The 106,173-nt window shown below is 72.0% G+C and carries 122 protein-coding genes and 2 tRNA genes (1 of these 124 only partly in view); 56 read left to right on the top strand and 68 right to left on the bottom strand.

The genetic code is table 11. The features are described from left to right. The first annotated feature begins 156 nt into the window (after positions 1-156). A tRNA-Cys gene (locus tag ACQUQ1_RS05675) sits at positions 157-232 on the top strand. 81 nt (positions 233-313) lie between these two features. After that, on the top strand, positions 314-1,189 hold the full coding sequence (locus ACQUQ1_RS05680) for a hypothetical protein (protein ID WP_435063304.1): 876 nt from the start codon (positions 314-316) through the stop codon (positions 1,187-1,189). A 67-nt stretch (positions 1,190-1,256) separates the two neighbouring features. Here the strand turns inward: ACQUQ1_RS05680 and ACQUQ1_RS05685 are convergent, their stop codons facing one another. From ACQUQ1_RS05685 to ACQUQ1_RS05695, 3 genes are all read right to left on the bottom strand, one after another. Beyond that, a complete protein-coding gene (locus ACQUQ1_RS05685; RefSeq protein ID WP_435063305.1) occupies positions 1,257-1,634 on the bottom strand; it encodes a YccF domain-containing protein in 378 nt (125 codons plus the stop codon). 132 nt (positions 1,635-1,766) lie between these two features. Beyond that, positions 1,767-2,321, bottom strand: a complete 555-nt coding sequence (locus tag ACQUQ1_RS05690; RefSeq protein WP_435063306.1) for a hypothetical protein — start codon at positions 2,319-2,321, stop codon at positions 1,767-1,769. A 118-nt stretch (positions 2,322-2,439) separates the two neighbouring features. Then, positions 2,440-2,550 (bottom strand) — tRNA-Arg (locus ACQUQ1_RS05695). 142 nt (positions 2,551-2,692) lie between these two features. Here ACQUQ1_RS05695 and ACQUQ1_RS05700 point away from each other — a divergent pair. Together ACQUQ1_RS05700 and ACQUQ1_RS05705 are read left to right on the top strand one after the other, a co-directional pair. Then, complete coding sequence (locus ACQUQ1_RS05700) at positions 2,693-3,256, top strand: AAA family ATPase (protein WP_435063307.1); 564 nt, start codon at positions 2,693-2,695, stop codon at positions 3,254-3,256. Further along, complete coding sequence (locus ACQUQ1_RS05705) at positions 3,253-3,675, top strand: RNA-binding domain-containing protein (protein WP_435063308.1); 423 nt, start codon at positions 3,253-3,255, stop codon at positions 3,673-3,675. Before ACQUQ1_RS05700 ends, ACQUQ1_RS05705 begins: the two co-directional genes overlap by 4 nt. A gap of 87 nt (positions 3,676-3,762) precedes the next feature. Here ACQUQ1_RS05705 and ACQUQ1_RS05710 read toward each other — a convergent pair whose 3' ends face one another. The 4 genes from ACQUQ1_RS05710 to ACQUQ1_RS05725 form a co-directional block, all read right to left on the bottom strand. Further along, positions 3,763-4,224, bottom strand: coding sequence for an SRPBCC family protein (locus ACQUQ1_RS05710; protein ID WP_435063309.1), 462 nt, complete (start codon positions 4,222-4,224; stop codon positions 3,763-3,765). A 168-nt stretch (positions 4,225-4,392) separates the two neighbouring features. Then, positions 4,393-4,857, bottom strand: a complete 465-nt coding sequence (locus tag ACQUQ1_RS05715; RefSeq protein WP_435063310.1) for a DUF7347 domain-containing protein — start codon at positions 4,855-4,857, stop codon at positions 4,393-4,395. Positions 4,858-4,976: 119 nt separating this feature from the next. After that, on the bottom strand, positions 4,977-5,534 hold the full coding sequence (locus ACQUQ1_RS05720) for a magnesium transporter (protein WP_435063311.1): 558 nt from the start codon (positions 5,532-5,534) through the stop codon (positions 4,977-4,979). Next, positions 5,535-6,128, bottom strand: coding sequence for a magnesium transporter (locus ACQUQ1_RS05725; protein WP_435063312.1), 594 nt, complete (start codon positions 6,126-6,128; stop codon positions 5,535-5,537). Positions 6,129-6,293: 165 nt separating this feature from the next. Here ACQUQ1_RS05725 and surE point away from each other — a divergent pair, with 165 nt between their 5' ends. After that, the gene (gene surE / locus ACQUQ1_RS05730) at positions 6,294-7,196 is read left to right on the top strand and encodes a 5'/3'-nucleotidase SurE (RefSeq protein WP_435063313.1); all 903 of its coding nucleotides are present in this window, start codon (positions 6,294-6,296) and stop codon (positions 7,194-7,196) included. A 27-nt stretch (positions 7,197-7,223) separates the two neighbouring features. Here surE and ACQUQ1_RS05735 read toward each other — a convergent pair whose 3' ends face one another. From ACQUQ1_RS05735 to ACQUQ1_RS05750, 4 genes are all read right to left on the bottom strand, one after another. Further along, positions 7,224-8,057 (bottom strand): MBL fold metallo-hydrolase, encoded by an 834-nt coding sequence (locus ACQUQ1_RS05735; RefSeq protein WP_435063314.1) that lies wholly within the window; start codon positions 8,055-8,057, stop codon positions 7,224-7,226. A 96-nt stretch (positions 8,058-8,153) separates the two neighbouring features. Continuing rightward, on the bottom strand, positions 8,154-9,470 hold the full coding sequence (locus tag ACQUQ1_RS05740) for an MFS transporter (protein ID WP_435063315.1): 1,317 nt from the start codon (positions 9,468-9,470) through the stop codon (positions 8,154-8,156). 80 nt (positions 9,471-9,550) lie between these two features. Beyond that, complete coding sequence (locus ACQUQ1_RS05745) at positions 9,551-9,871, bottom strand: cupin domain-containing protein (RefSeq protein WP_435063316.1); 321 nt, start codon at positions 9,869-9,871, stop codon at positions 9,551-9,553. Positions 9,872-9,983: 112 nt separating this feature from the next. Continuing rightward, complete coding sequence (locus tag ACQUQ1_RS05750) at positions 9,984-11,372, bottom strand: signal recognition particle protein Srp54 (RefSeq protein ID WP_435063317.1); 1,389 nt, start codon at positions 11,370-11,372, stop codon at positions 9,984-9,986. 527 nt (positions 11,373-11,899) lie between these two features. Here ACQUQ1_RS05750 and ACQUQ1_RS05755 point away from each other — a divergent pair. Next, a complete protein-coding gene (locus tag ACQUQ1_RS05755; RefSeq protein ID WP_435063318.1) occupies positions 11,900-12,547 on the top strand; it encodes a LysE family translocator in 648 nt (215 codons plus the stop codon). A gap of 53 nt (positions 12,548-12,600) precedes the next feature. Here ACQUQ1_RS05755 and ACQUQ1_RS05760 read toward each other — a convergent pair whose 3' ends face one another. Further along, positions 12,601-13,809 (bottom strand): M48 family metalloprotease, encoded by a 1,209-nt coding sequence (locus ACQUQ1_RS05760; protein WP_435063319.1) that lies wholly within the window; start codon positions 13,807-13,809, stop codon positions 12,601-12,603. A gap of 169 nt (positions 13,810-13,978) precedes the next feature. On the opposite strand from ACQUQ1_RS05760, the gene hisG reads away from it, so the two are divergent. After that, complete coding sequence (gene hisG / locus ACQUQ1_RS05765; protein ID WP_435063320.1) at positions 13,979-14,830, top strand: ATP phosphoribosyltransferase; 852 nt, start codon at positions 13,979-13,981, stop codon at positions 14,828-14,830. Between the two features lie 57 nt (positions 14,831-14,887). Here hisG and ACQUQ1_RS05770 read toward each other — a convergent pair whose 3' ends face one another. The 4 genes from ACQUQ1_RS05770 to ACQUQ1_RS05785 form a co-directional block, all read right to left on the bottom strand. Further along, positions 14,888-15,142 carry a HalOD1 output domain-containing protein gene (locus tag ACQUQ1_RS05770; protein ID WP_435063321.1) on the bottom strand — a complete coding sequence of 85 codons (255 nt, stop codon included), beginning with the start codon at positions 15,140-15,142 and terminating at the stop codon, positions 14,888-14,890. Positions 15,143-15,229: 87 nt separating this feature from the next. After that, positions 15,230-16,162 carry a CPBP family intramembrane glutamic endopeptidase gene (locus ACQUQ1_RS05775; RefSeq protein WP_435063322.1) on the bottom strand — a complete coding sequence of 311 codons (933 nt, stop codon included), beginning with the start codon at positions 16,160-16,162 and terminating at the stop codon, positions 15,230-15,232. Then, positions 16,159-16,512, bottom strand: a complete 354-nt coding sequence (locus ACQUQ1_RS05780; RefSeq protein WP_435063323.1) for a DUF7473 family protein — start codon at positions 16,510-16,512, stop codon at positions 16,159-16,161. The genes ACQUQ1_RS05775 and ACQUQ1_RS05780 overlap by 4 nt, the downstream gene beginning before the upstream one ends. A gap of 1 nt (position 16,513) precedes the next feature. After that, positions 16,514-17,074, bottom strand: a complete 561-nt coding sequence (locus ACQUQ1_RS05785; RefSeq protein WP_435063324.1) for a TATA-box-binding protein — start codon at positions 17,072-17,074, stop codon at positions 16,514-16,516. Between the two features lie 348 nt (positions 17,075-17,422). On the opposite strand from ACQUQ1_RS05785, the gene ACQUQ1_RS05790 reads away from it, so the two are divergent. After that, positions 17,423-18,415: a THUMP domain-containing protein gene (locus ACQUQ1_RS05790; RefSeq protein ID WP_435063712.1), complete on the top strand. Its 993-nt coding sequence runs from the start codon at positions 17,423-17,425 to the stop codon at positions 18,413-18,415. 43 nt (positions 18,416-18,458) lie between these two features. Here ACQUQ1_RS05790 and ACQUQ1_RS05795 read toward each other — a convergent pair whose 3' ends face one another. From ACQUQ1_RS05795 to ACQUQ1_RS05825, 7 genes are all read right to left on the bottom strand, one after another. Beyond that, complete coding sequence (locus tag ACQUQ1_RS05795; RefSeq protein WP_435063325.1) at positions 18,459-18,686, bottom strand: hypothetical protein; 228 nt, start codon at positions 18,684-18,686, stop codon at positions 18,459-18,461. A 98-nt stretch (positions 18,687-18,784) separates the two neighbouring features. Further along, the gene (ftsY, locus tag ACQUQ1_RS05800; protein ID WP_435063326.1) at positions 18,785-19,882 is read right to left on the bottom strand and encodes a signal recognition particle-docking protein FtsY; all 1,098 of its coding nucleotides are present in this window, start codon (positions 19,880-19,882) and stop codon (positions 18,785-18,787) included. A gap of 3 nt (positions 19,883-19,885) precedes the next feature. Next, positions 19,886-20,377, bottom strand: coding sequence for a prefoldin subunit alpha (gene pfdA, locus ACQUQ1_RS05805; RefSeq protein ID WP_435063327.1), 492 nt, complete (start codon positions 20,375-20,377; stop codon positions 19,886-19,888). Beyond that, positions 20,374-20,550: a 50S ribosomal protein L18Ae gene (rpl18a, locus tag ACQUQ1_RS05810; RefSeq protein ID WP_435063328.1), complete on the bottom strand. Its 177-nt coding sequence runs from the start codon at positions 20,548-20,550 to the stop codon at positions 20,374-20,376. Before rpl18a ends, pfdA begins: the two co-directional genes overlap by 4 nt. Before the next feature lie 531 nt (positions 20,551-21,081). Further along, entirely contained in the window at positions 21,082-21,747 is a 666-nt protein-coding gene (locus tag ACQUQ1_RS05815) for a translation initiation factor IF-6 (protein ID WP_435063329.1), read from the bottom strand. Positions 21,748-21,754: 7 nt separating this feature from the next. Further along, positions 21,755-22,030 (bottom strand): 50S ribosomal protein L31e, encoded by a 276-nt coding sequence (locus ACQUQ1_RS05820; protein ID WP_435063330.1) that lies wholly within the window; start codon positions 22,028-22,030, stop codon positions 21,755-21,757. Further along, positions 22,031-22,183, bottom strand: coding sequence for a 50S ribosomal protein L39e (locus ACQUQ1_RS05825; RefSeq protein ID WP_073308560.1), 153 nt, complete (start codon positions 22,181-22,183; stop codon positions 22,031-22,033). 104 nt (positions 22,184-22,287) lie between these two features. On the opposite strand from ACQUQ1_RS05825, the gene ACQUQ1_RS05830 reads away from it, so the two are divergent. After that, the gene (locus ACQUQ1_RS05830; protein ID WP_435063331.1) at positions 22,288-22,926 is read left to right on the top strand and encodes a hypothetical protein; all 639 of its coding nucleotides are present in this window, start codon (positions 22,288-22,290) and stop codon (positions 22,924-22,926) included. A gap of 12 nt (positions 22,927-22,938) precedes the next feature. Here ACQUQ1_RS05830 and ACQUQ1_RS05835 read toward each other — a convergent pair whose 3' ends face one another. Next, entirely contained in the window at positions 22,939-23,427 is a 489-nt protein-coding gene (locus ACQUQ1_RS05835; protein WP_435063332.1) for a hypothetical protein, read from the bottom strand. A 164-nt stretch (positions 23,428-23,591) separates the two neighbouring features. Here ACQUQ1_RS05835 and ACQUQ1_RS05840 point away from each other — a divergent pair, with 164 nt between their 5' ends. From ACQUQ1_RS05840 to ACQUQ1_RS05850, 3 genes are all read left to right on the top strand, one after another. Further along, positions 23,592-24,689 carry a nucleoside recognition protein gene (locus tag ACQUQ1_RS05840; RefSeq protein WP_435063333.1) on the top strand — a complete coding sequence of 366 codons (1,098 nt, stop codon included), beginning with the start codon at positions 23,592-23,594 and terminating at the stop codon, positions 24,687-24,689. 88 nt (positions 24,690-24,777) lie between these two features. Then, positions 24,778-26,079 carry an amidohydrolase gene (locus tag ACQUQ1_RS05845; RefSeq protein WP_435063334.1) on the top strand — a complete coding sequence of 434 codons (1,302 nt, stop codon included), beginning with the start codon at positions 24,778-24,780 and terminating at the stop codon, positions 26,077-26,079. 93 nt (positions 26,080-26,172) lie between these two features. Then, entirely contained in the window at positions 26,173-27,462 is a 1,290-nt protein-coding gene (locus tag ACQUQ1_RS05850; protein WP_435063335.1) for an adenosylhomocysteinase, read from the top strand. A 57-nt stretch (positions 27,463-27,519) separates the two neighbouring features. On the opposite strand, the gene ACQUQ1_RS05855 is transcribed toward ACQUQ1_RS05850, so the two are convergent. Then, positions 27,520-28,074 (bottom strand): NUDIX domain-containing protein, encoded by a 555-nt coding sequence (locus ACQUQ1_RS05855; protein WP_435063336.1) that lies wholly within the window; start codon positions 28,072-28,074, stop codon positions 27,520-27,522. A 101-nt stretch (positions 28,075-28,175) separates the two neighbouring features. Further along, positions 28,176-28,736 (bottom strand): RNA 2',3'-cyclic phosphodiesterase, encoded by a 561-nt coding sequence (thpR, locus tag ACQUQ1_RS05860; RefSeq protein WP_435063337.1) that lies wholly within the window; start codon positions 28,734-28,736, stop codon positions 28,176-28,178. 96 nt (positions 28,737-28,832) lie between these two features. On the opposite strand from thpR, the gene ACQUQ1_RS05865 reads away from it, so the two are divergent. The 4 genes from ACQUQ1_RS05865 (at position 28,833) to sufU (ending at position 32,067) form a co-directional block, all read left to right on the top strand. Next, positions 28,833-29,699, top strand: a complete 867-nt coding sequence (locus tag ACQUQ1_RS05865; RefSeq protein ID WP_435063338.1) for a tetratricopeptide repeat protein — start codon at positions 28,833-28,835, stop codon at positions 29,697-29,699. Beyond that, on the top strand, positions 29,700-30,059 hold the full coding sequence (locus ACQUQ1_RS05870; RefSeq protein WP_435063339.1) for a DUF424 domain-containing protein: 360 nt from the start codon (positions 29,700-29,702) through the stop codon (positions 30,057-30,059). 169 nt (positions 30,060-30,228) lie between these two features. After that, positions 30,229-31,512: an aminotransferase class V-fold PLP-dependent enzyme gene (locus tag ACQUQ1_RS05875; protein ID WP_435063340.1), complete on the top strand. Its 1,284-nt coding sequence runs from the start codon at positions 30,229-30,231 to the stop codon at positions 31,510-31,512. A 132-nt stretch (positions 31,513-31,644) separates the two neighbouring features. After that, positions 31,645-32,067 carry a Fe-S cluster assembly sulfur transfer protein SufU gene (gene sufU / locus ACQUQ1_RS05880; protein WP_435063713.1) on the top strand — a complete coding sequence of 141 codons (423 nt, stop codon included), beginning with the start codon at positions 31,645-31,647 and terminating at the stop codon, positions 32,065-32,067. Between the two features lie 67 nt (positions 32,068-32,134). Here the strand turns inward: sufU and ACQUQ1_RS05885 are convergent, their stop codons facing one another. The 6 genes from ACQUQ1_RS05885 to radA form a co-directional block, all read right to left on the bottom strand. Next, the gene (locus tag ACQUQ1_RS05885; RefSeq protein WP_435063341.1) at positions 32,135-33,070 is read right to left on the bottom strand and encodes a class I SAM-dependent methyltransferase; all 936 of its coding nucleotides are present in this window, start codon (positions 33,068-33,070) and stop codon (positions 32,135-32,137) included. After that, positions 33,060-34,283 (bottom strand): glycosyltransferase family 4 protein, encoded by a 1,224-nt coding sequence (locus ACQUQ1_RS05890; protein ID WP_435063342.1) that lies wholly within the window; start codon positions 34,281-34,283, stop codon positions 33,060-33,062. The genes ACQUQ1_RS05885 and ACQUQ1_RS05890 overlap by 11 nt, the downstream gene beginning before the upstream one ends. Beyond that, on the bottom strand, positions 34,276-34,692 hold the full coding sequence (locus ACQUQ1_RS05895) for a 6-pyruvoyl trahydropterin synthase family protein (RefSeq protein WP_435063343.1): 417 nt from the start codon (positions 34,690-34,692) through the stop codon (positions 34,276-34,278). Before ACQUQ1_RS05895 ends, ACQUQ1_RS05890 begins: the two co-directional genes overlap by 8 nt. A gap of 148 nt (positions 34,693-34,840) precedes the next feature. Beyond that, positions 34,841-35,395, bottom strand: coding sequence for a metal-dependent hydrolase (locus tag ACQUQ1_RS05900; protein ID WP_435063344.1), 555 nt, complete (start codon positions 35,393-35,395; stop codon positions 34,841-34,843). A 6-nt stretch (positions 35,396-35,401) separates the two neighbouring features. Further along, positions 35,402-35,779, bottom strand: coding sequence for a DUF7475 family protein (locus tag ACQUQ1_RS05905; RefSeq protein ID WP_435063345.1), 378 nt, complete (start codon positions 35,777-35,779; stop codon positions 35,402-35,404). Positions 35,780-35,880: 101 nt separating this feature from the next. After that, positions 35,881-36,912, bottom strand: coding sequence for a DNA repair and recombination protein RadA (radA, locus tag ACQUQ1_RS05910; protein ID WP_435063346.1), 1,032 nt, complete (start codon positions 36,910-36,912; stop codon positions 35,881-35,883). A gap of 174 nt (positions 36,913-37,086) precedes the next feature. Here radA and ACQUQ1_RS05915 point away from each other — a divergent pair, with 174 nt between their 5' ends. After that, the gene (locus ACQUQ1_RS05915) at positions 37,087-37,482 is read left to right on the top strand and encodes a hypothetical protein (RefSeq protein ID WP_435063347.1); all 396 of its coding nucleotides are present in this window, start codon (positions 37,087-37,089) and stop codon (positions 37,480-37,482) included. Here the strand turns inward: ACQUQ1_RS05915 and pspAB are convergent, their stop codons facing one another. The 3 genes from pspAB to htpX all read right to left on the bottom strand — a co-directional run bounded on the left by pspAB (position 37,483) and on the right by htpX (position 39,771). Continuing rightward, positions 37,483-38,097 (bottom strand): PspA-associated protein PspAB, encoded by a 615-nt coding sequence (gene pspAB / locus ACQUQ1_RS05920; RefSeq protein ID WP_435063348.1) that lies wholly within the window; start codon positions 38,095-38,097, stop codon positions 37,483-37,485. It lies immediately after the preceding gene. A 100-nt stretch (positions 38,098-38,197) separates the two neighbouring features. Then, the gene (locus ACQUQ1_RS05925) at positions 38,198-38,776 is read right to left on the bottom strand and encodes an LURP-one-related/scramblase family protein (protein ID WP_435063349.1); all 579 of its coding nucleotides are present in this window, start codon (positions 38,774-38,776) and stop codon (positions 38,198-38,200) included. Between the two features lie 116 nt (positions 38,777-38,892). Beyond that, positions 38,893-39,771 (bottom strand): zinc metalloprotease HtpX, encoded by an 879-nt coding sequence (gene htpX, locus ACQUQ1_RS05930; RefSeq protein WP_435063350.1) that lies wholly within the window; start codon positions 39,769-39,771, stop codon positions 38,893-38,895. A 120-nt stretch (positions 39,772-39,891) separates the two neighbouring features. Between htpX and ACQUQ1_RS05935 the strand changes: the two genes are divergently transcribed. From ACQUQ1_RS05935 to ACQUQ1_RS05965, 7 genes are all read left to right on the top strand, one after another. Then, on the top strand, positions 39,892-40,515 hold the full coding sequence (locus ACQUQ1_RS05935; RefSeq protein ID WP_435063351.1) for a type IV pilin: 624 nt from the start codon (positions 39,892-39,894) through the stop codon (positions 40,513-40,515). 108 nt (positions 40,516-40,623) lie between these two features. After that, positions 40,624-41,802, top strand: a complete 1,179-nt coding sequence (locus tag ACQUQ1_RS05940) for an anion permease (RefSeq protein WP_435063352.1) — start codon at positions 40,624-40,626, stop codon at positions 41,800-41,802. Between the two features lie 153 nt (positions 41,803-41,955). After that, positions 41,956-42,345: a ferredoxin Fer gene (gene fer / locus ACQUQ1_RS05945; protein ID WP_435063353.1), complete on the top strand. Its 390-nt coding sequence runs from the start codon at positions 41,956-41,958 to the stop codon at positions 42,343-42,345. Between the two features lie 283 nt (positions 42,346-42,628). Beyond that, on the top strand, positions 42,629-42,934 hold the full coding sequence (locus ACQUQ1_RS05950) for a hypothetical protein (protein WP_435063354.1): 306 nt from the start codon (positions 42,629-42,631) through the stop codon (positions 42,932-42,934). 135 nt (positions 42,935-43,069) lie between these two features. Continuing rightward, complete coding sequence (locus ACQUQ1_RS05955; RefSeq protein ID WP_435063714.1) at positions 43,070-44,158, top strand: prepilin peptidase; 1,089 nt, start codon at positions 43,070-43,072, stop codon at positions 44,156-44,158. Positions 44,159-44,255: 97 nt separating this feature from the next. Further along, a complete protein-coding gene (hisI, locus tag ACQUQ1_RS05960) occupies positions 44,256-44,651 on the top strand; it encodes a phosphoribosyl-AMP cyclohydrolase (RefSeq protein WP_435063355.1) in 396 nt (131 codons plus the stop codon). A 2-nt stretch (positions 44,652-44,653) separates the two neighbouring features. Beyond that, positions 44,654-45,913, top strand: a complete 1,260-nt coding sequence (locus ACQUQ1_RS05965; RefSeq protein WP_435063356.1) for a DUF7118 family protein — start codon at positions 44,654-44,656, stop codon at positions 45,911-45,913. A gap of 68 nt (positions 45,914-45,981) precedes the next feature. On the opposite strand, the gene ACQUQ1_RS05970 is transcribed toward ACQUQ1_RS05965, so the two are convergent. Beyond that, positions 45,982-46,506 (bottom strand): GNAT family N-acetyltransferase, encoded by a 525-nt coding sequence (locus ACQUQ1_RS05970; RefSeq protein WP_435063357.1) that lies wholly within the window; start codon positions 46,504-46,506, stop codon positions 45,982-45,984. 109 nt (positions 46,507-46,615) lie between these two features. Next, complete coding sequence (gene glmM / locus ACQUQ1_RS05975; RefSeq protein WP_435063358.1) at positions 46,616-47,992, bottom strand: phosphoglucosamine mutase; 1,377 nt, start codon at positions 47,990-47,992, stop codon at positions 46,616-46,618. Positions 47,993-48,138: 146 nt separating this feature from the next. Here glmM and ACQUQ1_RS05980 point away from each other — a divergent pair, with 146 nt between their 5' ends. The 4 genes from ACQUQ1_RS05980 (at position 48,139) to ACQUQ1_RS05995 (ending at position 53,147) form a co-directional block, all read left to right on the top strand. After that, complete coding sequence (locus tag ACQUQ1_RS05980; RefSeq protein WP_435063359.1) at positions 48,139-49,833, top strand: aldehyde ferredoxin oxidoreductase family protein; 1,695 nt, start codon at positions 48,139-48,141, stop codon at positions 49,831-49,833. 6 nt (positions 49,834-49,839) lie between these two features. Next, positions 49,840-51,171: an FAD-dependent monooxygenase gene (locus ACQUQ1_RS05985; protein WP_435063360.1), complete on the top strand. Its 1,332-nt coding sequence runs from the start codon at positions 49,840-49,842 to the stop codon at positions 51,169-51,171. Positions 51,172-51,443: 272 nt separating this feature from the next. Further along, the gene (locus ACQUQ1_RS05990) at positions 51,444-52,682 is read left to right on the top strand and encodes an MBL fold metallo-hydrolase (RefSeq protein ID WP_435063361.1); all 1,239 of its coding nucleotides are present in this window, start codon (positions 51,444-51,446) and stop codon (positions 52,680-52,682) included. A gap of 42 nt (positions 52,683-52,724) precedes the next feature. Further along, the gene (locus tag ACQUQ1_RS05995) at positions 52,725-53,147 is read left to right on the top strand and encodes a hypothetical protein (RefSeq protein ID WP_435063362.1); all 423 of its coding nucleotides are present in this window, start codon (positions 52,725-52,727) and stop codon (positions 53,145-53,147) included. A 45-nt stretch (positions 53,148-53,192) separates the two neighbouring features. On the opposite strand, the gene corA is transcribed toward ACQUQ1_RS05995, so the two are convergent. Together corA and ACQUQ1_RS06005 are read right to left on the bottom strand one after the other, a co-directional pair. Continuing rightward, a complete protein-coding gene (gene corA, locus ACQUQ1_RS06000; protein WP_435063363.1) occupies positions 53,193-54,275 on the bottom strand; it encodes a magnesium/cobalt transporter CorA in 1,083 nt (360 codons plus the stop codon). 8 nt (positions 54,276-54,283) lie between these two features. Beyond that, positions 54,284-54,598 (bottom strand): hypothetical protein, encoded by a 315-nt coding sequence (locus ACQUQ1_RS06005; RefSeq protein WP_435063364.1) that lies wholly within the window; start codon positions 54,596-54,598, stop codon positions 54,284-54,286. 79 nt (positions 54,599-54,677) lie between these two features. Between ACQUQ1_RS06005 and ACQUQ1_RS06010 the strand changes: the two genes are divergently transcribed. Next, the gene (locus ACQUQ1_RS06010; RefSeq protein WP_435063365.1) at positions 54,678-55,097 is read left to right on the top strand and encodes a hypothetical protein; all 420 of its coding nucleotides are present in this window, start codon (positions 54,678-54,680) and stop codon (positions 55,095-55,097) included. A gap of 359 nt (positions 55,098-55,456) precedes the next feature. Here ACQUQ1_RS06010 and ACQUQ1_RS06015 read toward each other — a convergent pair whose 3' ends face one another. From ACQUQ1_RS06015 to ACQUQ1_RS06050, 8 genes are all read right to left on the bottom strand, one after another. Further along, positions 55,457-55,732: a DUF5808 domain-containing protein gene (locus ACQUQ1_RS06015; protein WP_435063366.1), complete on the bottom strand. Its 276-nt coding sequence runs from the start codon at positions 55,730-55,732 to the stop codon at positions 55,457-55,459. A gap of 212 nt (positions 55,733-55,944) precedes the next feature. Next, positions 55,945-57,618, bottom strand: a complete 1,674-nt coding sequence (locus ACQUQ1_RS06020) for a bifunctional N(6)-L-threonylcarbamoyladenine synthase/serine/threonine protein kinase (RefSeq protein WP_435063367.1) — start codon at positions 57,616-57,618, stop codon at positions 55,945-55,947. A 6-nt stretch (positions 57,619-57,624) separates the two neighbouring features. Then, a complete protein-coding gene (locus ACQUQ1_RS06025) occupies positions 57,625-57,933 on the bottom strand; it encodes a 30S ribosomal protein S24e (RefSeq protein WP_435063368.1) in 309 nt (102 codons plus the stop codon). A gap of 104 nt (positions 57,934-58,037) precedes the next feature. Continuing rightward, positions 58,038-58,571 (bottom strand): GTP-dependent dephospho-CoA kinase family protein, encoded by a 534-nt coding sequence (locus tag ACQUQ1_RS06030; protein WP_435063369.1) that lies wholly within the window; start codon positions 58,569-58,571, stop codon positions 58,038-58,040. 8 nt (positions 58,572-58,579) lie between these two features. Next, on the bottom strand, positions 58,580-58,777 hold the full coding sequence (spt4, locus tag ACQUQ1_RS06035; RefSeq protein WP_435063370.1) for a transcription elongation factor subunit Spt4: 198 nt from the start codon (positions 58,775-58,777) through the stop codon (positions 58,580-58,582). After that, positions 58,777-59,355, bottom strand: coding sequence for a DNA-directed RNA polymerase (locus tag ACQUQ1_RS06040; protein ID WP_435063371.1), 579 nt, complete (start codon positions 59,353-59,355; stop codon positions 58,777-58,779). The genes spt4 and ACQUQ1_RS06040 overlap by 1 nt, the downstream gene beginning before the upstream one ends. Before the next feature lies 1 nt (position 59,356). Next, entirely contained in the window at positions 59,357-59,740 is a 384-nt protein-coding gene (locus ACQUQ1_RS06045) for a PIN domain-containing protein (RefSeq protein ID WP_435063372.1), read from the bottom strand. Positions 59,741-59,746: 6 nt separating this feature from the next. Beyond that, entirely contained in the window at positions 59,747-60,976 is a 1,230-nt protein-coding gene (locus tag ACQUQ1_RS06050; RefSeq protein WP_435063373.1) for a translation initiation factor IF-2 subunit gamma, read from the bottom strand. Positions 60,977-61,272: 296 nt separating this feature from the next. On the opposite strand from ACQUQ1_RS06050, the gene ACQUQ1_RS06055 reads away from it, so the two are divergent. The 3 genes from ACQUQ1_RS06055 to ACQUQ1_RS06065 all read left to right on the top strand — a co-directional run bounded on the left by ACQUQ1_RS06055 (position 61,273) and on the right by ACQUQ1_RS06065 (position 63,548). After that, positions 61,273-62,136: a DUF7344 domain-containing protein gene (locus ACQUQ1_RS06055; RefSeq protein WP_435063374.1), complete on the top strand. Its 864-nt coding sequence runs from the start codon at positions 61,273-61,275 to the stop codon at positions 62,134-62,136. Further along, complete coding sequence (locus tag ACQUQ1_RS06060) at positions 62,136-62,438, top strand: HalOD1 output domain-containing protein (protein ID WP_435063375.1); 303 nt, start codon at positions 62,136-62,138, stop codon at positions 62,436-62,438. The genes ACQUQ1_RS06055 and ACQUQ1_RS06060 overlap by 1 nt, the downstream gene beginning before the upstream one ends. 141 nt (positions 62,439-62,579) lie before the next feature. After that, complete coding sequence (locus tag ACQUQ1_RS06065) at positions 62,580-63,548, top strand: NOG1 family protein (protein WP_435063376.1); 969 nt, start codon at positions 62,580-62,582, stop codon at positions 63,546-63,548. A gap of 9 nt (positions 63,549-63,557) precedes the next feature. Here the strand turns inward: ACQUQ1_RS06065 and ACQUQ1_RS06070 are convergent, their stop codons facing one another. From ACQUQ1_RS06070 to ACQUQ1_RS06085, 4 genes are all read right to left on the bottom strand, one after another. Next, on the bottom strand, positions 63,558-64,001 hold the full coding sequence (locus tag ACQUQ1_RS06070) for an SHOCT domain-containing protein (protein WP_435063377.1): 444 nt from the start codon (positions 63,999-64,001) through the stop codon (positions 63,558-63,560). 77 nt (positions 64,002-64,078) lie between these two features. Next, complete coding sequence (locus ACQUQ1_RS06075) at positions 64,079-64,810, bottom strand: SIMPL domain-containing protein (protein ID WP_435063378.1); 732 nt, start codon at positions 64,808-64,810, stop codon at positions 64,079-64,081. Between the two features lie 59 nt (positions 64,811-64,869). Continuing rightward, the gene (locus ACQUQ1_RS06080; protein ID WP_435063379.1) at positions 64,870-66,270 is read right to left on the bottom strand and encodes a TIGR00341 family protein; all 1,401 of its coding nucleotides are present in this window, start codon (positions 66,268-66,270) and stop codon (positions 64,870-64,872) included. Positions 66,271-66,341: 71 nt separating this feature from the next. Continuing rightward, a complete protein-coding gene (locus ACQUQ1_RS06085; protein ID WP_435063380.1) occupies positions 66,342-67,103 on the bottom strand; it encodes a 5-formyltetrahydrofolate cyclo-ligase in 762 nt (253 codons plus the stop codon). Between the two features lie 159 nt (positions 67,104-67,262). Here ACQUQ1_RS06085 and ACQUQ1_RS06090 point away from each other — a divergent pair, with 159 nt between their 5' ends. The 3 genes from ACQUQ1_RS06090 to ACQUQ1_RS06100 all read left to right on the top strand — a co-directional run bounded on the left by ACQUQ1_RS06090 (position 67,263) and on the right by ACQUQ1_RS06100 (position 70,764). After that, entirely contained in the window at positions 67,263-68,024 is a 762-nt protein-coding gene (locus ACQUQ1_RS06090; RefSeq protein ID WP_435063381.1) for a YIP1 family protein, read from the top strand. Positions 68,025-68,097: 73 nt separating this feature from the next. Next, positions 68,098-68,730 (top strand): GTP-binding protein EngB, encoded by a 633-nt coding sequence (gene engB, locus ACQUQ1_RS06095; protein ID WP_435063382.1) that lies wholly within the window; start codon positions 68,098-68,100, stop codon positions 68,728-68,730. A 567-nt stretch (positions 68,731-69,297) separates the two neighbouring features. After that, on the top strand, positions 69,298-70,764 hold the full coding sequence (locus tag ACQUQ1_RS06100; RefSeq protein ID WP_435063383.1) for a DHHA1 domain-containing protein: 1,467 nt from the start codon (positions 69,298-69,300) through the stop codon (positions 70,762-70,764). Between the two features lie 57 nt (positions 70,765-70,821). Here ACQUQ1_RS06100 and ACQUQ1_RS06105 read toward each other — a convergent pair whose 3' ends face one another. Beyond that, positions 70,822-71,406: a response regulator transcription factor gene (locus ACQUQ1_RS06105; protein WP_435063384.1), complete on the bottom strand. Its 585-nt coding sequence runs from the start codon at positions 71,404-71,406 to the stop codon at positions 70,822-70,824. 190 nt (positions 71,407-71,596) lie between these two features. Here ACQUQ1_RS06105 and ACQUQ1_RS06110 point away from each other — a divergent pair, with 190 nt between their 5' ends. After that, positions 71,597-72,328, top strand: coding sequence for an RAD55 family ATPase (locus ACQUQ1_RS06110; protein WP_435063385.1), 732 nt, complete (start codon positions 71,597-71,599; stop codon positions 72,326-72,328). Between the two features lie 63 nt (positions 72,329-72,391). Here ACQUQ1_RS06110 and ACQUQ1_RS06115 read toward each other — a convergent pair whose 3' ends face one another. Continuing rightward, entirely contained in the window at positions 72,392-72,733 is a 342-nt protein-coding gene (locus tag ACQUQ1_RS06115; RefSeq protein ID WP_435063386.1) for a helix-turn-helix domain-containing protein, read from the bottom strand. Between the two features lie 212 nt (positions 72,734-72,945). Here ACQUQ1_RS06115 and ACQUQ1_RS06120 point away from each other — a divergent pair, with 212 nt between their 5' ends. The 13 genes from ACQUQ1_RS06120 to ACQUQ1_RS06180 all read left to right on the top strand — a co-directional run bounded on the left by ACQUQ1_RS06120 (position 72,946) and on the right by ACQUQ1_RS06180 (position 85,200). Then, positions 72,946-73,539, top strand: coding sequence for an archaellin/type IV pilin N-terminal domain-containing protein (locus ACQUQ1_RS06120; protein ID WP_435063387.1), 594 nt, complete (start codon positions 72,946-72,948; stop codon positions 73,537-73,539). A gap of 6 nt (positions 73,540-73,545) precedes the next feature. Then, complete coding sequence (locus ACQUQ1_RS06125) at positions 73,546-74,145, top strand: archaellin/type IV pilin N-terminal domain-containing protein (protein ID WP_435063388.1); 600 nt, start codon at positions 73,546-73,548, stop codon at positions 74,143-74,145. A 56-nt stretch (positions 74,146-74,201) separates the two neighbouring features. Beyond that, the gene (locus ACQUQ1_RS06130; RefSeq protein WP_435063389.1) at positions 74,202-75,149 is read left to right on the top strand and encodes a DUF7500 family protein; all 948 of its coding nucleotides are present in this window, start codon (positions 74,202-74,204) and stop codon (positions 75,147-75,149) included. A gap of 151 nt (positions 75,150-75,300) precedes the next feature. Then, positions 75,301-75,663, top strand: coding sequence for a chemotaxis protein CheY (gene cheY / locus ACQUQ1_RS06135; protein ID WP_435063390.1), 363 nt, complete (start codon positions 75,301-75,303; stop codon positions 75,661-75,663). A 2-nt stretch (positions 75,664-75,665) separates the two neighbouring features. Then, entirely contained in the window at positions 75,666-76,865 is a 1,200-nt protein-coding gene (locus ACQUQ1_RS06140) for a chemotaxis protein CheC (protein ID WP_435063391.1), read from the top strand. 7 nt (positions 76,866-76,872) lie between these two features. Then, positions 76,873-77,412: a chemotaxis protein CheD gene (locus tag ACQUQ1_RS06145; protein ID WP_435063392.1), complete on the top strand. Its 540-nt coding sequence runs from the start codon at positions 76,873-76,875 to the stop codon at positions 77,410-77,412. A 206-nt stretch (positions 77,413-77,618) separates the two neighbouring features. Beyond that, a complete protein-coding gene (locus ACQUQ1_RS06150; RefSeq protein ID WP_435063393.1) occupies positions 77,619-79,070 on the top strand; it encodes a FlaD/FlaE family flagellar protein in 1,452 nt (483 codons plus the stop codon). Then, positions 79,054-79,488 carry a hypothetical protein gene (locus ACQUQ1_RS06155; protein WP_435063394.1) on the top strand — a complete coding sequence of 145 codons (435 nt, stop codon included), beginning with the start codon at positions 79,054-79,056 and terminating at the stop codon, positions 79,486-79,488. The genes ACQUQ1_RS06150 and ACQUQ1_RS06155 overlap by 17 nt, the downstream gene beginning before the upstream one ends. Next, positions 79,489-79,941, top strand: a complete 453-nt coding sequence (locus ACQUQ1_RS06160; RefSeq protein WP_435063395.1) for a flagellar protein G — start codon at positions 79,489-79,491, stop codon at positions 79,939-79,941. A gap of 4 nt (positions 79,942-79,945) precedes the next feature. After that, on the top strand, positions 79,946-80,704 hold the full coding sequence (locus tag ACQUQ1_RS06165; protein WP_435063396.1) for an ATPase domain-containing protein: 759 nt from the start codon (positions 79,946-79,948) through the stop codon (positions 80,702-80,704). 280 nt (positions 80,705-80,984) lie between these two features. Next, positions 80,985-82,652: a type II/IV secretion system ATPase subunit gene (locus ACQUQ1_RS06170; RefSeq protein WP_435063397.1), complete on the top strand. Its 1,668-nt coding sequence runs from the start codon at positions 80,985-80,987 to the stop codon at positions 82,650-82,652. Positions 82,653-82,661: 9 nt separating this feature from the next. Further along, positions 82,662-84,410, top strand: coding sequence for an archaellar assembly protein FlaJ (flaJ, locus tag ACQUQ1_RS06175; protein ID WP_435063398.1), 1,749 nt, complete (start codon positions 82,662-82,664; stop codon positions 84,408-84,410). A gap of 154 nt (positions 84,411-84,564) precedes the next feature. After that, the gene (locus tag ACQUQ1_RS06180) at positions 84,565-85,200 is read left to right on the top strand and encodes a DUF6517 family protein (protein ID WP_435063399.1); all 636 of its coding nucleotides are present in this window, start codon (positions 84,565-84,567) and stop codon (positions 85,198-85,200) included. A 102-nt stretch (positions 85,201-85,302) separates the two neighbouring features. Here the strand turns inward: ACQUQ1_RS06180 and ACQUQ1_RS06185 are convergent, their stop codons facing one another. From ACQUQ1_RS06185 to ACQUQ1_RS06195, 3 genes are all read right to left on the bottom strand, one after another. Further along, positions 85,303-87,174, bottom strand: coding sequence for a carbon starvation CstA family protein (locus ACQUQ1_RS06185; RefSeq protein WP_435063400.1), 1,872 nt, complete (start codon positions 87,172-87,174; stop codon positions 85,303-85,305). 206 nt (positions 87,175-87,380) lie between these two features. Continuing rightward, positions 87,381-88,364, bottom strand: a complete 984-nt coding sequence (locus tag ACQUQ1_RS06190; RefSeq protein WP_435063715.1) for an ArsA family ATPase — start codon at positions 88,362-88,364, stop codon at positions 87,381-87,383. Positions 88,365-88,384: 20 nt separating this feature from the next. Further along, positions 88,385-88,720 carry a hypothetical protein gene (locus tag ACQUQ1_RS06195; protein WP_435063401.1) on the bottom strand — a complete coding sequence of 112 codons (336 nt, stop codon included), beginning with the start codon at positions 88,718-88,720 and terminating at the stop codon, positions 88,385-88,387. Positions 88,721-88,876: 156 nt separating this feature from the next. Here ACQUQ1_RS06195 and ACQUQ1_RS06200 point away from each other — a divergent pair, with 156 nt between their 5' ends. After that, on the top strand, positions 88,877-90,211 hold the full coding sequence (locus tag ACQUQ1_RS06200; RefSeq protein WP_435063402.1) for a CobW family GTP-binding protein: 1,335 nt from the start codon (positions 88,877-88,879) through the stop codon (positions 90,209-90,211). On the opposite strand, the gene ACQUQ1_RS06205 is transcribed toward ACQUQ1_RS06200, so the two are convergent. The 3 genes from ACQUQ1_RS06205 to ACQUQ1_RS06215 all read right to left on the bottom strand — a co-directional run bounded on the left by ACQUQ1_RS06205 (position 90,212) and on the right by ACQUQ1_RS06215 (position 91,364). After that, the gene (locus tag ACQUQ1_RS06205) at positions 90,212-90,436 is read right to left on the bottom strand and encodes a hypothetical protein (RefSeq protein ID WP_435063403.1); all 225 of its coding nucleotides are present in this window, start codon (positions 90,434-90,436) and stop codon (positions 90,212-90,214) included. It lies immediately after the preceding gene. Positions 90,437-90,551: 115 nt separating this feature from the next. Further along, positions 90,552-90,956: an SRPBCC family protein gene (locus ACQUQ1_RS06210; protein ID WP_435063404.1), complete on the bottom strand. Its 405-nt coding sequence runs from the start codon at positions 90,954-90,956 to the stop codon at positions 90,552-90,554. 84 nt (positions 90,957-91,040) lie between these two features. Next, complete coding sequence (locus tag ACQUQ1_RS06215) at positions 91,041-91,364, bottom strand: hypothetical protein (RefSeq protein WP_435063405.1); 324 nt, start codon at positions 91,362-91,364, stop codon at positions 91,041-91,043. A gap of 52 nt (positions 91,365-91,416) precedes the next feature. Between ACQUQ1_RS06215 and ACQUQ1_RS06220 the strand changes: the two genes are divergently transcribed. Then, positions 91,417-91,596 (top strand): hypothetical protein, encoded by a 180-nt coding sequence (locus tag ACQUQ1_RS06220; protein WP_435063406.1) that lies wholly within the window; start codon positions 91,417-91,419, stop codon positions 91,594-91,596. Positions 91,597-91,688: 92 nt separating this feature from the next. Here ACQUQ1_RS06220 and ACQUQ1_RS06225 read toward each other — a convergent pair whose 3' ends face one another. From ACQUQ1_RS06225 to ACQUQ1_RS06235, 3 genes are read right to left on the bottom strand one after another with little or no spacing between them, the layout of a single operon-like run. Continuing rightward, positions 91,689-92,321: a dolichol kinase gene (locus tag ACQUQ1_RS06225; protein WP_435063407.1), complete on the bottom strand. Its 633-nt coding sequence runs from the start codon at positions 92,319-92,321 to the stop codon at positions 91,689-91,691. A gap of 7 nt (positions 92,322-92,328) precedes the next feature. Beyond that, entirely contained in the window at positions 92,329-94,131 is a 1,803-nt protein-coding gene (glyS, locus tag ACQUQ1_RS06230; protein ID WP_435063408.1) for a glycine--tRNA ligase, read from the bottom strand. 1 nt (position 94,132) lies between these two features. Next, positions 94,133-94,987 carry a CBS domain-containing protein gene (locus ACQUQ1_RS06235; RefSeq protein WP_435063409.1) on the bottom strand — a complete coding sequence of 285 codons (855 nt, stop codon included), beginning with the start codon at positions 94,985-94,987 and terminating at the stop codon, positions 94,133-94,135. Positions 94,988-95,353: 366 nt separating this feature from the next. Between ACQUQ1_RS06235 and ACQUQ1_RS06240 the strand changes: the two genes are divergently transcribed. Beyond that, a complete protein-coding gene (locus tag ACQUQ1_RS06240; RefSeq protein ID WP_435063410.1) occupies positions 95,354-95,506 on the top strand; it encodes a DUF7556 family protein in 153 nt (50 codons plus the stop codon). An 82-nt stretch (positions 95,507-95,588) separates the two neighbouring features. Here the strand turns inward: ACQUQ1_RS06240 and ACQUQ1_RS06245 are convergent, their stop codons facing one another. Next, on the bottom strand, positions 95,589-95,840 hold the full coding sequence (locus tag ACQUQ1_RS06245) for a hypothetical protein (RefSeq protein WP_435063411.1): 252 nt from the start codon (positions 95,838-95,840) through the stop codon (positions 95,589-95,591). A 129-nt stretch (positions 95,841-95,969) separates the two neighbouring features. Beyond that, positions 95,970-97,790, bottom strand: coding sequence for a methyl-accepting chemotaxis protein (locus ACQUQ1_RS06250; RefSeq protein ID WP_435063412.1), 1,821 nt, complete (start codon positions 97,788-97,790; stop codon positions 95,970-95,972). A gap of 175 nt (positions 97,791-97,965) precedes the next feature. Here ACQUQ1_RS06250 and ACQUQ1_RS06255 point away from each other — a divergent pair, with 175 nt between their 5' ends. Beyond that, positions 97,966-99,699, top strand: a complete 1,734-nt coding sequence (locus ACQUQ1_RS06255; protein WP_435063413.1) for an excinuclease ABC subunit C — start codon at positions 97,966-97,968, stop codon at positions 99,697-99,699. A 181-nt stretch (positions 99,700-99,880) separates the two neighbouring features. On the opposite strand, the gene upp is transcribed toward ACQUQ1_RS06255, so the two are convergent. Next, on the bottom strand, positions 99,881-100,558 hold the full coding sequence (gene upp / locus ACQUQ1_RS06260; protein WP_435063415.1) for a uracil phosphoribosyltransferase: 678 nt from the start codon (positions 100,556-100,558) through the stop codon (positions 99,881-99,883). Between the two features lie 227 nt (positions 100,559-100,785). Here upp and mdh point away from each other — a divergent pair, with 227 nt between their 5' ends. Together mdh and ACQUQ1_RS06270 are read left to right on the top strand one after the other, a co-directional pair. Continuing rightward, positions 100,786-101,700, top strand: a complete 915-nt coding sequence (gene mdh, locus ACQUQ1_RS06265; RefSeq protein ID WP_435063416.1) for a malate dehydrogenase — start codon at positions 100,786-100,788, stop codon at positions 101,698-101,700. Positions 101,701-101,745: 45 nt separating this feature from the next. Continuing rightward, entirely contained in the window at positions 101,746-102,345 is a 600-nt protein-coding gene (locus tag ACQUQ1_RS06270; RefSeq protein ID WP_435063417.1) for a hypothetical protein, read from the top strand. A 48-nt stretch (positions 102,346-102,393) separates the two neighbouring features. Here ACQUQ1_RS06270 and fdhF read toward each other — a convergent pair whose 3' ends face one another. After that, positions 102,394-104,529: a formate dehydrogenase subunit alpha gene (gene fdhF / locus ACQUQ1_RS06275; RefSeq protein ID WP_435063418.1), complete on the bottom strand. Its 2,136-nt coding sequence runs from the start codon at positions 104,527-104,529 to the stop codon at positions 102,394-102,396. A 168-nt stretch (positions 104,530-104,697) separates the two neighbouring features. Here fdhF and ACQUQ1_RS06280 point away from each other — a divergent pair, with 168 nt between their 5' ends. Next, on the top strand, positions 104,698-104,901 hold the full coding sequence (locus ACQUQ1_RS06280; RefSeq protein WP_435063419.1) for a DUF7569 family protein: 204 nt from the start codon (positions 104,698-104,700) through the stop codon (positions 104,899-104,901). A gap of 12 nt (positions 104,902-104,913) precedes the next feature. Here ACQUQ1_RS06280 and ACQUQ1_RS06285 read toward each other — a convergent pair whose 3' ends face one another. Both ACQUQ1_RS06285 and ACQUQ1_RS06290 read right to left on the bottom strand, forming a co-directional pair. Then, positions 104,914-105,093: a hypothetical protein gene (locus ACQUQ1_RS06285; RefSeq protein ID WP_435063420.1), complete on the bottom strand. Its 180-nt coding sequence runs from the start codon at positions 105,091-105,093 to the stop codon at positions 104,914-104,916. 66 nt (positions 105,094-105,159) lie between these two features. Then, a protein-coding gene (locus ACQUQ1_RS06290) for a S9 family peptidase (protein ID WP_435063421.1) crosses the window boundary here: on the bottom strand, positions 105,160-106,173 show its end. Its footprint extends 1,137 nt past the window's final position; 1,014 of the gene's 2,151 nt are visible here — the last part of the coding sequence; its start codon lies beyond the right edge, outside the window — the gene reads right to left on this strand; its stop codon occupies positions 105,160-105,162.

Raw genomic sequence — 106,173 nt, forward strand, 5'->3', positions numbered from 1 at the left:
CACGCCGGTGGGCTGTTTTCATATACACAGGGCGACGCAGTCGCGCGTCGCCCACGAACACCGCCCGACAGCGGCGGTGCTGCCCCGACGATCACGGATACACGAAACGCACGGATCCGCTAGGCTTAAGCGCGTCACACGATTCCCTCCGAACGCGCCAAGGTGGCAGAGTCTGGCCATACGCATCTCCCTGCAGAGGAGAACCACGCCGGTTCAAATCCGGCCCTTGGCTTCCTTCACCGACAGACCGTAGCCGCGCGTCCGGGTTCCCCGAAAGAAAACGGTTAAACTCCGGGCGGCCCGTCCCCCACGTATGCAACGACGCGCCGCGGCCATCTACGTCGCGTTCTTCATCGTCGTGGGGGCGGCCTCGTTCTCGCTCATCGCGACAGCGAGCGCGCCGCACCTCTCCTTCGAGAACCCCGATCACCGGCTAAGCCAGAACGACACGTTCACCGTCGGGGACCAGGAGTACACCGTCTCGGGCATCACCGCCGAGATGGAGGGCGGCGGCGGGGGCGGCCACGGCGGGGGCGGCCAGGCCCACCTCGTCCGCTCGGGGACGATCGAGTACACCAACGAGTCCGCGCGGTACACCGTCGAGTGGGCGAACGGCTCCACCGTCACCTACGACGGGCAGGACTGGACCGTCCTGACCGACAACGAGTCCGACACGTTCACGCTCCGCGAGAACCTCGACCGGGAGGCGATCCTGCGCAACGACTCCGACGTCGAGAACGAGACCACGACCGTCGACGGGCAGGTGTACGTCGTCGAGCGGGCGGGCGACAACGAGAGCCGCGAGCTGATCCCCGCGGACGAGTACTTCCCCGAGCCCGAGACCCGCGAGTACGCCGTCGGCGACGAGGTCGAGGACGTCGAGAATACCACCGCGACCGTCGCGTCGGTGACGCCCGAAGCGGCGACGCTGGAGTACTTCGCCCCGCGCACCACCGAGATATCCGTCTCGAACAAGGCCAACGTGACCGTCGGATCGACGACGTACTTCGCGTACTTCCCGGACAACTCGACGATGGTGCTCACGCAGGACTTCGAGACGTACGAGCAGTACCAGGAGGAGACGGCCATGCAGACGACGATGACCAACGGCCTCTGGGGCGTCACGATCCTCAGCGGCCTGTCGGCGGTCCTCCTGCTGGGGATGGCGTACCTCCCGACCCGCTACTGACCCGACCCGGCCCGACTACCCCTTCCGCGCCGGTTCCTTCTCTCGATAGGTTCCCGTCCGGCCGCGCTCAGCCGTCGAACCGGTACAGCGAGGTGACGAACGGCAGCCGGTTGAACATCCAGTAGGCGACCGGCAGGCCCACGATCGTCACCGCGAGGAGCGCGGCGACGTTCGCCCACAGCAGGCTGAGCCACCAGCCGACGAACACGAAGTACACCCCGCGGACGAGCAGCGACCGCTGACCGCGGGACTCGTCGGGCGCCGACAGCGATCGCGGCTCCTTGAGCGACAGCACCGTCGGCACGAGGTTGATCAGTTTGATCCCGATCGGCAGGCCGATGATCGTCGCGTTGAGGAACCACGCGACGTTGACGACGGCGGGGGTGGCCCACCAGCCGATCGCGACGAACCACAGCGCGCGGGTGAACAGCGAGCGTCGTGTCATACCCGAGGTGACGCGCTCGGCGGCTGAATCCCTTGTCCCCGGAGCCGGCGGGCCCCTCCGCCGACCGTGGCGAAGCGCGCGGGCCGGGCCGGACCGGACCGAGCCGGGCGCCGGTCGAGGCCTCCTCGGGGCTCACTTCGTCCGCCCGTACAGCACGGACGCGACGACGAGGACGAGCGCCCCGACCACGACCGCGCCCGGGTAGTCCCCGAACGACGAGGCGGTCCCCGCGAGCGCCCCGACGGCGGCGGCACCGGGGAAGGTGAGCACCAGCAGCGAGCCGGTCCACCGCGGGAGCCGGTCCGAGCGCGCGGTCATCGCGGCGAAGCCGAGGAAGCCGAGCAGTTCCCCGACGACGCCCACCGGGAACGCCAGGACGGACAGCGACTCGACGCCGACCACGACGCCGGCGGTCCCGACGACGTTCGCGAGCGTGCCCGCGAGGAAGGCCCCCACGCTCGCCGCCCCGAGCCGCGGAAACTCGTCCCGATACAGCAGGTACAGCCCGAGCACCGGCAGGACCAGGAGCACGTTCCCGACGACGAGGACGACGTCGAGGACGGACCCGGTGATCGCGGTGAACAGCGAGACCGCCCCGAGCAGCGTCCACACGACGCCGGCGACGAGGCCGCCGACGGCGAGGCGGTTCACCCGCGCGGTCGAGGCCGACGTCTCCGTCGATGGCATGGCGACCGCCAGAAATGACAGATCCGTTAATAAAACTGTCGCAACCACCGGACTGCACTGGTCCTCCCACGGCCCGGGGCTTCGAACGGGCCGACCGGCCGCTACCGCTCGACAACTACGGGCGCGACGGGATTTGAACCCGCGACCGTCGGATGGCTCCCCCCGCCGGAGCACCGTCCCGGCGCGGATAGAAGTCCGACGCTCTGAATCCGGACTGAGCTACGCGCCCACGGGCGACTACACAGGCGGCGGAGTCAAAAGCGGCGCGGTCGGACGCCGGCGACGCCCCGTCCGGCGCCCGCGCTCGCGCCGAGGCCGGCGCGGTCGCCCGTCTCGCAGGGTTTAATCCGGGGTGCGGCGAACCACGGACGATGCGAGTCATCGGAACGGTCGGCCTGCCCGGCAGCGGGAAGGGCGAGGCCGCCGCGGTCGCCGAGGAGGAGGGCGTCCCCGTCGTCACGATGGGGGACGTCATCCGCGCGGAGTGTCGCGACCGCGGGCTCGACCCCGCGGAGCACCACGGCGCCGTCGCGCGGGCGCTGCGCGAGGAACACGGTCCCGACGCCATCGCCGAGCGCTCGATCCCGCTGATCGAGGACGCCGCCCGCCGGAGCGAGGGCGGGACGGTCCTCGTCGACGGGCTCCGCGCGCCCGTCGAGCTGGAGCGCTTCCGGGAGCGCTTCGGCGACGACTTCACGCTCGTGGCGATCACGGCGCCGTTCGAGGTGCGCGCCGAGCGTCTCGGCGAGCGCGGCCGCGACGACTCCGACGTGGACCGCGAGGCGCTGCGCGAGCGCGAGGAGCGCGAACTCGGCTTCGGGATGGGCGAGGTGATCGAGTCGGCGGACGTGACCATCGACAACACGGACACGCTGGCGGCGTTCCGCGACCGGGTCCGGGCCATCGTCGCCGGCGCGCCGGAGGTGGGGGAGTGACGACCGTCTACAGCGTCGACGCGCGGATCGAGGCGCCGGTGTACGACACGGAGGTGACCGACCGCGTCCGCGACGCCGTCGAGGCGCTGTTCCCCAACGCCGAGTTCGTCTCCGAGCCGGGGCGGCTCGTCGCCGAGACGCACACCCTCGACGACTTCTCGGACAAGCTCCACGAGCAGGAGATCCTCGACACCGCCCGCCGGGAGTTCGAGCGGAACCGGACCGACGAGGGCTTCTCGTTCAGCCTGAAGAAGCAGGCGGCCCTCCAGGGGGTCGTCAACTTCGCGGTCGGCGAACCCGACGAACTCGGCGAGATCGACGTCGAGGTGGTCGTCCGCGACCCCTCCGTCGGGGAGTACATCGACCACCTCGCGCCGCCGACCGAGGACGGCACCCCGGTCGACCCGGACGGGCGCTGACCGTGCGGCCCGGCCGGCGGGCGGGCCCGTCGGCGACGGCCGCGGACCCGACCGAGGCGGACGGCCACCCGGCCGGCCCGAGAGGGGTTACTCCCCGTCCCCGTCCTCGTCGCCGGCGTCGAGTTCGAGCCGGTCGCGGAGGTTCTCCAGCGTCGTCCGCAGCTCCCGCTCGTTGTAGCGGACGGCGAACGGCTCGGCCACCCGCGCGAGGACGCCGCCCGGGAGGTCGTACTCGGCGGCGTACGCCACCTCGGTGCCGCCGTCGGTCGCCTCGAACGTCCAGGTGAGCGTCCCGGTGAGGTCCCCGTCCATCTCGAAGACGATGCGCTCGTTCGGCTCGTACGTCGGCGTCTCCAGCGTCCCCGTCAGGTCGACGCCGGCCATCTTGTACGTGTACTCCAGCCGCTTCCCGCCGTTCTCCAGCGGCTCGACGTTCGAGACGTCGACGAGGCTCGGCGTCAGCTCCACGTGGTTCTCCGGCTCGTCGACGTAGTCGAACACCGCCTCGGCGGGCGCGTCGACGCGGATGCTCCGGCTGACGGACACCATGCGTACACCTACGCGTCTCGCCGGCAAAACCGATCGGGCGGGGGCCTCCTCGGCGGCGACGTCGACACCGATCCCATGGCGACGTTCACCGTCGAGCCGACGGCCGCACCGCCGCCCGCGACGTGACCGACCGCGTGCCCGCGGGACGGGATCGTGGTGACCCGCCGGCTATCGGCCGTCGAGGTGGACGTGGATCACGCGGTCGCAGTCCGGTTCGCCGCAGACCGGGCAGTCGTCGCTCCCGTCGCCGTCGTCGCCGTCGCTCGCCCACCCCTCGGCCAGCGCCGCGGCCCCCTCCGCGTCGAGGTCGGCGGCCGCGAGGACGACCCGCTCGCCGGCGTGCCCGAGGACGTAGCCGCCGTCGCGCTCGCGGACGAACCGGCCGCGCAGTTCCCCGAGGTGGTAGTTGAACCGCCCGGTGTCGCGCATGCCGACCCGCCCGCGCAGCTCCGAGAACGACAGCGGGCCGTCGGCGGCGGCGAGTTCGCGGATGATCGCGATCCGGTGCTCGGAGGCGAGCGCCGAGAGGGCGTCGGCGGCGTCGCGGGCGATCGCTCCCGGGCCGCTGCCGGCGTCGCCGCCGCCGTCGACCCCCTCCCCGCCGGGGCGGCGACCGTTCGGCGTGAACTCCATGTGTGCGCGGCCGGCCGCCCCGGTGACATACTTTCTGTATCGGAGATCGGACAGGAACGGCGGTCGCGGGACGCGGTTCGCGGGTCACGCCGGCGACGCGGTCCGCGCGGGGGACCCCCCTACGCGAACAGCAGCACCGCGGCGAACAGCACGACCACGCCGAGCACGTCGCAGACGTTGGTGACTACCGGGATGACCACGTCGTCGGGGTCCAGCGAGAGGCGGTAGGCGGCGTACGTCGCGGCGAGCGTCACCGCGACCGCGAGCACCGCGAGCGCGGCTCCCGAGGAGAGCGCGACGAGGACGACCGTCCCCGGCGAGAGCGTCGCGCCCCCGAGCAGCGCCGCGAGCGCCCACGCCCCGAGGCCGACGAGCGGGAACAGCGTGACCGCGAGCGCGACGGTGGCGACCGCGTTGCCCGCGAGCACGTCGTCGCGCGGGTCGAACTCCAGCGTCCCGAGGTGGAACGCCGTCGAGAGCCGCGAGGCGAGGACGCTCCCGAGGTTGCCGGCGGTGCCGATGGTCACGGGCACGAGCACGAGCAGCGAGGGCGACCGGAGCAGGCGCTCCTCGAACGCGCCGAGCACGAGCCCGGAGCCGAGTTCGACCGCGGTGAGCACGAGCAGGACCGGCAGCATCGCGCGGGTGATGGCGCGGACGGTCCAGTCGGTCGCCATCTACGCGCCACCCCCGAGGACCCCGGCGACCGCCAGCGTCGTCCGCACCGCGATCAGGAGGAACAGCATGCCGAACACGTCGCCGGTGGTCGTGACGATGGGGCCGACGAGCGTGTCGGGGTTGTACCCGCGGCGGTACCCCGCGAAGACAACGAGGACGACCACGGCGGTGAGCGCGGTCCCCGACAGCAGCCCCGCGAGGAGCGCGATGCCGACCAGCAGCGGGAGCGGCGCCACCGGGGCGCCCAACGAGGCGAGCACGAGGTACGCGAGGACGGCGGCGAACGCCGAGGCGGCCACCCCGTTCGCGAGCGCGGCGAGCGCGGCCCGGCGGAGGCGCTCGTCGCTAAGCCAGTTCCGGTGGTCGACGAGCCCCTGGTGGAGGCCGGTGGAGACGCGCGCCCCGAAGCTCCCGTAGACGCTCCCCCGGGTGGCAAGCAGCGCCGGGACGAGCACGAGCAGCCCGGCGACGGCGCGCAGTTCGGCGCGCATCCCGCCGAGGACGACGCCCGCAAGCAGACCGCCGACGACGCTGGCGGCGAGCGCCGGAAGCGCCTCGCGATACGCCTCCGTCGCGACCTCGCGGATCCCCATCGGGCGTCCCGACGCACGCATCCGACAAAAGTCGGGCGCACGCGGCGGGTGTCGCGCGCGTCCGCGGCGACCCGGCGGCGACCGGGACGGGAACGGGGCCCGGGACGGGGACGTCCGCGCCGGCGGACCGACGCGCACTTGCCCCCGAGCGCCCTGTTCCCGGCAATGACCGACTCGCAGGCCCGCGTGCTGCTCACGAACGACGACGGCGTCGACTCCGCCGGGCTGGCGGCGCTGTACGAGGAACTGCGCGCGGTGGCCGAGGTGACGGTCGTCGCGCCCGCCGAGGACCAGTCCGGCGTCGGCCGCTCGCGCTCGCGCGCGGTCGACGTGGACGACCACGAGTGGGGCCACGTCGTCCACGGGACGCCCGCCGACTGCGTCGCCTACGCGGTCCGCGCGCTCGACGTCGGCTTCGACCTGGTCGTCTCCGGCTGTAACCTCGGCCCCAACTGCGGCGAGTACATCATGGGCCACTCGGGCACCGTCGGCGCCGCCGTCGAGGCGGCGTACCTCGGCGTGCCCGCGCTCGCCGTCTCCGCCTACCACCGCGAGGAGTTCTTCCCGCCCGCGGAGTTCACCTTCGAGACGCCCGCGGCGGTCACGCGCCTGCTCGCCGAGCACGTGCTCGACGCGACTCCGGAGGGGGGCGTCGCCGCCGACGGCCCCCGGGCGGACCTCGGCGAGGCGGACTACCTCTCGGTGAACGCCCCGGTCGCCGAGACGCCGGCGGCCCTCCGGCTGACCGAGCCGCTGGAGGACTACGCCGTGACGGTGCGCGAGGCCGACGCCGAGGAGCGCGAGACGTACGGCGGCGACTGGCGCCTCGAATCGGACTTCTGGGCGCGTCTGGACCAGCCCGACCGCCACCCGACGCTGGAGCAAGTGGCGGACTCCTACCCCGCGTGGTCGGACCGCGCCGCGGTCGTCGACGGCGACGTGAGCGTCTCGCCGCTGCGCGTGCCACAGACGCCGGTCCACTCGGCGGCGCTGGACGACCTCGTCGCCGCGGTCAACCGCGCGTGGGACGCCGAACGCGAGGCGGCGGCCGCCGCGGACGACGACTGAGGCTCGCCGCCTCGCCCGCCGGGACGCCTACACGACGGCCGCGTCGCCGTCGGCCCACACCTCGTACCCGACCTCGCGGCCCCGGTCCTCGACGGCGTCGGTGTGCATGCGGAGCATGTGCTCGGAGACGTTGGTCGCGACCCGACGGTCCGCGTCCAGGCGGGCGAGCCCCTCGCGCAGGTCCGCGGCGTCGGCGTGGAGTTCCGCGCCGAGGACCGAGCCCTCCGCGAACAGCAGGTCGAGCGCGTCGACCGGAACGCTCGCCGGGGCTGGCGCGGCGTTCAGATCCGGCATGTAGCCGACGGCGGCCTCGGCGGTACCGTCGCCGTCGCCGACGGGGTCCCCGGAGGGTCCCCGGACGACGTAGCCCAGCGCCGGGAACGGCGGTTCGCCGTGGTCCACCCGGAACGCCTCGACGCTGAGCGGGCCGACGGCGACGCGCTCGCCCGGCCCGACGACCGTCATCCCGAGTCGATCGACGAGCCCCGGCCGCTCGGCGGCGTACGTCTGCAGGACGCTCCGCGGCGCCCGGACCGGGAACGGCTCCGAGATCGGGTGGTCGTGGCCCAGTTCGGGCCCGTTCCGGAGGTGACGGTCGTAGCGCGCGTGGTTCAACTCCGAGAGCCCGGCCGCGTGGTCGTAGTGGCCGTGGGTGAGGAACGCCGCGTCGAGAGACGTGACCTCGGCCCCGTGGAGTCCCCGGGTCACGTCGGGCGGCGCGTCGAGCAGCGCCGCCGTCCCCGCGGCCTCGACGAGCAGGCCGGGGCGTCGCCGCGGGTCGCTCTCGACGCAGTACTCGCACTCGCACAGCGGCGCGGGGACGCCGACTGCGTCGCCCGTGCCGAGCAGGGTACAGCGCATACCGCTCCCGAGGCGCGCCACGGGCTACCCGGTTGCGAACACGCAGACGGACTGTCGGTCCCCGGGACCCCGTCGATCCGCGGCGCCCGTCGCGGATCAGTCCACGAGCGCGACCACGCCCGTCAGCGCCGCCGCGGCGACCAGGGCGCCCGCGAGCAGGCCGAACGCGGCGCCGAAGCCGGTCGCGTCGGCGACCCAGCCGACCACGGCGGGCGCGAGCGCGCCGGCGCCCATCAGCAGGGTGCGGACGACGCCGAGGCCGCCGCCGGCGGCCGACTCGGGGATGACCGCCGAGAGGTACGCCCCGCGGACGGGCCGGAAGCCGTGGCAGCCGAGGCCGAACGCGACGACCGCGGCGCCGACGGCGAGGACGCCAGAGACGGCGAGCATGGCGACGAGCGCGACGGCCGCGAGCGCGAGCGTCGCGCCGATGACCGGGAGTTGCCCGACGCGGTCGGAGAGGTCGCCCGTCGCGAGCTGGACGAGCGAGACGACGAACAGGCCGCTGTACAGCAGCGACGCGGTCGTCTCGGGGAGCCCCGCGGCGTCGGTGAGATACAGCGGGAGGAACGCGACGGCGCCGTTGTAGGCGAACGAGAAGCAGACCGTGAGGACGACGAACGCCGAGAACGCCGGCTCGCGGAACAGCGCGAGGTAGCCCCCGAGCCCCGTTCCCGCTCCCGACGGCGCGTCCGCTTCGTCGCCGCCGTGGCCGGTGTCGCCCCCGTCGCCGGTGCCGCCCGCCCCGGCGCGGCCGTGGTCCGTCCCGCCTCCCACGTGGGGTCCGCCTCCGGCGCGCGGCACCCGGCGGAGGAACAGCGCCGCGAGCCCGCCGGCCGCGACGGCGCCGGCGAGGTAGAGCGTCCGCCAGTCGACCCCGACCCCGGGGAGCGCGAGCGTCGCGCCGGTCACCGCGACGACGGCCGCGGGGGCGGCGACGCCCCCGAGCGCGCCGAGCGTGTCGAGGAAGCCGAGCGCGCGGCCGGTCCGGCCGGGGTACAGCCGCGCGAGCAGGCGGACGGCGACCGTCTTGTGGACGCCCGTGCCGAGGCCGACGAGCAACATGCCGCCGACGATCGCCGCGAGCGCGAGCGCGTCGGACACGGGCACCGCGAGCACGAGCGCGCCGAGGCCGGTGACGCCGGCGCCGGCGCCGATGACCTGCCGGGCGCCGACGCGGTCGGCGAGCGCGCCGCTGGGGAACTGCATCAGCGCGTAGACGGCCAGCATCGCGGTGAAGGCGGCGCCGAGGGTGGCGTTCGAGACGCCGAACCCGTCCCGGAACGTGGGGAACAGCGGGGGGAACGCGTACCGGAGGAACTTCGCGAGGAACCAGATGAGCGCGGACAGCACCAGCACGTCGTAGTCGGCGAGCGCGTCGATCCGCCGCCTCGCCGCGGTTCCGGCCCCCATTCGCTTCGGGGAACGGCTGTCGGGGTCAAAAGGCGAGCGGAAGCGGTCGGTCGGGGCGAGTCGCCTGGACGACGCCCGCGCTACGGCGCGCCGGCGAGCACCAACGTACTCTCGGCGTCGCCGTTGCGGATCTGCCGGGTCGCCTCCGGCGAGATGCGGACGGCGTCGCCGGGGGCCAACTCGATCTCCTCGCCGTCGACGGCGACCGTCGCGGCGCCCTCGACGAGGAGATACACTTCCTCGTGGTCGCGCTCGGCGTGGTCGTGTTCCTTCCCGGTCCAGCCCGGGTCGCAGTCGACGACGGTGACGCCGACGTGTTCGCACTCTAGCGGCTCGCGCAGGAAGTGCATCGCGCCCGCGGCCGGATCGACGTCGCGGTAGTTGACGGTGGTGTAGCTCACGATCGGTGAATCCGGAGAGACACCCATCTAGGTGTCGGCGGTTCCAGCCACGCACGAACGGGCCGTCCCGGCCGCCGGAGTCGTCCGCGAGCGCTCCGCGCCTCGCCCCGCTTCACCCGAACGGGCCCATGCCGCCCATGCCGCCGCCACCGCCGCCACCCTGCTGCTGGAGCTTCTTCATCATCCGCTGCATGTCGCCGTCGCCCATGTTGCCGAACTGGTCCATCGTCCGCTTCATCATGCTGTGCTGCTCCAGCAGTTCCTCGATGCGCTCCTCGGGAACGCCGGAGCCGCGGGAGATGCGCGCCAGCCGCCCGCTCCTGATGATCGAGGGGTCCTCCAGTTCCTTCTCGGTCATCGAGTCCATCGCGATCTCGAACGAGCGCATGCGCTCCTGGGTCACGTCCATCGCGTCGTCCGGGAGCTGGTCCATGATCCCGCCGCCCATGCCGGGGATCATGTCGAGTACCTGGTCCAGCGGCCCCATGCGGTCCATCGCCTTCATCTGGTTGCGCATGTCCTTGAGGGTGAACTCGCCCTCCATCATCTCCTCGGGGTCCCAGTCGTCCTCCTCCTGGGTCTCCTCCATCGCGCGCTCGACGCGCTCGGAGAGCTGCTTCAGGTCGCCCATCCCGAGCAGCCGCGAGATGAAGCCGTTGGGCTCGAAACGCTCGATGTCCTGCACCGTCTCGCCCGAGCCGAGGAACGCGATCGAGGAGCCGGTCTCGTTGACCGCGGTGAGGGCGCCGCCGCCCTTCGCGGTCCCGTCGAGCTTGGTGATCACGACGCCGTCGATGCCGACCGACTCCTCGAACTGCCGGGCCTGCTCCTTGGCGCCCTGGCCGATCGCGGCGTCGAGCACGAGCAGCGAGCGGTCCGGGTCGACCGCGTCGTCGATCTGTTCGATCTCCTCGATCAGGTCGTCCTCCAGCGCGTGGCGGCCGGCGGTGTCGACGATGCGCACGTCGGCGTCCTCGGTCGCCTCCAGCCCCTCGCGGGCGATCTGCACCGGGTCGTCGGCGTCGGGGTCGCCGTAGAACTCCACCTCGGCGTTCTCGGCCATCTGCTTCGCCTGGTCGTAGGCGCCGGGGCGGAACGTGTCGGTCTGGATGACCGCCGGCCGCAGCCCCTTCTTCGAGAACCACCACGCCATCTTCGCGGCGGTGGTGGTCTTGCCCGACCCCTGGAGGCCCGCGAGCATGATCGTCTGCTCCTCCAGCGGGATCTCGGTGGACTCGCCGATGAGGGCGACCATCTCCTCGTAGACGATCTTGAGGACGTGGTCGCGGGCGGTCGTCCCGCCGGGGGGCTCCTCCTCCAGCGCGCGGGTCTCGATGCTGTCCGACAGCTCCATCACGAGGTCCACGTCCACGTCGGCCGACAGCAGCGAGCGCTGGATCTGCTTGACGACCTCCCGGACGTCCTCCTCGTCGATGCGGGACTTCCCACGGAGGGTGTCCATCGTGTCCCGGAGGGAACTCCCCAGATCGTCGAGTACCATTGGTCTTGGTTGGGGTAGTCGGTCCGACCGGTAAAGGCTTCCCTGTCCTCGATCCGTGTTCGCGGTTCGTGTGAGTATCGTACGTCCGGCGGTATCGTCGGTGGCCTCGAAAGCCCCAGTCCGGGTCGTCGGCTGCGACTCGCTGCGCGTGGTTCGAAAGGCGCGAAGCGCCTTTCGTCATTACCAGACGCCGGAGGCGTCTGGTCGGCAGCCGGAACGCGACGCGTTCCGGCAGCATCACGAGAGACGCAAAGCGTCTCTCGAACGACTTCGCTCGGCCTCCGGCCTCGCTGTAGTGCTTGCTTCGTCTCGCTCGACGACCCGGATTGCCCCTTTCAGTCCCGCCCGCCGCGACCCACCGCGGCCTCATCCTCCCCAGCCGGCTGCGTTCCTCGCGCTCACTCCGTTCGCGCTCCGGTACTCGCCCCTCGCGCGCTCGCGGCGCGGACGGAGCCGCGCCGCCGCGCGCCACCACCCCGTCCCGGGCTCACCGAAACGCCTTCCGTCCGTCCCGCGAACCGTGCCCCGTGCTCGGTATCGACCCCGCCACCCTCGCGGCCTACGTCGTCGCCGCGGGCGCGCTGATCCTCGTCCCCGGCCAGGACACCGTCGTCGTCCTCACCCGGGGGTTCGAGTCGGCGCGGGCGGGCGTCGCCGCGGCCGTCGGGGTCTCCGTCGGCGTCCTCGTACACGCCACGGCCGCGGCGCTGGGGCTGGCGGCGGTGTACCGCGCGCTCCCGACGGCCGCGGCCGCCGTGACGCTGCTGGGGGCCGCCTACCTCTGCTACCTCGCGGTCGACACGGCGAGGGGGGACGGCTTCGAGTCGAACGCGGTCGCGTCCGACGCCCGCCCCGACGGCGGCCCCGCGGACGGCGGGACCGGCACCGCCCGCGCCGGGTTCCGCCGCGGCCTGCTCACGAACGTCGCGAACCCGAAGGTGGCGCTGTTCTTCCTCGCGTTCCTCCCCGGCTTCGCCGGAGAGGGCGAGACGGCGACGATGGTCGCGCTCGGCGCGGTGTACGCCCTGCTCACCGTCGCGTACCTCGGCGCCGTCGGCGCGCTCGCCGGCCGGATCGGCGCCGTCCTGACGGGCCGGGCGGCCCGGACGGTCCGGCTCGGGTCCGCGGGCGTGCTGGTCGCGCTGGCGGCGGCGCTGGTCGCGCGGGTCGCGTGACCGGCCCGGGACGCCGGGACCGGGCGGGGCGGGGTGGGGTCCCGGGGCCGCGCTCACTCCGACGCCGCCCCCGACGCGTCGGCGCGGTCGCTCCCGTCGTCGTCGCCCCCGCCGTCGCGGTCGTCGCCACGTCCGCTCAGACGGTCGATACGGTCGCCGAGGGGCACGTTCGGGGAGAGGGGGTTGGGCAGGCGTCGACGGGACGGCTCCATCGCGTGGACCTCGGCGTACCGGTCGAGCGCGTCGGCGACGGCCCCGGCGCCGCACAGGGCCGCCGCGTGGTCGTCGGCCGCGACGACCCCCCGGCGCGCGTACCACAGTCCGCCGACGAGCGCGGCCGCCGAGGCGACGACGAGCGGGCCGGTCGGCCCCCCGGCACCGACCGCCGCGAGCAGGGGAAGCGCAGCGGCGACGACCGCGCCCGTCCGACGAGCGAGCGCCCGCGACCGGACGCGACCGGCCCGCACCGCCAACAGCGCCGCGGCGTCGGCGTCGTCGAAGGCGTCGAGGAACGTGCTCGTCACGAACAGCCGCCGGGTCGGCCCGAGCCCCCGGACGAACGCGTTCGCGGTCTCCTCGTCGTCGGTGTCGAGCACGCGCACATCGCGGACGACGTCCTCCCCGAGCCCGGCGCGCTCGCGGAGGCGGTCGACCCGCCCGGCGTCGTCGCCGGCGGGCCGCTCCGTCGAGCGCAGCGCCGCGATCGCCCACGGCGACGCGGCGAGGATCCCGACGACGAGCGCGACCACCCCGACCGCGACGGCGACCGTCGGGGCCCCGGAGTCGATCCCGACTCGGAACGGCGCGAGCGCGAGCGCGAACACGGCGCTCACGCCGAGTAGCCACCGTGCCAGCAGGGCGATCGACCGGCCGGTTCCGAGGTCGATGTCGCGGACGGCGCGGATCCCCCGTACCGTCGGCGCGTAGGCGGCGAGCGCGACGGCGCTCGCGGCGGCCATCGTCAGGAACTCCGCGAGGAACACGTCGACGACGGCGACGCCGGTCGACCCGCCGATCAGCGTCGCGCGGACGGCCGCGCCCAGGTCGAGGATCGACAGGAGACCGTAGGCGAGCACCCCGAACGGAAGCACGCCCCCGACGTACAGCAGACGGTACTTCCGGACGGGGTTCGAGAGTCGCCGCGCGACGGCGCTGCCGACGGCGCCGCCGCCGAGCGCGAGTACACACAGGACGAGCCAGACCGCCAGCGACGGGCCGAGATCGGGGCCGGAGGACGCGGCTGCGGACTGAAGCGGGACCATGGGCCCCGATGCTGTCGCACGAGTCAAAACCGTGCCGCACCGGTGATCCCTCCGGCGACGTTCCGGACCGCGATCACGCGACGCGTCCGATCGTGTCCCGTCGACTCCCCGATCGCGTCCCGCGACGCCCCCCGACGGACTCAAGGACGGCGCCACCGTCACCCCGCCCATGCGCATCGCCGTGCCCAACAAGGGCCGCCTCCACGAGCCGACGATCGAGCTGCTCGAACGGGCGGGCCTGCACATCGAGAACACCGCCGACCGCCAGCTGTACGCCGACACGGTCGACCCCGAGGTGTCCGTGCTGTTCGCGCGCGCCGCGGACATCCCGGAGTACGTCGCCGACGGCGCCGCCGACGCGGGGATCACCGGGCTCGACCAGGCCCGCGAGTCCGGCCACGACCTCGTCGACCTGCTCGACCTGGCGTTCGGCCGCTGCCGGCTCGTGCTCGCGGCGCCCGAGGACGGCGACATAACCGACCCCGAGGACGTGGCGGGGCTCACGGTCGCGACCGAGTTCCCGCGGATCACCCGCGAGTACTTCGAGCGGACGGGCATCGACGCGGAGGTGGTCGAGGTGACGGGCGCGACGGAGCTCACCCCCCACGTGGACATGGCCGACGCCATCGTCGACATCACCTCCACCGGAACCACCCTCCAGGTGAACCGCCTCGCCGTCGTCGACGAGGTGCTCGCCTCCTCCGTCCGGCTGTTCGCCCGCCCCGACGTGGCCGACGACGAGAAGGTGGGACAGGTCGCCACCGCTCTCGGGTCGGTGATCGACGCCGAGGGGAAGCGCTACCTGATGATGAACGCCCGGCGCGCCGACCTGGACGCGGTCAAGCAGGTGCTCCCCGGGATGGGCGGGCCCACGGTCATGGACGTCGCGGACGGCGCCGAGGACCACGTCGCGGTCCACGCCGTCGTCGACGAGCGGGAGGTGTTCGAGACGATCGACGAGCTCAAGCGGGTCGGCGCGAGCGACGTCCTCGTCACCGAGATCGAACGGCTCGTGGAGTGACCCCGCTCGGGCGTCGACCCTCGCCTTCGCCTCCGGGTCCGGGTTCGCGTCCGCCTCTCAGCGGGGCCGAACGTCGACCTCGCCGTGCTCGTCGACCGAGACCCGATATCCGAGGTGCGTGAACGTCACGGAGGCGCCCGTCCGCCCCCGCCCGTAGAGCGCGTCGAGCGCGTCCGTGTCGATGCTCCCGTGGAGTCGGTTCGGGAGGTCGTCGACGGGGACGCCCTCCGCGGCGGCCACCGCCTCGACGACCCGCACGCTGACCGGTTCCGCGCCTTCCCGACCCCGAGTGACTGTCGATACAGCGCCCATACGACGCCCCTTGTCGCTCCCCTACATGAACGCTGGCGTCCGGGTATCAGCACGGATACCCGGTCTCCGGATCCGACCCCGGCCGCCTCACTCCGGGCGTCGACGGAGGTCCGGGACGGCGACCCGCGGGTCGACGCCGCCGTCCCCCTCGCGGACGCGCACCCACGCGACCGTCGCGACGGTGCCGACGGCCACCGCGCCCGCGCCGAGCAGGCCGGCCTCGGGGCCGAAGGACCCGCCCGTCGCCAGCGTCGGCCCCGTCGGCTCCAGGTCGACGACGGCCGCGTCGACCCCGAGCCCGCTCACCGGGAAGCCGAGGAGGAGTCCCTGCGCGGCGTTCCAGGAGACGTGGACGCCAACTGGGAACGAGAGCCGCCCCGTGAGCACGAAGCCGACGCCGAGGAACGCGCCCGCGAGAGCGATCCCGAGCGTCGAGGCGAGCGAAGCGCCCGGGTTGCTCGCGTGGAGGAGGCCGAAGACGGCCGAGGAGACGACGAGCGCCGCGCCCACGGCGACCCGCCCGCCCGCGAACCGGAGCCCCTCGGCGACGTTCACGAGCAGCAGCCCCCGGGCGACGAGTTCCTCGTAGAACCCGACCGCGAGGAACACCAGCAGGACCGACCCCGCGCCCGCCGCGGTGCCGACGAACGTGTCGGCGACGCGGAACCAGCCCGCCGCGAGGCCGACGGCCGCGATCAGCGCCTGGAGGAGGACGCCCAGCGCGAGCCCCGCGGCGAGGTCGGCGAGCCACCCCGGCTCGCGCCGGAGGCCCAGGTCCGCGAGCCGACGGCGGTCGACGTACCGCGCGGCGAGCAGCGTCGCCGCTACGACGGCGAGCATCGGGAACACGGTCCCGAACGGCGCGGGGAGACCGAGCGCGCGGGCCGCGAGGCCGCCGACGACGAGCGCGACCGCGACGAGGACGAACGCGAGGGCGAGGCGGAGCGGCGCGCGCGGCCGCCGCTCGGCGTCGTTCCATACCGGATACCGGAGGCGGTCGCGGAGGCGCGCGCGGCTCATCCGGGCGCGGTCTGGTAGATCGCGAGCAGGGTGTTGACCCCGTAGGCCGCGACGACCGTGAGCGCGTAGTGCATCGCGGTGATCATCGCGGTTCCGCGGCGGTTCAGCCCGTACGCGAGGCGGACCATGACGTAGTCGACGACGAGCGCGACCGCGATGACGACGGCGGCGGGGAGGACGGCCGCCGTCAGGCCGACGATGGCCATCGCGACGCCCGGCGGGAGGGCCTGCCGGAGCTCCGCCTCGTTCCCGAGCACGAAGTAGGCGGCCGTGTTCGCCAGCAGCGTCGACAGGGTCGCGATGAGGAGGAACCCGCCGACGATCCCGACGGGCGACAGCTGCAGCAGCACGCTAGCCGAGCAGCCCCAGCTCCGAGAGCCGCTCGGAGATGACCTCGACGGCCGCCTCGGCGTCGGCGGGCTCCTTCCCGCCGGTGATGACGAGCTTGCCGGAGCCGAACAGCAGCGCGACCACGTCCGGCTCGTCGATGCGGTAGACGAGCCCCGGGAACTGCTCGGGCTCGTACTCGATGTTCTCCAAACCCAGCCCGATGGCGATGGCGTTCAGGTTCAGGCTCTCGCCGAGGTCCGCGGAGGTGACGATGTTCTGGACGGTGATCTCCGGGTCCTCGTCGATCGGGATGTCGAGCTCCCGGAGCTCGTCGAACACCATGTGGAGCGCCTCGTGGACGGCGTCGGTGCTCTTGGCGCCGGTGCAGACGATCTTGCCGGAGCGGAAGATCAGCGCCGCGCTCTTGGGGTCGGCGGTGCGGTACACCAGCCCCGGGAACTGCTCGGGGTCGTAGTCGGCGCCCTCCAGATCCATCGCGACGGTCTGGAGGTCCAACTCCAGCCCGATCCCGGTCGACGCGACGACGTTCTCGATGTTGATCGACTCCCTGGGGTCGGCCATTCTCTGATTTAAGTGATGTCTTAAAGGGTTAAAGTAGTACCGCCGCGCCCGGTGGGGATTCGGCTACGCCCGGCGGGATTCGGCTACGCCCGGCGGGATTCGGCTACGCCCGGCGGGATTCGGCTACGCCCGGCGGGATTCGGCTACGCCCGGCGGGATTCGGCTACGCCCGGCGGGATTCGGCTACGCCCGGCGGGATTCGGCTACGCCCGGCGGTTCCCGTTCGTTCCCCGCCGGAGGACTCCTCCCGGACGCCGTCTCCCGTCCGGTCTCCCGCCGCCCACGGCCGCGCCGGCCCCGTCCGGTGCGTTCAAGCGCGCCGCCGCGCCACCTCGACGTGTGTACGGACTGGAGTTCGCCGGCGAGGAGGACGCGTTCGCGGCCCTGGAGGCCGGCGTCGCCGCCGCCGGCGTCGAGCGGGTCGCCCCGGGGCTGGCGGTCGCCGACGCGGTCGACGCCGGGCGCGTCCGGGGGCTGGCCTACACCCGCAGCGCCCTCGACCTGCTCGGCCGGGCCGACGCCGACCCGCGGAGCGCACGTGCCGTCGTCGAGGCCGCGAGCCTCGCGCGCGAGGGGACGGTCGCGGTCCGCGCACGCGTCGTCCGCGACTCCGCCGACGTCTCCACGGGCGAGGCCGAACGCGAGTGCGGGAGCGCGCTCGTCGAGCGCGGCTTCGCGGTGGACCTGGACGACCCGGACCACACGCTCCGGGTGCTGTTCGCGGGCGACACGTGCCTCGTGGGGTGGGTCGTCGCCGAGTCGGTCCGCGACTTCGCGACGCGCCGGCCCACCGACCGCCCGTTCTTCCAGCCGGGGAGCATGGCGCCGATGGACGCCCGCGCGTACGCCAACGTCGCCGGCGCGGGCCCCGGTCGCACCCTGCTCGATCCCATGTGCGGCACCGGCGGCGTCCTCATCGAGGCGGGGCTGGTCGGGAGCGACGTGGTCGGCAACGACGCGCAGGCGAAGATGGTCCGCGGCGCCCGGGAGAACCTCGCCCGCTACCTCGACGGGGCGACGACGCCCGCCGGCGACCCCGCGGGCGGGTACGCCCTGCTCCGCGGCGACGCCACCGACCTCGCGCTCCGGGACGACGCGGTCGACGGCGTCGTCTTCGACGCGCCGTACGGCCGGCAGTCGAAGATCGCCCGGCACAGCCTGACGGACCTGGTGTCGGAGGCGCTCGCGGAGGCCGCACGGGTCGCCCCGCGGGGCGTACTGATCGCCGACCGCTCGTGGCGGGAGGCGGCGCTGGCGGCCGGCTGGCGGGTGACGGATACCTTCGAGCGTCGGGTCCACCGGAGCCTCGTCCGGCACGTGCACGTGCTGGCGCGGGAGTGACGACACGGCGGCCCCGACCGGCCGCTGACCGTCCCGACCCCCGTCACGCCAGGCAGGCGACGGCCGCGCCGGCGCCAAGCAGGGCGAACGCGGCGCCGACGATCCGGGTGAGCGCCACGTTCCAGCCCGCGGGCTCGACGCGTCCGGCCGGTTTCCTGCCGACGGCGTCCGCGATCTCGCCGATCCGTGCGACCTGATACGGCCGGAGCACGGCGAGCAACCCGAGGGGGAGGCCGACGACGCTCAGTAACAGGAAGTTCGGAGGGCACATGCCCCGTCGTGCTCGGACGTGGCTACTGGCGTTTTCGGTTCGGACCGCATCGGAGGGGGTCGAGCGGGTCGACGCCGGCGGGACGGCGACCCGGCGTCCTACTCCTCGCCCAGCAGCGAGTCCACTAGGTCCTCGGGGTCGAACCGTTCGATGTCCTCGTACCCCTGCCCGACGCCGAGAAAGAGGATCGGCTTGCCGGTGACGTAGGCGATGGAGATGGCGGCGCCGCCCGAGGAGTCGGCGTCGGCCTTCGTGAGGATCGAGCCGTCGATCGAGGCGGCGTCGTCGAACTCCTGGGCGCGCTTGACGGCGTCCTGGCCGGCGACCGCCTCGTCGACGAAGAGGGTGAGGTCGGGGTCGACGACGCGGTCGATCTTCTCCAGTTGCGCCATCAGGTCGTTGCTCGTGTGCAGACGGCCGGCCGTGTCGCCCAGCACCACGTCGATGTCGTTGGCCTCGGCGTACTCGACGCCGTCGTAGATGACCGCCGCGGGGTCGCCGCCCTGGTCGTGAGCGATGAGCTTCCGGTCGAGCGCCTCGGCGTGCTCGCGGATCTGCTCGTTGGCCCCGGCGCGGTAGGTGTCGCCGTTCGCGAGCACCGACGAGTAGCCGCGCTCCGCCAGCCACCGCGAGAGCTTCGCGATGCTGGTCGTCTTCCCCACGCCGTTGACGCCGGTGAACACGACGGTGACCGGCTTGTCCGCCTCGGCGATGCGCTCCTCGAAGTCGAACTGGCCGACGCTGATGACCTCCAGCAGCGCGTCGTGGAGCGCCTCGGTCACGAGCTGGTCGGTCGTCTGGACCTGCGCGCGCGTCTCGCCGATCATCTTCTCGCGGACGGTGTCGAGGATGCGGTCGGCGACGCTCATCTCCACGTCGCTGGACAGCAGCGCGAGTTCCAGGTCCTGAAGGGGCTCCTCGAGGTCCTCCTCCTCGATGACGACCTTCCCGGTGGCGAACGCCGCCGCGCGCTTGAGCCGCCCGGGGCCCGAGGAGTCGCCGTCGCCGGAGCCGTCCGCGTCGTCGGTATCCGCGGCGGCGCCGGGCTCCGCGACGGCGTCGGCCGGCTCGGCGTCCGCGTCGGCGGCGACGTCCTCGGCATCCGTCTCCGCTTCCGCCTCCGCGGCCTTCTCCTCGACCTCCTCTGCCGCGTCCTCGCGGAACGAGGAGAGCTTGTCCTTCAGGCCGTCGAACATCCCTTACTCGTCCCCGTCGTCCGCCTCGTCGGCCATCTGCTGCATCTGCTGCATCTGCTGTTGCTGCATCTGCTGTTGCATCTGCTGGGCCTGCTGTTCGAGCTGCTGGCTCTCGGCCTCGAGGTCGCCCTTCTCCTCCTGCACGCGCTCGATCTGCTCCTCGAGCGTCTCCTTGCGGCGCTCGAGCGCCTCGACGGCGTCCTCCTCGTCCTGCTCGGCGGCGTAGTCGCCGCCGAGCGTCACGATGATCTCGTCGAGGTCCTGGACCTCCGCGCGGACGTACGCGCCGCCGCCCAGCGGCACCTGGATCGTCGACCCCGTCTCGATCTGGCCGATCGCCTCGATCGCCTCGTCGACGTCGCGCTGCTCCTGTCGGAGCTCGTCGATCTCCTCGTCGAGCTCGTCGATCTCCGCCTCGATCGCCTGGATCTCCTGTGAGATCTGCTGCAGTTGTTGCTGACCGGGGCCGCCACCGCCGCCGCCACCGAGACTCATTCGGCCACCACCTCGTCGATCTCGATCTCCGTGCGGTTCAGGTTGTGCTCCGCGCCGAACTGCGAGAGCACGTGCTCTCGCGCGACGTTCTCGTTCTCGGCGTCGATCGACCGCGTGAACGCCTGGTGCCCGTCCCGCGTCCGGAACTCGCCGCTAACCGTGAACTGGCTCATGTGCCCGAAAAACCGCTCGGGAGCGGGAAGTACCTTCCGACTCCCGGACCCGCGGCGCGACCGACCGATCCGCCCGATAGCGGGCGGATCGGCCGTCGGGGCGGGACCGGCGGGGGCGCCTCGGTCGGTCCGGTGTGGCTCGTTGCGCTCGCGGCTCGCCCCTTCCGTGGGCGGCTCGGCACGACGACCTCGACGCCGATCGCCCGAGGCCTCCCTTCGCGGAACTCGCTCCGCTCGTTCCGCGTGCTCTCGTTCGCTCCCTCCGGTCGCTCACGAGAACTCCGGTCGGCCTCGCTTCCCAGATGGACGGCTCGGGTCCCGCGACCTCGGTCCGCTCGGTCGCGAACACCTCGCCGCCGCTTGTCGTCGCCTCACTCCGTTCGGCGACGCTTGTTTCCTGGGCGGCTCGGCCGAAGACCTCGCCGCCGTTTGTCGTCGCCTCACTTCGTTCGGCGACGCTTGTTTCCTGGGCGGCTCGCCCACAAGCTCGCCGCCGAACTCCCGAGCCGCTCGCTGCGCTCGCGGCTCGCCTTACTCGATGAACCCGAGCGTGTCGTCGATCCGGCCGAGCTCCGGGCCGGTCGTGTCCTCGCCGACGGCGTACCCGTCGTCGTTGGCGAGCAGGCCCGACCCGACCAGCGGCGCGCCGTAGTTGACGGTGCCGAGGTCGGCGTACACGTCGAGGTGGGACTCCAGCGCCTCCAGCTCCGGCTCCTCGCTGTGGGGGTGACAGAGGACGCCGGTGTTGTTGGCGACGGCGGCGGTGCCGACGGTGTTGACGCCGCCGAGCGAGCCGCGCTCGACCGGCACGTCGAGCGTGTCGGCGACCGTCTCGACCGCCTCGTCCGAGAGGTCCGGGTGGACGTACGCGCCGTAGTCGTTCGCGAGTACCACGTTGCCGGCGGCGTTCAGTTTCCCCGGGAGCCGGCGGACGGGGTCGCCCGTCGCCGCCTCCAGGTTCCGGACCTCGCGGTCGGTCGCCTGCCGGGAGACGAGCAGCCCGTTCTCGTTGCCGGCGACCAGCGAGCCGACCGTCCCGGAGCCGCCGACGGTCGTGCGCAGGAGGTCGACGCCGAACTCCTCGGCGAGCCCGTCGGCCAGGTCGTCGTCGACGTCGGGGCGCACGACGAGGCAGTCGCTGGCGGCGTGCGCGTAGACGCCGACGTACGACGACCCGGCGAAAGAGACGCGAAGCACGCCCGTGTTACGCCGGCTCCGCCTCGACGACGACCTCGCCGTCCTCGTCGAAGCGGGCCGCACGCAGGCGCACCGAGCCCGGCGGCTTCTTGCGGCCGCGCTCCCAGACGGTCTCGTTGACCGCCGGGTCGAGGCGGACGTCGCCCTCGTCGACCGAGAAGTGCTTCGCGAGGTGTTCCCGGATGAGCGACATCGCCTTGTCGCCGCGCTCCTGGGCGGGCGCGCGCTTGGCCGCGCGCAGCGGGACCGTGACGACGCGCTCCTCGAAGTCGTTCGCGCTCATTTACTCGTCGGTGTCCGAGCGCCGCCAGTGGCGTCGCTTCGGGTTGCGGGTCACTTCCATGTCGGTCTTCATCATCACCCACGCCGGCACGCGGCTGTTCTGCCGCTCCAGCTTCGCCAGGCGCTTCTTCTTCGCCTTGGATTTCTTGGTCATGGTATCCGGCAGATTCAGCGCCGGAAGGGAAAACCCTGTCCATCCGGGGCGATCCCCTCCCCGGGTCGGCGCACTTTTGTTCTCCCGCCGACACGAGTGTCCCCGTGCACAGACGTGACGCGCTCCGCGCCGCCGCCGGCCTCGCGGCCGCTGGGGCGGGATCGCTCGCCGGGTGTGTGATCGGGCGCCGCTCCCCGCCGACGCTGGCGGACTCCTTCGAGGGCGGGATCGACCCGTGGACGACCGGCGCCGCCATCGGGCCGGAGGTGCCCGTCGAGGAGTTCGAGTGGTCGATATCGCCGTCGGCCGAGCGGGCCCACACCGGCGCCCGGAGCGTCGAGGTGTTCACGGAGGGCGACTACGACGACGGGATCGCCTGGCTGACCCGACCCGTCGACACGGCCGACCTCGACGCCGACGTGCTCCGGGTGTCGGTCCACGCGTGGAGCGAGTCCGAGAGCTTCAACGTCCTCCGGAACCTCGCCGTCCGGATCGGTCCCGAGCCGCCGACGGCCGAGGAGGACTTCCCGCCCCCGGAGACGGTCACCACGCCGGGGACGGCGACCGCGGCGGGGGGGCTCAGACAGCCGCTCCACCGTGCCGAGGGGTGGGACGAGTACCGGTTCGAGTGGCGCCCGAGCGACCTCCCCGACGAACTCCACCTCTCGGTCGGCGTCGCGGTCGTCTGGGAGGCGGACGCCACCCACTACCTCGACGACGTGCGCGTCGAGGAAGTCCGGTAGGCGCCGCCCCGCTCACAGCCCCGCCAGCGACCCCAGTCCGGCGCCGACGGCGCCCGCGAGCGCGCCGCCGAGGGCGACGCGGACGGCGACCTCGACGACGTCGCTGTCGACCAGTCGGACCCGGAGGGCGGCCACGACGCCGAGCTGGACGGCGACGACGCCGACCGCGAGGAGGTAGCTCCACGGCCGGTTCGCCAGCACCGTCAGCGACGGGAGCGCCCCGGCGAGGAACGCCCCGCCGCCGGCGAGGCCGGCGCGCCGAACCGGGGCGTCGGCCGCCGAGAGCCCGCCGTCGTCCTCGCCGGCGGCCGACAGCGCCGCGTGGAGCGCGACGCCGACGGTCGCCGCCAGCCCGACCAGCCCGGCGGTCCACCCGTCGACGGCGACGGCGGCGGCGAACAGCGGGGCCGGCACGACGACGGCCCCGGCGACGAGCCCCGACAGCGCGGGCTCGCTCACCCGGTAGCGTCGCGTCGTCCTCGTCTCCCCCCGTGCGCGCATCCGCTCGGAGTTTTCGGTCCGATGAAATAAAACCGACGGCGGAGCGACGACGGGGTCCGCCGCCGCCGGTCGGTCCCCGACCCGACCTGACCCGACCTCCACGCGCCCGCACTCGACGGACCGGGGGCGAAACCGGCTTGTGGCTCCGCTCCCCCGATCCGGTCATGGCCCCGTCCGGCGTCGCCGCGCTCGGTCCCGTTCTCGCGGACCTGCTCCCGCTCGTGTGGGACGCGCTCGGCCGGGTCGCGCGCATCGCCGTCCTCGTCGCCGTCGGCGTCCTGCTGGCGAACGTCGCCGTCGAGTTCGGCCTCGTCGAGCGCGTCGCCGGCTTCTCGCGCTACCTCACGGGACCGGCGAACCTGCCCGACGAGGCCGGGACCGCCATCGTCACGACCGCGGCGTCGACGACGGCGGGGTACGGGATGCTCGCGGACTTCCGGGAGTCGGGGCGGCTCTCGGACCGCGCGACGCTCGTCGCCGTGACGATAAACACGTTCTTCGGGTTCGTCCAGCACCTGTTCACGTTCTACGTTCCGGTCATCATCCCGATCCTCGGCCGGGAGACCGGGGTGCTGTACGTCGGCACCCGCGGCGCCATCGCGCTGGGGATCACTCTGACGGGCGTGCTCGGCGGCGCGCTGCTCCTCCGCGGGGAGGCGGCCGGGTCGCCGCCGGCGGACGCCGAGGGCGCGGGCGAGGCGAGCGAGGCGGCCCCGGACGGCGGCGGCCCCGGGGGCGCGGACGCCCCGGCCGACGCCGCCGGCGGCGACGACCCCGCGGCGGAAGCCGAGGCGGCGACGGCGGACGACCGCGACGCCCGCGAACGGGTCGGGTCTGCCGCCCGGTCGACGTGGTCGAAGTTGCGCCGGATCGTCCCCCGCCTCGCGCTCGTGTACGTGTTCGTCACGGTGCTGGTCGCCCGCGTCGACCTGCGGGCGCTCTCCGAGGGCGTCGCCGGGCCGTTCGCGGAGGTCGTGGGGCTCCCGGCGGCGGTCATCCCCGCCATCGCGGTGTTCGTGTTCGACACGACCGCGGGGGCGGCGACGTTCGCCCCGCTGGTGGGGACGACGCTGACCCCCGAGCAGGCGGTCGCTGGGATGCTGATCGGTGGAATCGTCTCGTTCGCGTTCTCGACGTTCAAGCGGTCGATCCCGTTCCAGTACGGCGTGTGGGGCGCCGAGTTCGGCTCGAAGGTCGTGATCCTCAACACGACGCTGAAGGTGGCGTTCATCGGCGCGGCGCTGGTCGTGTTCCTGGCGTGACTCGGTTCCGCGAGTCCACCGGATCGGACCGCACCGGCCCGACCCGATCCCGACGGATTCACGCCCCCGCCGACACCACCACGCGATCATGACCGACACACTCGCCGTCGCGGGCGGCCGCGTGCTCACCCCCGAACTCGACGTGCGCGAGGCGGACGTCCTGCTCGACGCCGACGCGGGCGAGATCCTCGACGTCGCGCCGGACCTCTCGGGCGAGGCCGACGAGGTCCTCCACGCCGAGGGCGGCCTCGTGATCCCCGGGCTCGTCAACGCCCACTGCCACGTCGCGATGACGCTCCTCCGGGGCTACGCGGACGACGAGCCGCTGGAGACGTGGCTCCGCGAGCACGTCTGGCCCGTCGAGGGGGAACTGACGGCCGACGACGTGCGCGTCGGCGCCGAACTGGGGCTCGTGGAGATGATCCGATCCGGCGTCACCGCCTTCGCGGACATGTACTTCCACGTCGACGAGGTCGCCGGGGCGGTCGAGCGCGCCGGCGTGCGCGCCCGCCTCGGCCACGGCGTCGTCACGGTCGGGAAGGACGAGGCGGCGGCGCGGGCGGACCTCGACGAGTCGTTCGGGGTCGCCGAACGGCTCGACGGCGCCGCAGACGGGCGGGTCCGGACGGCCGTGATGCCCCACTCGCTGACGACGGTCTCGGACGAGTTGCTCGCCGAGACTGCCGAGCGCGCCCGCGACGCGGACGTGCCGATCCACTTCCACCTCAACGAGACGACCGACGAGGTGGAGCCAGTCGTCGACGAGCACGGCGTCCGTCCGAGCGAGCACGCCGACGACCTGGGCCTGCTCCGCGGGGATACCTTCGTCGCCCACGGCGTCCACACCGACGCGACCGAGATGGAGACGCTCGCCGAGCGCGGCGTCAGCGTCGTCCACTGCCCGGCCTCGAACATGAAGCTCGCGTCCGGGATGGCGCCCGTGCAGGGGATGCTCGACGCGGGGGTCCCGGTCGCGCTCGGCACCGACGGCGCCGCCTCGAACAACGACCTCGACGCCTTCGACGAGATGCGCGACGCCGCGATGCTGGGGAAGCTCGCGGCGGACGACGCCGCGGCCGTCTCCGCCGAGTCCGTCGTCCGGATGGCGACCGAGGGCGGCGCCGACGCGCTCGGCTTCGACGCCGGCCGGATCGAACCGGGCGCGAACGCCGACCTCGCCGTCGTCGACCTCGACGCGCCGCACCTGACGCCCGAACACGACCTCGTCTCCCACCTCGTGTACGCCGCCCGCGGCAGCGACGTGCGCCACACGGTGTGCGACGGCGAGGTGCTCATGCGGGATCGCGACGTGCTCGCGTTCGACGAGGCGGCCGTCCGCGAGCGGGCACAGGAGCACGCCGAGGCGGTCGTGGAGCGGGCCGAGGCGTAGCGCCCGTCACCCGCCCGCCGGCCCCCGGACGCGGACGACCGCCCGCGCGCGGACTCCGGCGGGATTATACCGCCCCCGACCCACCGCGAACACATGAGTACGCAGTCGTATCCGCCGGTCACCGACCACCTCGACGACCCCGAACGCGCCCGCGAGGAGGGCCGCCGCAAGATGGACTGGGCGCTCCAGCACATGCCCATCCTCTCGCACCTCCGCGGGGAGTTCGAGGACAGTCGGCCCTTCGAGGGCCAGACGATCGGCATGGCGATGCACGTCGAGGCGAAGACCGCGAACCTCGTCGAGCTGCTCGCCGACGGCGGCGCGGAGGTCGCGATCACGGGCTGTAACCCGCTGTCGACGCACGACGACGTGAGCGCGGCGCTGGACGCTCACGAGAACATCACCTCCTACGCCGTGCGAGGGGTCGACGACGACGGCTACTACGCCGCCATCGAGTCGGTCATCGCCCACGAGCCGACGATCACGGTGGACGACGGGATGGACATGGTCGCCGCCATCCACGAGGACTACCCCGAGCTCATCGACTCCATCGTCGGCGGCTGCGAGGAGACCACGACGGGCGTCCACCGCCTGCGCGCGATGGACGCCGACGGCGAGCTTCACTACCCGGTGTTCGCCGTGAACGACACGCCGATGAAGCGCCTGTTCGACAACGTCCACGGCACCGGCGAGTCCTCCCTCGCGACCATCGCCATGACGACGAACCTCTCGTTCGCCGGCAAGGACGTCGTCGTCGCCGGCTTCGGCTACTGCGGCAAGGGCGTCGCCAAGAAGGCCGCCGGCCAGAACGCGAACGTCATCGTCTGCGAGGTCGACTCCCGGAAGGCGCTGGAGGCCCACATGGAGGGCTACGACGTGATGCCGATGGAGGAGGCCGCCGAGGAGGGCGACGTGTTCATCACCACCACCGGCAACCGCGACGTGATCACCGAGGAGCACTTCGAGGTCATGCAGGACGGCGCGCTCCTCGCGAACGCCGGCCACTTCGACGTGGAGATCAACCTCGACCAGCTGGACGACCTCGCGGTCGACCGCTACGAGGCCCGCGACGGCGTCGAGGCCTACGAGCTGGCCGACGGCCGCCGGCTGAACGTCCTCGCGGAGGGCCGCCTCGTCAACCTCGCGGCGCCCATCGCGCTCGGCCACCCGGTCGAGGTCATGGACCAGAGCTTCGGCGTCCAGGCCGTCTGCGTGCGCGAGCTGGTCGAGAACGGCGACGGCTACGACGCCGGCGTCCACGAGGTTCCGGACGACCTGGACCGCGAGGTCGCCGAGGTGAAGCTCGCGGCCGAGGGCGTCGAGTTCGACGACCTCAGCGACGAGCAGCGCGAGTACATGGGATCGTGGCAGCACGGCACCTGAGGTCGCGCGCCCGACCCCGCGTCGGCCCGTGAGGCCGACGGGTCGCCGACGGCGCCGCTACGCGCCGTCGAGCGCCTCCCGGACCGTCGACAGCAGCGGCCGGAGGTCGTCGTCCTCGTCGTACCAGAACGAGTCGGCGTGTAGCCCCTTCAGCGTCTGATCGGAGGCCGCGAACGCGGCGGGCGTCCAGAACCGGGCGTCGGTCGCGTCCGACCCGGCCTCGACGGTCCCGGTCGTCGCCGACCGGGGGACCGCGTAGTATATCTCGACCATGTACTGCTCCGGCACGGGCTCGCCCGCCTCGTCGTGGACGTACACGAGGTCGCCCGGGTCCGCCGACAGCCCCGTCTCCTCCGCCAACTCGCGGGCGACGCCCTCGCGGAGCGACTCGCCGCAGTGGACCCGCCCCTCCGGCGGCTTCCACTCGCCGGGCGTCCGGAAGTCCTCGACGAGCAGCACGGCGCCGTCCTCGACGACGAGCGTCCCGCCGCCGGGGCAGGGGTTGTGGAACACGAAGTCGTCGCAGGACGCACACCGGTAGGCGGTCGGCGGGTCGACGGGGTCCAGCGCCGTCCCGCAGTACGGACAGTAGTCGGGCGGGCGATTGACCATGGGAACTGATGGCACCCCGCCCCCGTAACTGTACCCGGGGCGACCCTTCGGCGGCGTCGCGGTGCGGACCCATCGACGGGCGACCCGTCCCGGCCGCCCCGCTACAGCGACACCCGCGCCCGCGTCTCGTACTCGGGGCCGTCGCTCGTCAGCGTCGACTCCGTCAGGCGCACCTCCCGCGCCTCGAACCGGCCCACGGTGGGGTCCTCGTCGAGGTACTCCAGCACCCGGTCCTTCCCCCGGGCGTCGTCCATCCGCGCCAGGGTGACGTGCGGCGTGAACTCGTGATCCGACTCGTCGAACCCAAGCGCGACCGTCTCGCGCTCGACGGCCTCCGCGAGCCGGGCCAACTCGGCGGCGCCGCGGCCCTCCCGGACGCCGACCCAGATCACGCTGACGTACTCGCGGGAGGGGAAGACGCCGAGGCCGCCCACCTCGACCTCGAACGGGTCGACGCCGGCGGTGTCGACCGCGTCCTCCAGCGCCTCCGTCACGTCCTCGACGCGGGACTCGTCCGTGTCGCCGAGGAACTTCAGGGTGCAGTGAGCCTGCTCGGGATCGGTGAACCGGAGGCTCGACACGTCGCGGATCGGCTCCTGTACGGCGGCGAAGTCGTCCGCCAGCCGGTCCGGGAGGTCGACCGAGACGAACAGTCGCGGCATACGGAACGCTTCGTCGGCGGTGCACAAAAGCACGGGGCGGGTCGCCTCGACCCGCACGCGCAACATACATCCGTCCACACGGTCGAACTCGTGGTAATGAGCGACGACGAGTCCGAACGCGACCCCCACGAGTTCTCCGAGGGGCAGGGCCTCGACGAGGACTACGAGGAGTTCACGCTCGACCCGGAGGAACTGAACGCCGACCCCTCGCAGGTCGATCCCGTCGACACGCGGGTGATCGCCGACCTGCTCGACGAGCGCAACATCCCCAAGGACCGCGTCGACGTGGAGAGCCTGATGGAGGTCGGGCTCTCCTACATGGGGATCAACCGCTTCGAGGAGGCGACCGAGACGTTCGAGCGCGCCGCGCAGTTCGCGGACGACGACTCCCTCGAACAGCAGGAGGCGTGGGTGAACAAGGGCGTCGCCCACGCGCAGTTGGAGGAGTGGGACGAGGCCATCGGCGCGTATCAGGAGGCGCTCCGCATCGACGACGACTCCGAACACGCCGCCAGCGCCGAGACGAACCTCGCGTACGCGCTCCACGAGTCCGGCCGCACCGAACAGGCGCTCGAACACGCCGAGCGGGCCGTCGAGATCGACCCGCGGTTCCCGCAGGCGTGGTACAACCGGGGATTCTTCCTCGTCGAGCGCGGCCTGCTCGAGGACGCCGTCACCGCCTTCGACAACGCGATCCGCCTGGGCATGCGCAACGCCGAGGTGCTCGAGGAGAAGGCCCGCGCGCTCGACGAACTCGGGCGCGAGGACGAGGCCGAGCAGGCCGCCGAGCGCGCCGAGGAGATCCGCGAGGAGGCCGAACAGCGGATGGTCGAGGAGCACGCCGAGGGAGGCGCGGGAGCGACCGGCGCGATGGGTGGCGGCGGTCCGAGAGGGTCGGGAGGCGAACCGGGCGGCCTCGGCGGCCGCGACGGCGACGACGACCTCGACCTCGGGGGCCTGTAGATGAGCGACGACGCCGGGGACGGCCCCGACGCGGACCTCGGCGCCGACGGCGGGACGGACTACCTGATCACGCGTCGGGAGACCCCCGAGGGGACGCTCGTGGCGGTGTGCGACGCCGACGTGCTCGGGGAGACGTTCGAGGACGGCGCCGTCACCCTGGAGGTGACCGAGGAGTTCTACGGGAGCGACGACGCCGAACACGGGGACGCCGACGCGGTCGTCCGGGGACTGTACGACGCCGACACGGCGAACCTCGTGGGCGAGGACTGCGTCGGCGTCGCCGTCGAGGAGGGGGTCGTCGACGCCGACCGCGTGCTCGAGGTGGACGGGACGCTCCACGCGCAGTTGCTCTGGCTCTGATCTCGGCTCCGACCCGGATCGGACGACGGATCCGATCCCGCTCCCCTTCCCCTCCGACCGCGACCCGCCGCGAACTCCCGGCCGTGCGCGCCGGATCGTACCCGAAACCGGTTACTTCCTGCCCGCGTGACCGAAGGGATGTTACCCCTCCGACCCCTCCTACACGGTAATGGAAGCGCCTGAGCAGGAACCGTACCCGCTCGACGTCGAGGCAGTCCGCGCGGACTTTCCCATCCTGCAGCGGAAGGTCGGCGGCGACGTGACGGTCCCCGGCGAGGACGAGAACGACACGGAGCCGCTGGTGTATCTCGACAACGCGGCGACGAGCCACACGCCCGAGCAGGTGGTCGAGACGATAGCGGACTACTACCGCTCGTACAACTCCAACGTCCACCGCGGCATCCACCACCTGAGCCAGGAGGCGTCGATCGCCTACGAGAACGCTCACGACCGCGTCGCGGAGTTCATCGGCGCCGAGGGACGCGAGAAGGTCGTCTTCACGAAGAACACCACCGAGGCCGAGAACCTCGTCGCGTACGCGTGGGGGCTCAACGAGCTCGGCCCGGGAGACAACGTCGTCCTCACCGAGATGGAGCACCACGCCTCGCTGGTCACCTGGCAGCAGATCGGCAAGCGGACCGGCGCGGACGTACGGTTCGTCCGCGTCGACGAGGACGGCCGCCTCGACATGGACCACGCCCGCGAGCTGATCGACGACGACACCGCGATGGCGAGCGTCGTCCACGTCTCGAACACGCTCGGCACCGTCAACCCCGTGCGCGAGCTCGCGGACCTCGTCCACGACCACGGCGGCCTGATCTTCGTCGACGGCGCGCAGTCGGTGCCCCACATGCCCGTCGACGTGGGCGCCATCGACGCGGACTTCTTCGCCTTCTCGGGCCACAAGATGTGCGGCCCGACGGGGATCGGCGTGCTCTACGGGAAACAGCACCTCCTGGAGGAGATGGAGCCGTACCTCTACGGGGGCGAGATGATCCGGAAGGTCACCTTCGAGGACTCCCAGTGGGAGGACCTCCCCTGGAAGTTCGAGGCGGGCACGCCCGTCATCGCGCAGGGGATCGCCCTCCACGCCGCCATCGACTACCTGGAGGACCTGGGGATGGAGAACGTCCACGCCCACGAGGGCATCCTCGCCGAGTACGCCTACGACCGCCTCACGGAGTACGACGACGTGGAGATCTACGGCCCGCCCGGCGACGACCGGGCCGGCCTCGTGGCGTTCAACCTCGACGGCGTCCACGCCCACGACCTCTCCAGCATCCTCAACGACCACGCCGTCGCCGTCCGCGCCGGCGACCACTGCACCCAGCCGCTCCACGACAAACTCGGGGTCGCGGCCAGCGCCCGCGCGTCCTTCTACGTCTACAACACGCGCGAGGAGATCGACACGCTGGTGGAGGCGGTCGACGACGCGCGACAGCTGTTCGCGTAGTCCTCCCGTCGGCTCCCCGTCCGCTCGGCGGCCGCCGTTCGCGGGGCCGTGCGCCCCGCTTCCGACCGTACCGAACCCCCCGACCCCAGAACCCTTAACCGGCGCACTCGCCAACTCCCGGCAACAATGGGAATCGGCGGCGGCTCCGACATGTACCGGCAGCAGATCCTGGATCACTACAAGAACCCGCGCAACTACGGCGAACTCGACGACGCGACCTTCTCTCACACCGGCGAGAACCCCTCCTGCGGCGACACCATCCGCGTCGACGTGCGCCTGGCGGACGACGGCGAGACGATCGAGTACGTCGCCTTCTCGGGCGACGGCTGTGCCATCTCGCAGGCGTCGGCGTCGATGCTCTCCGAGCGCCTGCAGGGGATGACCCTCGACGAGCTGGAGGCGATGGACACCGACGACGTCACCGAGATGCTCGGCGTCGACATCTCCCCGATGCGGATCAAGTGCGCCGTGCTCGCCCGGCAGGTCGCACAGGACGGCGCGAGGCTCCACGAGGGCGAGATCGACGACCTCGACGTCACGAGAACCGAGGACTGACCCCCGACGGCGACGTCGACACCGCCACGCCCGGACGCCCGCCCGTCCGTCCGGCCGCGCCGGCGGTTCAGGGAACCCGGCCGAACAGGTCCCGGTTGACGGCGACGTACCCGAGCTCCCCCCGTTCCAACTGCGATCCTCTCGTCTCCGCCCACCCCGAGAGCGTCGCGTCCGCGACCGCTCCGGACTCCCGAACCGCGGCGACGACGGTGTCGAGGAGCGTCCGGAGGAACGCCGCCTCGCCGGCCGGGTAGGCGGCGCCGGCGCCCCTATCCGTTCCCTTCCCGTCGTCCTCCGCCTCCTCCCCGCGGTCCGTCGCCGCCTCGACGACCCAGTCCGAGCGCGCGTCGACCGACGGCGGCGACCCCGCCTCCCCGAAGCGTTCGGCGAGCAGGGTCGCCGCCCGCCCCCGGTTGCGCATCGTCCCGTGGAACGCCTCGATCACGGGGTCGTCGGCGGGATGCGGCGGAGAGACGCGCGTCTCGCCGTCGAAGGTGAGCGGGAGGTGGTACCAGCCGCCCGGGGCCGCCGTCCGGAGGAGGCCGAGCACGTCGTCGGGGTCGAGCAGGTCCGCGAACGACCGCGCGACCACGCCGTCGAAGCCGCCGCCGCGGTCGGCGGCGACCGTGCGGGCGTCGCCGACCGCGAAGCGGACGCGGAGGACGCCCCCGTCAGGATCGCGGAGGAGCAGGTCGTCGTCCGCCTCCGCGACCGCGTAGCCGGCGGCGCCGGCCTCCGCTCGCAGGCGCTCCCGCCCCGCCGACAGCACGCGCTCGTCAGCGTCGACGGCGACCCACTCGCCCGCGGGCAGCGCGCCGTCGGCCAGCAGCCGCCGGAGCATCCCGCAGGTGCCGGCGCCGGCCTCGAACACGGCCACACCGCCGGAACTATCACCCTCGTCGTTCCGGAGCGCCGCCCGGAACGCGTCGGTCGCGGCGTCGCTGTGGGCGCGCGCGTCGACGGTGCGCGCCGCCTCCAGGTACGCGACGTCGTCACCCTCCATCGGCCACCTCCGCGAGGAAGTCGCGGACGCCGGCGACGGTGTCGGCCCAGTCGGGGTGGGCGTCGAATCGGCGGAGCGCCGCCCGGCCCATCCGCGCCAGCCGGTCGCGGTCGCCCGCGAGCGCGTCGAGCGAGTCGCGGACGCCCGTCACGTCGCCGGGGTCGACGAGGAAGCCGTCGACGCCGTCAGTGACGACCGATCCCGCCCCGCCGGCGGCCGAGGCGACCGCCGGGAGGCCGAACCCCATCCCCTCCAGGTACGCCATCCCGAACCCCTCGTGGGCGGAGGGGACCGCGAGCGCGTGCGACTCCCGGAGGACGGCCGCGAGGTCGGCGGTCGACAGCGTCCCCCGGAACGACACGCGGTCGGCGACGCCGAGGTCGGCGGCGAGCGCGCGCACCGCGCGGGCGTGCCCCGGGTCCGGCTCCGGCCCGACGACCGTCGCCCGCCAGTCCGTGACGGGGTCGGCGTCGTGGCGGCCGACCGCCGGTGAGCCGCCCGCTCCGAGCCCCCCGAGCGCCCGCAGCAGCGTCGGGTGTCCCTTCCGCGGGACGAGCGACCCGAGCGAGACCACCCGGAACGGCGACTCGCGGGCGCGACGGTCCACGTCCGCCGGGGTGACGTCGGGGTCGAACTGGTCGGCCGGCGGCGGCGCGACGTGGGTGAGGAGGCCGTCGACGAGGGCCGTCACGTCGCGCTCGGTGGCGTCGCTCACGCAGACGGCGGCCGAACACCCGCGCAGGAAGAGCCGCTCCAGCCGCGTCGCGACCGGCGCGAGCCGGCCCCCCTCCGCCCGCCGGAGGTGGTGGACCAGCGCGACGGCCGGCGTCCCTCCGCGTCGGAGCCGGCGGACGAGCCCCCACGCGCCGGGGTGTGCGAGCTCGTCCACGACGACCGCGTCGGCGTCGCGCAGCTCCCGGGGGATCCCGGTCGCGAGCCCCGGCGCGTCGAGGACGCCGAGGGGGTACCGGCGCCACGGCACCGAGAACGCACGGACCGTCGCGCCGGCCGCCCGAAGGCCGGCGACGAGGCGACGGTCGTAGCGGAACCCCCCGGAGGTGGTCGCGGGGTCGCCGGGGACGACGAGCGCGACCGCGAGGCCGTCGCTCCCGGAGCTATCGCCGCCGGGCTCGTCGCGGTCGCCGCCGCCGGGACCCTCGTCGTCTCCGCCCCCGTCGGCGGACGCGGTCGGTCCCGCCGCCGGCTCAGCCATCGCCGTCGGCGTCGCCCCCGGCGGCGCCGACGATCGGCCCCTCGTAGCCGGCTGCGGCCTCGTCGTCCTCCCAGACGGTCACGCGGAGCGTCTCGGCGGGGCCGTCCGCGGCGGCCGGGGCGAGGCGGTCGTGGAGGACGCGCGCGAGGCGCTCGACGCTGGGGTTGTACCCCTCGAACTCGGGGAGGTCGTTCAGCGTCGCGTCCCGGTAGCGCGCCTCGGCCCCGTCCAGCGCCGCGCGCACGTCGTCGATGTCGACCAGGTAGTCGTACTCGCCGAGCGACGGGCCGGCGAAGGTGGCCTCGACCGAGAAGACGTGCGAGTGGAGGTCGCCCTCGGGGCCGGGGTCGGGAACCGTGAGGTAGTGCTGTGCGACGAACTGCCGCGTGACGGTCGTGCGGTATGTCATGGGGGTCGTCGGGCGGCGGCGCGGCGACCGCGGGTCGGGCGTCCCCCGGGGCGGCGGGGCGCCCCCGGCCCGCGTCGGACCGGCCGATCTGACGGCCGATCAGAACGGCGCCGGCGTCCTAAACGTATCGCGGGCGCGGCGGGCGGCATCAACCGACGAACTCCTCGACGACGGGCGGGAGCCGCCGGCGGACGATCGCGTACGCGACCCCGAGGACGACGCAGGCGGTCGCGACCGCCGGCAGCGGCGCGGGGTAGAACGCGACGACCGGAACCGCGAGCACCGCCGTGGCGACGGCGTCCTCGGGCGCGCCGTCGTAGCGGATCCAGTACCGGGGACGGATCCACCGGCCGCGGAGGTGGTCGTAGACGGCCTCCGCGGAGGTGCGCTCCCACGGCCGGATCTCGTCGCCGGCGCCGAGGGCGTCCGTGCCGGCGTGGAGGGCGAACGACGCACAGCCCACGGCGGCCGCGACGGCGGCGGCCGACGGGGCCGCCAGCGCGAGCGCCGCCGCCGGCAGCGCGAGCGCCCAGCCGAGCACCGGGAAGTGCAGCGTCCGCCGGTGGCGGCCGACGAACAGGTCGAGGTCCGGGAGGACCCCGCCGAGCATCCCGGCGGCCGCCGCGGGGACCGCGAACTCGGGCGCGACCGCCACCACCGGCGCCGCGAGGACGGCGCCGACGAGCGCGTGCGTGAACGCCATCACGGCCTACGATCCGCGCCGGTAGAGGACCGCGAGGACGACGATGAGGAGGACCTGGACGACCTTGTCGGCGATGCCGGTCGCCCCGAAGTCCGGGGCGTTCACGACGTACCAGATCGGGATCTGGCCGGCGGTGAAGGGGATCCCGAGGACGTAGAACAGCCGCCGTCGGTAGCCGAGCAGGACCGCCGCGACGCCCCCGAGGAACCCGACGGCGGCGATCAGGAACGCGACGGCCAGCGCCGTGTCGTCCGCGCGGAACGCGTACGCGAGCCACAGGTGGATCGCCCCGGTGACCGTCGCGAGCGCGACGCCGGCCCAGTGGAGGCCGGTCATCGACTCCGTGTGGAGGGCGAGGCCGTCGGACGCGGTTTCGGTACTCATGGTTCCCCCGAGGCGCCGGTCCGTGTTAAAAACTCTCACGGAACCGTCGCCGGCGGGATCGCCCCCGTCGTCGGGGCGGACGCTCCGGCCGCGTACCGGAGTTACTCGGGCTTGAGCCCGCCGTCCTGCACGCGCATCACGGCCTCGCCGTCCGCCAGGTTCGGCGCGTCCACGAGCCGGACGATCCGCTTGTCGCCCTTCGACTTGCGGAGGTAGATCCGGAACGTCGAGGTGTGGCCCAGGATGTTGCCGCCGATCGGCTGGGTCGGGTCGCCGAAGTAGGAGTCGGGGTTGGAGGCGACCTGGTTCGTCACGAGCACGACGCAGTTGTACAGGTCGCCGATGCGCATCAGGTCGTGCAGGTGCTTGTTGAGCTTCTGCTGGCGCTCGGCGAGCTCGCCCCGGCCGACGTACTCGGCGCGGAAGTGGGCGGTCAGCGAGTCGACGGTGAGCATCCGGACGGGCCAGTCAGTGTCCTCGTGCTCGCTCGCGAGCTCCTTGGCCTTCTCGGCCAGGAGGATCTGGTGGTTGGAGTTGAACGCCTTCGCGACGTGGATGTGGTCGAGGAAGTCCTCGACGAGCGTGCGCATGTCGTCGTCGTCGTCGGGCGACCCCTCGATCTCGCGGCGCTCGAACTCCCGTTCGAGGATCTCCTCGTCCAGCCCGCGGACCATGTCGTCGATCCGCTCGGGGCGGAACGTGTCCTCGGAGTCGACGAAGATGGCCGAGCCGTCGAGCCCGCCGTCCTCCTTGGAGAGCTGGACGTTCACGGCCATCTGGTGGGTCACCTGCGACTTGCCGGCGCCGAACTCGCCGTACACCTCGGTGATCGACTGCGTCTCTAGCCCGCCGCCGAGGAGGTCGTCGACCTCCTCGATCTGCCAGGAGAGCTTGCCGATCTGCTCGCGTCGCTCCAGCACCTGCGCGCCGGACTCGAATCCGCCGACGTCGGCCGCCTCGCGGGCGCCCTGGATGATGTCGTTGGCGGTCGAGTCGCCGATGTCGGCCGTGTTGCCCAGCTCCGCGGGGCTCGCGACCGCGATGCTCTGGTAGCTGTCGAAGCCGGCTTCGACGAGCTTGTCAGCGGTCGCGGGGCCGACGCCGGGTAGGTCCTGAAGGTCGTCTTCTGCCATCGTACCCCGTCCTTGCCCGGCTCCCTACATAAACCCCCGTTAACAGTAAAGTGAAAGTGAAATCGAGGTAGAGCGGCGGGTCGCTCACGATCGGTGTGCGAGGGTTCAGGAGGGAAGGGTCGGTGGCCGACGGAACGGGAGAAGACACTTAGAGTAGCTGGCAGTCGTGACAGTATGCGACGCCGCGCCGTTTGTTCGTCGTTCGCGCTTCTCGTCGGTGCGGGCTGTACGTTTCGCCCGCCGACCGCTTCGGGGACGACGACGGGTGACTGTTCGGACGCGGAACTCCTGTCGCAGGAGGTGCGGCCGGAGGAGTCGACCGCGGACGGCGTCCCGTACGAGGACTACGTCGTGGTCACCGTCGCGGTCACCGGGCCGCGGCCGCCGGATCTGGTCGTCCGCGTCGAGGTCTCCGGGGAGACTCACGCGTACGTCCGCGACCTCGACGGCCTCGCCGGAGACGCCGACCGCGAGGAGCGGCGGGAGGGATTCGAGTTCGGCCCGTTCGGACACAACGCGATCGGGGAAGTGGGAACGACGCTGGCCGGATGCGACGAGTCGATCCCCTGATCACCCCCACGGGTGGCCCTCCGGGCGGTCGGGCCACAGGGGGTACCAGTACTCCTTCTCGGGTTCGAGGTCGAGTTCGCCGTCGAGCACCGACTCCAGTTTGAACTCGAGTTTGTTGTCGCGCTCGCTGGTGTCCTTCGGCGCGAACGGGTAGTAGGCGCCCCGCCGGAACGAGTAGATCCAGTAGGCGCGCCTGTCGTCGTCCCGGGTACCCTCGAAGCCGAACACCGCCGCGAGCAGGCGGGAGCCGTACCCCCGCTCGACGAACTCGTCGGCGGCGAAGTGGACGGAGGTGACGAGGTCCTCGGGGTCGTCGTCGGCGAGCACGACCCAGTGGTAGCCGTGGTCGTCCTCGTGGCGGCGGAACTCCGTGCCAGTCTCCTCCTCCCCGGCGTCGAGGATCGCCTCCACGGCATCGACGGTGGCGGCGAAGTCGGTCGAGTCGACCGACGAGAAACACAGCGCCGCCTCGCCGACCGACCGGAACCCGAGGTCCGCCTCCATCGTGACGTAGGCGGTGCTCATGCCGAACAGGTCCTCGGGGTCGGCGTCGCTTGCGGCGTCGGCCTCCGCGCGCACGCCGAGCACCGATCTGAGCGTGTCGAGAATCCCCATTGGCGCTGTCGGTACTCCGGGGGGAGCCGTGTTCAAGCCGTCGCTCGCGCGGGCGGCGGCCCGGCGCGGCGGCGGGGTCGGAGGCCGCCCCTCGGCGCCGTCAGTTGTCCTGGATCGCGTCGATCACCATCGCGGCGGCGACGACGGCCTCCTTCGGCACGTCGCTCGCGTCGTCGACGGTGATCTCGTAGGTGTCCTTCAGCGAGACCTTCCCGGCGATGGTGCCGACGTGGTCGCCGTTCGCGTCGGTGATCTCGTACCGGTGGGGGATCCAGTGGCCGAACGGGAGGACGTTCCGGGCGATCGTCGTCAGCGCGCCCCGGGACTCGATCTTCGCGAGCGCCGCCTCCGTGTCCGCGTCCCGGATCGTCCACGTGTCCTGCAGCATCGAGTAGTCGTTGTCGAGAACGACGACGTCCTCGCCCGTCCGCGAGTCCGTCAGCACGTAGTTGCCCGCCACGTCGACGATGCCGCCGGCCCGCACCTCGAACACCTCGTTCCCGTCGGCGTCGACGAACGGGAACTCCTCCTTCAGCTTCAGCATCTTCTGTTTCCCGCGCAGGACGACGCTCCCCGCGGAGTCCCTCGCCACGTACCTGTTGCGAACGAGGCTCTGGACGACCGTGTAGGAGTCGTCCGTGAGGTCGATCCCGGAGATGTCGTAGGCGGAGTCGGCCATGACCCCCCGGTTTCTCGGAGTCGCACTTGAACGTTGGCGTCGGATCCGTCGAACGATTCCCGGGCGTGTCGTCCGCGAGGGGGCCGGCCCGCCGGCCGGAGCGGCTCGGCCGCCGGTCAGCGCGTCTCCATCTCCCGTTCCAGGTCGCGGAGGCGCTCGACGCGTTTCTCGGTGCTCGGGTGCGTCGAAAACAACTTCCCGACGAAGCCGGACCGGATCGGGATGACGAAGAAGGCGTTCATCTCCGCGGTGTCGCGCAGGTCCTCCTTCGGCACGCGCTCCATCCCGCTGTCGATGGTGACCAGCGCCGACGCGAGCGCGCCGGGCTTGCCCGAGATGGCCGCCCCGCCGCGGTCGGCGGCGAACTCGCGGTACCGCGAGAGCGCGCGGATGAGCAGGAACGAGATCACCCACACGACCAGCGAGACGACGATCGCGACGAGGATCGGCGCCTGGTTCCCGCCGCCGCGGTTGTTGCCGCCGCCGAACAGCCAGCCCCAGCGGACGACGATGAACGCCAGCGTCGACAGGAACGACGCGACGGTCATCACCATCACGTCGCGGTTCTTGACGTGCGCCAGCTCGTGGGCGAGCACCCCCTCCAGCTCCTCGTCGTCGAGCGTGCGCAGCAGCCCCGTCGTCACGCAGACGGTCGAGCTCTTCTGCGAGCGCCCGGCGGCGAAGGCGTTCGGGACGCGCGTGTCCGCGACTGCGACCGTCGGCTTCGGAAGGTCCGCCTGCTGCGACAGTCGGGTGATCTTCCGGTGCAGGTCCGGGTACTCCTGCTCGGAGACCTCCGTCGCGCCCATCGAGTACAGCGCGAGCTTGTCGCTGAAGAAGAACTGCCCGAGCGAGAACAGCCCCATGATCGCGACCATCGCGAACAGCTCCACGAACCGGGACAGCACCGCGATGAACACGATGTAGAGGGCGAACAGGAGGAACCCCGTCAGGACCATGCGTCCGCGGAGCCCCCAGTCTGTCTTCCATTCCATACCTCCCAGTACCGGATGGACGGCTTAAACGCTGTCGTGGGATCGCGTCGGTTCCCGCGGATCCGAGGGTGATACTCGGGCCGACCCAGTTAACTACTGTCAGCATTCGAATGGGAGGTGATGGCCGACCGCGGTCAGTCCGAACTCGTCGGCGTGGTGGCGATGACGGCGGTGGTCGTGGTGACCACCGCGACCGTCGGGTTCGCCCTCGTCGACTCGACCGCCTCCTCCCCTTCCTCCGGCGGGGCGAGCGCCCCGCTCGGCGACTTCGGCTTCGGGACCGCGGACGGCGACCTGACCGTGGTCCACCGCGGCGGCGACTCGGTCGCGTCGGACGACCTGATCGTGATCGTCGACGGGGACCGATACGGGAACGGCTCCTTCGTCGGCGGGGGCGTCGCGGACGGACAGTTCGCGCCCGGCGAGCGTCTCGCCGTGAGCGGCGCCGTCGACGCGGCCGACGGCGGCGACGGTGTCCGTGTCCAGGTCGTTCACGGGCCGACGGGCGACCTCCTCGACGAGGACCGGATCGCGGCGGGGACGCCCACGCCCACCTCCACGCCGACCGCGACGGCCACTTCCACCCCCACTTCCACGCCGACGTCCACTCCGGCCCCGGACGACGGCGATGAGGAAAATGAAGAAGATGAGGAGGATGAGGAAGAGGAAGACGAGGACGAAGCGGAATGGGGGCCCGGACGGGGGAACGGAAACGGACCGCCGGAACGGGCTCCCCCGTCGTAGCGTCCCCGTCCGTCCGACGTGACCGCACGAACCCGGCGCGGCCCGACGGTACGTCCGCCGGTGCGGGGAACCGAACGAACTTATTAGTCGAGGACGGCGAGTGGGTGTGTGGTCGAAGCGCTGCTCCTGATCGGACTGGTCGTCGCGGTGTTCGTCGGGTTCAACATCGGCGGGTCCTCCACCGGCGTCTCGTTCGGACCGGCGGTGGGAAGCGGGATCCTCTCGAAGACCGGCGCAGCGGCGCTGATGTCGGTATTCGCGCTCGCGGGAGGGTGGACGGTCGGCCGGAACGTCATCGAGACGATGGGCGGGGAGATCGTTCCGGCCTCGTCGTTCACGCTCGTCGCCAGCGTCGGCGTCCTGTTCTTCGTCGGCCTCGCGCTGCTCGTCTCCAACACCTTCGGGGTCCCCGCCTCGACGTCGATGACGGCGGTGGGCGCGATCGCGGGACTGGGGGCGGCGACGGGGACGCTGAACGCCGACGTGATGCTCCGCATCGTCGGCTGGTGGCTCGTCGCGCCCGTCGTCGCCTTCTGGATCTGCGCGGTCGTCGGCCGCTACCTCTACCCGTACCTCGACGCCGCCTTCGCCATCGACCGCTCGGCGGGCGGCGTCCTCGTGGTCGACGGGGGCCGCCCCAGGGTCGCCCCCGACGCGACCGGGCGGGAGGTCGCCGGGACGGTCGCGGTGCTCGCCATCGCCTGCTACATGGCGTTCTCGGCCGGTGCCTCCAACGCCGCCAACGCCGTGGCACCGCTGGTCGGGAACGGCGCGCTCACGGCCGGACAGGGCGTCCTGCTCGCGGGCGGCGCCATCGCCGTCGGGGCGTTCACCATCGCCCGGCGCACGCTCGACACCGTCGGCAACGACCTCACCGACCTCCCGCTGCTGGCGGCGCTGATCGTCGAGGTGGTCTCCGCGAGCCTCATCACGTTCCTCTCGTACATCGGCATCCCGGCCTCGCTGGCCGTCTCGGCGACGATGTGCATCGTCGGCCTCGGCTGGGGACGCGCGACCCGCACCACCACCATCGGCGACGCCGTCGGCGGCGCCCTCGCCGGCGACGACGACCGCGAGCGCCCGGAGGTGTCGGTGAACGCGCTCGCGGCGGAGTCGCCCTCGCCGGACGACGGCGTCCCGCGGATGGGCGAGGAACGGGGGGAGGAACTGCTCGCGGAGGACCTGTTCGACCCCGGCACGACCGGTCGGGTCGTCTCGTTCTGGATCCTCACGCCGACCATCTCGTTCGTCTGCTCGTACGTCCTGTTCGCGTTCACGCCGGTGTGAGACCGCCGGACAGAACCAGTCCATATTGCCCGTTCTCCCGACGCCCTCGAACCCCCAGATCACCGATTTTGGCTTCCCTAAAGCCTCCACGCCGGCGATGTCTCCCGCGAGATAGCAACAACTAATGGTGCGGCCGGTCAAACGCGGGACGAAATGCCCACGGTCGAATACCTCAACTACGAAGTGCTGGACGACAACGGCTGGGATATGGACGACGACGACCTCTTCGAGCAGGCCGCGGACGCGGGCCTCGACGAGGAGGACTACGGCACCCTCGAGGTCAACGAGGGCGAGTACATCCTCGAGGCGGCCGAGGCCCAGGGCTTCGACTGGCCCTTCTCGTGCCGCGCCGGCGCCTGCGCCAACTGCGCGGCCATCGTGAAGGAGGGCGAGATCGAGATGGACATGCAGCAGATCCTCTCCGACGAGGAGGTCGAGGAGAAGAACGTGCGCCTGACGTGCATCGGGTCGCCGCAGGCCGACGAGATCAAGATCGTCTACAACGCCAAGCACCTCGACTACCTGCAGAACCGCGTCATCTGATCTGAGCGGTCGAGCCGCCCGATGCGACCGCCGTCGCGCCGGCGGACTCGCTCGCGAGCACCACCCGTTTTTCACCGCCCGGACAGTCGCGTCCCCGTCCGTGATCCCGCCGGAGCCGACTCGGTGGCGGTGTTCTACCCCGGGCGTCGCGTCCGTCGCCTCGCCCGTCCGACCGCCTCGTCCCGACCGGTCGCCCCGGTCGACCGATCGCTCGGCGCACGTCCCGACCCCCGGGGCAAACACCAAAGTTCATCCGCCGTTCAGAGGGCGGACGTCACGAGAGATGGTGCTCGGCTTCCTCGGCCGGTGGGTGTTCGTCTTCGGGATCGGGCTGGTGCTCCACCTGGGGGTTCTCTGGCTGAATCTGCGGGGGGGAGAGGTCCTCGGCCTCGGCTCGACCGTCGGGCTCTACGGGATCCTCGCCGTTGGCGGCGGGGGATGGCTGGCGGCGATCGCCGGCGTCTGGTCCTGGCTGTCCGGCCGGGGACACCTGCTGGCGTTCACGCTCCTCTCGTTCGGGGCGTTCCTCCTGCTCGGGGCGGTCGGGCTGTACGTCTGGTTCGGCTGCGTCATCGGCTGTCCGGCGTAGCTCCGACCCAGACGCAGACCCCGCCCCCGCCCCCGACACCGGCGGCCGGTCGTTCCGTCGCTCCCGGCGCGCTCTCACGCCCGAGACGCGGACGGCAACGCCTAACTCCCCGGGGTGTCGCGAGCGGATATGAACGTGCTCGGCATCGCCGTCGCCGCGGACCTCCTGCGCCTGCTCGTCCTCCCGGGGTTCGCGTGGGCCGCCTACCGCGACGTCCGCACCCGCCGGGTTCCGAGCCGGCTGTGGCTTCCCCTGCTCGCGGTCGGCGCGCTGGCGCTCCTCGTCGAGGCGGCGGGGGCGTACCCGTTCGCCGACTACGCCGGCCGCCTGTTCCTCGTGCGGGCGGGGTTCTCGCTGTTCTTCCTCGTGCCCTTCTCGGTGCTCGCCTACCGGATGGCCGCCTTCGGCGGCGCCGACATGAAGGCGCTCGTCGTGCTCGCGGTCGCGTTCCCCACGACGCCGTCGTACGTCGTCCCGCTGTGGATCCTGCCGGACGTGGCCTGGCTCCACACCGTCGGGTTCCCGGTCCACCCCTCCGCGCTCGGCGTCACGGCCATGTCGGCGCTGACGAACGCCGTCCTCTTCGGCGCGGGCTACGTCGCCCTCCTGTTCGCGTCGAACGCCGTCGCCGGCCGTGTCTCGCCCGCCATGTTCGTCGGCCGGTGGACCCCCGTCGAGGAACTCCCCGAGGTCCACGGCCAGCTCCTCCGCGTCGACGGCCTCCGACCCGAGCGCGGCCTCGACCTGGACGCCCTGCGGATGTACCTCCGCTGGCGGGGGACGACCCTCGCGGCCCTGCGGGCCGACCCGGACGCCCACCGCGACCCGGCGTCGGTGACGGCGACGCACCCGCCGACCGACGGCGCGGTCCACGACGGCCCGCGGACGGACGGCGGCGAGGAGTCGGGGTTCGAGTTCGGCGACGCGGCGGTCGACGGCGAGGTCGGCGGCGACGTCACCACCGACGACAGCGGCTCCCCGGACGCCGCGGACCCGCCCGGGGACCCGTGGGCGGCCGAGCGCTTCCTCGACGACATCGAGGGGAGCGCCTACGGCACCACCCCCGAGCGCCTCCGGCAGGGGCTGGAGCGGGTGACCGCCGAGGACGCGCTGTGGGTGTCGCCGGGGCTGCCGTTCCTCGTCCCGCTGTTCGCCGGGCTCGTGCTCTCGCTGACGTACGGCGACGTGCTCACCGTCGCGCTCGGAGCGCTCGGGCTGGCGTAGCTGGGCCGGGTCGGTGCGACCGGGCCGGGCCGGGTCCGGGCCGCCGCCGTCGCGACGCACAAAAGACCTATCCGCGACAGTCACGACCTCACGACCGATGAGTGACACGCAGGCCGACGCCGGGAGCGGCGGGGGCATCGACGTCGACTTCGGCGAGGACGGCCTCGTCCCGGCGGTCGCCCAGGACGCCGACACCGGCGAGGTGCTGATGCTCGCGTACGTGAACCGGGAGGCGCTGGAGCACACCCGGGAGACGGGCCGCGCGCACTACTACTCGCGCTCCCGGGAGGAACTGTGGGAGAAGGGCGCCACCAGCGGACACACGCAGATGGTCGAGGAGGTGCGCGTCGACTGCGACGCCGACGCCCTCCTGTACCTCGTCGACCAGACCGGCGGCGCCTGCCACACCGGCCACCGCTCGTGTTTCCACCGGACCGTCGACGGCGACGAGGTGGGCGAGCGCGTGTTCGACCCCGACGCGGTGTACGGGTAGCGATGGCGCCGGAGAGCGCCGGCGGCGACCGTGCGAACGGGGCGGACGGGGCGGGTGACGACGGCCGCGTCGCCGTCGACGGCGACGCCGCGAACGACGGCTCCGTCTCCCCGGACGCCGCCGCCGACCCGGACCCGCTCCCGGACGCCGACCGCGACGCCGCGGCCCTGCTCGACGCGCTCCGGGCCGCCCGCGAGCGCCGCGAGGCGGCCGAGGCGGTGGTGGCCGAGCACGGCGAGGAGTCCCTGCGGACCGTCCGCGAGGCGGTCCGGGAGGCCGACCGCCTGCTCGACAGGTACGAGGACTCCGCCACCGGTACCGGCGACTTCCAGGCGTACGTCGAGTTCCAGGGGGAGTTCGCGGCCCTCGTCGACGGCCTCGACGAGGACCTGCCCGGGCACGACGCCTTCGAGCGGGCCAACGAGGCCGTCGACGGCCGCCGCCTCTCGGAGTCGGACTTCGAGCGCGCCCGCGAGGCGCTCGCGCCCGCCCGCGACCTCGCCGGCCGCCTCGCCGAGCGCGAGGAGGCGACGGCGGCGCTCCGGGAGGCCGAGCGCGACGCGGGCAGGCGGGTCGACGCGCTGGCCGAGCGGATCGAGGAGCTGGAGCGGCTCGTCTCGCTCGGGGAGGCCGACCTCGACGCGCCGACCGAGCGCCTGCGCGAGCCGATCCGGGCGTACAACGACGCCGTGCGCGACGCCTTCGACGAGTTCCGGCGCGAGGCGAGCGCCCGCGAGTTCCTCGGGTTCGTCGCCGAGGCGGCCGAGACGCCGTTCGTCGACTACGCGGCGCCGCCCTCGGACCTCCGCGAGTACCTCGACTCGACGCCCGCGGGGAGAGAGCCGGTGCCGGACCTGCTCGAATACGCGGAGTACTCCGCGTCGAAGCTGGACCACTACGTGGACGACCCCGGCACGTTCAGGGCCCGCGTCCGGCCCCACCGGACGTACCTCGAACGGCTCTCGGCCGACCCGCTGACGGTCGACTGGCCGCCGCCTGCGGCCGAGACGCTGCGGTTCCAGCGACGGGAGCTCGTCTCGCTGGTCGCGAAGTTCGCGCCCGAGGGGACCGTCGCGCGCGCCCGTGCCCTGCGCGAGGCGGCCGACGACCCCGAGTACGAGCGGATCCGCCGGGCGGCCGAGGCGGAAGCGGAGCTGTCGGACGCGGAGTTCGAGCGCGTCGCCGCCGGCGAGGCGGCCGCGGAGCTGACGGCGGCCCGGCGACGACGCGCGGCGCTCGCGGACGCGCTCGACGGGGAGTGACGGCGGCGAGGAGGACGCGAGGCCGAGCGCTGGCCGGGCCGACGGCGGGCGGTAAGTAGAACAGCGGGCTACAGCGCCCGCGCGTACACCACGGTGTCGTACGGCTCGCCCGCGACCTCGAACGTCGAGGTGCCGATCCGATCGAACCCGCGGGCCTCGTAGAAGGCGCGGGCGGCGTCGTTCTCCGCGAACGTCTCCAGCGTCAGCCGGTCGAACGCCGCCGGGACGCGGTCAGCCGCCGCCGCGAGCAGGTCGGTGCCGACGCCGGCGCCCTGGGCGTCCGGGTCGACGTACAGCGCCCGGAGCTCGGCGTCGTCGCGCTCGCAGAACGCCTTGCGGCCCTCGCCCCACAGGGCGTCCGCGAAGCCGACGACCGCCCCGGGCTTCCGGTCGACGGCGACGAGGAACGCGCGGTCGGCGCCGGTCGCTCGGTCGTACCGCTCCTGCAGGTCGTGTCCGTCCGGGACGGTCATCGCGTCGAGCGCGTCGGCGGGGAGGACGTCGGCGAAGGCGTCGCGCCAGGCGGCGCGGTTGACGACCAGCGCCGCGCGGAACTCCGTCGGGGAGGCGACGGGGCGGACCTGGATGTCCATACGCCCGCTGGGGACCGGTTCGAGGAAAGCGTTCGGGCGCCGTCGGGGTGTGAGCCGGAGCCGAGGCCGACCCGGGTGCGATCCGGCCCGGCCCGGACCGCCCGCCTCGCTACGCCTCGACGCCGCGTTTCGCCTCGACGAGCACCTCGACGGCCTCCCGGACCAGCGCCTCGGCGCGGTCGGCGTCGGCGGACTCGGCGTACACGCGGACCTTCGGCTCGGTGCCGGAGGGGCGCACGAGCACCCACGCGTCGCCGTAGTCGAGGCGGTAGCCGTCCTTGGTGTCGGGCTCGGCGTCGGCGGAGGCGGCGTACTCCTCGGCGGCCGCGAGCATCGCGTCGAGCTCGGCGTCGGAGCCGTACCCCACGTTCTCGCGGACGTTCGTGTAGTCCTCGTAGGGGGCGACCACCTCGCTGACGGTCGCCTCCCGCTCCGCGAGCAGTTCGAGGAACTTCGCGGCGATGAACGCGCCGTCGCGCACGAGCCGGTAGTCGGGGAAGAACACCCCGCCGTTGCCCTCGCCGGCGACGGGGACGGACTCGCCCTCGCGCCACAGCTCCTTGATCCGGGTGATGATGTTCGTCGACCCGATGGGCGTGAGTTCGAGGTTCGCGCCGGCGGCCTCGCAGACGTCGACGAGGCGCTGGGAGACGTTCACCGCGGCGACGGTCGTGTCGCCCTCGCCCAGGTCGCGGGCGGCGAGCGCCGCCAGCGACGCGTCGCCCTCGACGTAGCTCCCGGTCTCGTCGAAGAAGATGGCGCGGTCGCCGTCGCCGTCGTGGGCGACCCCCACGTCGGCGTCGGCCGCGCGGACGAGCCGGCCGAGGTCGTCGAGGTGCTCCCGGACCGGCTCGGGCTCGCGCCCGGGGAAGTGGCCGTCCGGCTGGGCGTTCACCGTCACGACCTCGCAGCCCAGTTCGCGGAAGAACTCGGGAGAGGTGAGCGCGGCCGCGCCGTGGCCGGGGTCGAGCGCGACCGTGAGGTCGGCGGCGGCGACGGCCTCGCGGTCCACGCTCGCGAGCAGCTCCGCGACGTAGTCGTCGTTGGCGTCGTCGACGCGGCGGGAGTCGCCGATGCGGTCCCACGCGACCGTCGTCGGCTCCTCGGCGAGCAGGCGCTCCTCGATGGCCTCCAGGCGGTTCACCGGGAGCTCGATGCCGTCGTCGCCGACGAGCTTCACGCCGTTGAACTCCGGGGGGTTGTGCGAGGCGGTGATCATCACGCCGGGCACCGATTCGACCTCGCAGTGGCGCACCAGGCTCGGGGTCGGAACGACGCCCAGGCGCTCCACGTCGACGCCGGCGGCGGTGACGCCGGCGGCGGCGGCGTCTGCGAACGTCCGCCCGGACGTGCGGGTGTCGCGCCCGAGGGCGACGCGGTCGGCCTCCCACGTCGCCGCCGCGGCGGACGCCACCCGCGAGACGAACTCCGGGGTGAACTCCTCGCCCACGACCCCCCGGGTGCCGCTGGAACCGAAGACCTTCATTCGGGTCGTCAGTCCGGTGTCGGACGGGATAGTGGTTCCGACCCGCCGCGGCCCGCGACGGGGCGGGTCGAGGGGGCCGCCGCGGGCGCGACGGCCGGCCGGATCCGGGGTCGGGATTTACCTCCGATGCCGCCGAACGACCCTCCATGATCCACGCGACCGGTCCGTTGCTGTCGGTCGACCTCTCCGCGCGGGAGGCGACCGAGGAGGACATCGACGACGTGCTGGCGTCGTTCGTCGGCGGCCGCGGCGTCGCCACGAAGCTGGCGTTCGAGCGCGTCCCGTTCGACGCCGACCCGCTCGGCCCGGAGAACCGCGTCTACCTCTCGACGGGGCCGCTCCAGCACTCGCGGATGAGCTTCACCGGCCGGATGAACATGACCGCCGTCTCGCCGCTCACCGGCGGGCTGGCCTCCTCGAACGCGGGCGGCTTCCTCTCGCGCAACTTCACGGGGACGGGCTACGCCGCCGTCGAGCTCCGCGGCGAGAGCGACACCCCGCTCGCGGTCCACGTCCGCGAAGGGGGCGTGGAGTTCGAGGAGGTGCCGGACCTCGCGGGCGCGGAGGTGCCCGAGGTGACCGAGTGGGCCGAACGGGAACACGACCTGGCGGCCGAACACCTCGCGTGCATCGGCCCCGCCGGCGAGCACCTCGTCCGCTACGCCTGCGTGATGACCAGCGAGACGCGCGCGTTCGGCCGGACCGGCCTCGGCGCCGTCCTCGGCGCGAAGAACGTGAAGGCGCTCACCTTCGACGGCGACGCCGAGTCCGACGTGGAGGTCGACCCGGTCCAGACGGACGTCCACCGCGAGGCGGCCACCTCGGACCACGTCATGAAGCGGCAGGGCACCACGAGCGTCACCGAGTACGCCAACGCGGTGGAGGCGCTGCCGACGGAGTACTTCGCGCGCACCTCCTTCGAGGGGGTCGAGGGCATCTCCGGGGACGCGGTGGAGTCGAAGAAGTTCGAGAAGGGCACCTGCTCGCAGTGCGCGTTCGCGTGCAAGCTCCCCACCCGCGACGAGGACGCCGGCGTGGAGACGGAGGGGCCGGAGTTCGAGACGGTGATGGCGTGGGGGTCGAACCAGCTCGTCGACGACGTGGTCGAGGTGATGCGGGCCAACGACCTGTGCGACCGCCTCGGCGTCGACACCATCTCCGCGGGCGACACGATGGCCGCCTACCTCGCGAGCGAGGGCGACCTCGGGAACCCCGAGCGCGCCCGCGAGGCGCTCCGGAAGGCGGCGTACCGCGAGGGCGACCTCGGCGACCTGCTCGCGGATGGCGTCCACCGCGCCGCCTCGGAGCTGGGCGTCGAGGACTGGACGGTGAAGGGGCTGGAGTTCGCCGCCCACGACGGCCGGACGCTCAACGGCCAGGGGCTCGCGTTCGCCACCTCGAACCGCGGCGCGGACCACATGTACGCGAGCTTCTACTCGAAGGAGTACCCCCTCGTCGACAAGGAGCAGGCGGTCGACAAGCAGGGGCTGGCGGGGAAGCCGCCCCTCGTCGCGGAGGCGGAGAACCACAACGCCGTCCTCGACTCGGGCGTCGTCTGCAAGTTCTCGCGGGACTTCGTCGACGAGGACCGCCTCGCGACGCTGCTGGACGCGGAGTACGACGACCTGCTGGAGGTGGGCGCCCGCGTCGTCGAACTGGAGCGGGCTTTCAACAACCGCCGCGGCTTCGACCGCGCCGACGACGCGCTCCCGTACGACATCGAGGGGTTCGAGGACGCCCTCGACGGCTACTACGAGGCGCGCGGCTGGCGCGAGGACGGCGTCGTGCCGGGTCTGGGCGAGCCGGACGCGGACGTCGACGCCGCCGGCGCCGACGACTGAGGCGGCATGGCCGACACCTCCGGGAGTCCCTCGTCCGACCCGCACGCCTCCGCCGGTCAGTCCGCGCCGGACTCGTCCGACCCCGACCGCACCGACCGCGCCGACGTCGCCGTCGTCGGCTGCGGCCCCGGCGGCGCCGTCCTCTCGTACCTGCTCGCGCGCAGCGGCGTCGACGTGACGCTCGTCGAGCGGGCGGCCACCTTCGAACGGGAGTACCGCGGGTTCGGCTGGAACCCCGGCGTCGTCCGGCTGTTCGACGAGATGGACGTGCTCGACGACGTGCTCGACCTGGCCCACGAGACGGTCACGGAGGGGGCGTTCACGCTGTACGGCGAACGGGTCCCGGTCCTCGAGTTCGACCTGCTCGACACCGACTACCCGTACGCGCTGATGATGGAGCAGCCGGCGCTGCTCGACCGCCTCGTCGACCGCGCCGGCGCGTACGACGGCTTCTCGTTTCGCCCGGCCACGACCGTCACCGGGCTCGTGACCGACGACGACGGTGCCGTCCGCGGCGTGACCGCCCGCGACCGCGCGGCCGGCGAGACGGTCGCGCTCGAGGCCCGCTGCGTCGTCGGCGCGGACGGCCGCTACTCGACGGTCCGGGACGAGGCGGGGATCGACGCCGGCCTGTTCGGGTCGCCGATCGACCTCGTCTGGTTCAAGCTCCCGGCGGGCGCGGTCGACGCGGGCACCCAGGGACAGATCGCCCGCGAGGGGGTCCTCGTCCACTTCGGCCTCGGCGGCGGCGAGCTCCAGGTCGGCTACCTCGTCCGCGACGGCGAGTGGCCGACGGTCCGGGAGGCCGGCTTCGACGCCTTCCGCCGTCGCGTCGCCGCCGTCGACCCCGACATCGCGGCGGCCGTCGGCGAGCACCTCGACGGCTTCGCCGACACGACGCTGCTCGACGTCTCGCCGGGGGTCGCCGACACCTGGACCCACGACGGGCTCCTGATCCTGGGCGACGCCGCCCACGTCGCCAGCCCGATCGGCGCGCAGGGCAACCCCCTCGCCGTCGAGGACGCGGTCGTCGCCCACGACCGGCTCGTCCGCGCGCTCGCACCCTCGGCGGGGGTCGTCCCGCGGTCGCGGCTCCGCGCGTTCGAGGCACGCCGACGGCCGACCGTCGAGCGGGTCGTCGGACGCCAGCGCCGTGCCGCGGCGAACGTCGCCTTCTGGCTCGACTACGGCCGACGGATCCCGCCGACGGTCGTCCGCGCGGCCGCGGCGCTGCTCGGCCGGACGGTCGCACGCTCCCGGCTCGCCCGCCGTCCGATCGAGCCGTTCGCGCTCGGCGACCGCTCGGTGACGGTCGCGCGCTCGCACTTCTCGGACTGACGCCGCCGCGCCGGCGGCGTCGCGGTTCGCGTTTCAGGCCTGATACGCGGGACCGAACGGTTATCCGTCGTCTCTGCCGCGCTCCCCGCATGAACATGAAGCGGATGTCGACCCTCTCGGTCGGCATGCTGTGCGTGCTGGCGCTGGGGGCCGCGGCGCTGGTCGCCGTGCAGGTGATCTGAGAGGATCGCCGGCATCGTTCGACGGCGTCGTCCACGACCGCCGGCTCCGAACCGACGGAGCCAACCGCCCGGAGCGCCTTCGCCCCGCCGATGGAGCTCCAGTTCCTCGGCGGCGCCCGCGAGGTGGGCCGCTCGGCGGTCCTCGTCGACGACGCGCTCCTCCTCGATTACGGGGTGCTCACCGGGGAGCCGCCGCAGTACCCCGTCGGACGCCCCGAGCCGGACGCGGTCGTCGTCAGCCACGGCCACCTCGACCACGTCGGGCAGGTGCCCGCGCTCCTCCGCGGCGACCGCCGGCCGACGGTCCACTGGACGCCCCCGACGGCCGAACTGGCCCGGGTGCTCGCGCGGGACACGCTGAAGCTGCGCGGCTACGAGTGCACCTACACCGGGAGCCACGTCCGGCGACTCGGCGAGGTGGAGGAGCGTCACGGCTACGGCGACCCCTTCGACGTCGCCGCCGGCGGCACCGACTACGAGGTCACCTTCCTCGACGCGGGCCACATCCCCGGGAGCGCGCACGTCCTCGTCGACGACGGCGACACCCGGCTGCTGTACACCGCCGACTTCCACACCGACGACACCCGCCTGCTGTCCGGGTCGACCGCGCGACCCGACGCCGACGTGGTTGTCTGCGAGAGCACCTACTCGGACGTGACCCACGAGGACCGCCGGCGGGTGGAGGAGCGCTTCGTCGAGACGGTCCGGACCACCCGCTACGAGGGCGGCACCGCGTTGATCCCCGCGTTCGCCATCGGCCGCACGCAGGAGGTGTTGACGGTGCTGGAGGACACCGAGATCCGGCCGTACCTCGACGGGATGGGCCAGCGCGTCACGGACATCGTCCGGCGTCACCCCGGGTACGTCCGCGACGCCGAGGCGCTCCGGCGGGCGAAGTCCGGAGCCAGATACGTCACCGGGAAGGACGGCCAACGGGAGCGCATCGCCGCCGACAACGAGGCCATCGTCACCACCTCCGGGATGCTCTCGGGCGGTCCCGTGATGCGCTACCTCCCGATGCTCCGGTCGGACCCGACGAACCGGGTGTGTCTCACCGGCTATCAGGTCGAGGGGACGAACGGCCGGCAACTGCTCGAACACGGCCGCTGCGAGCTCGACGGCGGCGTCGTCCCCGTCGCCGCCCGCGTCGAACTGTTCGACTTCTCCGCGCACGCCGACCGCGACGGCCTGCGCGGGTTCCTCGACGAGTACCGCGGCGCGACCGTGCTCGTCAACCACGGCGACCGCTGCCCGACGTTCGCGGAGGAACTGCGCGCGGACGGCCACGACGCGGCCGCGCCGGAGCTGGGCGAGACGGTCGCCGTCTGATCCCCCGAAACGCCCTTTCGGCGCCGGCCCCTGATCCGTTCCGTGACCCGGGACCCCGACGAGATCGACCCCGAGGCGGTCCTCGACCGCCGCAGGAACCGGATCTCGCGGCAGGGGCACGCCGCCGTCGCCGGGGCGCTCGCGGTGACGGCCGCCTCGGTCGGCGGGCTCTCTCTCGCCGTGGCGGCGGGGGCGCTCACCGCCCGCGGGCTGCTCCCGGTGTTCTCGCTGGCGGGGCTCGGCGCGCTCGCGGGCGCGTGGCTCAACGGCGCGCTGATCGGCCGCGTCGCCGACCCGCGTCGGTGGTTCCGCCGGGTCGTGGGGGTCGTGCTCGCCGTGGCGGCCGCGCTGCTCGTCGCGACGGTCGCGGTCGGGGACGGATTCGGCGAGCCGGTGCGGCTGCTCGCGGCCCTGTTCGCCGTCGCCTGGGTCGCCGGCGTCGCGGTGACGTGGCGATTCAGGTAGCGCCGCACGGCCCCCCTCGCGGCCGGGTGCCGACCGCCGTCCGGCCTACAGCCACCCCTCGCGCCGGAAGTACGCGACGAGGACGGCGGCGACGCCGGCCATCCCGAGCATCGTCGCGTGGTAGGCGAACGGCCACGACAGCTCCGGCATGGCCTCGAAGTTCATCCCGAACACGCCGGCGACGAACGTCAGCGGGAGGACGACCGTCGCGACGACCGTCAGCCGGCGCATCACCTCGTTGGTCGACTGCGAGAGCGTGTTGAGGTAGATGTCCCGCGCGCCCGCCGTGAGGTCGCGGTACGTCTCGGTCAGCTCGACGAGCTGGACGAGGTGGTCGTACACGTCTCGGTAGTACTTCTCGCTCGCCTCGCTCACGTGGTCGGCGTCCCCCCGGGAGAGCGCGTTCACCGCGTCCCGCGTCGGCCACACGACCCGCCGAACCGACAGCAGTTCGCGACGGAGATCGTTGATGACCGGGAGCGTGTCGGGGTCCGGCGCCTCGATGACCAACTCCTCGACGGTCTCGATGTCCTCCTCCAGCTCGTCGAGCAGGCGGAAGTAGCCGTCCACGACCCGGTCGACCACGAGGTAGCCGGCGAAGTCGGCCCCGCGGGCGAGCGCCCGACGTTCGGCGCCCGCGAGCCGCTCCCACACCGGGGCGACGGCGTCGCCGCCGTCGGTCGTCACGGTCACCAGCCAGTCGTCGCCGACGAACACGCCGACCGGCCGCGTCCGGATCTCCTCGAGGAACGTCGTCTCGCCCACCCGGAAGCGTGCGGCCTTCACCAACAGGAAGGTGTACTCGTCGAGCAGTTCGGACTTCGGGCGCACGTCGCCCAGCACGTCCTCGACGTGGAGCGGGTGGACGTCGAACCGCTCGACGACCGTCGCGAGGTCCCCCGTCGCCCGCGCGACCGACCCCGCGCGAACGTCGCCGGGGTCGCCGGAGTCGTCCGGCTCCGCGGGGGACGCGTCGACCGCGCCGGCCTCCCCGCCGTCGTCCGCGGCGTCGCCCGCGGTCGCTGCCTCGGGGTCCGCCACGTCGACCCACACCCACGTCGTCCCCGGCGCCTCGACGGCCGCCTCCGGGTCCTCGAAGGTGGCGGCGTCCTCGTCGGTGTACGACATCGACCGGATCACGGCGACCACTCCCCGTTCCCCGCGCCGTCGCCGGCCGCGTCGGCCGCTCCGCTCGCCACCCCGTCCCCGTCGCGCTCCCGCTCGTCGTGCTCCCGTTCGCCGTGTTCCGTCCCGCCGACGGTCGCCCCGGCCGCGTCCGGACCGTCGCCGTCCGTCGATCCGTGGCCGTACGTCACGGCGACGAGCGTCACGCCGACCATCACCCCCGCGAGGCTGGCCTCCCGCCCGGGGTACGGCGACGCCGTGCCGGCGACGTAGCCAACGAGCGACAGCGCCGTCAGCGCGGCCGAGGCGAGGAACGTCCGGTCCATGCGCCGACACTCGCCGCCGGGCCTCCTAACGGTTCGGGGCCGCACAACACCCTTGTCCCTCGGTACCGTACGTCACGCCATGGCCGTCGACGACACGAACGCGAACGTCCCCGACCTGAGCGGCGACGAGCGGGAGGCGCTCCACGCCCTCCAGCTCGGCATCGAGCACGCGTATCGGGCGTACGCCGACCTCCTGGGATGTCACCACCGGACGGGCCACGCGATGGACCGGTTCGCTCGGGCCGAGGAGCTCCTCCGGACGGCCGGCCACGACGACTACGCCGACGACATCCGCGACCGGCTCCTCCCCGCGGGCGTCGTGGACGACCGGTGGACGTACGAGCTGGTGACGGCGTACAGGCACGACTTCCTGCGCGAGCTCGACGCGTTCGAGTCGGCCGTCCGCGAGGACCTGGCCGACGGCGTGGACCACGTCTCCGAGCGGGCACAACAGCGGGCGTGGCGACGCCGCGCCCGCGCGGAGCGGTGGGACGAGTGAGACCGGTCGGCGTCACGGACCCGGCGGACGCGTCGCTCGCGGCTCGTGCGGTTCGGTGGTCACGGCGGGAGCGGCACGGGGACCGCTCCGTCGCTCCTTCGAGACGCTCGGTCGCTTACTGCGTTCGCTCCCTCGCGTCTCGCCTCCTTCGTGGGCGGCGGACCCCCAGGAGTCCGCCGCCGTTCCTCCGAGGTCTCGCTGCGCTCACGGCTCACGCCGTTCGCCCCGAGGCACTCACCCCGTTCGTGCCTCGCTGCGCTCGACCTCGCCTCGTTCGGGGGCGGCGGACCCCGAAGAGTCCGCCGCCGTTACTCCGAGACGCTCGGTAGCTCACTGCGTTCGCTCCCTCGCGTCTCGCCTCAATCGTCGTCGACGACGACCTCCACCGGCTCGTCCTCCTCGACCGCCTCGTCGCCGCCGCTGTTGCGCTCCAGGTACAGCATGAGCCCGGCGACGAGGAGGACGACCCACGAGCGCCAGCTGGCGAGGTTGAGCGTGTAGCCGATGCCGAACGGCTTCTGAACCAGCATCCCCTTCCCGGGCTGCCAGTACGAGGAGAGCAGCCGCCCGAGGCTCGGACGCTCGAAGTTGTACGGGACGCCGAAGAGTTCCCCAGACTGCGGTTTGTCTGCCATACTCCTGACAACGGCGGGGCGTGATAAATCGTTTTGGCTCTCCGCCGGCGCGACCGAACGTTCATACCCGAGACCGCACCAGCCACCCCGATGCGGTAACCGAGACGGCACGTCGGTTCACGGTTGTGCGGCCGGACGACGTGTCTGGAACGGTCGGAACGGGTGACGCGGCCGCTCCGACGCCCCGAGCACGGCCGCCTGTTCGCCACGGGCTACTGGTAGCGACCGCGCCCCTCGACGCCGCGGAGACGCTCCAGCACCGCCGGGTCGCCGACCGCGCGGTACCCCTCCTCGACCGCGTCCACCAGCGACCCGGCGTCGCTCGCGGTCCCCTCGACGGACTGCTCGAACACGTGCAGGTCCATCGCGTAGTCCTCGACGTGGTCGGAGTTGAAGCCGAGGCCGAAGTCGATGAGGAACAGCGGCGGGTCGGCGCCGTCGTCGGCGGCGGGGCCGTCGCCGCGCCCGCGGGTCGATCCGCCGGCCCCGCCGCCGACCCTGACGTTCCGAGTCGTCGGGTCGCCGTGGACGATACCCTCGCCGTGGAGCCGGGCGAGGTGCTCGCCGACCGTCCGGGCGCGGTCGGCCGACAGCGCCGCCGCGAGGTCGCGCTCGCCCACGCGCTGCATCGTGATCGTCGCCTCCGCGACGTCCACGTCGTACACGAGCGGCGTCGGGACGCCCGCCCGCCTGGCCGACGCGAGCAGGCGCGCCTCCGCGACGGTGCGCTCGCGCCGGAGCGTCTCGTCGAGCGCGGGGTGGCGGTACCCCTTCGGGGGCCGGCGCTTCCTCACCGCGTCGCCGTCGACCGAGACGGTCGCCTCCGCGCCGCGGAGGGCCGCCGCGTCGTCGGCCCCGCCCGGCGTCCGCGCGACGGACTCGCCGTCCCCGCGCCACGTCACCGGAACCTGGTCCGGCCGGAAGTCCGCGTCGATGGCGGAGTCCTCGACGGCGACCGTGTCGCCGGCGGCGGCCATCTTCGCGCCCAGCACCGCGATCATCCCGGCGTTGTCGCGGAGGAAGCGCGGCTCCGGCGCGTGGAAGTCGGCGCCGCGCTCGGCGCACATCTCCGCGAGCATCTCCCGGAGGCGCGCGTTCTGGCCGACGCCGCCGCCGAGCACGAGCTCGTCCGTGCCCGTCAGCGACAGCGCCCGCTCGGACACCTCGGTGAGCATGGCGAAGACGTGCTCCTGCAGCGAGAAGCAGACGTCCTCGACGGGGACGCCGTCGTCGTAGGCGGCCTTCGCCGCCGACATGATCCCCGAGAACGAGAAGTCCATCCCCTTCACGACGTACGGCAGGTCGACGAACTCGCCGCGCTTCGCGTGTTCCTCGATCTTCGGGCCGCCGGGGTGGCTCCAGCCGACGTGGCGCGTGAACTTGTCGAGGGCGTTGCCGACGCCGGTGTCCATCGTCTCCCCGAGCACGCGGTAGCGGCCGTCGTGGTACCCCAGGAGGTGGGCGTTCGCGCCCGAGGCGTTCAGACAGACGGGGGAGTCGAAGCCGGCGCGGTGGCGGCCGATCTCCAGGTGCGCGACCATGTGATTGACGCCGACGAGCGGCACGTCGAGCGTCCGCGCCAGCGCCCGCGCCGCGGTCGCGACGATCCGGAGGCACGGGCCCAGTCCGGGGCCGCGGGAGAACGCGACGGCGTCGACGGGCGGCTCGTCGGCGTCACGGTCGTCGGACGCCTCCCTCGCGTGGTCGAGGGCGACCTCGATCACCCGCGGGATCGCCTCGCCCATGTGTTCGGCGGCCTCGCGCGGGTGAATGCCGCCGCTGTCGGGCTCGTAGGCGTCGGACTCGATGAAGACGGAGTCGGTCTCGGCGTCGAACACCGCGGCGCTGGCGCACCAGGCCGTGCCCTCGACGCCGAGGACGCGCATCCGACGTTAGGCTTCCTCGGCCTCGGCGTCCTCGTCGCCGGCGATGGCGTTCCGCTCGAGGACGTACTCCTGCTCCACGTCGGCGGCGTGCTCGGCCGTCTCGTACACCTTCGCGTAGCCGACGGTCTTGCGCATCCCGAACTTCGTGTCGAGCTCCTGGATGACGACCTCGTCGGAGCCCTTGTCGAGCTTGGCGGCCAGCGAGTCGCGGACCTGGAGGCGGGCGGGCGTTGCGTCGTCGTGTCGCACCTCGAACCGGACGTCCGTCCGGTGGAGCATGGGGTTCTCCTCCTCGGAGATGATGTCGATGTCCATGGTTCAGTTGTCAGGGAGTGCGCCCGAGAGCCGGAAAAGGATTTCGAAGGGGCCCTCACGCGATCTGCGGGGTACACCGGCCCGAACGGGCGGGCCGCGGCGGGTCACTCCGCGGCGCCCAGCACCGACAGCGCCGCCGCGGCGTCGCCGTCGAACCGCCCGAGCAGGTCGCGCGCCTCCGCCTTCGTCGCCGCGGTCACGGTCACGAGCACCATCCCCTCGTCGGGCTGGCCGTAGACGACGCTCGCGCCCTCGGGGGCCGCGAGGATCGCGGGGACGGTCGCGAGGTCCTCCTCGCCCGTGACGGAGACCACGACCGGGTCCGGGTCCGCGAGCGCGTCGACCAGCGCCGCCAGCATGTCGCGAGAGAGCGTCGCCGGCTCGTTGTCGACCGCGATCCGTCGGTGCTCGCCGTCGAGGACGGCGGCGATCTCGTCGCCGACGGCCTCGCGTTTCGTCTTCCCGTCGATCACCGCCACGTCGGGGTCGCGGCCGGCGACGCGGAGGTGGTAGGTGACCACGTCGCCGACGGCGACGATCGGGTCGCCGGCGTCCGAGAGCAGCCGCTCCGTGTCGGTGTAGACGGGGCCCATGGGGTCCTTGAACGCTCCGCGGACGTCGTCGGGGAGCGTGAGCATTCGTCCTCCTACCGGACCTTGAGCGCGTAGCTGCCCGGCTCGCTCACGTTCATCTCCGGGGCGATCTCCGACTTCTCGGGGTGGGAGATGATCACGTAGCCGGCCCAGTCCTCCGTCAGCGAGGAGGAGCCGCAGTTCTCGCACGTCTGGGCGTCCGGGTCGTTGACGAAGTGGCACTCGCGGCAGGCGAGGCGGTCCTCCGCCATCAGTTACCCTCCGCGGGCGCCCCCTCGGCGCGCCGACGCACGTCGGCCTCCAGCCACTCGTGTTTGCCCAGGCCGGGCTGTTTCGCCGTGAGCCCGATCTTCGAGTCCCGGGGGTTGCGCTCGTCGATGCTCTTCGTGACGATCCGCACGCGGACGGAGTCCTCGACGCCGAGCGTCCGGTCGGACTCCGTCGAGGCGAGCTGCTGGTTCTCCCCGTCGTACGCGAGGTACTCGTCGGAGATCTGCGAGACGTGCAGCAGGCCGTCCACGGGACCGATGCCGACGAAGGCGCCGAACTCGACGACCTCCACGACGTTCCCGTCGACGACCTCCTGCATGTCCGGATCGAACGTCACGGCGTCGAACTCCGCCTCGTAATAGACGCCCGGTCTGTTCGGGAGGACGGCGCCGTCGCCGATGTCGTGGACCTCGATGACGCTGACGACGCTGCCGACGTCCTCGTCCATCCGTCCCTCCAGTTTGTCCTGCAAGAGCTTGCGGACGCGGTCGCGGCTCACGTCCGCCAGGTGCTCCGGCGGGACCTCGACCGTGTCCTTGAGTCGTACCCGTTTGTACATGCTATGGTTCTGTTACCGCGAGTGTGTTCGCGCCCCTTAAACCGATTACGCGTACGCCCCGAGCGAGGAGGCGCTCGCGCAGGGGGCGGTCGTTCGTGACGACGTAGCCGTCGAACGCCTCGGGCGAGGCGAGTTCGACGACCGCGTCGTCGGCGTACTGCTCCGTCGTCCCGACGACCCGACACCGCTCGGCGAGGTCGCGGCCGACCGACGCGGCCGTCGCCTCCTCGCCGGCGCCCGCCGCGAGCTTCTCCAGCTCGGCGACGACCGCCTCCGGGGTGACGAGGTCGGGGGCGTCGACGAGACGGTCGATCTCCTCGAACACGCGAACGTCGCACTCGACCGGCATCATGAGCGCGTTCGTGTCGAGGACGACCGTCGTCACCGTGTGTTACTCCGTGAGGGTCCCGACGCCGATGAGGCGCCACCGGGCGCCCATCCGGCGGTTGATGGCGATCTTCGCGCCCGCCTCCGCACAGACGGGGCGCTTGAGGTTCACCTCGCACTCGCCCGTCCGGGCGCTCGTCACCGCGCCGACCGTGGTCGCGGTGCCGACGGTGAGCATCAGCGGCTCGCCGGTGGAGATCTCCTCGACCTCGCCCTCGCCGACGACGCGGTCGAGCAGTTCGACCTCCATCTCGAAGGCCTCGCGCGTCGGCGGGAGCGTGCCGGGCTCGCCGGCCACCTGGCCCGCGAGCGCGTCGCCCTTCGTCAGGCTGGGGTCCAGCCCCGTGCCGACGCCGAGCAGGCCGCCGGGCCCGACCTCCTCCTGGGGCCGTCCGCCCGCCTGCAGCGAGCGCACGGACGTCTCGATCGCGTGGTACTCGGACTGGCCGCCCTCCTCGACCTCGCGGCCGGGGCGGAGTTCGATCTCGTCGCCCTCCGAGAGCGTTCCCTGCGCGAGCGACCCGCCGATGACGCCGCCGAGGAGGTCCTCGGCGGTCGTCCCGGGGCGGTTGATGTCGAACGACCGCGCGGTGTACATCTTCGCCGGCAGCGTCTCGTCGCGCTCGGGGGTCGGGATGTGGTCCTCGAGCGCCTGGATGACGAGGTCGACGTTGACCTCCTGTTGGGCGCTGACGGGCACGATCGGCGCGTCCTCGGCGACGGTGCCCTCGACGAACTCCCGGATCTGTTCGTAGTTCTCGCGGGCGCGCTCGTCGTCGACGAGGTCGATCTTGTTCTGCGCGATGACGATGTTGTCGATCCCGATGATGTCGAGCGCCATCAGGTGCTCCTCGGTCTGCGCCTGCGGCACGTCCTCGGTGGCGCTCACGACCAGCACGGCGCCGTCCATGATGGACGCCCCCGACAGCATCGTCGCCATCAGCGTCTCGTGGCCCGGGGCGTCGACGAACGAGACCGTCCGCAGGATCTCGGTGTCGACGTCGTGCTCCGGGCACGTCTCCTCGACGGTGTAACACTCGGGCTCGTCGCACTCCGGGCACCGACGCAGCGTCGCGTCGGCGTAGCCCAGACGGATGGAGATCCCGCGCTTCATCTCCTCGCTGTGCTGGTCGGTCCAGTCGCCCGACAACGCCTGCACGAGCGTCGTCTTTCCGTGGTCGACGTGACCGACGAGTCCGATGTTCACCTCCGGTTGTGTTTGCTCCGTCACCATGGGCCTCCGAGAGTAATCTCGTTGGAACTTCGCCGCGTGCGCCTGATAAAGGTGCTGTTCCGACGATGCCCGACCACGGCGTGCGTGTCTGTGTGTTTCACGGGCCGACCGCGGGGGATCGACCGGTCGCCGTTGTCGCGCGTCGCGGGGGCACCTTCGGGTCCCTGTCTACCTCCGGCCACGGGACCACCGTCGAGTCGATCCGCGACCGCGAGCAGATCGTACCGGTCCACGGACGCCGGCGTCGAACCCGGCCGAACTGGAACGAACAATTAACTGAGTGAACGATCTCTGCTGTGAGCGAGACCATGGATCTCGATCCTCGCACCGAGGACCAACTCGAACTCCTCTGTGACGCGCACAACCGCGCGGTCTGTGACGTCCTCGGGGAGGCGGGCGCGTCGCTGCACGTGGCGGAACTCGCGGACCGGCTCGTCGCTCGGAGCGTGGACGTAGTCCCGTCGGACGTCTACGACGAGGGACTGGACCGGACGCGCCTCGAACTGCACCACGACCGGCTCCCGAGGCTGAGCGAGGTCGATCTGGTCGAGTACGACCCCGCGTCGAACCTCGTCGCTCCCCCGTCGTCGCCGACGTCCGACGTGGGCTGGCGGGGCGAGGCGACCATCGAACGGCTGGTGACGTACCTCGAAACCCTTCGCGGGGACGAGGAGAGCGACCTCGGCGTGATCGAGGGGTTCGAGTCGGCCTTCCGGTACGCACGAAAGCTCGCCGACGAGGCCGAGGAGGAGCTGTTCGCCATCTACGTCGACACCGACCTCCTCGAGGACGAGTGTCTCAGCCACGGGGAGGACGCGCTCGAACGCGGGGTCCGGATCCACCTCGGCTCGCGGAACGGGACCGTCCGCGACCTGTGTCGCGAGAACCTGCCGGAGGCGACCGTCTGGGAGCCCCAGTTCGACTGGCTGAACACGTCGTCGTATCCGCGGGTCGGACGGCTCCTCCTCGCCGACCGGCGGAAGGTCATGTTCTCCGTGCTGGAGGAGCCCACGTCGGAGGGGGACCCGTCGGAGGAGGTCGCGTTCGTCGGAACCGGCGAGGACAACCCGCTGGTCGTCCTCGTCCGCGAGCTGCTCGGCCCGCGGTTGGATCACCTCGACCACCAGAGCGCCGACTTCCGGAGGGAGCTGCACCCGTGATGGGGTCCGACGACGACGGAACGGGAGGGGACGTCTCGGCCCGGGGTGCGGGCACGGAGTTCCCGATCGACGACGGCGTCCGACCGAGCGAGGCGGTCGTCCGCGCCGTCGCCGAGGCGACCGACACGCCGGTCCTCGACCTGCCGCCGTTGTACGGCGTGATCGACCCGGAGCACCTCGACGAACTGATCGACGGTCGGGGCGACGACGCCGTCGAGGAGCGCTCGGTCTCGTTCCGGTTCGGCGGCTGCCGGGTCACCGTGAACGGGGGGACGGTCCGCGTCCGGACCGCGTCCGACTGACCGGGCCGGGACGGTCGGTCCTCCCGGTCGACGAGCCGTCGCCGGGATCCGACAGGGCGAGCGCCCCGACCGCGCGAGACCGCCGAGATCGGCGAACGGACGCCCTTATACGCCGTCGTCGTCAACTCCCGGCAACTGACTATGACGTTCGAAGACCTCCCCACGACCCCCCGCGCGGAGGAACTCCTCGACAAGGCGTTCTCCCGCGCCGCCCGCGCCGGCCGCGCCAAGGACGGCTGGGACGCCCAGGAGTCGATGCTGATCACCGCCGCGAACATCCTCTCGGACAACCTCGCCAACGTCTCCACCTCCTGGCCCGACTTCGAGTTCGAGGTCGACCCGTTCTACTACGAGCTGGCCGACGCCGTCGTCGACGTGGACGAGCTCCGGCAGGCGCTCTCGGAGGTGAACTGGGCCTCCCGGCAGATCGACGAGCTCCGCTCGGAGTACCAGGCCAAGATGCGCAAGTCGGGCGTCGAGACCGCACGCAAGCACCGCAAGCAGGCGTTCGCCCGCATGGCCGACATCGTCGAGGAGATCGAGGACGACCTCCTCACCGTCGGGGAGGCCCGCGACGCGCTGAAGACGCTCCCGGACATCCGTCCCGACGAGCCAGCGATCGTCGTCGCCGGCTACCCCAACGTCGGCAAGTCCTCGTTCGTGAACCGCGTCACCCGCGCGTCCAACGAGATCGCCTCCTACCCGTTCACCACGAAGGCCGTCCAGATCGGTCACTTCGAGCGCGACCGGATCCGCTATCAGATCATCGACACCCCGGGCCTGCTCGACCGGCCCGAGGAGGACCGCAACGGCATCGAGCGCCAGGCCGTCTCCGCGCTCACCCACCTCGCCGACGCCGTGGTGTTCGTCCTCGACGCCTCGGGCGACTGCGGCTACCCGCTCGACGCGCAACTGGAACTGCTCGCGGAGGTCGAGGACCGGTTCGACGCGCCCGTTCTGACCGTCTGCAACAAGAGCGACCGCTCGACGGACGTGGAGGCGGACGCGTACATGAGCGTCACCGAGGACGAGAACGTCGACACGGTTCTCGACATGGCCGTCGAGGCGGTCGGCTTCGAGCCGGATCTGCCCTCCCGCGGCGAGAACTGACCGCGCGGGCTACCGCCGCCCCCGGCTGCGATCCCGCTCCCCGCGACGGTCGGCTCCCGCGGCGGCCGATCCGGACGCCGGCTCCGACCCATCGACCCGGTCCTCGGCGTCGAGCAGCCGGTCGAGCCGGCGCTCGAACTCCCGCTCCGAGATATCGCCGTCCGCGTACCGTCGCTTGAGCCGCTCGACCGGGTCGGCCTCGGCGTCGGTCCCGTCGCCCGCCGTCCCGGACCCGGACTCGACGTCCGCTCCGCCGCGTCGACGCAGGCGGACCCACCGTCCGACGACCCACAGGAGGAACACCCCGAGCATCGCCGCCGTAACGCCGCCGGCGACCGCGCCGGGGAGGCGGCCGACGTACCACAGCGCGGCGACGATCACGACCGTGTCGACGCCGAACGCGAGGAACATCCCCAGCATCGCGCCGGTGACGAGGCGTTCTGAGTCGCTCACGTAGCTCTGTCGCCGGGACGATCACTTGGCCGTTCCGGGCGGGGACCGGGGACGGGGACCGGGAGCCGACCCCCGGGCTACTCCAGTTCGTACGTCACGGTCACCGACGCCGACACCGTCACCGGCCCGGGCTCGAAGGAGGTGCCCGCGTCGCCGGCGGTCTCGTAGGCGAGGCGCGCCTCGTACGGGCGGACCCCGGCGGACCCGACCCGGATCGACAGCTCCGTGCCGACAGAGCGGTCGGCGGCGCCGGCGACCGTCTCGGCGGTCGAGCGCGCGTCGGCGACGGCGGCGGCGAGCGCCTCCTCGCGGAGCTCGGCGCGCTTCTCGTCGCTCAGGGTGAACCGCACGTCCCGGACGCTCGTCGCGCCGTTGTCGACGGCGAGGTCGACGGCGTCGCCGGCGTCGTCGGGGCTCGTCTCGAACTCGAAGGCGTGGTACGCGCGGTACCCGACGAGCTCGCGCTCGTCGCCGGAGTGGTCGTACTCGGGCGACAGGCGGAAGTCGACCGTGCGCACGTCGTAGCCGGCCTCGGTGAGGGCGGTCCGGAGCCGGTCGGCCTCGGCGGCGACCCGCGAGCGGGCCGCGCTGGCGTTCTCGGCGGTCGCCTCGACGGCGACCGAGATCACCGCTTTGTCGGGCGAGGCGCTCACGGTGGCGGTTCCGTCGGCGGTGATGTCGTTCACGCCCGCGGAGCCGTTCGTCGCGGCCGCGGGGGCGTCCGTCGTGTTCGTCGCCGCCCCGGCACAGCCCGCGAGCACGAGCATGGCCGCGACGACGAGCGCGGGGAGGGTTCTGGTTCGGTGCACGTCCCACGGAACGGTCGCTCACGGCTTCAGCGTGCCGTAGACACAAAGGCCGGTTTGTGTTACCCGGCGGCCGATCCGATCGCGCCGGCCGACCCCGCCGGATCGACGGACCCGGCCGTCCCGTCGGTCCCCGTCGCCCCGGCCGCCCCGGTGCTCGCGTCCTCGACGGTCACGTATCGCACCGACACGTCGACCGCGGCGGGCTCGCCGAGGCCGAACGGGCCGGCCGTGTCGTCGGCGAGCCGCCGGCTCAGCTCGTCTGCGATCCGCGGGGGCGTCGTGCCCGGCGGGTGGCCGACCGTCACCGTCACCGCCGTCGGCTCCCGGAAGGGGAAGCCGCCGTACGTCACCGCCACGTCCAGCACCGCCGCCTCGCCCGTCAGCAGCGCGTCGGCCTCCTCGTGGGCGGCCGTCTCGAACTGCGCGCTCTGATAGGAGGCGACCGTCACCCCGCCGAGGACGGCCGTCGAGAGCAGGATGGCGACGCCCAGCACCCCGACCCGGCGGATGGTCGTCGCGCGCGCCTCGTCGAGACGCCAGAACGACTCCGGGCGGTAGCCCTTGTACCACAGCGTCGCCAGCGCGGCGAAGTTGATCGCCACGAAGTTGACGACGACCAGCAGCGCCGCGCCCGCGACGGTGCTCGGACGGCCCCACGCGATGCCGATGCCGACGACGGCCGTCGGCGGGACCAGCGCCGCCGCGATCATGACGCCGACGAGCGCGGTCGAGACGCCCGACGACAGCGACAGCGCGCCCGCGACGCCCGACCCCAGCGCGATAGGCAGCGAGAGCACGTCGGGCGCGAGTCGCTCGCGCACCTCCGCGATGGAGAACACCTCCTCGACGCTGAACGGGACCACCTGCCCGTACCGGAGGACCGCCGCGAACGCGGCCGCGCTCGCCACCGCGAGGACGGCCCCGAGCGCCTGGAGCTTCACCCCGCGGGCGAACAGCTCCTCGTCGTCGACGACGGTGCCGACGCTGGCGGCCATCGCCGGGCCGATGAGCGGCGCGATCACCATCGAGCCGACGACGACCGCCGCCGAGTCGAGCAGCAGCCCCGCGGTCGCGACGACGGCGCTGATGACCGTCATCGTCACGAACGCGCCCAGCCGGGGCGACATCTCCGTCGCACGCGCCTCCAGTTCCTCGCGGGCGATCCGGTCGCCGTTGCCGTCCTCGTCCTCGGCGTACCGCTCCTCCAGTTCCTCGAACCGCCGGGATATCACCGTCTCGGCGTCGAGGACGACCGTGTACGCGTCGCGTTCGAGGCCCGCGTCGCGCAGTTCCGCGAGCACGGGCTCGACGGCCTCGGTCGGCAGCGGGAACGAGACGACCGCCGTGTACTCCCGCCCGCTCGTCTCGTCGGAGAGCACGTAGTCGATGCCCTCCTCGTCGAGCGCCGAGAGGACCGCCTCGCGCTTGCCCGCGGGGACCATCACCTGAACGAGTCGCACGGGGGACCCTCGGGGACGGGACAGTTATAGGCGACGGAGCGGGCGGCCCCGCACGGTCGCGCGCCCGCGGATCACTCGTGCCGGAGCCGCCGCAACACCGGGATCGACTCCAGCTTCTCGGGCGGCAGCGCCTCCCAGTCGACGCCGTCGGGACGCCCCCGCCGGTCCGCGTCCGCGCTGCCATCCGCGTCGCCGCCGCGACCGTCGCCCGCGCGGGTCGCGCCGGTTCGGATCGTCCGTTCGGGGGTGCAGATCAGGTCCAGCGGCACGTCGTGGGCGTCGAGGGCAACGTCGTCGGTCACGACCTGGCGCTCGTGGACGGTCGTCGCCACCGCGGTCGCGTCGTCGACGGCGCCCAGCTCCGCCAGCACCGCGAACTCCAGATCCGCGAACCCCTCGCCCTTCCCCACGCGCCCGCCGTCCTCGGTGACGGCGACGCTTCCGGAGACGACGAGGTCGACGTGGGGGACCTCGTCGGGGTCGACGGGGACGCCGTGTTTCGAGGCGCCGGAGACGGTGGTCGCGTCGTCGACGTCCGGCACCTCCTCGGGCGCCAGCCGCAGGAAGGGATGCTCCTCCCGAAGCCGCGGGACGGCCACGTACACGGTCTTGCCCGCGCGGAGGGCGGCCCGGCGCACCGGGAGCTGTGGGGCGTCGGGGTTCGCCTTGATGGTGTCCGCCGACTCCCACTCGGAGGTGTCGGCCAGGCGCTCGCACGCCTCGTCGGCGCCCGCGAAGTTCGGGATCCGGCCGTGCGGCGGAAACGGGAAGCGGGCCTCGCCCGACTCCTCCAGCTCGTCCCAGACGCGCTCGCGGAGGGGCTGTTTGTTCACGTCCGGGGCGTCGACCCGACGGTATTTCAGCGTCACCCACGTCACCGAGCCGTCGTGGGCGGCCTTCGGGGCGGGCGGTGAGCCACCCGACGTCGGCTATGGAGGGGTCCATATCGGTCCTAGCAGCGCTTTTGTTCCACATCGTGAGTATCGCCGTTCATGGTCCTCGGAGGTCCGCTGGTGCGCCCGGACGAGTCGTTCGACCGCGATCCCGGGTCGTACTCCGTCGAGCGCGCCCTCGGCCTGGTCGCCGTTCTCGCCCTCCTCTCGGCGCTTTCGGTCGCCGCCATCGGCGCCGGGGTCGCCCACGCGATCCCCGACGGGGCGACGGTGGAGAACCCCGAACGTCCCCCGCCGTCAGCCTGCGACGACGGGTCCACGGTGAACCTGACCGTCGACGGGGAGCCGGTCACGTTCGCCACGTCGGAGGCCTGCGACGAACCGGCGCGAGTCCCGACCGACCGGCTCGTCTGGCGTGCCGTCGGCGGCGAACTCCCGGGGCAGTTCTTCGCCCCGCTGATCGGGTGGCTCCTCGTCGGGGGCGTCTTTCACGTCGTCACGCGCTCGGACGGCGATCCGCCGGCGGGCCCGATGACGGTCGCCGCCTGGGGGCGCGTACCGCGCGTGCTCGGGACGGTCCTGCTCGCGCTCGTCCTCGCCTGGACCGCGGCCGGCTCCGGGGTCGCCCCCGGGACGCCGACCGCCGAGGCGACGATACGGACGATCGGGCGGGCGTTCGAGGCGAGCGTCCCGCTCGCGATCGGCGTTCGGACCGTCGCGATCGGTTGGGGCGCGTGGATCGAGTACCACGGCCTGCGCCGCGTCCGCGACCTCCCGCGTCGCCGCGCGCTGTCGGTCGTCGGGCTCGTCGCCGGCGTCTCCCTCCTCGTGTCCCTCTGGGCGCTTCTCTCGGTCGGGTGACGGGCTTCGGACCGACGGCGGTCGTGCCGGCGGACCCGCGTCGCTTAACCGCCGCGGCGGCCCACGTCCGCGCATGACCTTCGAGGACCGACCGAACCGGGACGCAGAGGTGGTGCTCGTCGGCCGGTCGAACGTCGGCAAGTCGACGCTGATGCGGGAGCTGACCGGCCACGACTTCACCACGGGCAAGAAGCCGGGCGTCACGCGTCAGCCCAACCACTTCGACTGGGCGCCCCAGTCGTTCATGTTCACCGACCTCCCCGGCTTCGGCTTCATGTCCGGCGTCGAGGAGGGGAAACGCGAGGCGATCAAGACGGACGTGGTGCGCTACGTCGAGGACAACGCGGACTCGATCGTCGCGGGCGTGCTCGTCGTCGACGGGAAGGCGGTGATCGACATCATCGACCGCCACAGCGGCGAGGGCGAGATCCCCCACGACGTGGAGCTGTTCCACTTCCTGCAGGACGTGGACGTGGCGCCGGTCGTCGCGGTGAACAAGATGGACAAGGTGGACGACCGCGACGAGCGGCTGAACGAGCTGTGCGAGCGGCTGGGGCTGTATCCGCCGTGGCAGCAGTGGTCGGGCGAGGGGGGAACGATCGCGCCGATCACCGCGAAGAACGGGAGCATCGAGCCGCTGAAGGAGGCGCTGCGGGGACACTTCCGCGAGGCGAAGCGGGACGACCTGCTGCAGTTCGTGAAATAGGTCGGTCCGATTTTTCTGATGGTGTTGCCGTCTCTGCCGTCGTTCGTTCCGTGTCGGTGACGAAGTCCTCGAAAGCCCCCGGCGCCTTTCAGTTCCACCCGGCCGCACAGCACCGCGCCACCTCCTCCCCAGCCGATTCGCTCGCTGTCGGCGCGGCGGAGCCGCGCCGGCTCGCTCATCCCTCGCGCGCGGTGGCAGCGCACACGGCGCGGCCAGCCTCGCGCCGACCGCCGGGCGTGCACACCGTGCAAACAAGTGCGACGCTTGCCCGACCAACCGTCGGGTGGGACTGAAAGGGGCCGGCCGTCTGCGCTCGCGCGGGACGCTCTGCGCTCCTCGCTCGCTTCGCTCGCTCCGGTGCTTGAGGCCCCGGGCTTCCCGCAGACGGCCGGGGGCTTTCGGGAACTGCGTCTCTGCGGCGGTGGTCGCAGTATCGTCGCGGGCGTTCGAGAATTGCGTCCCCGCGGTCGCGGTCTCGGGACCGATCCCGGCACAACGACGCCGACCACGAGCACACCGTCCGAGTACGAGCGTTTATCCCGCAGAACGCCTCACTCTCCCACAGCAATGGCGAGCGCGGACGGCGAAGAGGCCGAACCGGCCCACCGCGACGGCTTTCCGGTCCCCGAGCTCCGCGAGCGGGCCGAGGCGTGCGCCGCGCGCCTCCGCGAGGCGGACGAGGTCCTCCTGTGCTCGCACATCGACGCCGACGGCCTCACGAGCGCGGCCGTCGCGGCCTCGGCGTTCGACCGCGCGGGCTTCGACTTCGAGACGGCCTTCTTCAAGCAGCTCGACGCCGACGAGGTCGCGCGCGTCGCCGCGACCGACTACGACGTGGTCTGTTTCACCGACTTCGGCAGCGGCCAGCTCGACGTGATCTCGCCCCACGAGGCGGCCGGCGACTTCGTCCCCGTGATCGCCGACCACCACCAGCCGGCCGACGCGGAGACGGAGTACCACCTGAACCCCCTGCTGGAGGGGATCGACGGGGCGAGCGAACTGTCGGGCGCGGGGGCGGCGTACCTGCTCGCGCGCGCCCTGGGGGACGCGACCGGGACGGACAACCGCGACCTCGCGGCGCTGGCGGTCGTCGGCGCCGTCGGCGACATGCAGGACGGCGAGGGCGGCCTCTCGGGCGCGAACGAGGCGCTCGTCGCCGACGCCGTCGCCGCCGGCGCCCTGGTGGAGACGACCGACCTCGCGCTGTACGGCCGCCAGACCCGCCCCCTGCCGAAGCTGCTGGAGTACGCCAGCGAGGCGCGCATCCCGGGCATCTCCAACGACGAGGCCGGGGCGATCGAGTTCCTCTCGGGGCTGGACGTGCCGATGAAGGACGCCGACGGCGAGTGGCGCCGGTGGGTCGACCTCACGGCCGACGAGCGCCGGACCGTCGCCAGCGCGCTCATCCGCCGCGCCGTCTCCTCGGGCGTCCCCAGCGAGCGCGTCGACGCGCTCGTGGGGACCACCTACGTGCTCGCCGACGAGGAGCCCGGCACCGAACTGCGCGACGTGAGCGAGTTCTCGACGCTGCTCAACGCGACGGCCCGCTACGAGCGCGCGGACGTGGGGCTCGCGGTCTGTCTCGGCGACCGGGGGGAGGCGCTGGAGCGCGCCCGGACCCTGCTACGGACCCACCGCCGGAACCTCTCGGAGGGGCTCCAGTGGGTGACGACCGAGGGCGTCGAGCGCGAGGAGCACGTCCAGTGGTTCGACGCCGGCACGCGGATCCGCGAGACCATCGTCGGCATCGTCGCCGGGATGGCCGTCGGCGCAGACGGCGTCTCGCGGCGGCTGCCCATCGTCGCGTTCGCGGACAAGGGCGAGGGGGAGACGAAGGTGTCCGCGCGCGGGAGCGGCCACCTCGTCCGCGAGGGGCTCGACCTCTCGGCGGTCATGCGCGAGGCCAGCCGCGCGGTCGGCGGCGACGGCGGCGGTCACGACGTGGCGGCGGGGGCGACGATCCCGGCCGACGAGCGGGAGGCGTTCCTCGCGGCGGTCGACGACCTCGTCGGCGAACAGTTGGAGGGGGGGTGAACGGCGAACCGGGGACGCGACCGGCGGGGTGCCCGGCCGGCGGTCCCGACGGCCCGCTCAGGCCGACTCCGAGGCCGAGGAGTTCGAGTTTCCCAGGTCGCGGAACAGCATCCGGTAGTCGTCCGGGGAGAAGGCGGAGGCGAGGTCGTCCAGCTCCGACTGGAGGCTCTCGATACTGGAGAGCAGGTCGTCGTACTCCGGCGACGAGCGCAGTTCCGCGGGCGTCCGCTCGGCCTCCAGCACGGCCCGCTTCGTGACGAGCGAGGCCGTCCGCTGGAGCGTGTCGTCGTACTGCGCCCGGGTGTCCAGCCGCTCGACGGCCGACTGGATGTCGTCGCGGGTCGCCGGCTTCACGAGGTACAGGTCGAAGCCCATCTCGACGATGTCGACGTCGGGCTCCACCGCGGTCACCATCGCGACGCGGCAGTCGAGGCCCCGGTCGCGGATCTCCGCGAGCACCTCCGAACCGGATGTGTCCGGGAGACGTCGGTCGAGCAGCACGGCGTCGGTGTCCTCGTCGACGGTGTCGAGCGCGTCGGCGCCCGTGTTCGCCACCGACACGTCGTACTCGCCGGCGAGATAGCCGCGGTAGAGCTCGGCTACCTCGGGTTCGTCCTCGACGATGAGCACGCGCCGTGTCACCGGATACACCCCCCGGCGTGCCCGGCACCGCCGTCAGTCATGTTCGTCATCCGGACGTGTTCGCGCTTAAAACTATCGCACGCGTGCCCCGCTCGCGCCGGGGCGTGGCCGGGGAACACGGCCGCCGATCGGCCGTTCCGACGCGTCGACGGCGCAACCGTTTTCATTTATGCGGACCGCGGGTACCTACATGGTAACCACGGTTCCGACAGGGGTCGACGGGCTCGACTCCATTCTGAACGGCGGACTCGTCGAGAACGCGACCGTGCTCGTGAGCGGGAACCCCGGGACCGGGAAGTCCCTGTTCGGGATCCAGTACCTGTACAACGGCGTGCAGACCCACAACGAGCACGGCATCTACATCTCCTTCGAGGAGAACGAGGAGGACATCCGGCAGGCGGCCGAGTCGATCGGCTTCGACCAGTGGGGCGACCTGGTCGACAGCGGGGCGATCAAGGTGTACGACAAACAGCACATGCTCCGGGAGGGGGACTTCTCGTCGGCGCTGGACACCCTGATGGAGGACTTCGCGAACACCTCCTACGACCGCCTCGTCCTCGACTCGCTGACGATGTTCTCGCTGTTCTTCGAGGACGAGAAGGAGAAGCGCACCTACCTACTGAAGTTCTCGGACATCCTGAAGCAGAACGGCCTCACCTCCCTGCTCATCAACGAGCAGGGGGCGGTGTTCCCGGAGACGGAGATCGGGCTGGAGAACTTCCTCACCGACGGCAACATCTACTTCATCCAGACGCCGACCGACTCCGGCGTCAACCGGTACGTCTGGGTGGCGAAGATGCGGAAACAGGACATCGACACCGACATCTTCCCGATGGAGATCGACGACGGCGGGATCAAGGTGTACGACCGGGCGGGCGGCTTCTCGATGATGGGCCGCGACGGACCGGACGCCGGGTTCTAGCGCGGCGGGCGGGGTGACGGTCCGACCGGTTTCCGGTCCGGCCCCGACGGACGCCGCGCCGGCTCACCCGTCGGTCATCGTCCGCCACACGTCGTCGAGCTTGTTCTTCACCTCCGACCGTTCCTCCAGCTCGACGCTCAGCCCGTCGCGGAACCTGACGTTGACGCCGTCGACGCACCGGCGGTACACCTTGATGCGGCGGTGCTCGTCCGAGAGCGGACGGTCGTGGAGCTCCAGCAGTTCGGTGTCCTCGAGCTCGTTGATCCGGCGGTAGCAGGTGGCTATCGGGACGCCCAACTGGTCGGAGAGCTCCTGTGCGGATTTCGGTTCGCCCGCCGCGTCGAGGATCTCGGGGTTGTACTTGTTCCCCAGCACCTCGATGATCTCCTCGTCGTCCGCGGACATGACTCTCAATACTGATTGTGTCCGTCATAAGCGTACCGCCTCGAACCCGGCCCTGTCTCGCGAATTGTGGGGGGACGGCGCCCGTTATTGCGGTTGATATCCGTATTCCAGTTATCTATACTGGTAACTGACGCAATGGGTTTAATAGCCGATTCCGAGTGGGCGTTGACACATCCCGGCCCCCGCCAGGGACGGGACCGAGAGAACCACCAATGTTCGAATTCATCACAGACGAGGAAGAGCGCGGGCAGGTGGGCATCGGGACGCTCATCGTGTTCATCGCGATGGTGCTGGTGGCGGCGATCGCCGCCGGCGTCCTGATCAACACCGCCGGCTTCCTCCAGAGCAAGTCTCAAGAGACCGGACAGCAGTCCAGTAAACAGGTCAGCAATCGCCTGCAGGAGGTCGTCACCGTCGGGCAGGTCGACACGAGCACCAACGAGGTCACGGACGTGAACGTGACGGTGACGCAGGCGCCCGGCGCCGGCGAGATCGACCTCGCGAACGCGACGATCAACTGGATCGGCCCGAGCGGGACCGAGACGCTGACGCACAACAGCTCCGGGCAGAGCAGCTGGGTGTTCTACACCGAGGCCGTGAAGAACACCGACGACTCCAAGACCGTCCTCAACGACCCCGACGACCGGTTCAACATCAACTTCGACCTCGACGCCACGAACGCGCCCGGCCGTCTGCAGGAGGGCCAGTCGGTGACGATCAAGATCAACACGATGTCGGGCGCGACGACGACCATCCGGTTCACCGTGCCCGAGTCGCTCGGCCAGAAGAGCGCCGTCGAGCTGTAAACTCCCATGTTCGAGTTCATCACGGACGAGGAGGAGCGCGGGCAGGTGGGCATCGGGACGCTCATCGTGTTCATCGCGATGGTGCTGGTGGCGGCGATCGCCGCCGGCGTCCTGATCAACACCGCCGGCTTCCTCCAGAGCAAGTCCCAGGAGACCGGACAGCAGTCCACTAAACAGGTGAGCGACCGCGTCCAGGAGGTCGTCACGACCGGCGAGGTCGACCAGCAGAACAAGACCGTCACGGCGGTCAACGTGACGGTGACGCAGGCGCCCGGCGCCGGCGAGATCGACCTGGAGAACGCCACGATCACGTGGATCGGTCCCGACGGGACGTTCATCCTGAACCACGAGAACGCGAGCACGCAGGTGGACGACTCCTTCGGCACGTCGGTCGTCAAGAACGCCGAGGGATCGAACACCGTGTTGAACGACCCGGACGACCGCTTCAGTATCGACTTCGACCTCAGCAAGGGGAGCGACGACCCGAGCCTCCTGCAGGAGGGTGACGAGGTGACGATCAAGATCAACACGATGGCCGGCGCGACCACGACGATCCGGTTCACGGTGCCCGAATCGCTCGGGCAGACCCAGGGCGTCGAGCTGTAACCCGCCCGCCAGAACGCGACCACACTTTTTAGCGCACGACGCACAACGGGAGTCACATGAGCGACGACGCACCGCGCGGCAACCCCGGCGTCGACCCGGACGACCTCGACATCTCGAAGAGCGAGTACGTCCGGGAACTGGGCGACGACCGGTACGTCGTCTCCGCGGGGAACCGCCCGCCGCGGTCCCCCCGCGAGGGCGACGCCCCCGACGACCCGTCGGGCGAGCGTCCCGACGGGACAGCCGTCGGAGGCGCCGACCCGTCCGATCCCGACGCCGCGGCGGTCGCCGAGTCCGTCCGCGAGGGGCTGTCGCCGGACGACGGTCCCGGCGCGACCCCGACCGCTCGGGGCGACGCGACCCCGGACGCGCGCGACGACGCGACGACCCCGGGGTCCGCCCCGGCCGCGGACGACTCGGCGGACGTCACCTCCGCGGCGGGCGCCGCGAGCCCCGCGGCCGGTACGGGCGGGCGGCCGGAGGGGGCCGACCCGACGGGGCCGGCCGGGAGCGACGACGGGCTCCCGGGCGATCCGACCGACGGGGCGGCCGGCGGCTCGCGGGACCCCGCGACGGGGGACCGGCCGGCCTCCCACGAGCGGCGGGGCGCGCCCCGGGGCGGGGGCGACACCGGCGGCTCGCCCGACGACATCGACGCCGGCGCGGTGGGGCAGTGGCTCGCCGCGTCGCTGGCGGACTCGGAGTTCGCCTACGGCTTCGACGCGACGCTGTCGCTCGACGGCCGGACGGCGCGCCACCGCATGGCCTCCGACGACGTGGGAGAGACGTTCGAGACGCTCGTCACGTGGTTCGCGGGCGCCGCCGGCGGCGACACGCCGACCGAGGACGCGCTCGGCATCCTGATCGCGGGGATGGACACGGGCCCGCGGCTCCCGCCAAACGCCGTCCGGTCGGCGCTTTCGAACCTGGGCCTCTCCCGCGACGACTCCGTCGAGGACCTGCTCGCGGCGCTGGACCGCGCCGGCGGGCTCCGCCTGGAGTGAGTCCGGCCCGTCCCGCGCCGACGGCGGACAGCCGCGGGCGGTTCCTCCGCGGCGTCGTCGCCGTCGCTCGGGCCGGACCGTCGTTCCCCGTTTTCACGCCTGATACCCGCGGGGGAGCGTTTATCATCGCCGTCGGGGGGATGTTCACCATATGCCGACCAGCGTTCTGATCGCGGACGACTCGGAGTTCATGCGGAACCTCCTGCGGGAGATCCTCGAGGGGGAGTTCGAGATCGTCGGCGAGGCCGAGAACGGCGTGGAGGCCGTCGACCTCTACGGCGAGCACACGCCCGACATCGTGATGATGGACATCGTCATGCCGATCCGGAACGGGATCGAGGCCACCACCGAGATCACCGACGAGCATCCGGACGCGAACATCATCATGTGCACGAGCGTCGGGCAGGAGGAGAAGATGAAGGCCGCCATCAAGGCGGGCGCGGAGGGGTACATCACGAAGCCGTTCCAGAAGCCGAACGTGCTCGAGGCCATCAACGACGCCGTCCCCGCGTAGGGATGTACGTCGACATCCAGTCGCTGGGGGAGTTCTCGGACCTGGCCAGCCAGGGCGCCGACCGGGCGGCGGACGCGCTCGGCCAGCTCGCCGGCACCAACGTGTACGTCGACGTGACGGACGTGACCCTGATGGCCGCCGGCGACCTGCGGGAGTCGTTCGCCGGCCGGGAGTTCGTGGGCGTCGAGATCGGGCTGCAGGGGGGCATCAGCGGGCAGACAGTGATGGCGTTCGAGCTGGAGGCGGCAGAGAGCCTCGTCGAGCGGCTCATGCCGGGCGTGGGCGACGGCGAGTTCGTCAGGAGCGGCGTCACCGAGGCGGGCAACATCATGACCTCGGGGTTCATCGACGGCTGGGCCGACCACCTCGGGGTCGCCATCGACATGACCCCGCCGTCGTACGTGCGCGCGTCGGGCACCGACATCCTCCCGGACGGCGCCTTCGACGAGGACCGGCAGGGCGTGTTCATGTTCGAGTCGCAGATATCCTCGATGGAGGGAGACCTGGAGTTCGCGATCTACATGCTCCCCGAGTATGCCGGCTTCACGGACCTGCTCGGCCACGAGGGCCCCGTCGGGGAGGCGGGCGACGCGGTGCCGGTGAACAAGCTGCCGACGTTCAACGAGATGACCCGGCAGGGAGCCGCCTCCGCCGCCGACAACATCACGATGATGACCGGCACGGAGACGGACGTGGACGTGTCGCGCCTGCGGTTCGTCCCGGTTCAGGACGTTCCCTCCGAGCTGGGGGAGGAGACCGTCGCCGGAACGGTGTTCGAGCTCCACGGCGACCCCAGCGGCTACCTCGCGATCCTCTTCGACGAGGACTCCGCCGAGGAGGTCGCCGCCGGGATGATCCCCACCGAGACCGACCCCGGGATCGGCGACATGGAGAAGGGAGCCCTCCGGGAGCTGGGCAACATCATGACCTCGGGGTTCATCGACGGCTGGGCGAACGTGCTCGGCACGAGCATCGAGCACACCCCGCCGCAGTTCGTCCACGACATGGGGTCGGCGGTGATGAGCCCGCTCGTGAGCCGCCTGGGGAAGACCCAGGACCACGCGTTCATCATCGACTCGACCGTCCGCACGCCCGACGGCAACGTCCGGTGCGACATCTACGCGCTGCCGAACCAGCGGGAACTGGCCGCGGCGCTGGACCGCATCGAACCGGCGGCGACCGACGGCGGGCTCCCCCGGTGAGGGCGCGGTGAGCCCCTCCGATTCCTCCTCCGCGGCCGGGTCGCCGGCGCCCGCCGCGAGCGACGCGCCCCCGGCCCGGCGGAAGGTCGGGCTCTCGGAGTCGGGCGTCGCGACCGACGGGGCGGCGCTGGTCACGAGCGGGCTCGGGTCGTGTCTCGGGATCGCGCTGTACCACCCGGCGACGGGCGTCGGCGGGCTGCTCCACGCGATGCTCCCGAGCGCGAACGGCCGCCCCGGCGTCGACGAGAAGTTCGTGGTCGAGGGCATCGACGCCCTGGTGGCCGACCTCCGCGAGGCGGGCGCCGACCCGGCGGGGCTCGACGCGAAGATCGCGGGCGCCGCGGAGATGATCGACTTCGACGCGAGCGGGGACGGCGGGTCGGTCGGCCAGCGCAACGTCGCCGCCGCCGAGGCCGCCCTCGCCGAGCGGGGCATCCCGGTCGTCGGCGCCGACACCGGCGGGGACCGCGGCCGGTCGCTCCGGTTCGAGACCGACACCGGGGCGCTTCACGTCTCCTACGCCGGCGGCGACGGGACCGTGCTGTAGGCGGCGGCGACGGGACCGCCCCGGAAGCGGCGACCCGGAGGGCGAGCCGACCGTGTCCCGCCGCGGCGGCGTGGCGGCCGTCGCCGTCGACCCGCGGCCGTGTCGCCGCTCGCCCCGATCCGACGTGAAACCGCCGGAGAGCGGTGTTATCGGGCACGATAATCCGCGGGGAGGGTTTAAGTTTCGGTCGTGGGTGGTCGTGGGTAATGGGTCTCCTCACCGCGCTATCGGGAGCAGGGGTCGCCGGAGTTCCCGGGGCCGACGCGGGGCTGCTCGTCTCGCTCGGACTCCTGGGGGCCAGCCTCCTCGATCGCTTCCGCGACAGCGACGACGGACCCGGGGACGCCGAGGGAGACGACGACCTGCTCGGCGGCGACGACGGCGCCTTCGGCGGCGGAGGCGGCGACGACGCCGGCGGGGGCGACGACGACCTCGGCGACCTCGGGGGCATGGACGACTGGGACGACGACGACCCCTTCGCCGGCGAGGACGGCGGCGGCGACGACGGCGTCGCCGAGCTGGAGAAGCGGGTCGACGACCTCGAGAACGAGGTCGCCAGCCTCTCCTCGACGGTCAACACGGTCCGCTCGGAGAACGAGGAGATCTCCGGGAAGGTCGAGGACATGGGCGAGGACGTCCGGAGCCTCCTCGACATCTACGAGATGGTCACCCGCGGGATCAACCCCTTCGTCGACGACGTGCAGGGCGGGGGGGACCTCGGCGGCGGCGAGGGCGGGTTCGGCCTGTTCGACGACGCCGGCGAGGAGGAGGAGGAGGAGGACCTCGACGAGGACCTCGCGAGCGCCGACGCGGAGGGCTTCTTCGACGAGGACCTCGCCGGCGACGAGTTCGACGACATGGACGACGTGGACGACATGGGCGAACTCGACGACGACTTCGAGGAGGACGAGGAGGACGGGCTCGACGACGACCTCGACGGCTTCGAGGACGACGCGGACGACACCGATTCAGACACCATGGGGACCGACAACGGCGGCGGCAAGAGTTTCAGCGAACTGAAAGACGAGTACGAGTCCGGCGACGCCGAGTGGGCCGGCGAGGGCGACCCGCCCGAGGAGGAGTCCGACGGCGAGGACGGGGACGCCCTCGACGCCCTCGACACGGAGCCGGAGTCGAACGGGCACGACGCCGGGGGCGACCTCGGCCTGGACGACGAGCCGGAACCCGACCCGGAGCCGGAGTCGACGGCCGGCCCGACCGACCCGAGCCGACGCTCGCAGGGGGTCGACGACGACGGCGGCTTCGAGTTCGTCGAGGAGGACGACCTCTCCGACGAGCCCGACAAGCCGTACCTCACGAGCCTCCCCGGCGACTACGTGGGCGACCTGATGGTGATGGAGTGGCTGGAGTTCCTCGTCGAGGAGTCGACCACCACGGACGCGGTGCGCGCGGTCAACTACTACGAGCGCGTCGAGTGGATCGACGAGGAGGTCGCCGACCAGCTCAAGGGGTTCCTCTCGGGCTTCGGCGACATCGACCGCAACCTGATGGACCGCCCCGGGACGGAGCACCTCGACCTGGACCACCACACGCGCAGCCTCAAGTACATCATGCAGTTGACCGACGCCACGGCCGAGTCGGTCGTCATCGACCGGTGGCCGCAGCTCTCGGGGGGCATGCATGGGCCTCAGCGTTAGCGCCTCCGCCGGCGTCGTCTTCCTCGGGGTGTTCCTCGCGGTCGGCATCGTCTACCCCGCCGCGGCCAACGGGTTCGAGCGCGTGAGCGACGCCCGCCACGACGCCGCCGACCGGGCGCTCGAGCAGGCGAACACCGGGGTCAACGTGACGGAGGCGACGTACAACTCAACGTCGGACACGCTCGTGGTGAACGCCACCAACGACGGGACCACGACGCTGGACGTGGGCGACGCCACGCTGTTCGCCGACAACGACCTCGCGAACGCGACCGTCACCGTCGAGGGCGACGGCTCCACGGACGTGTGGCTCCCCGGCGAGACCGCCCGCTTCGAGGTGTCGCTCTCGACGGCGCCCGACCGCGTCCAGGTCGTCGTCGACCACGGGGTCCGCGACGCGAGCGCGGTCGAGGTGATCTGAGTGGCGGGCGGGAGCGCCGCCGAACTGATCCTGTTCATCGCGGCCATCGTCATCGCGGCGTCGGTCGCGGGGACGCTCACCAGCGAGGTCGACCGCGTCAGCGACGCCATCTCGGCGAAGTCGCTCGACGTCGCCGGCGAGATTCGCGCCGACGCCGAGATCGTCTCCGACCCCGGCGCGCAGGTGTACAACCGCTCCGGGAACGAGAACGTCACCGTCCACGTCCGCAACACGGGTGCGTCGGATCTCCCCGCGGAGGCCGGGGAGTTCGACGTGATCCTCGACGGCGAGTACCAGACGGACGTGAACGTCACGACCGTCGACGGCGACGCGACGTGGCACCGCGGCGACGTGATCCGCGTCGAGTTCTCGTCCCCGGGCCTCCCCGCCGGCGACCACCGCCTGAAGCTGGTCGTCCGCGGCGACGAGGAAGTGTTCCGCTTCAGGACCTAAACCGATGTCACGAGCACAACAGAACACGCTGCTGTCGATCGGGATGCCCGAGCGCGACCAACTGAACAAGGAGCTGGGCGGGGGGATCCCCCGCGGGTCGATCGTCCTCATGGAGGGGGACTACGGCGCCGGGAAGTCGGCGCTCTCACAGCGGTTCTCCTACGGCCTCGTCGACGAGGGTTCCACCGTCACCCTGCTGTCGACGGAGCTGACCGTCTCGGGGTTCATCGACCAGATGTACTCGCTGGGCTACGACGTGACCAAGCCCCTGCTCAACGAGGAGCTGCTGTTCCTCGCGGCCGACTTCGACTCCGGGGGGAACTTCTCCGAGAGCGACGGCGAGCGCAAGGAGCTGCTCAAGCGGCTGATGGAGGCGGAGACGATGTGGAACTCCGACGTGATCATCCTCGACACGTTCGACTCGATCCTCCGCAACGACCCGACCTTCGAGGCGCTCGTCCGCAACAACGACGAGCGGCAGGCGGCCCTGGAGATCATCTCGTTCTTCCGCGACATGATCTCCTCGGGCAAGGTCATCGTCCTCACCGTCGACCCCTCCGCGGTCGGGGAGGACGCCATCGGGCCGTTCCGGTCCATCGCCGACGTGTTCCTCGAGCTCCAGATGGTCGAGGTCGGCTCCGACGTCCGCCGCAACATCGCGGTGAAGCGCTTCGCCGGCATGGGCAGCCAGGTCGGCGACTCCATCGGCTTCTCCGTGCGCTCGGGCACCGGCATCGTCATCGAGTCGCGCAGCGTCGCGTAGCGTCGCCGCCGCCGTCGCTATCGCCGCCGCGCGGGGGCGTGCCGTTCCCGCCGCCGCCCCCGGGCCCCGGCATCGTCCCCGCTCGCCGACGTCGCCGTGCCTCCCGCTCGCCGCGCCGCCCTCCGTTATCGCCCGTGATAGCTCGCGGGGAGGGTTTAAGCGTCGCTCGCGGGTGTGTCGTCGTAATGAGTCCCACCCGAGCCGGGAGCCCACAGGTTCGGTCTCCCGGGGCGTTCGGGCGGGCGAGGCGCCGTTCGCGTGCGGCGCGGAGGTGTGACCGATGACAGACCAGGGACAGGCGAACCCGTCGAGCGAGCTGAAGCAGATGGCGATGAAGCGCCCGCACCTGCGGGAGCACCTGCAGAAGTTCAAGCAGATCACCGGGGAGTTCCCGATGTTCGTCGACGAGATCGAGGACGAACACGAGGCCCAGCGCCCCAACGTGATGTACCCGGTCGGGGGCCCGATCTTCTGTCACGTGTACGGCGACTTCGGGCAGGACACGAAGTACTACACCGTCGAGCCGACGCTGTCGGGCGCCGAGGAGCAGGTGCTCGACACGGTGAAGTCGAAGCTCCTGCGCCAGAGCGGGCACAAGCCGGCGCCCGAGGAGGAGTCCGGCTACGACGACCTCATCGAGGAGCTGCTGGAGGAGGTCACCGCGATCACCGAGGAGCAGGGCCGCCGCAACGTCCTCTCGAAGGTGCGCAACTTCGGCCGCGTCGAGGTGTCCAAGCAGACGTACGACAACATCCGCTACCGGCTCAATCGGGACATCGTGGGCTTCGGCCCGCTGGAGCCGGTGATGCGCGACCCGGAGAACGAGGACATCCACGTCATCGGCCCGAAGGAGTGCCACGTCGACCACGGGGTCTTCGGCATGCTGGAGACGACCGTCGACTTCGGGACGCCCACGGAGTTCGACAACTGGCTGCGCAACATGGGCGAGCGGATGGGCGACCCCGTCTCCGACTCCAACCCGATCGTCGACTCCACGCTCCCGGACGGGTCGCGTATCAACATCATCTACTCCGACGACGTCTCCATCAAGGGCTCATCGCTCACCATCCGCCAGGGCGAGGAGACGCCGCTCTCGATCAACCAGATCACGAAGTGGGGCACGCTCAGCCCGGAGCTGGCGGCGTACCTCTGGCTGTGCCTGGAGAACGAGCAGACCGTCTTCGTCGTCGGGGAGACCGCGTCCGGGAAGACGACGACGCTGAACGCCGTCCTCAGCTACATCCCCCGCGACTCGAAGATATACACCGCCGAGGACACCGCCGAGGTCGTTCCCCCGCACAACACCTGGCAGCAGCTGCTCACCCGCGAGGGCGACGGCGGCGACTCCAACGACGTGGACATGTTCGACCTCGTCGCGGCCGCGCTGCGCTCGCGCCCCGACTACATCATCGTGGGCGAGGTCCGCGGGGCCGAGGGTCGCATGGCGTTCCAGGCCGCCCAGACGGGCCACCCGGTCATGCTCACCTTCCACGCCTCCGACATCGTCTCGATGATCCAGCGGTTCACCTCCGAGCCGATCAACGTCCCGGAGACGTTCATGGACGTGGCCGACGTGGCGCTGTTCCAGAACCGCGTCAAGCAGGGCGACAAGGTGCTGCGCCGGGTCACCTCCGTGCAGGAGATCGAGGGCTACTCCAAGGAGATGGACGGGGTCGTCACCCGGCAGGTGTTCGACTGGGACCCCGTGGAGGACGAGATCGTCTTCCGCGGGCGCAACAACTCCTACGTGCTCGAAGAGCAGATCGCGACGCTGCTGGGGTACGCCGACACCCGCGACATCTACGACGACCTGAGCTTCCGGGCGGAGCTCATCGAGCGGATGATCCAGGAGGGCATCCTCGGCTACCACGAGGTCAACGAGGCGATCACCTCCTTCCAGCGCGACGGCGTCGACGGGCTGCCCTTCGACATGCACCGCACGACCTGACCGCCGCGCATGAGCACCAACAGCGCGTCCGCCTCCGACTTCTTCCCCGACTCCGCCGCCGAACTCGCGGCGGACCTCCTGGAGTCGTACGACGCGCTGGAGATGTCCAAACGGAGGTACGTCGGCTACATCCTGGCGCCGTCGGCGGCGTTCCTCCTGCTCACGCTCGTGGGGGCGGTGCTCCTGCCGCTGCCGCTGACGGTTCGGCTCCCCATCCCCGCGCTCGGGCTGCTCGTGTTCGTCGCGGCGGTGTTCTATCCGAAGCTGTACCTCAACGGCCGGCAGGTGGCCATCGAGAACCAGCTCCACCTCGTCATGACCCACATGACGGTGCTGTCGACGACGAACATCGACCGGATGGAGGTGTTCCGCACGCTCGCGCGCGAGGAGGAGTACGGCGCCGCCGCCGACGAACTGGCCCGCGTCACCCACCTCGTCGACACCTGGAACCAGTCGCTCGACGACGCGCTGCGGCGCCGCGCGAAGGAGGTCCCCTCGGACGTCTTCGCGGACTTCTTCGACCGCCTCGGCTACACCATCGGCGCGGGCCAGACGCTCGACGAGTTCCTCCTGTCCGAGCAGGACGCGGTCATCGAGAACTACATCACGGTGTACGAGGGGGCGCTGGCGAACCTGGAGGTGATGAAGGACCTCTACATGTCGATGATCCTCTCGATGACGTTCGCGCTGGTGTTCGCCATCGTCCTCCCGATCCTCACCGGCGACAACCCCACGCTCACCGTCTCGGCGGTCATCGTCCTGTTCATGCTGGTCCAGCTGGGCTTCTACGTCGTCATCCGGGCGATGGCGCCCCACGACCCGGTGTGGTTCCACTCGGAAGAGGGCGCCCCCTCCGACTTCCGGCTGTGGGCCAGTTTCGCCGTCGGCGTCGCCGGCACGGCCGGGCTCGTGATCTTCGTCGGGGCGGGGCTGTTCGGCTACGGCCCCGGCCTGCGGGGGCTGCTGTTCTTCCTCGAGACCATCCCCCTCGCGCTGTACATCTGCGTCCCGATCACCCCGATGGCGATCACCGGCGTGATGCTTCGGTTCGAGGAGCGCAACATCGAGGAGCGCGACGGGGAGTTCCCGTCGTTCATCCGCGCGCTCGGCGCCGCCGAGTCCGCCAAGCAGTCCACGACCGGCGACGTGCTCGCGACCCTCCACGAGAAGGACTTCGGCGCGCTCTCGCCCGCGATCACCCGGCTGTACCGCCGGCTCAACATCCGGATCAGCTCCGAGGAGGCGTGGTACGCCTTCGCGACCGACACCCGGTCGTACCTCATCCAGAAGTTCTCGGACATGTACCTCGAGGGCCGCTCGATGGGCGGCCGGCCGAAGCTCCTCGGGGAACTCATCTCCCAGAACATGAACACCGTCATGCAGCTGCGCGAGCAGCGTCGCCAGGCGACGGTGACGATGATCGGCCTGCTGTACGGGATCACCTCCGCGTCGGCGTTCGCGTTCTTCATCGGCCTGCAGGTCGTCAACATCCTCGCGGACCTCTCCCAGCAGTTCAACGTCACCAGCGCCGGCAGCGTCGGGAAGATCATCTACGCCGGGGTATACGACATCGCGCTCATCGAGTTCCTGCTCCTGCTCGTCATTCTGTTCAACGCGGTCCTCTCGTCGGTGATGATCCGCACCATCGACGGCGGGAACAAGGCGAACGCCTACCTCCACTTCGTGCTCATGACGTGGCTCGGCTCCGGCGTCGCCATCTTCACCAAGCACCTCGTCTCGACGATCCTCACGATCTGAGCCGGGGCGTCGCCGGCGGTCCCGGCGTGCCGGTCCCGGCTCGCCCCCGCCCTCGCGGGTCCCGTCCGTCGCCCCCGGGTCGCGCCGCCCGGTCGCCCGCGCCCGCCACACACCCGGGGGGCCGTTTATGTCGCCCCCGGCCGCCGGGGACGGTATGGCCCCTACGCGCACGGTCGCGCTCCTCGCGGTCGTCGCCGCCGTCGTCCTCGCCGGCTGCGGCGGGAGCGGGAGCGGCCCGGACCCGGCGGTCGTCGACGGGTCGCCCGCCGCGCTCCCGGCGGACGCCGCGAGCGAGGCCGGCTACGAGCCCGCCGGCGCGACGAACCGGACGGTGAACACGACGGTGACGCTGTCGATCAGCGGCGACGTCCAGCTCGACGTGACCCGGGAGGTGTCGGCGACGGTGCCGGTCCGTCGGTACGTCCGCTCGACCGACGGCGGCCCGGCGCGGCTCGCGCTCGCGGCCGTGCCGCCCGTGCGGCCGGTCCCCGACCGGCCGGAGGTCAGGAACCCCGTGGCGACGACGCCGGGGCGGCTCGTCCGGTTCCTCGGGGGCGACCCGTCGCTCGCGGGCGCCTCCTTCGAGCACGTCGCCAACGCCACGGTCACGCTGCTCGGGACGGAGACGACCCTCCGGGTGTACGCGACGACGGCCGACGGGCGCGACTACCGGGTCGCGGTCGCGACCGTCCGCCACGACGGCGACGCGGTGTCGGCGGTCGCGGCGTGGCCCGCCGGCGTCGACGAGCGCGGTCGGCTCGCCGACCTGCTCTCGGCGGTCGAGCACTGACGGGGCGACCGTCGGGGACGGCGACCGACGCGCCGGCGCCGGCGCTGTCCGCGCGAAAGAACGGAGAACGGGTGGTCGGCGAACGGTGCGGCCGCGGGCGGGTCAGTCGTCGCCCGTCTCGGGGCCGCCGTCCGTGGCGACGGCGCCCTCGGTCGTCCCGCGGGCCCGCTGGATGTTGGTGTAGCCCATCTTCGCGAGCGACAGGGCCAGATACACCAGCACCAGCGCGATGACGATCTGGACGGCGACGGACGCCTGCGTGGCGAAGCCGACCGTCCCCTCGACGCCCCAGTTGCCCTGGATGAACTTCTGGTAGAGGTTCTGGTACAGCGCCAGGTACAGCAGCGCCGTCACGGTGATGGTCGTCATGATCGCCATCGGGACGCCCGTGGAGATCAGCTGCTTGGAGTCGTCCCAGTTGGCGAGCCACACCGTCGCGGTGAGCAGCGCCATCGCCGCCAGCAGCTGGTTCGCGCCGCCGAACAGCGGCCAGAGGTCGGCCCACGTCCCGGAGGCCACGAGGACGTAGCCGCCGACGACCTGGATGCCCGCGGAGACGTAGCGGTTCGAGGCGGTCTCCTCGACGCTCGTCTCGGGCGTGCCGACGATCTCGTCCATCATGTACCGGCCGAGCCGGACGGCCGTGTCAGTGGAGGTGAGCAGGAAGCTCACCAGCACGAGCGCCATGAACGGCGCGCCGTAGGAGGCGGGGATCCCGAACGAGGTGAGGATGACCCCGCCGCCGGAGGCGAAGTTCGGCAGCGCGCGGCCGATGCCGCCGCCGGCGGTGACGCCGGCGACCGCCAGCGTCGACAGCGCGACCGTCGCGAGCAGGCCCTCGCCGAGCATCCCGCCGTAGCCGATGGCGCGCGCGTCGGTCTCCTTGTCGAGCTGCTTGGCGGTCGTCCCCGAGGACACCAGCGAGTGGAACCCGGAGATGGTCCCGCAGGCGATCGTCACGAACAGCAGCGGGAACAGCGGCAGGCCGTAGCTCCCGCCCATGAACCCGCGGAACGCCGGGATCGAGTCCTGGATCACGAGCGGCTGGCTCGAGGTCCCCAGCACCGTGCCGACGATGATCGCCAGCAGCGCCCCGCCGACGCCCGAGTACAGCAGGAACGACGACAGGTAGTCGCGCGGCTGGAGCAGCATCCACACGGGGAGCACGGACGCGAGGAACGCGTACACCATCACGACCGGGATCCACGCGGAGATGTTCGCGTTGATGATCGTCGGCAGGAACGAGATGCCCTCGCCGAACAGGACGATGAACTCGTTGCCCGCGGCGTTCGTCGCGGTGGCGATCGTCTCGCCCTCGCCGACGAACGCGCCGGCCGTCAGCGCGATCGGGTACTGGATGCCGACCCAGACGCTGGCGAACACGCCGGCGACGAACGCGACCGTCCCCGGGAGGAACGGCCCGTCGAGCTGGTACAGGTACACGCCGAACGCGAACGCCAGCGCGATGTACAGGATCGACGCCGTGGCCGCGCTGGGGTACGCGTCGAACACGAGCGCGACGACGAGCGCGAACACCGCCACCACCAGGATGATGGTGAGGAACGCGAACCACAGCAGCATGTTCTTGCCGCGCTCGCCGACGTACTCCCCGATGATGTAGCCGATCGACTTCCCCTCGTGCCGGAGCGACGACGACAGCGAGACGAAGTCGTGGACCGAGCCCATCAGGGGGTTCCCGACGGCGATCCACAACAGCGCGGGCACCCAGCCCCACACGACGCCCGCCGTGATGGGGCCCACGATGGGTGCGCCGCCCGCGATGCTCGAGTAGTGATGCCCTAGGAGTACGGGTTTCTTCGACGGAACGTACTCCTGACCGTCTTCGTACTTGTGTGCCGGCGTCTCGCGGTCCTCGTCCAGTTCCACGAACTGGGACAGGTACCGGGAGTACCCGAGATACCCCGCGCTGAACAGGAGGAGTACCACGAGCACCAGCCACATCACAGCCACCATGTGTGTTACCTCATCGCAGGGGTGTGTGGACAGAATATAAAAACATTAACCTTCGTCCCGGGAAGGCGCCGGTTTCGACGGGCGATCCGTCGACCTGACCCGTCGTTCGGTGCAGGTTTCGCCGGATCGGGGGATGAATTTACCCGGCGATCGTCGCTTGAGTACTTTGTGGTCATCGAGCGCGCTTCGGGCGCGGGGGGTCGCGGCTACGACGACTGCGCCGGCGGGGTCTCGGGCGGGGCGGTCTCGATGTCGAGTTCGCCCGCGACCTCGGTGAGGAAGTCGCCCTTCACCTCCTCGACGCGGGTCTCGATCTCGGCGACGACGGGCTGGTCGAACTCCTCGCGGAGCGTCTCGAGGTGGCGGCGTTCGGTGGCGACGCGGTCGCGGAGGTACCGCGCACCCCGGCCGTCCTCGTCGTCGTCCGGCGACGGCGTGAGGCGGTTCACCGCGAGCCCGCGGACCGAGAGGCCGCGGTCGGCGAGCCCCTCGACCGCCCGTCGGGTCTCCCTGACCGACAGCTCGTCGGGGTTGACCACGAGGAAGAAGGCGGCGTGCTCGCGGAGCGTTCGGCCGGCGTACTCGAAGAACTCCTTGCGCTCCTGGAGGCGCGCGAGGATCGGGTCCCCCTCCGCCACGCGTCGGGGCTCGTTCTTCCCGATCGCGGCCTTCTCGAACAGGTCGATCGACTGCTCGCGCTTCCGTTTCAGTCGGTCGATCCACCCCTCCAGGAAGTCCGGGAGGCCGAGCAGCCGGAGGGTGCCGCCGGTGGGCGAAGTGTCGAAGACGACGCGGTCGAACGCCTCGCTCGACTGCATCACGTCGACGAAGCGGTCGAACAGCGCCGCCTCGTAGGCGCCGGGCGTCTGGTGGGCCATCTCGATCTGGCGGTCGATCTCGTTGACGAGCGCGGCGCTCACCTGGTCGCCGAGCGCCCGCTTCGTCTCCATGAGGTGGCGCTCGACCTCCTCGTCGGGGTCGATCTCCATCGCCCACAGCCCGTCGCGCCCCTCGACCGCCTGCGGTTCGTCGCCGAACCGCTGATCGAACACGTCGGAGGTGGAGTGGGCCGGGTCCGTCGAGACGACGAGCGTGTCCAGGCCCGCGTCGGCGCACTTGACGGCGTACGCCGCGGACATGGTCGTCTTGCCCACGCCGCCCTTGCCGCCGAAGAACACGAACTTCTCCATGTGCCGTGTGTCGGGCGCCATCAGAAGTGGTACTGCTGGCCCTTGCGTTCGAGCATCGACCCGCGGTTCCACATCCGCCGCTCCCACGCCTCGAACTCGGACTCGAGGTACGGGAGCAGCTCGGCGGTGTAGTAGGACACCGGCGACGGGATGCCGAAGGCGTCGGGGAAGCACGCCAGCATGAACGTGTCCTCCAGGTCCTCGGCCTCCTTCTCCACCTTCTCGAAGGCCGGGTGGGAGATCAGCCCGTGGTACAGGCCGGCGGCCCACTCGCGCAGGACCGCGAGGAGCCGATCGATCCGGTCGGCGAGCGTCGCCGCGCCCTCGCCGGCGTCGTCGTCCGTGCCGTCGCTCATGGGGCGTGTGTGAGTCGGTGCCGTGGATAAGCGTGTCGCGTTCGCTCGCCCGCCGCGCGCGCACGGCCGTCCGGTCGGCGGCGCTGTCCGCTCCCCGACCGGCCCGTCTCCGCGACCAACGGGCACAAGTACCACACGCGCTCACGCATACGACGAATGACGCCCGGACGCGGACTCGACGGCGGTCCCGGATCGAGCGGCTCCGACGCGATCCCCGTGACCGTGCTCTCGGGGAGCCTCGGCGCCGGGAAGACGACGCTCGTGAACCACCTGCTGTCGAACGCGGGCGGGCGCGACATCGCCGTCCTCGTCAACGACGTGGGCGCGGTGAACGTCGACTACGACCTCCTCTCCTCGGACGACCTGCCCGCCGTCGGCGTCGCGGAGCTGTCGAACGGCTGCATCTGCTGTGAGCTGCGCGACGACCTCGAACGCGCCGTGGTCCAGCTCGCCGACGGCAGGGAGTTCGACCACCTCGTCGTGGAGCCCTCGGGGATCAGCGAGCCCGGCCCGGTCGCCCGCCAGTTCACCAACGGGCCGGCGGCCGCGCGCTACCAAATGGACGCGGTCGTCACCGTCCTCGACACGCCGCAGTTCCTCGACGCCTTCGCCGGCGAGGGGACGCCGGAGCGGCGGGGGGAGGCCGACCACGGGCGCGACGAGGCGGGGGCCGCACCCGGCGGCGACGGCACCGCCGGGGGCGACGACGACGGTCGCCGCCCGCTCTCGGACCTCCTCGTCGAGCAGGTCGAGGGCGCCGACGTCGTCCTGGTGAACAAGGCGGACCTGTGCTCGGCGGCCGACCTCGCGGAGGCCGAGGAGCTGGTGCGCGCGCTCCGGCCGGGGGTCCGAACTGTCCGAACGGAGCACTCGGCTGCGCCGCTCGACGAGGTGCTCGACGTGGACCTGTACGGTTCCCGGGACGACGGCGACCGCGGGGCCGGACGGGGCGGGGGCGACGACCCCGACCACGGCGCCGAGACCGGGCACCGACACGGCGACGGGGACCACGACCACGACCACGCACACCCGGACGAGGTGTACGGCGTCACGTCGTTCGTCTACCGCGAGCGCCGGCCGTTCCACCCCGAGCGGCTCGCGTCGCTGCTGGCGGACCTCCCGGAGTCGGTCGTCCGCTCGAAGGGGACGCTCCACGTCGCCGACGTCGACCAGCGGCTGAACTACAGCCAGGCCGGCCCCTCGGTTCGGGTGGAGGCGGTCGGCCCGTGGGTCGACGCGATGCCGGCGGCCGACCGGGAGCTGTACCGCGCGAATCGCGGCGGCGACGCCGACTGGCACGAGGAGTGGGGCGACCGCCACACCGAACTGGTCGTCATCGGCGTCGACCTCGACGAGGCGGCGGTGCGCGGGGACCTGGACGGCTCTCTGCTCACCGACGCGGAACTCGCGGGGGGCGTCGACGTCGACCCGGCCGAGTGGTTCCCGACCGACGACGGGGGCGGGGAGGAGGCGGTCGTCTCGCTGTCGTGATCAGCAGGCGCAGCCGGTCGAGCCGGGCGAGCGCTCGAACTCCATCTCCTCGCCGCAGTCGGGACACGACGGCGGCCCCTCGCCCTCCACGTCCAGGTCCAGCAGCCGCTCGTTACAGTCGTGACACCAGTAGGCGCCCTCGGACTCCGTCGTCTGATCCCCGCCGCGGTTCGGCGACTCGGTCGATGCCTTCAGCGTCTCCGTGAGCGTGCCGAGCAGTCCCATGGGCGTGAGACTCTCGATCGGACGTATAAACTCCGGCGCGCGTTCGCGGTTCCGGCGCACGACCGTGCGGAGAACCGCCGGTTCGGGCGTCCCCGGCGCCGTCGTCCGGCCCGGCTCACGCGTCGTCCGCGAGGGTGTCCAGCAGGCGCCGGAGTTCGCCCCGGCGCTTCCAGCCGGCGACGCGGTCGGCCAGCGGGAGCGGCAGGCCGAGCGCCACGCGCGAGACGGCGCGGACCCGGCTCCCCTCGTTCGCCGGCTCGACGGTCACCTCGGTCTCCATCGACTCGAAGGGGCCGCGCTCGCCGGCCTGCTCGTAGCGCCAGCCGCCGTCGGTCTCGACGAACCGGAGGTCGAACTCCAGGCCGCCGCCGGCGACGGTGACGACCGTCGCGTCGCCGTCGCTCCGGGTCCCCCGGGCGACGAAGCTCCCCTCGTACTCGACGAGCGCCGCCGGCGAGAGCAGCCGGCGCAGCGCCGCGGGCGTCGCCCCGACGAACCGCTCGGCCTCGACCTCGCGCATACCCGGGCTGTGCGCCCTTGCGACAAAAACACGGGGGAGACGCCGACACGGGAGAGCGGCGGGCGTCTGCGGGGTCCGAACGGGTCAGAACTCCATGAACGGGAGCGACAGGAGCACCAGCAGGAGCGCGAGCAGCAGCGCCCCGATCCACAGCCTCCGGTACCGCCACGCGACGGGGGTCTCCCCCCGGAGGTCCGGCCGGTCGGTGCGGACGAACCGGTGGTAGGCGCCGGCGGTCGCCGCGAGGAACACCGCCGTCGACCCGGCGATGGCTGTCGCGAGGTCGACCCCGAGCAGCGCCCGGAGGTAGATGGGGCCCGTCGAGAACACCAGCAGGAACGCGAAGCCGACGACGACGAGGAACGGCACCGGGTCGACCGGGTCGCCCGCGCGGTTCCGGAGGGGCATACCGGCCGTACGACCGCGGGAGCCAAGTAGGTGGTCCCCCTCACGGCGAGCCATGGCATCCGACGGCGACCCGCGCGTGCTGTTCGCGATGAACCTCGTCCTCTCGGCGGCGTTCGCGTCGGCGGTGGTGTGGGGGCTGTCGTTCCTGGACCTCGCGACCTTCGACCTCCGGACGGTCGCCGGCTTCGGGCTGATCGTCTTCGGGCTGACGTACCTGGTCGTGCTGCGGTAGGGGGCCCCCGCGCGTCGCGGCGGGTGGAGCAGACCGGAGCGGATCGGGGCGGACCGAGGCGGAGCGGACCGGGGCGGCCGGCCCGCCGGGGCCTACGCTACCGCCACCAGCACCGCGGTCATGGCGGCGCCGGAGACGGGCGAGATGGTGAGGTTGTCGTCGACCACGTAGCCGCGGATCACCGGCTTCAGCCCGTCGGCGACGGTCGCGCCGAGCGCGCCCGCGACCGCGGCGGCGACGCCGCCGACCGCGCCGGCGTGGCGGACGGTGAACGGCACCGCGAGCGCGAAGCACACGAGGAACATCACCGCGAGCACCCCGACCTCCTTGGCCGTCGTCGCGTCGTTGCTGCCGAGGTACCCCGAGACGGGGTCGCCGACCGACAGCATCAGGATCGCCGGCACCGCCACCGGCGGCTCGACCGCGACGGCGGCGGGCCCGTACGGGGGCGCGAACGCCAGCGCCGCCAGCGTCGCCCCCACCATGAACAGCGCGTAGCCGGCGACGTTGTCGGCCTCGTACTCGCGGGTCAGCTCGTCGTACACGCGGTTCAGCGGCCCCCAGTCCACCTCGACGACCAGCCGGAGAAACTCCAGGACGAACACGCCGACGGTGGCGGCCACGAGCAGCGCCTGGAGCTGTCGCCACGTCACCAGCCCCAGCAGGTAGATCGCGGGGAACCCCGTGCCCGAGAGGTGGACCGCCCGCCGCTTCAGTTCGCCCATCCGCGGGTCAGGCCGTCTCCGTCTCGACGCCCGTCTCGATCTCCTCGTAGGCGGCCGCGAGCGCCTCGAAGGCCCGGTCGTCCTCGGGGTCGAGCAGGGCGGCGATCTCGTCGGCCACCCCGTCCACCGGGACGCGGACCTGCCGGGCGCTGTCGCGCTCGCGGACGGTGACCGTGTCGGGCCCGTCGCCCTCGAGGCCGTCGCGGTCGACCGTGACGCAGAACGGCGTGCCGACCTCGTCCTGCCGGCGGTAGCGACGGCCGATCGACCCGGAGTCGTCGTACTCGACGGACAGGCCCGCCGAGCGGAGGTCGGCGGTCACCTCGTCCGCCAGGTCGAGCAGGCGGTCGTCGTTGGAGACCAGCGGGAAGACGGCGGCGTCGGTCGCGGCCATCTCCGGGTCCAGCGCGAGGTACGTGCGCGCCTCGCCGTCGACCTCGTCGGTCCGGTAGGCGTGCTCGATGAGCGTGTAGACGATGCGGTCGACGCCGAACGACGGCTCGACGACGTGCGGGGTGACGTGCTCGCCGTTCTCGGTCACCTCCTCGACCGAGAAGTTCGCCACGTCGCTGTCGACGGCGTACGTCTCGCCGTCGACCTCCACCTCGACCTCGTCGGCGTCGAAGGCGTCGGGGTCGCGCTCGGCGAGCGTCCCCAGGGCGTCGGCGACCGCGCCGGCGTCGCCGCCGAACTCGGGGCCGAGCGTCGCCATGTCGGGGTCGACGGTCGCCCGCTCCACCGTCTTGGGCTCGTCGTACTGCTTGAACACGGTGAACGACTCGCCGGAGTGTTCGGCGTGCTTAGAGAGGTCGTAGTCCGAGCGGTACGCGAAGCCGGTGATCTCGATCCAGTCGCCGCCGACCTCGCTTTCGGCGTCCCAGCAGTCCGCGGCGTAGTGGGCGAGTTCGCCGGGGAGGTGCTGGCGGAACCGGAAGCGGTCCATGTCGACGCCGACGCGCTGGTACCACTCCTGGGCGACGCCGAGGTAGTAGCCGACCCAGTCGGAGCCGATGACGCCCTCGTCGACGGCCTCGCCGACGGTCGTGGTGTACGCCTCGCCGTCCTCGTCCTCCTGCTCACCCGCGGGGTACAGCGTGACCTCGACGTCCTCGACCTCGTGGAGGGGCGGCTCGTCCTCCTCGGGGTCGATGAACGTCTCCAGCTCCGCCTGGGTGAACTCCCGGACGCGGACGATGCCCTTCCGGGGGCTGATCTCGTTGCGGTAGGCGGGGCCGATCTGGGTGACGCCGAACGGGAGGCGGTTGCGCGCGTACTCCTTCAGGCGGGGGAACTCGACGAAGATGCCCTGCGCCGTCTCCGGGCGCATGTAGCCGGGCTGGCCCGTGCCGGGACCGATGCTCGTCTCGAACATGAGGTTGAACTCCTCGACCGGCTCGCCCGACAGCGGCGCGTCACACGAGGGGCACCGAAGGTCGTGCTCGCGGATCAGCTCCTCGACCTCCGGGATCGGGATCGACTCCGCCTCCTCGACGTCCGTGTTGTCCTCGATCAGGTGGTCGGCGCGGTGGGACGCGCCGCACTCGGGGCACTCGACGAGCATGTCGTCGAAGCCGTCGAGGTGGCCGGACGCCTCGAAGACGGCCTCGGGCATGATCGTCGGCGCCTCGATCTCCATGTTGCCCTGGCGGACGGTGAACCGGTCGCGCCAGGCGGACTCGAGGTTGTCCTTCACCGCCGCGCCGTTCGGGCCGTACGTGTAGAAGCCGGCGACGCCGCCGTAGGCACCGTTCGCGCCGAAGAAGAACCCGCGGCGCTTCGCCAGCTCGATCACGTCCTCCTGGTCGGCCATGCTACAGCGCCTCCAGCAGGTGCACGTCCCGCACGACGCCGACGAGCTCGCCGCCGGCCAGCAGCGGGATCTGTTCGATCTCCTCTGAGATCATCTCCCGGGCGGCCTCCGTGACGCTGCGCCGGCGCGAGACGGTGATCACGTCGGCGGTCATGAACTCCTCGACCGGCTCGGCGGGGATCTCGACGTTCCGGGTCGGCACGTACGCCGCGCCGACGGCCTTGATCCCCTCCCACTTCCAGTCGTCGTCCTGGTCGGCGATGGAGTCGCCGGTGTCGTCCTCGCCCTCGACGACGCGGGCGACCTCCAGCACGTCCACCTCGGTGAGCATCCCGGCCATGTCGCCGTCGTCGCCGAGCGCGACCGCGTACGGGACGTTCGCGAAGAACAGCTGGCGCTCGGCGACCGTCAGCGGCGTGCCGGTGTAGACGGTGTTCACGTCGCTGCCGGCGACCTCGCCGCAGGTGGCGTCGGTGTCGACCTCCTCGCGCGCGATGGCGGCGACGATGTCGGTCACGGTGACGATGCCCGCGAGGCTGTCGCCGTTCTCCGTCTCGACCACGGGGAGCCGCCGGCTGCCGCCCAGCATCACCTGCGCGGCGTCGCGCAGGGCCGTGTCGGGCGTCACCGTCGGCACGTCGCGCATCAGGAGCGCGAGCTGGTCCTCGTCGGGCTTGTCGATGAGGTCGTCCCGGGAGACGAGCCCGCGGTACACCTCGTCGGCGCCCTCGCCCTTCACGACCGGCACGGAGGAGAACTGGTACTCCTGCAGGTAGGTGAGCACGTCGTCGCGGCTGCCGGGAAGCGAGACCGTGACGAGGTCCGCCCGCGGCGTCATCGCGTCGGCTACGTTCATACACCGTCGTGCGCCCCGACGCCTCTTGTATCATGCGAAGGTGTGGAGCGGGCCGAGACGGGCGCGTCGGACCGCCGAACCCCTCCGGAGCGGGGGTCCGCCGCCGTCGGCCTCGGTCGGCCGCGAGGAGCTCTCAGTGTCGGTCCGCGACCGGCCCGCCGACCCCGGCGTGAGGGCCCTCCTCCCCGGTCGCGTGTCCCGCGACGGATGCGCTCGACATCGCGGGACTGTAATTAACGAACGTGTCGAATACTGAAAACGAGCTCGGTCGTAATGATAGATTCACGACGCACGCGCGGGCGGGCACCCCCTGTCACGCTGTGTCAATCCGACGAGTTTATACCTGCGAGTGTGAGACGTACGCATATGGCAACGAGGCACACGGGGTGTGAGCCCGGCGAGGTGATGGCGTCGGTGGACGAGGCATCCGCGGAGTTCGTCATCGCGGACCTCGGGTGCGACGACGCGTGGCTCTCCGTGGGCGAGAGCGACGCCCCGGTCCTCGAGAACTGGTGCTGAACGGGGCCGAACGCCCCCTATCGCGGTTCGCGACTGATCCTCGCTGACGACCCACGGTCACGCAGCCGGCGACGGCTCCCGGTCAGACCTCGTCGTCCGGGTCGTGGGTCGCCGCCATCCGTTCGGCCTCAGCGGCGTACCGCTCGCGCGTCGACTCGTCCTCGACGGCGACGGTGTCGGACTCGTCGCGCTCGACGGCGGCGGTGACGGGGTTCCGCTGGAGCAACTCGACCGACGCCTGCCGGGTGTAGGCGCGCTCGCCGTCGACGCTCGCGTACGTGAGCGTCACCGTCTGTCTGGTGTCGTACTCGCGGGAGACGAGCCACAGGCGCATGGACCCCGGTTCACGCGCGGGGGAGAAAGCCTCCGGGGATCGGGACCACGGGGTCGTGTCGGGCAGGTCCGGCGACGGGCCGGGATCGCGACGGCGCCGGCACGCCGCCGCCCGGGCCGTGACCGCCGGTCAGGCGCCGAACTCGAAGCCGCCGTACTCGTCCTCGCCGCCGGTGTCCTCCTCGACCGTCCCTTCGTCGGCCGCCGCGTCGCCGTCGTCGGCCGCCGGCTCGATGGTGACGCCGTCGTCGTCCTCCGGGTCGTCGCGGTCGGACGCGGGCGCGTCGATGGTGATCCCGCCGTCGGTTCGGAACTCGGGATCGGCGCCGTCCGCGGGGGAACGCTCGCGGCCGCCGACGCGGTCGACTCCCCCGTCGGTCCTGTATCCGACGCTCTCGGCGCTCTCGCCGCGGAGGTCGGCGACGTGCGCGGCCAGCTCGGTGATGGCCTCGTTCTGGTCGTCGGTGGCGGCGACGATCCGGTCGGCGGCGGCCTCCGTCTCGTCGGAGCGCTCGCGGACCTCCTCGATGGTCGCGGTGAGCTCCTCGACGGTGGCCGCCTGGTCGTCGGTCGCGCGCGACACCTCCGCGATGCCGTCGGCCGCCTGGTCGATGGAGGCGGCGATGTCCTCGAACGCCTCCAGCACGTCGTCGATCTGGTCGGCCGCGTGGTCGATCTGTTGGTGGCTCTGCTCGGCGGCGACCACCGTCGAGTCGGTCTGGTTCTGGAGCTCCTCGATGTTGCCGGTGATCTCCTCGGTGTGCTGGCGCGTCTCGTCGGCGAGCGTCTTCACCTCCTCGGCGACGACGGCGAAGCCGTCGCCGTCCTTGCCCGCGCGGGCGGCCTCGATGTTGGCGTTGAGCGCGAGGAGGTTCGTCTGCTCGGCCACGTCGGAGATGACCTCGACGACCGCCTCGATGTCGTCCATCCGGTCGCCCAGGCTCGTCACCGAGTCGACGAGCTCCTCGCCGATCTCGGTCACGTCCTCGGTGGCCTCGCGGGCGTCCTCGCTGGCGTCGAGGCCGTCGTTGGCCGCCTCGCGGGCCTGCTCGGCGGCGGTGTCGACCTCCTCGGCGGTGGCGGCGACCTCCTCCATCGACGCGGAGAAGGTCTGCATCTCCGAGACGCCCTCCGAGAGCAGTTCGTTCTGCTCGCCGACGTTCTCGGAGATCTCCTCGGCGGCCTCGACGGCCTCCTCCACCGAGTCCTCGAGCCGCGCGGCGCCCTCGTCGACGCCCGCGGCCGTCTCCTCGAACGCCTCCGCCATGTCGTTGAGGTCGCAGATGACGTCGAGGAGCCGGTCGTCGAGGCAGTCGTCTTCGTCCTCGAACGACGCCCGGGCGTCGAGAGTCCCGTCCATCAGCGACCCCATCGTCGACCCGAGCTCGTCGACGAGTCCCTCGACCGCCTTCTGCCGGCGGACCTGCTCGGTCCGGTCGCGGACGGTCTCGACGACGGCGACGAGTTCGCCCTCCTCGTACAGCGGCATCGCCGTGAAGTAGATGTGGCGCTCGTCGCCGTGCTGGTCGGTCATCACGCTCGTGTCGGCGTACAGCCACGTCGACTCGTCCTCGAGCTCGACGTCGAACTCCTCGTGGACCGACTTCGGGTACTCCAGCACCTTGTCCGCGAGCGTCTGCGCCCGCCGGCCGTCCGGATAGAACATCTCGCTGGCGTGTTCGTGTCCGATCGCCTCCTCGGCGGTGGCGCCGGTCAGCTCCTCGATCGCGGAGTTCCAGGCGACGATCTCGCCGTCGCTGTCCAGCATGAACACGGCGGAGCCGACGCCGTCGAGCAGCATGTCGTCGTCGACGTTCAGTTCGTCCTCGTCCTCCTCCTCGGGCGACGGAACGGGATCGCCGCCCGACTTGACAGCGACGCCGCCGTCGGCCACCGGTTCCTCCCGGTTCGCCCCCGCGATCCACTCCCGGAAGCGGGCGAGTAGTGACATACCCTACGGCTCGCCGAATTCCGTTTAACGGTTGTCGTCCGTGAATCAGACGTGATATTCGGATCGGCGCGGTCGCGGCCGGAGACGGCTCGCCCGGCCGGGTACGGCTCGACAGCGGCGCGTCCCCGGCCGGACGCGTCAGCCTCAAACGCGCGGAGCACCCACGGTCCCGCTGATGGACGCGAGCGCGGTCCGCGAGCGCGCGGCCGACCTCCCGCGCGAGCCCGGCGTCTACCAGTTCCTCGACGGCGACGCCGTCCTCTACGTGGGGAAGGCGGTCGACCTCCGCGAGCGGGTGCCCTCGTACGCGGACCCGCGGTCGGCGCGCGTCGCGCGGATGGTCGACCGCGCCGACGCGCTTGACTTCGCCGTCACGGACACGGAGACGCAGGCGCTGCTGCTGGAGGCGAACCTGATCAAGCGGTTCAACCCCCGCTTCAACGTCCGCCTGAAGGACGACAAGTCGTACCCGCTGGTCCAGTTCACCGACCACCCGGTCCCGCGGATCGAGGCGACGCGCGACCCCGACGAAGCCGCGACCGTCTTCGGTCCGTTCACCGACAAGGGCCGCGTCGACACCGTGGTCAAGGCGGTCCGCGAGACGTACGGCCTGCGAGGCTGCTCGGACCACAAGTACGAGGGCCGCGACCGGCCCTGCCTCGACTACGAGATGGGCCTGTGCTCGGCGCCCTGCACCGGCGAGATCTCCCCGGAGGCGTACCGCGAGGACGTCGAGTCCGCGGTGCGGTTCTTCGAGGGGGAGACGGGCGCCTTGGCGGACCCGATCCGCCGCGAGATGGAGGCGGCCGCGCAGGCGACGGAGTTCGAGCGCGCCGCGAACCTCCGCGACCGCCTCGACGCCGTCGAGTCGTTCCACGGCGGCGGCGAGGAGGCCGTCTCCGACCGGGCGGACGAGCGCGCGGTCGACGTGCTCGGCGCGGCCGTCGAGGGCGACTCGGCGGTCGTCGCCCGCCTCCACAGCGAGCGCGGACAGCTCGTCGACCGGTCGCGGCACTCGCTGGACGCCCCCGACGCCGAGGACCGCGTCGCCGAGGTGCTGTCGGCGTTCCTCGTCCAGTACTACGCCGAGCGCGAGCTCCCGGACGCGGTGCTGCTCTCGGAGCGCCCGGCCGACGACGACGTGCTCGCGTGGCTGGAGGCCGAGGGCGTCGCCGTCCGCGTCCCGGGCGCCGGCCGGGAGGCCAAGCTCGTCGACCTCGCGCTGAAGAACGCCCGCAGCGGCCCCACCCGCCGCGACGAGCTGTCGGCGCTGGCGGACGCGCTCGGCGTCGACCGCCCCGAGCGGATCGAGGGCTTCGACGTGAGCCACGCGCAGGGCAAGCAGGTCGTCGGCTCGAACGTCTGCTTCGTCGACGGGAGCGCCGAGACGGCCGACTACCGTCGGAAGAAGCTCACCGACCGCAACGACGACTACGCGAACATGCGCGAGCTGGTCCGCTGGCGCGCCGAACGCGCCGTGGAGGGGCGCGACGACCGCCCCGATCCGGACCTGCTCCTCGTCGACGGCGGCGACGGCCAACTGGGCGCCGCACGCGACGCGCTCGCCGAGGTCGGCTGGGAGGTGCCGGTCGTGGCGCTCGCCAAGGAGGAGGAGTTGGTGATCACGCCCGACGGCGTCCGCCGGTGGGGCGACGACGCCCCGCACCTCCACCTGCTCCAGCGCGTGCGCGACGAGGCGCACCGCTTCGCCGTCCAGTACCACCAGACCCTCCGCGACGACGTCTCGACGGTGCTCGACGAGGTGCCCGGCGTCGGCCCCGAGACGCGCCGGCGGCTCCTCCGGCGCTTCGGCTCCGTCGAGAACGTCCGCGCGGCCAGCGAGTCCGACCTGCTGGACGTGCCCGGCGTCGGGGAGAAGACGGCGCGGGCGCTGCAGGCGCGGCTGTAGCCGAGTCGCGGCGGCGTCGCCGTTCGGCTCGCGGCTGACAGGCGGTCCGGGCGACCCGCAACCGGCGAGGGGGGACCGCACACCCGCCTCGTTCCCCGCCGGCGTCGGCTACGTCACGCGGCGGGGTGGTCCCGGGATCGGACAAGAAGGTTCGGTCGGGCCGGCCGGGTCCGGGGGGCGGCTACTGCGTCCGGAACGCGCGGTCGCCCGCGTCGCCGAGGCCGGGGACGATGAACCCCTCGTCGTTGAGTTCGTCGTCGATGGCGACGGTGAGGAGGTCCGCCTCGGGGACCGCCTCGGCGACGCGGGTGAGCCCGTCGGGCGCCGAGACGGCCGAGAGGACGAACAGGTCCTCGGGATCCGGGTTGTCCGCGAGCACGTGGTCGAGGACGGCGCACATCGTGGATCCGGTCGCGAGCATCGGGTCGGCGACGATGACGGTGTCGTCGCCGGTGATGTCCGGGAGCTTCGTGTAGTCGATCTGGATGGGGAACGTGCCGTCCTCGTCCATGCCGGCCTCCTCGTTGCGGCCGGCGGAGATGACGCCCTGCTTCGCGCGCGGGAACGCCTTCAGCAGCCCCTCGACGAACGGGGTCGCGGCCCGCAGGACGTTGACGATGACGACGTTGTCCAGTCCCTTCACGCGCTCGCCGGTCGTCTCCGCCAGCGGCGTCTCGATCGAGACGAACTCCGTCTCCATGGCGCCGTCGATGATCTCGTAGCCGCAGATGCGGCCCAGCTTCACCAGCCCCTTCCGGAAGGCGACCTGCTCGGTCTCGACGTCGCGCAGTCGCGAGAGCGTGTCCTTCGCCAGCGCGTGCGTGATGAGGTGTGCGTCGCCTCGCTCCTCGATGGCCATCGTTGCCCGAACGTTGCCGCGCGGCCGATGATAAACCCCGTTGGCTCCCGCCCCGCGTGCGCGAGGCTACCGTGGGGGGTCGTGTCAGCCCCGCCGGGACCGCGCCGACGTCCCCGTCGCGGCCGCCGAAACGGTTCGACTATCGTCGAACACGAATACGTCGTACGGCGCCCACGATCGCGCCTTTCGAAACGCTTACCGGAGATTCGGACGGTGAGTTACGTGGTATGACGAAAGTCAGCGTGATCGGCGCGGCGGGGACGGTGGGAGCCGCGGCCGGCTACAACATCGCGCTCCGGGGCGTCGCGGACGAACTCGTGTTCGTCGACATCCCGGACATGGAGGAGCAGACGGTCGGCCAGGCGGCCGACGTCAACCACGGGGTCGCCTACGACGCCAACACGCGGGTCCGACAGGGCGGCTACGAGGCCACCGAGGGCTCCGACGTGGTGGTCATCACCGCCGGCATCCCGCGCAAGGAGGGGCAGACCCGCATCGACCTGGCGGGCGACAACGCGCCGATCATGGAGGACATCGGCGAGTCGCTGCGCGAGTACAACGACGACTTCGTGTCGATCACCACCTCGAACCCGGTCGACCTGCTCAACCGCCACCTCTACGAGAGCGGCGAGCGCGCCCGCGAGAAGGTGATCGGCTTCGGCGGCCGCCTCGACTCCGCGCGCTTCCGGTACGTCCTCTCCGAGCGCTTCGATGTCCCCGTCCGCAACGTCGAGGCGACGATCCTCGGCGAGCACGGCGACGCGCAGGTGCCGGTCTTCTCGAAGGTGCGCGTCGACGGCGCGGACCCGGAGTTCACCGCCGACGAGCGCGAGGAGATCCTCGGCGACCTGCAGGAGTCGGCGATGGACGTCATCTCCCGCAAGGGCGCGACCGAGTGGGGCCCGGCAACGGGCGTCGCCCACATGGTCGAGGCCGTGATCCGAGACACCGGCGAGGTGCTCCCCGGGTCCATCGCGCTGGAGGGCGAGTTCGGCTACGAGGACACCGCCTTCGGCGTCCCCCTGAAGCTCGGCTCCGACGGCGTCGAGGAGGTCGTCGAGTGGGACCTCGACGACTACGAGGCCGACCTCATGGACGAGGCGGCCGGGAAGCTCGCCGACCAGTACGGGAAGATCGCGTAGGCGGGCGGGACAACCGTTTCCCCGGCGAGGCCCGACCTGTCGGACATGAACCGGGCCGAGGTCGACCGTCTCGTCGACGCCTACCGCGAGGAGGAGCCCTTGTACCCCGTCGAGCGGGAGGCGATCGAGACGCTCCCCGAGGCGTTCCGAACGGGGGCGTACGGCCGCCGCGACGCCGAGTGGGTCGTGCAGTGGTACTTCAGGCGATATCTCGGCGCCTACCCGGACGAGCAGCGGCGCACGGTCGAGTCCCGCTTCGGGGACGCCGACACGGGGGCGGTGCGGGACGCGATCGCGACCGCCGGCGACGCGACCGACCACGCCGGGGCCCTGTCGGCCCTGACCGTCCTCCCGGGGGTCGACCCTCGGGTCGGGTCGGCGTTCCTGTTCTTCCTCGACCCGGGGGCGTACCTGGTCGTCGGCGACCGCGAGTGGCGGGTCGTCGACGACCTGGTCGGGCTCGGCGGGGGTTCCCCGGAGCCGTTCGGGCTCGACGACTACGGCCGGTACCTCGACGCCGCCCGCACGCTCGCGTCCCGGTACGATCTGGACAACTGGCGGCTCTACATGGCGCTGTGGCGCAGGTGGAAGGAGATGCACGGCGACGCCGACGGCGTCGACGAGGGCGACGACCCCGACCGCTGAGGCGTCGCCGGCGGTCGGATGGCGGACGTGCCGTGCCGCGAAACGGCCTCAGTCGTCCGCCGGCTCGGCGTCGCCCCCGGCGTCGACGGTCACGGCGATCTCGGCGGCTGCCGCTTTGTACTCGGGGATCTTCGCTCGGTCGTCGAGCACGTCGTTCGTCAGCCGGTTCGCGGAGGCGGCCGCGAAGTGCGGCGTCGTCCAGACGGACCCCTCCTTGATGTCCTCGGTGACGTGGGCGACCACCTCGATCTCGCCGCGGCGCGACCGCAGCGTCACCGTGTCGCCGTCCTCGATCCCGTACCGCTCGGCGTCGTTCGGATGGACGTCAACGAAGTTCTCGGGGTGTTGCCGCCGCAGCGTCGGCGACCGCCGGCTCATCGTCCCCGTGTTGTAGTGTTCCTCCAGCCGGGCCGTCGTCAGGATCAGCGGGTACTCCTCGTCGGGAACCTCCGCGGGCGGCTGGTGGCGCACGCCCTCGATCCGCCCGAGGCCGTTCGCCGTGTCGAACGACTCCTCGTAGAGGTACTGGTCGCCCGCGTCGCCCTCCTCGTAGCAGGGCCACTGAATCCCCTCCTCGCCGAGCGCGTCGTAGGTCATCCCGTGATAGCTGGGACACACCTGCCGGAGCTCCTCGAAGACTGCCTCCGCGTCCTCGAACCGGAAGGCCTCTTCGCCGAAGAGCCGACTTCCCACCTCCATCAGGATGTCGAGGTCGTGTTCGGTGTTCTCGTGGACCTTCTCCACGGGGCGCATTCGCTGGACGCGGCGGTCCGTGTTGGTGACGGTGCCGCCGCGCTCGGCCCACGTCGTCGCGGGCAGGATCACGTCCGCGAACTTCGCGGTCTCGGTCATGAAGATGTCCTGCACGACCATGAACTCCAGCTCCCGCAGGCGTTCCTCGACCCGGTTGCCGTCCGGCTCGGACATCACGGGGTTCTCGCCCATCACGTACAGCCCGTGGATCGACTTCCCCGCCTCGTGTGATATCTCGACGTTCGTCAGCCCCGGCTCGTCGGGGATCTCGAAGCCCCACACCTCCTCGACGGACGCGCGGGCCTCGTCGTCGTCGACGAGCTGGTACCCCGGGAGGACGTTCGGCATCGCGCCCACGTCGCAGGTCCCCTGGACGTTGTTCTGGCCCCGGAGGGGGTTGACGCCCGTGCCCGGCCGGCCGAGGTTGCCCGTGATCAGCGCGAGGTTGATCTCGTTTTGCACGTTGTCGACGCCGCAGGCGTGCTGGCTCATCCCCATCCCGGTGAAGATGGCCGCGTTGTTCGCCATCGCGTACTTCTCGGCGGCCAGCTCGATGTCCTCCAGGGGGACGCCGCACTCCTCAGCGGCAGCCTCTTTATCGAAATCGGCCAGCGTCTCTTTCAGGTGGTCGAACCCCTCCGTGCGCTCCTCGACGAACGCCTCGTCGATCCAGCCCGCGTCCGGCTCCTCCTCGTGGCGTTCCAGGATCGTCTTGAGGACGACGTTGAGCAGCGGGATGTCCGTTCCCGGCTCCAGCTGGAGGTGCATGTGCCGGTCGGTGTCCTCGATCTGGAACGACCGCGTGGTCTTGTTCGCGTGCGGGTCGACCTGGATCACGGTCGCGCCCTCCAGCACGGCCTGGCGGAAGTACTGGCTGTTGGCGATGGGGTGCTGTTCGCCGGGGTTGGCGCCCTGGATCCAGAACACGTCGGCCTCCTCCCGGAGGTCGGCCATGCTGTTGGTCATCGCGCCCGCGCCGAGGCTGGTCCGGAGCGCCCACACCGTCGAGGCGTGACACATCCGCGTGCAGTTGTCGACGTTGTTGGTGCCGTAGCGGCGCGCGAGCTTCTGGAGGAGGTAGTTCTCCTCGTTCATCGTCTTCGAGGAGCCGAAGAAGCCCATCGCGTCGGGGCCGTGCTCCTCGCGGATCCGTTCGAGCTCGGAGACGACGCGGTCGTACGCCTCCTCCCACGTCGCCTCGCGGAACTCGCCGTCCTCCCTGATCAGGGGGTCCGTCAGCCGGTCCTCGTGGTCGACGACCTCGGTCGCGGCGCCGCCCTTGATACAGATCCGCCCCTCGTTGACGGGGGCGTCGCCCCACGGGACGAAGCGCATGTCCCCCGGCTCCTCCCCTCGCTGCACCGAGATCCCGCAGCCGACGCCGCAGTACGGACAGATCGTCTTCACCGGCTCGTCCCCCTCACCGGACATCCGCACCACCCACGATCCATGTGGTCATGTGACGAACTTCGCGTCTCACGTCCATAAATCCCACCGAGCCGACCGCGACGGGACGGCCCGGGCCGCCGCCGGCCCGCCGGTCCGTCGCCCGCTCGCGCCGAAGCAACGACTATACCGCTGGCTCGCACAGCCGTGGGTATGGCCGACTCCTGTGACGCCTGCGGTTCGCCGACCGAGGACGCGCTCGCCCGCACGATCCGGCTCTCGGTCGACCGCTCGACCGTCGACGAACAGCGGCTGTGCCCCGGCTGCTTCGCCGACTGGATCGACCGCTACGAGGACCAGATGCAGTCGTCGACGGGGCTGACGGTCGACGAGGACGAGGACATCATCGTCGACTGACCGCTCGCCCCGTCAGATCCCGACCGAACAGGTCGTTCCGACCGCGAGCCCCTCGTCCTCGACGTGTGCGGCCAGGCAGCCGTAGTTACAGAACGGCGTCTCCGACGCCTCGTCGCCCTCGCGGACGTACACCGGCTCGTGGACGCGTACGTCGCAGCCGCGGTAGGCGCAGTCGATGTCGTCGTCGCTCACGTGTCGGTCCTTCGGGGGGCGGCCGGGAATAACGGAACGCCCGTGTGCGCCCGTGACGCTTCCGAGCTACTCCCCGTCGACGTCCTCGTCGCTCGTCTCGTCGCTTCCGCCGTCCTCGTCGTCCTCGCCGGCGCTCAGCCCGTCGTCCTCGGGACGATCGAGCGCCCGCTCGGCGTCGTGGTGCTCGGAGTAGCCGTCGAACCACCGGACGATCCGCTCGATGCGGTCGACGACGTGGGCCGGCTCGCCCGACCGCGAGAGCTCGTGTCCCTCGCGCGGGTAGCGGACGAGCCGCGTGTCGACGCCGTGCTTCCTGAGGATGCGGTGGAACAGCTCCGCCGTGTTGTCGGGCGTCCGGTAGTCGCGGTCGGAGTGGAGCACCAGCGTCGGCGTCTCCACCCCGTCGGCGTGCGCGACCGGCGACTGCTCCCAGAGGAACTCGGGCTCCTCCCACGGCGTCGTGTCGTAGTCGCCCTCGACGAGCTTGTACGCCCCGTCGGTCGAGCCGTAGAACCCGGAGAAGTCGTACACGCCGCGCTGGGAGACGGCCGCGCGGAAGTAGTCGGTGTGGCCGACCGTCCAGGAGGTCATGTAGCCGCCGAAGGAGCCGCCGGTGAGGAACGCGTTCGTCTCGTCGACGTACTCCCTGCTCGCGACCGCCTCGACGCCGGCCATCACGTCGGTGAGGGTCACGTCGCCCCAGTCGCGCTCGATGGCCTGCATGAACTCCTCGCCGTAGCCGGTCGACCCCCGGGGGTTCGACCAGAAGACGACGTAGCCGCGGGCCGCGAGCGTCTGGAACTCGTGCCACATCGTCCCGCTCGTCGTCCACATGGCGTGCGGGCCGCCGTGGACCTCCACGGCGAGCGGATAGCTCTCGGGTTCCGCGGACTCCGTCCGCTCCGCCGAGGCGCTCCGCGCCTCGCCGTCGAATCCGGGCGGCGTGAGCACCCACCCCTCGACGGGCCCCTGGTCGGACTCGAATTCGAGCGGCTCGGGCTCGCGGACCTCGACGGAGTCGAGGTACTCCTCGTTCAGCCGGGTGAGCCGACGCTCCTCGGACCCGTCGGCTCCGGCGGC

The organism is Halobaculum sp. EA56 (assembly GCF_051195075.1).
In the GTDB taxonomy this organism is placed as follows: Archaea; Halobacteriota; Halobacteria; order Halobacteriales; family Haloferacaceae; genus Halobaculum.

What these genes read in the sequence shown, in the direction of transcription:
- fer (WP_435063353.1), top strand. Translation starts at nt 41,956, where the DNA reads ATGCCCACGGTCGAATACCTCAACTACGAAGTGCTGGACGACAACGGC.
- ACQUQ1_RS06200 (WP_435063402.1), top strand. Translation starts at nt 88,877, where the DNA reads ATGACGCCCGGACGCGGACTCGACGGCGGTCCCGGATCGAGCGGCTCC.
- spt4 (WP_435063370.1), bottom strand. Translation starts at nt 58,777, where the DNA reads ATGGCGGAGGACCGCCTCGCCTGCCGCGAGTGCCACTTCGTCAACGAC.
- mdh (WP_435063416.1), top strand. Translation starts at nt 100,786, where the DNA reads ATGACGAAAGTCAGCGTGATCGGCGCGGCGGGGACGGTGGGAGCCGCG.
- ACQUQ1_RS06060 (WP_435063375.1), top strand. Translation starts at nt 62,136, where the DNA reads ATGGGGTCCGACGACGACGGAACGGGAGGGGACGTCTCGGCCCGGGGT.
- ACQUQ1_RS06025 (WP_435063368.1), bottom strand. Translation starts at nt 57,933, where the DNA reads ATGGACATCGACATCATCTCCGAGGAGGAGAACCCCATGCTCCACCGG.
- ACQUQ1_RS05680 (WP_435063304.1), top strand. Translation starts at nt 314, where the DNA reads ATGCAACGACGCGCCGCGGCCATCTACGTCGCGTTCTTCATCGTCGTG.
- ACQUQ1_RS05795 (WP_435063325.1), bottom strand. Translation starts at nt 18,686, where the DNA reads ATGTGCCCTCCGAACTTCCTGTTACTGAGCGTCGTCGGCCTCCCCCTC.
- ACQUQ1_RS06110 (WP_435063385.1), top strand. Translation starts at nt 71,597, where the DNA reads ATGGTAACCACGGTTCCGACAGGGGTCGACGGGCTCGACTCCATTCTG.
- ACQUQ1_RS06090 (WP_435063381.1), top strand. Translation starts at nt 67,263, where the DNA reads ATGGTCCTCGGAGGTCCGCTGGTGCGCCCGGACGAGTCGTTCGACCGC.
- ACQUQ1_RS06210 (WP_435063404.1), bottom strand. Translation starts at nt 90,956, where the DNA reads ATGCGCGAGGTCGAGGCCGAGCGGTTCGTCGGGGCGACGCCCGCGGCG.
- fdhF (WP_435063418.1), bottom strand. Translation starts at nt 104,529, where the DNA reads ATGTCCGGTGAGGGGGACGAGCCGGTGAAGACGATCTGTCCGTACTGC.
- ACQUQ1_RS06150 (WP_435063393.1), top strand. Translation starts at nt 77,619, where the DNA reads ATGGGTCTCCTCACCGCGCTATCGGGAGCAGGGGTCGCCGGAGTTCCC.
- hisG (WP_435063320.1), top strand. Translation starts at nt 13,979, where the DNA reads ATGCGCATCGCCGTGCCCAACAAGGGCCGCCTCCACGAGCCGACGATC.
- ACQUQ1_RS05770 (WP_435063321.1), bottom strand. Translation starts at nt 15,142, where the DNA reads ATGGGCGCTGTATCGACAGTCACTCGGGGTCGGGAAGGCGCGGAACCG.
- ACQUQ1_RS05980 (WP_435063359.1), top strand. Translation starts at nt 48,139, where the DNA reads ATGATCCACGCGACCGGTCCGTTGCTGTCGGTCGACCTCTCCGCGCGG.
- ACQUQ1_RS06115 (WP_435063386.1), bottom strand. Translation starts at nt 72,733, where the DNA reads ATGTCCGCGGACGACGAGGAGATCATCGAGGTGCTGGGGAACAAGTAC.
- ACQUQ1_RS06140 (WP_435063391.1), top strand. Translation starts at nt 75,666, where the DNA reads ATGTACGTCGACATCCAGTCGCTGGGGGAGTTCTCGGACCTGGCCAGC.
- corA (WP_435063363.1), bottom strand. Translation starts at nt 54,275, where the DNA reads ATGTCGTACACCGACGAGGACGCCGCCACCTTCGAGGACCCGGAGGCG.
- ACQUQ1_RS05840 (WP_435063333.1), top strand. Translation starts at nt 23,592, where the DNA reads ATGGCCCCGTCCGGCGTCGCCGCGCTCGGTCCCGTTCTCGCGGACCTG.
- ACQUQ1_RS05775 (WP_435063322.1), bottom strand. Translation starts at nt 16,162, where the DNA reads ATGAGCCGCGCGCGCCTCCGCGACCGCCTCCGGTATCCGGTATGGAAC.
- pfdA (WP_435063327.1), bottom strand. Translation starts at nt 20,377, where the DNA reads ATGAGTCTCGGTGGCGGCGGCGGTGGCGGCCCCGGTCAGCAACAACTG.
- glyS (WP_435063408.1), bottom strand. Translation starts at nt 94,131, where the DNA reads ATGGCCGACCAGGAGGACGTGATCGAGCTGGCGAAGCGCCGCGGGTTC.
- ACQUQ1_RS06005 (WP_435063364.1), bottom strand. Translation starts at nt 54,598, where the DNA reads ATGGACCGGACGTTCCTCGCCTCGGCCGCGCTGACGGCGCTGTCGCTC.
- ACQUQ1_RS05720 (WP_435063311.1), bottom strand. Translation starts at nt 5,534, where the DNA reads ATGGCGACCGACTGGACCGTCCGCGCCATCACCCGCGCGATGCTGCCG.
- ACQUQ1_RS05970 (WP_435063357.1), bottom strand. Translation starts at nt 46,506, where the DNA reads ATGGACATCCAGGTCCGCCCCGTCGCCTCCCCGACGGAGTTCCGCGCG.
- ACQUQ1_RS05985 (WP_435063360.1), top strand. Translation starts at nt 49,840, where the DNA reads ATGGCCGACACCTCCGGGAGTCCCTCGTCCGACCCGCACGCCTCCGCC.
- radA (WP_435063346.1), bottom strand. Translation starts at nt 36,912, where the DNA reads ATGGCAGAAGACGACCTTCAGGACCTACCCGGCGTCGGCCCCGCGACC.
- ACQUQ1_RS06220 (WP_435063406.1), top strand. Translation starts at nt 91,417, where the DNA reads ATGGCATCCGACGGCGACCCGCGCGTGCTGTTCGCGATGAACCTCGTC.
- ACQUQ1_RS05905 (WP_435063345.1), bottom strand. Translation starts at nt 35,779, where the DNA reads ATGAGTACCGAAACCGCGTCCGACGGCCTCGCCCTCCACACGGAGTCG.
- ACQUQ1_RS05875 (WP_435063340.1), top strand. Translation starts at nt 30,229, where the DNA reads ATGGAAGCGCCTGAGCAGGAACCGTACCCGCTCGACGTCGAGGCAGTC.
- flaJ (WP_435063398.1), top strand. Translation starts at nt 82,662, where the DNA reads ATGAGCACCAACAGCGCGTCCGCCTCCGACTTCTTCCCCGACTCCGCC.
- ACQUQ1_RS06125 (WP_435063388.1), top strand. Translation starts at nt 73,546, where the DNA reads ATGTTCGAGTTCATCACGGACGAGGAGGAGCGCGGGCAGGTGGGCATC.
- ACQUQ1_RS06245 (WP_435063411.1), bottom strand. Translation starts at nt 95,840, where the DNA reads ATGCGCCTGTGGCTCGTCTCCCGCGAGTACGACACCAGACAGACGGTG.
- cheY (WP_435063390.1), top strand. Translation starts at nt 75,301, where the DNA reads ATGCCGACCAGCGTTCTGATCGCGGACGACTCGGAGTTCATGCGGAAC.
- ACQUQ1_RS06205 (WP_435063403.1), bottom strand. Translation starts at nt 90,436, where the DNA reads ATGGGACTGCTCGGCACGCTCACGGAGACGCTGAAGGCATCGACCGAG.
- ACQUQ1_RS05895 (WP_435063343.1), bottom strand. Translation starts at nt 34,692, where the DNA reads ATGACATACCGCACGACCGTCACGCGGCAGTTCGTCGCACAGCACTAC.
- ACQUQ1_RS06240 (WP_435063410.1), top strand. Translation starts at nt 95,354, where the DNA reads ATGGCAACGAGGCACACGGGGTGTGAGCCCGGCGAGGTGATGGCGTCG.
- hisI (WP_435063355.1), top strand. Translation starts at nt 44,256, where the DNA reads ATGAGTGACACGCAGGCCGACGCCGGGAGCGGCGGGGGCATCGACGTC.
- ACQUQ1_RS05835 (WP_435063332.1), bottom strand. Translation starts at nt 23,427, where the DNA reads ATGCGCGCACGGGGGGAGACGAGGACGACGCGACGCTACCGGGTGAGC.
- ACQUQ1_RS05685 (WP_435063305.1), bottom strand. Translation starts at nt 1,634, where the DNA reads ATGACACGACGCTCGCTGTTCACCCGCGCGCTGTGGTTCGTCGCGATC.
- ACQUQ1_RS05700 (WP_435063307.1), top strand. Translation starts at nt 2,693, where the DNA reads ATGCGAGTCATCGGAACGGTCGGCCTGCCCGGCAGCGGGAAGGGCGAG.
- ACQUQ1_RS06015 (WP_435063366.1), bottom strand. Translation starts at nt 55,732, where the DNA reads ATGGCAGACAAACCGCAGTCTGGGGAACTCTTCGGCGTCCCGTACAAC.
- ACQUQ1_RS05735 (WP_435063314.1), bottom strand. Translation starts at nt 8,057, where the DNA reads ATGCGCTGTACCCTGCTCGGCACGGGCGACGCAGTCGGCGTCCCCGCG.
- ACQUQ1_RS05715 (WP_435063310.1), bottom strand. Translation starts at nt 4,857, where the DNA reads ATGGAGTTCACGCCGAACGGTCGCCGCCCCGGCGGGGAGGGGGTCGAC.
- ACQUQ1_RS05855 (WP_435063336.1), bottom strand. Translation starts at nt 28,074, where the DNA reads ATGGTCAATCGCCCGCCCGACTACTGTCCGTACTGCGGGACGGCGCTG.
- ACQUQ1_RS06255 (WP_435063413.1), top strand. Translation starts at nt 97,966, where the DNA reads ATGGACGCGAGCGCGGTCCGCGAGCGCGCGGCCGACCTCCCGCGCGAG.
- engB (WP_435063382.1), top strand. Translation starts at nt 68,098, where the DNA reads ATGACCTTCGAGGACCGACCGAACCGGGACGCAGAGGTGGTGCTCGTC.
- ACQUQ1_RS06010 (WP_435063365.1), top strand. Translation starts at nt 54,678, where the DNA reads ATGGCCGTCGACGACACGAACGCGAACGTCCCCGACCTGAGCGGCGAC.
- ACQUQ1_RS06225 (WP_435063407.1), bottom strand. Translation starts at nt 92,321, where the DNA reads ATGGGCGAACTGAAGCGGCGGGCGGTCCACCTCTCGGGCACGGGGTTC.
- ACQUQ1_RS05890 (WP_435063342.1), bottom strand. Translation starts at nt 34,283, where the DNA reads ATGGCTGAGCCGGCGGCGGGACCGACCGCGTCCGCCGACGGGGGCGGA.
- ACQUQ1_RS06030 (WP_435063369.1), bottom strand. Translation starts at nt 58,571, where the DNA reads ATGCTCACGCTCCCCGACGACGTCCGCGGAGCGTTCAAGGACCCCATG.
- ACQUQ1_RS06130 (WP_435063389.1), top strand. Translation starts at nt 74,202, where the DNA reads ATGAGCGACGACGCACCGCGCGGCAACCCCGGCGTCGACCCGGACGAC.
- ACQUQ1_RS05990 (WP_435063361.1), top strand. Translation starts at nt 51,444, where the DNA reads ATGGAGCTCCAGTTCCTCGGCGGCGCCCGCGAGGTGGGCCGCTCGGCG.
- htpX (WP_435063350.1), bottom strand. Translation starts at nt 39,771, where the DNA reads ATGGAATGGAAGACAGACTGGGGGCTCCGCGGACGCATGGTCCTGACG.
- ACQUQ1_RS06195 (WP_435063401.1), bottom strand. Translation starts at nt 88,720, where the DNA reads ATGAGCGACGGCACGGACGACGACGCCGGCGAGGGCGCGGCGACGCTC.
- ACQUQ1_RS05925 (WP_435063349.1), bottom strand. Translation starts at nt 38,776, where the DNA reads ATGGCCGACTCCGCCTACGACATCTCCGGGATCGACCTCACGGACGAC.
- ACQUQ1_RS05900 (WP_435063344.1), bottom strand. Translation starts at nt 35,395, where the DNA reads ATGGCGTTCACGCACGCGCTCGTCGGCGCCGTCCTCGCGGCGCCGGTG.
- upp (WP_435063415.1), bottom strand. Translation starts at nt 100,558, where the DNA reads ATGGCCATCGAGGAGCGAGGCGACGCACACCTCATCACGCACGCGCTG.
- ftsY (WP_435063326.1), bottom strand. Translation starts at nt 19,882, where the DNA reads ATGTTCGACGGCCTGAAGGACAAGCTCTCCTCGTTCCGCGAGGACGCG.
- ACQUQ1_RS05690 (WP_435063306.1), bottom strand. Translation starts at nt 2,321, where the DNA reads ATGCCATCGACGGAGACGTCGGCCTCGACCGCGCGGGTGAACCGCCTC.
- ACQUQ1_RS06280 (WP_435063419.1), top strand. Translation starts at nt 104,698, where the DNA reads ATGGCCGACTCCTGTGACGCCTGCGGTTCGCCGACCGAGGACGCGCTC.
- ACQUQ1_RS06100 (WP_435063383.1), top strand. Translation starts at nt 69,298, where the DNA reads ATGGCGAGCGCGGACGGCGAAGAGGCCGAACCGGCCCACCGCGACGGC.
- ACQUQ1_RS06170 (WP_435063397.1), top strand. Translation starts at nt 80,985, where the DNA reads ATGACAGACCAGGGACAGGCGAACCCGTCGAGCGAGCTGAAGCAGATG.
- surE (WP_435063313.1), top strand. Translation starts at nt 6,294, where the DNA reads ATGACCGACTCGCAGGCCCGCGTGCTGCTCACGAACGACGACGGCGTC.
- thpR (WP_435063337.1), bottom strand. Translation starts at nt 28,736, where the DNA reads ATGCCGCGACTGTTCGTCTCGGTCGACCTCCCGGACCGGCTGGCGGAC.
- ACQUQ1_RS06040 (WP_435063371.1), bottom strand. Translation starts at nt 59,355, where the DNA reads ATGTACAAACGGGTACGACTCAAGGACACGGTCGAGGTCCCGCCGGAG.
- ACQUQ1_RS05915 (WP_435063347.1), top strand. Translation starts at nt 37,087, where the DNA reads ATGCGACGCCGCGCCGTTTGTTCGTCGTTCGCGCTTCTCGTCGGTGCG.
- ACQUQ1_RS06250 (WP_435063412.1), bottom strand. Translation starts at nt 97,790, where the DNA reads ATGTCACTACTCGCCCGCTTCCGGGAGTGGATCGCGGGGGCGAACCGG.
- ACQUQ1_RS06050 (WP_435063373.1), bottom strand. Translation starts at nt 60,976, where the DNA reads ATGGTGACGGAGCAAACACAACCGGAGGTGAACATCGGACTCGTCGGT.
- ACQUQ1_RS05870 (WP_435063339.1), top strand. Translation starts at nt 29,700, where the DNA reads ATGAGCGACGACGCCGGGGACGGCCCCGACGCGGACCTCGGCGCCGAC.
- ACQUQ1_RS05710 (WP_435063309.1), bottom strand. Translation starts at nt 4,224, where the DNA reads ATGGTGTCCGTCAGCCGGAGCATCCGCGTCGACGCGCCCGCCGAGGCG.
- glmM (WP_435063358.1), bottom strand. Translation starts at nt 47,992, where the DNA reads ATGAAGGTCTTCGGTTCCAGCGGCACCCGGGGGGTCGTGGGCGAGGAG.
- ACQUQ1_RS06120 (WP_435063387.1), top strand. Translation starts at nt 72,946, where the DNA reads ATGTTCGAATTCATCACAGACGAGGAAGAGCGCGGGCAGGTGGGCATC.
- ACQUQ1_RS05760 (WP_435063319.1), bottom strand. Translation starts at nt 13,809, where the DNA reads ATGGTCCCGCTTCAGTCCGCAGCCGCGTCCTCCGGCCCCGATCTCGGC.
- ACQUQ1_RS06235 (WP_435063409.1), bottom strand. Translation starts at nt 94,987, where the DNA reads ATGAACGTAGCCGACGCGATGACGCCGCGGGCGGACCTCGTCACGGTC.
- ACQUQ1_RS05825 (WP_073308560.1), bottom strand. Translation starts at nt 22,183, where the DNA reads ATGACCAAGAAATCCAAGGCGAAGAAGAAGCGCCTGGCGAAGCTGGAG.
- ACQUQ1_RS05885 (WP_435063341.1), bottom strand. Translation starts at nt 33,070, where the DNA reads ATGGAGGGTGACGACGTCGCGTACCTGGAGGCGGCGCGCACCGTCGAC.
- ACQUQ1_RS06020 (WP_435063367.1), bottom strand. Translation starts at nt 57,618, where the DNA reads ATGCGCGTCCTCGGCGTCGAGGGCACGGCCTGGTGCGCCAGCGCCGCG.
- ACQUQ1_RS05785 (WP_435063324.1), bottom strand. Translation starts at nt 17,074, where the DNA reads ATGGCCGACCCCAGGGAGTCGATCAACATCGAGAACGTCGTCGCGTCG.
- ACQUQ1_RS05950 (WP_435063354.1), top strand. Translation starts at nt 42,629, where the DNA reads ATGGTGCTCGGCTTCCTCGGCCGGTGGGTGTTCGTCTTCGGGATCGGG.
- ACQUQ1_RS06190 (WP_435063715.1), bottom strand. Translation starts at nt 88,364, where the DNA reads ATGGAGAAGTTCGTGTTCTTCGGCGGCAAGGGCGGCGTGGGCAAGACG.
- ACQUQ1_RS06185 (WP_435063400.1), bottom strand. Translation starts at nt 87,174, where the DNA reads ATGGTGGCTGTGATGTGGCTGGTGCTCGTGGTACTCCTCCTGTTCAGC.
- ACQUQ1_RS05750 (WP_435063317.1), bottom strand. Translation starts at nt 11,372, where the DNA reads ATGGTACTCGACGATCTGGGGAGTTCCCTCCGGGACACGATGGACACC.
- rpl18a (WP_435063328.1), bottom strand. Translation starts at nt 20,550, where the DNA reads ATGAGCCAGTTCACGGTTAGCGGCGAGTTCCGGACGCGGGACGGGCAC.
- ACQUQ1_RS06180 (WP_435063399.1), top strand. Translation starts at nt 84,565, where the DNA reads ATGGCCCCTACGCGCACGGTCGCGCTCCTCGCGGTCGTCGCCGCCGTC.
- ACQUQ1_RS05725 (WP_435063312.1), bottom strand. Translation starts at nt 6,128, where the DNA reads ATGGGGATCCGCGAGGTCGCGACGGAGGCGTATCGCGAGGCGCTTCCG.
- ACQUQ1_RS05935 (WP_435063351.1), top strand. Translation starts at nt 39,892, where the DNA reads ATGGCCGACCGCGGTCAGTCCGAACTCGTCGGCGTGGTGGCGATGACG.
- ACQUQ1_RS06065 (WP_435063376.1), top strand. Translation starts at nt 62,580, where the DNA reads ATGACGTTCGAAGACCTCCCCACGACCCCCCGCGCGGAGGAACTCCTC.
- ACQUQ1_RS06155 (WP_435063394.1), top strand. Translation starts at nt 79,054, where the DNA reads ATGGGCCTCAGCGTTAGCGCCTCCGCCGGCGTCGTCTTCCTCGGGGTG.
- ACQUQ1_RS05820 (WP_435063330.1), bottom strand. Translation starts at nt 22,030, where the DNA reads ATGAGCGCGAACGACTTCGAGGAGCGCGTCGTCACGGTCCCGCTGCGC.
- ACQUQ1_RS05740 (WP_435063315.1), bottom strand. Translation starts at nt 9,470, where the DNA reads ATGGGGGCCGGAACCGCGGCGAGGCGGCGGATCGACGCGCTCGCCGAC.
- ACQUQ1_RS06165 (WP_435063396.1), top strand. Translation starts at nt 79,946, where the DNA reads ATGTCACGAGCACAACAGAACACGCTGCTGTCGATCGGGATGCCCGAG.
- ACQUQ1_RS06215 (WP_435063405.1), bottom strand. Translation starts at nt 91,364, where the DNA reads ATGCCCCTCCGGAACCGCGCGGGCGACCCGGTCGACCCGGTGCCGTTC.
- ACQUQ1_RS05965 (WP_435063356.1), top strand. Translation starts at nt 44,654, where the DNA reads ATGGCGCCGGAGAGCGCCGGCGGCGACCGTGCGAACGGGGCGGACGGG.
- pspAB (WP_435063348.1), bottom strand. Translation starts at nt 38,097, where the DNA reads ATGGGGATTCTCGACACGCTCAGATCGGTGCTCGGCGTGCGCGCGGAG.
- ACQUQ1_RS05845 (WP_435063334.1), top strand. Translation starts at nt 24,778, where the DNA reads ATGACCGACACACTCGCCGTCGCGGGCGGCCGCGTGCTCACCCCCGAA.
- ACQUQ1_RS06270 (WP_435063417.1), top strand. Translation starts at nt 101,746, where the DNA reads ATGAACCGGGCCGAGGTCGACCGTCTCGTCGACGCCTACCGCGAGGAG.
- ACQUQ1_RS05850 (WP_435063335.1), top strand. Translation starts at nt 26,173, where the DNA reads ATGAGTACGCAGTCGTATCCGCCGGTCACCGACCACCTCGACGACCCC.
- ACQUQ1_RS05865 (WP_435063338.1), top strand. Translation starts at nt 28,833, where the DNA reads ATGAGCGACGACGAGTCCGAACGCGACCCCCACGAGTTCTCCGAGGGG.